We start from the raw sequence: 113,753 nt of genomic DNA on the forward strand, positions 1-113,753 counted from the left end.
CTTCACCCTTTCTCCGCAACACCGCACGCGGAACTACCGAGTTGTTATCCGTGCGTCAGGGGTGCACGCCCTCGCCGGTCCACCGCTGGACGAGGTAGGCCCCTACCAGGAGCATCGCGGGTGCCACGACGACCAGTCCGAGCCCGCACGTGACGATCGACGCGACGCCCAGGCCGGCGAAGATCGCGTACACCCCGAGCGTGGCCGGCAGGTGCGCCAGCACGAGCCCGATGCCGCCGCCCAGCGCTCTGCCGAACCCGGCCCCCGTGAGCAGCAGGAAGGGAACCGGCAGCAGGAGCAGGGTGAACACGACCTGCACGAGCCAGCCCACCATCGGCACGGCGGTGCTGACGAAGCCGAGCGCGCCGGTGATCACCGCGTACCCCAGCAGACCGCCGAAGCCGCGCAGCAGGAAGAAGTCGCGGAACCGGACACGGCGGTTCCGCGTCGCGGCCAGGGCACCGGCGTACAGGAGCGCCTGGAGCAGGAAGCACACCGCCGTACCCGCGGCGGCGAGCCCCTTGGCGGTGATCGTCCGGCCCGCCGCCTGCGCGGCGTCGACGGCCGCCGGGTCGGTCGCGTTCAGGATGCCGTCCAGGGCGGACGGGCTGAACACGAGCACGACGGCGCCCTGCGCCACGCCCAGCAGCACGCTCATCAGCACCCAGGTGCCCCAGCTCGCGCCGAACGCGCTCCACGCCCAGCGCCACGCCCGGCCGACCGTCGGCGGTTCCTCGACGAGCCCGTGCGCCGGCTCCGGGTCAGGGACGGCGGAGTACTGCGGGAGGCCCTGCTGACCAGGGGCCCGGCCGGGCTGCTGCCCCGGTTGCTGCGCCGGCGGCTGCTCCGGTGGCCATGCCTGCTGCCCGGGCTGCGCCGGAGGCTGCCGGGGCTGGTAGTCGGGCCGCCCGTACGGGTTGGCCGGGCGGCCGTACGGATCGCGCGGACCGTACGGGTCGAACGGTTCGGGCTGCCGGGGCTGCTGTCCGTACGGGTCACGCGAGTAGCGGTCTCGCGAGTACGGATCCTGCGAGTACGGGTCCTGCGGGTTCCAGCCACCGTCGGTGTTGCTCATGCGCGTGCCCCTCGCCAGGCGGCCGGGCCGCCCCCTCACCCTGTGAACGGGCACAAGGTAGCGACGGTTTCGCCTACCGCGCAAACAAACCACCGGCGACGCCGCGGCCGGGCTCTCAGGACGTCAGGTCACGCACCACGGCGTCCGCCAGCAGGCGCCCGCGGCGGGTCAGGACGGCCCGCGGCCCGCCGTCCCCGGCGCCGACCGCGGCACGCCCGTCGAGCAGCCCGCGGGCCACGAGACCGGCCACCGCCGTGCGCCCCGACGGGGTCAGCACACCGAGGTCGAGGCCCTCGCGCAGCCGTACGCCCAGCATCACCCGTTCCAGGTGCGCCTCGCCGCGCGTGAGCAGCTCACGCCCCGCGCCCGGGCTCTGCCCGGCCTCCAGCCGTGTGGCGTAGGCACGCGGGTGCTTCACGTTCCACCAGCGGACGCCGGCCTCCTGCGCCGCGTCCGGACCGGACACGTAGCTGTGCGCGCCCGGCCCCACGCCCCACCAGTCGTCGCCGCGCCAGTAGCCGATGTTGTGCCGGCACTCGTGGCCCGGACGGGACCAGTTCGACACCTCGTACCAGCGCAGGCCCGCATCGGTGAGCAGGTGGTCGGCGAGCTCGTACTTCGCGGCCTGGTCGTCCTCGTCGGGCAGCGTCACCTCGCCGCGCCGCACCTGGGCGGCCATCTTGGTGCCCGGTTCCACCACCAGGGCGTACGCGGACACATGGTCCACGCCGGTGGCCAGCGCCGCCTCCACGCTCGCGCGCCAGTCGGCCAGCGACTCCCCGGGGGTGCCGTAGATGAGGTCGAGCGACACGTCGAGCCCGGCGTCCCGCGCCCAGCTCACGACGTCGGGGATGCGCGCCGGGTCGTGGGTGCGCTCCAGCGTCGCCAGCACGTGCGGCACCGCCGACTGCATGCCGAACGAGACCCGCGTGAACCCGGCGTCGGCCAGCACCCGCAGCGACTCGGGCGTGACCGAGTCCGGGTTGGCCTCGGTGGTCACCTCCGCGCCGTCGGCGAGCCCCCAGGCGTCGCGGACGCCGTCGAGCACCCGGGCGAGGTCCGTGGCCGGCAGCATCGTGGGCGTGCCGCCGCCGAAGAAGACGGTGGAGACCGCGCCGGGCGCACGCCCGGCGTCGGCCAGCACGCGACGGGCGAGCGAGACCTCGCGCAGCGCCGTGGTGGCGTACGCGGCCTGGTTGGCGCCGCCACCCAGCTCGGCCGCCGTGTAGGTGTTGAAGTCGCAGTACCCGCACCGCACGGTGCAGAACGGGACGTGCACGTACACACCGAACGGCCGGCCGGCGTCCGGGGACGACGGGCGCACCCAGTCGGGCAGCGCGCCGTCGTCCGGGACGGGGACGCCCGGAGGAAGAGCAGGCACCTACTTCTTCTTGTCCTTGGGCGCCGAGTCGGAGGAGAGCGCGGCGATGAAGGCGTCCTTCGGAACCTCGACCGAGCCGATGTTCTTCATGCGCTTCTTGCCCTCCTTCTGCTTCTCCAGCAGCTTGCGCTTACGGCTGATGTCACCGCCGTAGCACTTGGCGAGCACGTCCTTGCGCATGGCGCGGATGGTCTCGCGGGCGATCACGCGGGCGCCGATCGCGGCCTGGATCGGCACCTCGAACTGCTGCCTCGGGATGATCTCCTTGAGCTTCCCGGTCATCAGCACGCCGTAGTCGTACGCCTTCTCGCGGTGCACGATGGCGCTGAACGCATCCACCTGCTCGCCCTGCAGCAGGATGTCCACCTTGACGAGGTCGGCACTCTGCTCGCCGCTGGGCTCGTAGTCCAGCGAGGCGTAGCCGCGGGTGCGGGACTTGAGCTGGTCGAAGAAGTCGAAGACGATCTCGGCCAGGGGCAGCGTGTAGCGCAGCTCCACGCGGTCCTCGGACAGGTAGTCCATACCGAGCTGCACGCCACGGCGCTCGTTGCACAGGCCCATGACCGTGCCCACGAACTCGCTCGGCATCAGGATGGTCGCCTTGACGACCGGCTCCCGGACCTCCTTGATCTTGCCGCCCGGGAACTCGCTCGGGTTGGTGACCTTGACCTCGGTGCCGTCCTCCAGCGTCACGTCGTAGACGACGTTCGGGGCAGTCGAGATGAGGTCGAGGTTGAACTCGCGCTCCAGGCGCTCGCGCACGATCTCCAGGTGCAGCAGGCCGAGGAACCCGACGCGGAACCCGAAACCGAGCGCCACCGACGTCTCCGGCTCGTAGTTCAGCGCGGCGTCGTTGAGCTTGAGCTTGTCCAGCGCGTCGCGCAGGTCGGGGTAGTCCGAGCCGTCCACCGGGTAGAGGCCGGAGAACACCATGGGCTTGGGGTCGCTGTACCCGCCGAGTGCCTCGGTGGCGGGCTTGGCCTGGTTGGTGACCGTGTCGCCGACCTTGGACTGGCGCACGTCCTTCACGCCCGTGATGAGGTAGCCCACCTCGCCCACGCCGAGCCCCTTGGTGGGGTTGGGCTCGGGCGAGATGACGCCGATCTCCAGCAGCTCGTGGCTGGCCTTGGTGGACATCATGGTGATGCGCTCGCGCGGGTTCAGGTTGCCGTCCACGACGCGCACGTACGTGACCACACCGCGGTAGGTGTCGTACACCGAGTCGAAGATCATGGCGCGGGCCGGGGCGTCGGCGTCGCCCACCGGGGCCGGGACGCGCTGGACGATCCGGTCGAGCAGGGCGTCGACGCCCTCGCCGGTCTTGCCGCTGACCTTGAGCACCTCGTCGGGGTCGCCGCCCACCAGGTTGGCGAGCTCCTCGGCGTACTTCTCGGGCTGGGCCGCGGGCAGGTCGATCTTGTTCAGGACCGGGATGATCTCCAGGTCGTTCTCCATGGCCAGGTACAGGTTGGCCAGGGTCTGGGCCTCGATGCCCTGCGCCGCGTCGACCAGCAGCACCGCGCCCTCGCACGCCGCGAGCGACCGGGAGACCTCGTAGGTGAAGTCCACGTGGCCCGGGGTGTCGATCATGTTCAGGGCGTGCGGCGTGCCGTCGAGCTCCCAGGGCATGCGCACGGCCTGCGACTTGATCGTGATGCCGCGCTCGCGCTCGATGTCCATCCGGTCCAGGTACTGCGCGCGCATGGCGCGCGCCTCCACCACGCCGGTGAGCTGGAGCATGCGGTCGGCCAGGGTGGACTTGCCGTGGTCGATGTGCGCGATGATGCAGAAGTTGCGGATCAGCTCGGGCGCGGTGGCGTTCGGCTGGATGCGCGCCGCGAGCGTGGGACCGGGGATGGGCAAAGCGATCTCGCTCCGTCGTCAGGGTGGTGGTCAGGATAGGCGGGGCCAGCCATCATTCTCCCACGTCCCGTGCGAGCGGGGGACGTGCGTGCCTACGGTCGAGGGGCAGCGACCCCGACCGACGGAGGACGACCATGTCTCACCTGACCGGAAAGCAAGTGCTGGCGATCGTGACGAACTACGGCGTCGAGCAGGACGAGCTGCTCGTACCGGTGCGCCACCTGCGCGACCACGGCGCGGTGGTGACCCTCGCCGCCGTCTCCGGCGAGGACGTCCGCACCCTGGTGGGCGACGAGAAGCCGGGCGAGGCGGTGGCACCCGACACGACGTTCGACGCCGTCGACCCGGCCGGCTTCGACCTGCTGCTGGTCCCCGGCGGCACCATCAACGCGGACGCCCTGCGGCTCCAGCGCCCGGCCGTGGCCGTCGCCGAGGCGTTCGCGGCCTCGGGACGGCCCGTGGCCGCCATCTGCCACGGACCGTGGCTCCTGGTCGAGGCTGGCCGGGTCGACGGCGCGACGCTGACCAGCTACCCCTCCCTGGCCACCGACGTGCGCAACGCGGGCGGCACCTGGGTGGACGAGCCGGTCGTGCGGGACGACGGCGCCGGGTTCCCGCTCATCACGTCCCGGAACCCGGGCGACCTGCCCGACTTCCTGCGCGAGGTCGACGCCGCACTGGCCCCGTGACGCGGGCGGCCGGCCTGTCCGAGGACGGACCGGCCGCCCGGGTCCGACGCCGTCAGGCGAGCTGTCCTGCCGTGGTCCGGGGCAGCAGCCGGTTGAGCACGTCGGCGAGCGTGACCACGCCGAAGTCGACCGCGGGGCCGGCCGGGCCGTCGCCGTCCGACCGGGGCACGACGGCGAGGTGGTTGCCCGTCTCGCGCATGCGTGTCAGGGCCGTGTGCAGCGGCACGTCCGCCTCGAGCACGAACACCGGCCGGGTCACGTCCGCGACGGACGCGTCGTCGGCCAGCAGGAGCGTGTCGCGCACGTGCACGACGCCTTCCGGCCGACCGCCGTCGCCCTCGACCAGGATCCGCAGGTGACCCGAGGCGCGGGACGCCTCCTGCACCTGCGCGGCCGTGGCCCCGTGCCCGACGGCGGACGGCGCCGCGTGGCCGGCCAGCAGGTCCTCGATGGTCAGGCGGCGCAGGTCGAGCGCGCCCGAGAGCTGGTCGGAGTACGCCACGTCGAGCGCGCCCACGCTCGCGGAGTGCTCCACGAGGTGCCGCAGGTCGTCGGGCCCCTGCCCGGAGGCCACCTGGTCGGCGGGCTCGACGCCCACGCGCCGCAGGCACCAGTTCGCGGCGCCGTTGAGCGCCACGAGCACGGGCCGGGTCACGACCATGAACGCCCGCATCGGCAGCGCGAGCATCGTCGCGCTGGCCTCGGGGTGGGCGATCGCCCACGACTTGGGCGCCATCTCCCCCACCACCAGGTGCAGGAACGTGACGATGACGAGGGCCAGCACGAAGCCCGCGACGTCGGCGGCCCAGTACGGGGCGCCCCACGTCTCGAACACCGGCGTCAGCCAGTGGTGCACCGCGGGCTTGGTGATGGCACCGAGCGCCAGGGTGCAGATCGTGATGCCGAGCTGCGAGCCTGCCAGGAGCACGGTGAGCTCGCTGGCGCTGCGCAGCGCGGCCCGCGCGGACCGGCTGGTGGCAGCGGCGTCCTCGAGGCGGTGCCGCTTGGCGGCCAGGAGGGCGAACTCCACGGCCACGAAGAACGCGCTCAGCGCGATGATGACGACGGTGGCGGCGAGGACCACCCAGGGGTTGCTCATCGGGTCTCCTCCCCGTGCGCCGCGGCGCTCTGGGTCGCGACGTCCGGCGGTTGCTCGGCCTCGACCAGCGTGACCTTCACGCGGGACGGCACGTGCCGCTCCACCTCCAGCACCTCGATCCGCAGGGCCTCGGCCGGGTGCGGCTCCGGCGCGACCAGGTCGGCCGGGTCGGCAGGCAGCACGACGTCGACCACGTCGCCCGCCGCCGGCAGCGTGCCGTGGGCGGCGATCGCCAGCCCGGCGATCGTCTCGTGGTCGCCCTCGGGCAGGTCGCGCTCGACGGCGCGCTCCACCTCGTCCAGGTGCACGTCGCCCGCCATCACCCAGACGCCGTCCGACGCCGCGGTGACGGGGTCGATCTCGTCGTCGTGCTCGTCGGTGATCTCGCCGACCAGCTCCTCCGCGAGATCCTCGACGGTGAGCACGCCCGCGAACCCGCCGTACTCGTCCACGACGCACGCGAGCTGGTTCCGCGTGGCCGACAGCTCGCGCAGGGCGTCGGGCAGCCCCATCGACGTGGGCAGCACGAGGGCAGGACGCATGAGGTCCGCGACCGTCTCGGGTCCGTGGCCGCCCGCGGAGAGCAGGTCGGCCAGGTGGACGACGCCCGCGACCTCGCCGTCGTCGTCCACCACGGGGTAGCGGGAGTGCCCGCGGGCCATCAGCTCGCGCACCTGGGTCAGCGGGTCGGTGGTGTGCACCACGTCGACGCGTGCGCGCGGGATCATCGCGTGCTCCACGTCCTGCCGCGGGAAGTCGAGGATGCGGTCCAGCAGCACCGAGAGGTCGTCGGGCAGGTCGCCGCTGGCGCGCGAGTCCGCGACGATGTGCTCCAGGTCGCGCACGGTCGCCGAGTGCTCGACGTCGTGCACCGGCTCGATGCGCAGCAGCCGCAGCAGAGCGTTGGACGCGGCGTCGAACACCTTGATCAGCCAGCCGAACACGGCCAGGTAGGCCGTGGTGGACCGGGCGAGCCACAGGGCCACGGGCTCGGGCCGTGCGATGGCCAGGTTCTTGGGGACGAGCTCGCCGAACAGCATCTGGACGAGCGTCGAGAAGACCAGGGCGAGCACGGTACCGATCGCGATCCCGGTGCCCATCGGTACGCCCACGCCGCCGAGCGCCTCGCCCAGCGCCTCACCGACCAGCGGTTCGGCGACGTAGCCGACGAGCAGGCCGGTGACGGTGATGCCGAGCTGCGCGCCCGAGAGCATGAAGCTCGTGCGGCGCGTCACGCCCAGCGCCCGGCGGGCGCCGGCGTCGCCGTTCTCGGAACGGGCCGCGAGCCGGGCTCGGTCGACGGCCATGTACGCGAACTCCTGCGCCACGAAGTAGCCCGTCGCGGCGGTGATCGCGAGGATCACCAGCACGCCCAGCAGGAGGGAGATCACCCAGCTCAACGCCACCACCTCCGGCCCGGTGTGCTACGGCGTACGGCTGGGCGGGGACTATGACTGTCTGCGTCCATGATCCTTCACTGTGTGGTGCTGGCGCTGCCCCTCGGCGGGTCCGCCGGGGTACGTCGCGTGGAGAACGACCCAGGTGTCCCTACGGTTCCACGGTTCACCCGGCTCGTCATCCGGAGCCCGCCCGGTCGTGTCGGTGGCGGGCGGTACCTTTCCGCACATGACCCTCGACCACCTGTCGCTGCTGGCCCGCCTCCAGGGCGACTTTCTCGCCGCCCTGCCCGGCGCCGACCCTGCCGCCCGGGTGCCCGCGTGCGGCGACTGGACGGTGCGCGAGCTCGTCGAGCACCTCGCCGGCGTGCACCGCTGGGCGGCGAGCAACGCCTACCGGGTGGACACCGAGCCGCTCGGCGAGGGCCCGTTCGACCTCGCACCGCACTACGCCGCCCAGGCCGCCACGCTGCGGCGGGCCCTGGCCGAGCTCCCGCCCGACGCGACGGCGCGGGTGCTGGCCCACCCCGAGCCCCTGGGGCCCGGGCCGGTGCGGTTCTGGCACCGCCGTCAGGTGCACGAGACGCTCGTGCACCTGCACGACCTGCTGGCGGCGTCCGCGGGAACGGGCACCCTGGGCCTCGCGCACGCCGAGCCGGAGGTGTGGGCGGACGGCGTCGACGAGGTGGTGACCGTGCTCCAGCCCCGCCAGGTCGGCCTGGGTCGCATGGAACCGCTGCGGCACCCGGTGTCCCTGGTGGCCACCGACGTGGCCGGCACACCCGCGTGGGTGCTCGGGGCCCCGGGGCAGCGCGCCGAGGAGGTGTCGCCCGGCGTCGTGGTCTCCGGGTCCGCCGAGGGGCTCGCGCTGATGCTCTGGCACCGGCTCACGCCGGCGGAGGCAGGGCTCACCGTGGAGGGCGACCGCGCCGACCTGGAGGCGGCGCTGGCCGAGCCGGTCGTGCCGTAGGCATCAGGAGAAGGGGTCGCCCGGGTCCTTCTTGACCCACCGGACCTCGTCGAGCGTGACGAAGCTGGGGTCGAAGCTGCTGCCGTTCCGCGCGCGGGCATTCACCACGACACGGCCGGACGTCGGGGAGTTGTGGCACTCGCGAGTCCCGAGGTCCAGCGTCGCCCCGTCAGCCTTGACGACGGAGAACTTGCACGTCGCGCCCCGCTTCTGGAGCCGTGCGGTGATCCACTGCTGATCGACGTCGGCGAGCGGCACACCGACAGACATGCCCGGGGTGCCCATCTTCACCTTCTTGACCCCGTCCTCCAGCAGGTTGGCGACGAACAGGTCGAGCTCCTCCTCGACCGTGAACACCTCCGGCATCATGGCCACGGTGAAGACGCCGACGGAGTCGGTCACGTTGCTGTGGATGTAGACGTGCGCCGAGAAGTCCCCGGAGCCGCGCAGCGTCGTCGACGTCCCGGTCACGCAGCGGCCGCCCTCGGCGGACGCGTCGCCCGTGCGGCGGAACCCGAGGCGCCACCTCTGGACGGTTCCGCCGTCAACCGGGTACCACAGGTCGGGCGACCTCGTCGTCTCGATGTCGGACCCGTACCAGTTCGGCGACGCGGCGTCGTACCGGCAACCGATCGTGTAGACGTTGCCGGCGTCGTTCCTGAGGGTGACGTCGAGGCCGTCCGCGACGGCAGCGCTCCCGGTGGGCGGGCGCACGAGACTCGCGCCGAGCGCGACCGCGCACGCCAGGACGCCCGCGACGAGCATGGCCGACCTGCGCATGATTCCTGACATGACTCTCCTCGAGGGTGTCCCTGCCGCCCACGTCAGACGTGCGTCGCGACCGTACCGCCGAGCGCCCACCCTGTACACGAAAGGAGACGAGCGTCCCGCACAGGTCGGCGTTCAGTCCCCGACCACTGCGGCGATCCGGGCCTGACTCGCCCGGGCGAACGCCGGCCAGCGGTCCCAGTAGTACGGCAGGGCGATCACGGCCTGCACCAGCATCCAGCCGCGCCCCCGTTCCCAGGCGTCGTCCGGGTCGGGCAGCCCGTCGGTCGCCGCCGCCCGGAAGTCGGCACGCTCGGCGGCGGTCAGACCGGTACCCCAGGCGGGGATCAGATCGGCCGCCGGGTCGCCGACACCCATGGCGCCCCAGTCGATGACACCGGTCAGCCGGCCACCGCGAGCCAGGAGGTTGCCCGGCAGGAGGTCCCCGTGGATCCAGTGGCCCTCGGCCGCCGGGCGTGCTGCCAGCGACCGCTCCCACGCCTCGGTCACGGCGGGGCCGTCGATCCGGTCGCCGGACGCGAGCAGGGCGGCGCGGACGTCGTCGTCCAGCCGGGCGAGCGGGACGCCGCGCGAGGTGCCGTCCTTGACGGGGCCGCCGTCGACAGGGACCGTGCGCAGGGCCGCGACGAGCTCACCGAGGTCGCGGACGCCGGCACGGTTCAGGTCACCGGGCGCGGGCGGATCCCCCACCAGCCAGGGCACCACCGACCAGCGGAACGGGTAGCCCGCGCCGGGCTCGCCGACCGCCCGGGGCGCCGGGACCTCGACGGGCAGGTGCTCGGCCAGGTGCGGGAGCCAGCGGGCGTCGGCCAGGGCGTGGTCCTGGGCCCAGGCGATCTTGGGCATGCGGACCAGCAGGTCGTCGCCGAGCCGGAACAGGTGGTGGTCCGTGCCGCCGGCGGGCCCGGGCGTCACGGGGAGGTGCGCCCAGCGCGGGAACTGCTCGGTGACCAGGCGATGGACGAGTTCCGGGGTGGAGACGACCTCGTCGTCGTGCAGGCGCATGGCCCCACCGTGGCACCGCGAGGAAGACCCGGTCGACGGAATTTCGCGGCCCGCACCCAACACCCCGCAGTTACCGCCGTCGAACGTAGGGCTGGTCGCTCTCGCGGCGGTCATGGGGCGAGGAAGCCTGCGTTCGGTACGCGTCGGTTGGTGCCATGTCCGGCCGCCGTCGATGAGTTCGGCGGGGCGTCGTCGTCGGACGTGGCATGACCGACTTCGCCACCACCAGCCAGGGCGACCGTGTCGCCTACGACCTGCGCGGCGGGACCGGGCCCGCGCTCGTCTTCGTGACGGGCGCCGGGCCGGACCGGGCCGACGACCCCGTCACGGCCGAGACGGCCCGGCGCGTCGCCGACGCCGGGTTCACCACCGTCACGTTCGACCGGCTCGGGCGCGGCCAGAGTCCCGCCGAGGGCCGCCTCGACCTCGACCGCGAGCTGGCCGCCGTCGCCGCGATGATCGACGTGGCGGGCGGGAAGGCCGTGCTGGTCGGGCACTCGTCCGGCTGCTCGGTGAGCCTGCGGGCCGCCGCGGCAGGACTGCCCGTGACCGGCCTCGCCCTCTGGGAGGCACCCCTGGGCGACCCGGCGGCGACCACCCGGGCGTGGGCCGACGAGATCGAGCGCCTGCTCGACGCCGGCGACCACGAGAACGCCATGCGGCACTACATGAAGGACATGCCGCCGGAATGGCTCGCCGGCCTGGAGGCGTCGCCCGCCTGGCCCGTCCTCGCCCGGACGGTCGCCGCCTACCGCGCGGACGCACAGTCGCTGGCCTGGGCGCAGCAGGCCCTGGAGGACGGGACGCTGCAGGTGACGGTACCCGTGCTCGCGATGTACGGGGCCGAGACCTTCCCGGAGATGCCCGTGGCCGCGGCGAGCATCGTGGCCGGCGTCCGCGAGGGCACGGAGAAGGAGGTGCCGGGCGCGATGCACAGCTGGGAGCCGGCACCCATGGCGGCCGAGCTCGCGGGGTTCGCCCGGCGATGCGCCGGGTAAGTCGCTGATGCGCGGTTCACCCGTTCCGGTACGGTTCCGGACGTGACCTTCGCATCAGACAACAGCTACCCCGGCGACTACGAGGGCGACGTCCACCCCCTCTACAACCCTGAGCTGGACGGCGACCCCGACCCGGGCGAGGTCGTCTGGACGTGGGTCCCCTACGAGGAGGACCACAGCCAGGGCAAGGACCGGCCGGTGCTGCTGGTGGGCAAGGACGGACCGTGGCTGCTCGGCCTCCAGCTCACCAGCCAGGACCACGACCGGGACGCGCTGCAGGAGGCGCGGGCGGGCCGCATCTGGATGGATGTCGGCACGGGCCGCTGGGACCCCTCCGGCCGCGAGTCGGAGGTGCGGATCAACCGCGTCGTCCGGATCGACCCGGACGACGTGCGCCGCGAGGGCGACATCCTCGACCAGGACGTCTTCGACGAGGTCGTCAAGTACATGGACCGGGCGCTCGACCTCACCTGACGCGCTCCCGGGTCGCCCGGCGCCGCCCCGCCTGCCCGCGGGCCGACGTCGGGCTACCCTGCCCTGCGTGACCCAGAACCCGTGGCTCAAGCTGCTCGGCGACGTCGTCGAGGCCGTGGCCCGCACCGCACTCGACCAGAACGACCGTCGCACGGGCGGTGACCGGCCCGCACCGGCGCCCCGGCCCACGCGCCAGGCGACCCGGACACTCCCCGACACCGACGGCTACCCCGGCGACTACGTGGGTACCGTCACCCCGGTCTACCGGCCCGAGCTCGACGGCGAACCGGACCCCGGCGAGGTGGTCTGGTCGTGGGTTCCCTATGAGGAGGATCACAGCCAGGGCAAGGACCGGCCCGTGCTCCTGGTGGGCAACGACGGCCCGTGGCTGCTCGGCCTCCAGCTCACCAGCCAGGACCACGACCGCGACGCCGAGCAGGAGGCCCGCGCCGGACGTCGCTGGATGGACATCGGCACCGGGGCGTGGGACCGCTCCGGCCGCCCCTCGGAGGTGCGGCTGAACCGGGTGGTCCGGATCCACCCGGACGCCGTGCGGCGCGAGGGCGCCGTCCTCGACAAGGCGGTCTTCGACAGGGTGGTCGCGGCGCTCTGACCGGCGGGCCGCCGCGGCCGCCGCGGCCTCGGTGGCCGCCGCGGCCTCGGTGGCCGCCGAGGCCCGGTCGGCTACGGCTGGATCGAGACCACCAGGAACGCCGCCAGCAGCACCAGGTGCACCACGCCCTGGAGCGTCTTGGCCCGGCCGGGCGCGATGCTCAGCATCGCCACCACCACGGAGACGGCGAGCAGCACCATCTGCGTCGGGTCGAGGCCCAGCGTGAGCGACCCGTCCATCCAGATCATCGCGACGGCGACGCTGGGGATGGTCAGGCCGATCGACGCCATCGCCGAGCCGTACGCGAGGTTCAGGCTCGTCTGGACCCGGTTGCGCAGCGCGTTGCGCACGGCGGCGATCGACTCCGGCGCGAGCACGAGGAACGCGATCACCACGCCGACCACGCCGTAGGGCAGACCCGCCGCGGCGACCGTGTGCTCGATGGTGGGCGAGAGCATCTTGGCCAGGAACACCACGGAGACCAGCGCGACGAGCAGCAGCACCACGCTGATCCAGGCTTCCCGGGCCGACGGCGGGTCGGCGTGGTCGTCGCCGTCCTCGTCCCGGATGACGCCCGTGACGCGACCGAACTTGTCGCTGGTGACCGGCAGGAAGAAGTCACGGTGGCGCACGGTCTGCGTGAACACGAAGGCCCCGTAGAGCATCAGCGACGCCACCGCGGCGAAGCCCAGCTGGAAGGGCGTGTACGCACCGCCCTCGGCCGAGGTGGTGAAGCGGGGCAGCACCAGGGTCACGCCGGCCAGCGCGATCACGGTGGCGAGCGCTGAGCCGGTGCCCGACGCGTTGAAGCTGACCAGACGGTGCTTGCTCGCCCCGACGAGCAGCGACAGGCCCACGATCCCGTTGAACGTGATCATCACGGCGGCGAAGACGGTGTCCCGGGCGTAGGTGCTGGACGCGTCGCCCCCGCTGCTCATCAGCATGAGGATCAGCCCGACCTCGATCACGGTCACCGCGACGGCGAGGATGAGCGACCCGAACGGCTCACCGACCTTGTGTGCGACCACCTCCGCGTGGTGGACCGCCGCGAGCACCGCACCGACCAGCGCCGCCCCGATGACCGCCAGGACGACCGGGTGCTCGTGGTTGCTCCAGGTCACCACCAGGAGCACCAGGGCAAGCAGGGGGACCACCACGGTCCACTGGAATCGGCCTCTCAGGGTCGCGGTAGTCATGGTGCGGAGTCTAGGGCGACTCGTCGGCACCGCTTCTCTGCCGCGCGCGGACGTCATCGCCGTCACAGCCGGCCGTTCGGTACAGGGCGCGACCCTCTGGTAATCTTGGAGGTCGCGTGTCCGCCCAGGTCGGCGGGCACAGTCGCAGCTCCTCTCCACGGGTCCCCACCCCAGTCCCGGATCTGCGACCGCCCTCTACGACCTATCCGCTCGCCATCCGGCGAACACACCAGGAAGTCCACTCGTGGCAAACATCAAGTCCCAGATGAAGCGCATCAAGACGAACGAGAAGGCTCGTCTGCGCAACAAGTCCGTCAAGTCGGAGCTGAAGACCCACGTCCGCAAGGTGCGTGAGGCCATCGCCGCCGGCGACAAGGAGACCGCGACGGTCGCCCTTGCCGTCGCGTCGCGCAAGCTCGACAAGGCTGTCGCCAAGGGCGTCATCCACGCGAACCAGGCCGCGAACCGCAAGTCGGCCATCGCGAAGCAGGTCGCTGCTCTCTGAGCCACTTCGTCTGACGCCGTCCGCCCCTCGGGGTGGGCGGCGTCATTCGTTTGCCCTGAAGCGCGGGCGGTGTGCGGCGGGGCAGCATCAGGCGCGCCGGGAGCAGCGTCAGGCTCGGCGGGGCAGCGTCAGGCTCGGCGGGAGCGGGCGATGGTCATGACCGCCCGTTCCACGGCGAACACCGTGTCCCGGGCCTCGCCCTTGACGTCGGCGTCGGCCTGCGCGACCGCGGAGATCGCCGCCGCGAGCCCCTCGGGTGTCCAGGCGCGCAGGTCCTTGCGCGCGCGGTCGACCTGCCACGGCGCCATGCCCAGATCCTTGGCCGAGAGCCCGCCACCGCGCATCGAGGCGACCTTGGCGAGGTTGCGCAGCCGGAGCGCCAGGGCCGCGACGATCGGCACCGGGTCCAGCCCCGTGTCGAGGGCGTGCCGCAGGAGCGCGACGGCGGAGCCCGCGTCACCCGCGACGGCCGCGTCGGCGACCCGGAAGCCCGTGGCCTCCACACGGCCCCCGTAGTACCGGTCCACCGTGCCGGCGGTGACGGTGCCTGTCGTGTCAGCGATGAGCTGAGAGCAGGCGGACGCGAGCTCGCGCAGGTCGTTGCCGAGCGCGTCGACCAGGGCCCGCACGGCCTCGGCGTCGATCCGACGGCGGGCGGCCTTGAACTCCCCCGCCACGAACGACGCCTTCTCGGCGTCCTTCGCCACCGGCTCGCACACCATCACCGGCGCACCCGACTTCGTGATCGTGTCGAGCATCTTCTTGCCGCGCTGCCCACCGCCGTGCACCACCACCACGACGGTCTCCTGGTCCGGCGCCCCGACGTAGGCAATGAGGTCGGTCATCAGCTCCTCCGTGCCGGCCTCCGCCGACCGGACCACCACGACCTTGGCCTCGCCGAACAACGACGGGCTGGCCGCGACCACGAGCTGTCCGGCGCCGTACGTGGCGCCCTCCAGCTCGACCTTCTCCACCTCCGGGTCCCGTTCCCGGGCGAGTCGCAGCACACCGTCCACCGCGCGCTCGGTCAGCAGCGGCTCGGCGCCGCGGACGAGCACGACCGGCGCGAGGGTCGGCTCGTCCCAGCTGCGGCCGGCGGGTGGTGTGGCGGTACGTCGCTTGGTCGCTGGAGGCACGGACACAGCCTGCCACGCGCCACCCACACTCACCCCGGAGAACTCACTCCCAGAGCAGGTCCGTGACCGCCATGCGTGCGCCGTCGGTCCGGGCGTTGGCGACCACGCAGGCCCCGGCCTGCCCGCAGTCCGCCGTGCCACCGCCGACCAGGTCGATGCGCCGCTCGACGGGCAGCCTGGCCACCACGGACCCGGAGCGGTCCGCAATCACGCGGCGGCCGTCGTCGTAGAGGCAGTTCTCGGTGTCCACGCCGCCGTCCGACGTCGTGGCGCACTGCGCCAGGCGGACCACCGCACCGGCGGGATACCCGGTTCCCGTCACGGTGACGGTGCCCCGGTCCGCCTGCAGGTCCTGCTCGGACAGCTCCAGCACCGGGGCGGCCGGCGTCTCGGCGTCCCCGGGCAGCGGGGCCGGGGCCGATGCGAGCACCCGGTCCGACAGGTCGGCGACGGCCAGCGTGCACGGATCGGCGCCGCAGTCCACCTCGGTCACAGAGCCGACGTGGACGAAGGCCCGGGCCTGCCGCGTCGCGGCGATCCGGCCCTGCGCGTCCGCGACGACCTGCTCGCGCGTCGACATGTCGCACTCGTCGAGGGCCTTCGCCCCCGGCTCCGTCCCGCCCGTGCACTGGACCAGGTACTGGTTGCCGCCGGTGAAGCCCGTGCCGCTGACCACCCAGGCGTTGCCGGCCGGCTCCACGGAGAGGGCCGGCTCGCCGGAGGCGCCGTCCTGCGCGTCCTCCCCCGTTCCCTCCGTCGGGTCCGACGACGCACCGCCGTCGGCGCTGGTGGCACCCGGGGTGCTGCGGGCGCCGGGCGGGTCCTCCTGCGCCGGTGTGCACGCTGCGAGCACGAGCAGCACGACGGCGACCGGGACGAGCAGCCGCGCGCGCCTCACGGGTAACCCAGGTAAGCGTCGATGCCGGCTGCTATCCGCCAGCTCCAGGCGTCACGGTTCCACATCCAGTAGACCCCCCGGTTCCACACGTGGAACTCCTGCTCCAGGTAGCAGGCCACGGCATTCGTCTGGTTGAGCTCGCCGAGGTCGGTGCGGTACTGCCGGGCGTCGTTCGTGCCCGGGCTGCTCGGACCGACGGCCGACAGCAGCTTCTGGGAGCACTCCCGGCCCGCGGTCGACACGTACATCGCGTGCGTGCCGTACCGGGACGCGGAGAACCCGCTCTCGCACGCCTTCGAGATCGCGTTGGAGTGCAGGGGCACGTGCACGTCGGCCCCCACGCGGTTCGAGCTGTCGATGTTCTGGCGGGTCAGCCCGTCGCCGCGGACCACCTTGTAGCCCCGTTCCAGGAGGTTGGGGTGCGAGGTCCCGGTCTCACGGATGGTCGACATCGCCAGGAGGTAGGAGTTGCGGTTCTCGCTGAACCCGGAGCAGCCCGTGTTGTCGTGGCACACCGTGTCCCCACGGTCGTGGCACGCCTGGGAGAGGTAGACCACCTTGCCGTTCCACTTCTCGGGCACGTAGGTGACGTCCGCCGACGCCGCCGGGGCCACGGCGAGGAGCCCGCCCGTCACGAGCACCGCTGCGACGGACCCCGACAGGACCCGCCGGAGCATCGTGCTGGTCGTCCTGCGCACGGTCGTTCCCCCTCTCATCCGAGCTCGATGGGCAGGTCGGTCGGGGCGCACATGTCGCCCCCGGTCGCGTAGGCGAAGGCGAGGCAGTCGCCGTCGACCGTGAATGTCACGGAGTCGAGCGCACCGTTGCTGTGCGCGGTGAACAGCAGCGCCTGCCAGACGTCACCGGGGTACACCCCGGCGTCCGACATCGCCTCCTCGAACCCTGGCGCGACGTCGACGGTCGCCGCGCCGTGGTCCAGGTGCACCGTGGTGGGCGCCAGGTCGGCACCGGGCAGGTAGGCGGCCAGCACCTCGTCGACGGCCCGGGCCAGCGTGGCGCGGGGCGGTCCCTGGGTGATCGTCTGCCCGGTCGTCGCCTGCTGGGCGCCGGTGGCCTGCTGCTCGTCCAGGCTCTGCTGCCCTCCCGACCGCTGCTGCCCGCCGGTCGCCTGGACGGACGCCGCGGGGCCGCAGCCCAGGTACGGGGTGGTGGCACCCTCCGGCGAGCGTGGCCCGCCGGGAACCTCGGGGCACGCCCCCGCGCCGGACGGCGGATCGCCCGCCATGGCCTCGGCGTCGCCCTGCGCGCGGTCCTCGCCCGACGGCGCGTCCGTGCCCGCCACGACGACCGTCCAGCCGTCCAGCAGGTCCGCCGACTCGTCGAGCCAGGCGTCCGCCGCCTCAGGGTCCCGGGCGACGTCGACGTGGACGACCTGCTCGGCCTCGGAGACGTCGGTGACCACGGACTGTGCCAGCAGCTCCTGCCGCTGCTGGAGCACCACCGCCGCCTGGTCCTGCCCGACGGCGCTGAGCGCCGCCACCGGTACGAGCAGTGCGGCCGCCGCGACGACCGCGATGGCCCGGCGGTGCCGCCGGGCGGTTGACTTGATATCGATCACGAAGCCCCCTCACGTGATGCCGAAGGTCTCGCTCCGACGTCACCCACGGTAGGCGCGCTGACAGGATCCGCAACGTTTCGCGAGACGTGGCGGTCTCGTGGGTCCCCGCCGGTCAGCAGCCTGCCAGGCCCACCTCCCCGCCGCGCACGACCAGCGCCACCGTGCCGCACTCGTCGGTCCGGACCACCGCTGCCCCGAGGCCCGCGTACAGATCGAGCGCCTCGTCCGTCGGGTGGCCGTAGTCGTTGTCGCGGCCGGACGAGACGAGCGCGACCGCAGGACGCAGCCGACGGGCCAGCTCGACCGACTGCACCGCCGAGCCGTGGTGCGCGACCTTGACGACGTCGGCCGGACCGACCAGCGGGACGAGCGCGGCCTGGCCCGCGTCCTCCAGGTCACCGAGCAGCACCACGTCCAGGCCCGCGGTGCGCGCGGCGAGCACGACACTGGAGTCGTTCGCGCCCGTACCCGCCCCGGCGAGCGGTACCCGCCACGCGACGGTGCCCGCCACGCCCTGGTCACCGGTCCGCGCGGGCCGCACGGGCACGCCCGCGGCCGCCAGCGCCGCCGTCGTGGCCGCGGCACCCGCCGCGGGCTCCGCCACGGGGGACACGAGGGCCGCCGTCACCTCCCGGCCGGCCAGCACCGGGCCGAGGCCACCCACGTGGTCGGCATGGAAGTGGCTGAGCACCAGGAGATCCACCCGCGCGACGCCGAGCCGGTCGAGGCAGCGTCCCGCCGCCGACCCTGCCGGTCCCACGTCCACCACCACGGCCGACGCCGGACCCGTGCGCAGCACCAGCGCGTCGCCCTGCCCGACGTCGCACGCCGCGACCTGCCAGTCCTCCGGCGCCTCCCCACGGGCGACCAGACGCGGCACCGCCGTCGCGACGACCAGGACCACCACCGTGCCCGCCGCCAGGAGCACGGCGGCGAGGGCCGGACCGGACCGGCGCCGCGCCGTGAGCAGCTCGTGCGGGCGGACGGGCTGCATCCCGTGTCGCCCCAGGCCGAGCGCTCCGCGCACGCCGGAGCGGACCGCCGCCCGCCACGCCTCCGGCCAGCCCGGGCGGGGAGCACCGCGCAGCGCCGCCCAGAGCACGAGCCCCGTGACCCCCGCGAGCAGCAGCGCACCGGGTGGCCCGCCGAGCCACGGCGCGGTCGCGCCCGGCAGCGTGGCGCACACGTGGGCGACCGTGGCGATCCACCAGGTGGCGCAGCCCGCCAGCCAGGCGACCGCCCCGGCGAGCACGGGCACCCAGGGCGCGAGCACCGTCGCGACCAGCCCCAGCACGGTGGCCGGCACCACCGCGGGCGCGGCCAGCGCGTTCGCCATCACCGACACCGTGGAGACGGACGGGTCGAGCAGCACGAGCACGGGGCCGCACGCAGCCTGGGCGGCCAGCGGGACGGCCAGCGCGAACGCCACGACCTCCCCCGTCCAGGGGGCGAGCCGCGCGGCCAGCGGTGCGGCGAGCAGCACGAGCCCCGCGGTCGCCGCCGCGGAGAGCGCAAACCCGAAGGAACGCGCCAGCCACGGGTCGACGACCAGCAGCCCCACCACCGATGCGGCGAGCGCCGGTGCCGACTGCGCGGGCCGTCCGGCGGCCACGCCTGCCAGGGCGAACGACGCCATGACCGCTGCCCGGAGCACCGCGGGCTCCGGGCGCACCAGCAGCACGAACGTGAGCGCCGCGAGCGCGACGAGAGCCACCCGGGCCGACCGGGGCAGCCGTGCGGCCGAGCAGAGCAGGGTCAGGACGGCGACGACCACGGCGAAGTGGCCTCCCGAGACCGCCGTCACATGACTCAGCCCGGACACCCGCATCTCGTCGGCGAGGTCGGCCGGCAACCGGGTGGTGTCGCCGATCGCCGCACCGGGCACGAGCCCGCGTGCCTGCGGGGCCAGTGGGTCAGTGACGGCGAGGAGGGCCGTGCGATGGGTGTCGAGCAGGCCGAGGAACGACGGCGGGGCGCGGATCTCGTGCGCGCCGTCCGCGGTCAGGCGTGCGGCGTCCGGGGCGCCGGGGTCGGCGGCACGCAGGGTGCCCGAGACGGTGACCGTGGCCCCGTAGCGCGGTGCGGTGCCCGAGAGGACCTGGACGTGCGCGCCGGCCGCCGTGCTGACGGCCCGGGCGTCGACCGAGCGGGCCGCGAGCACCCAGCGGTACCGGCCCGGTGCGGAGGCGGGCTCGGTGCCCGGACCTACCTCGCCGGGACCGGTTCCCTCGGGCCTCGGACCCCCGGGACCGAACGAGAACGGCTCGGGCTCCGAGACGACGACGCCGCTGAGCGTCACCGTCACGCGCTGCTCGGCGAGGTCGGCGACCGGGGACCGGCCGGAGAGCTGGACGTGGGCCGATAGCGTGACCGCCAGGACGCAGGCGCTGACCAGGGCGCCGTGCGCGAGAACCGTCGGGACGGGGCGGGGCGGGACGGCGAGACGGGGCCGGACGGCGAGACGTCGCGCGGCCACCGCGACCGTCACGAGGCAGGCCAGCGCGACCACGACCGCGGCCCACCGGGTCACCGGTCCGCTCAGCCCGGACCCCGGCCCCGTCAGCAGCCACGCCGCTCCCCAGGCCGCCAGCGCCGCGGGTGCGAGCCGCAGGTCGGTCACGGCCCGACCCGGGCGCTGTCGCGCAGCTCGTCCAGCGTCGCCGGGCCGATACCCGGCACGTCCTCGAGCTCGTCCACGTCGGCGAAGGGTCCGTTGGTCTCGCGCCACTCGACGATCGCCTGCGCGATCGACGGCCCGACGCCCGGCAGCGCATCCAGCGCCAGGGCGTCGGCCGTGTTGATGTCGACCGTCGGCCCCGCCCCGGAGCCGGCACCCGGGCCCGTCGCGCCTGGTGCGCCCCCGGCCGTCGGTGCGGGACCAGGGGCCGTCTCTCCCGGCCGGGGGACGACGAGCTGCTCGCCGTCGACCACCGTGCGGGCCAGGTTCACGGCGGTCAGGTCGGCCTTGTCCGTGGCGCCACCGGCGGCCCGCAGGGCGTCGGCCACGCGGGCGCCGTCGGGCACCGTGACCAGACCCGGCTTCCGTACGGCACCGACCACGTGGACGAGCAGACCGCCGGTGGGCGGGCTCGCGCCGGGCGTGCTGGACCCGGGCATGCTGGAGCCGGGCTCGCTCTCCGGCGGGCTCGGCGACCCGGCGCCGGTGTCCGGACCGGCCTGAGCGCCGGGACCGGCGCCGGGACCGGCGGAGGTGCCGGCGGACGCGGACGCGAGGGGCACCACGCCGTCACCACGGAACGAGAGCGTGGCGACGCCCAGGCCGAGCAGGAGCACCGCCACCACGGCGACGACCGCCGTCGTACCCGTCAGCGCCCAGCGGCGCGCACCCTGCTCGGCGCGGGGGTCGGCGGGGTGCCCGTGCACCGCGGCGTAGGCCGCCGCCACGCCCGTGGCGGAGCGGCGGGCACGCAGGCGGGTCACCAGCTCGTCCGCGTCGCCGCCCACGCGGTCGGGCGCTCGGCCCGCGTCGTCGTCCGGCGCCCGCAGGTCGGCCCGGCGTGCGTGCTCCTGCCCGTCCCCGGGCACGGGTACGTTCCCGGGCATCGGCGCACGATCAACCCCAGGCGCAGGCACACGCCCGGCCCCGGGCACGGTCCCTGCGCCGGGCACAGGACTGAAGGGCCACGTGTCGGGCGGTCGTCGGTGCGCGGTCTCTGGTTCCATGGCTCAGGACGCTAGGCGCGAGCCGCACCGCCCGGACCGCGTCGGCAGGCGGCCTGTGCACGAACCCCCGCGGGCGGCCCCTGTGGTCGGCCTCCCGCCCGCCCGTGGCCGTTCGGAGGGTCTCGGCGCCCGGCCCGCGAACTTCGTCGGGCGCGCACCGATGAGTTCCGCGGGGTGCCGCCGTCGAACCTGGCACAGAGCGCGCGAACCCGGACCGGGCCGTGCGCCTCGGGCCGGCGGACCGCGCCGGCCGCGAAGACGCCGACGGGATCGGCAGCGAAGAACACGGGAGCGAGCACGATGACCGACAAGAAGACCCTCACCCTCGACGTGCCGGGCGCCGTCCTGACCTACGACGTCCGCGAGCCCGCCACGCCGACGAACGAGCCGCCGCTCCTCCTGATCGGGCTGCCGATGGGCGCGGAAGGCTTCACGACGCTCGCGGGCCACTTCACCGACCGGACCGTCGTGACCTACGACCCGCGCGGGGTCGAGCGCAGCACGCGGGAACCAGGCCAGGACCCGGACGTCACCGTCCACGCGGACGACGTGCACCGGGTCATCGAGGCGGTCGGCGGCGGACCGGTCGACCTGTTCGCCTCCAGCGGTGGCGCCGTGGTCGCGCTGGAGCTGGCCGCGGCCCACCCGGGCGACGTGCGGACCGTCGTCGCGCACGAACCGCCGCTGGCCTCGGTGCTCCCCGACCGCGAGGCCGTCGTCGCCGCCATGGCCGACATCCACGACACCTACCAGGCGAAGGGCTTCGGCGCCGCGATGGCCAAGTTCATCGCGCTGGTCATGGTCGAGGGTGAGCTGACGGCGTCGTACGTCGAGCAGCCCGACCCGGACCCGGCGATGTTCGATCTGCCGACCACCGACGACGGTTCCCGCGACGACCTGATGTTCGGCGTGAACATGCTGGTCCTGCCCCCGTACGAGCCCCGCTACGAGACCATCCGCGCCGGCGCGCCGCGCGTCCTGGTCGCGGTGGGGGCCGACACCGGTGAACAGATGACGGGCCGGGCGGCCCGCGCCGCGGCGGGGCTGCTCGGCACGGAGCCGGTGGCCTTCCCGGGCGGGCACGGCGGGTTCAGCGGCGGCGAGTACGGCCAGCCGGCCGACAAGCCGGCGGAGTTCGCGGCACGCCTGCGGGAGGTCCTGGCACTCTGACGGACGGCGCCCGTCAGTGCACGTGGTCACCCAGGTCCGCGACGACGACGGCGAGCGTGCCCGGGCCGACGTGCACACCCAGGACGGCGCTCAGGGGCGTGACCTCGACGTCCGCCCGCGTACGCGTGTGGAGGCGGCCGGCGAGGGCGAGGGCACGGTCGTGCGCGCCGAAGTGGTGCACGGCGACGACGGGCCGCCGCGCCTCGGCGACGAACCCGGCGGCCAGCTCCAGGAGGCGCTCGGCACCGGCGGCACGGGTGCGCACGCGCTGGGAGAGCTCGACCGCGCCGTCGGACAGCCGCAGGATGGGCTTGACGCCCAGGACGGTGCCGAGCGCCGCGGCGGGGCCGGACAGCCGGCCGCCGCGGCGCAGGTGCTCCAGGGTGTCGACCACGAACACCGCGTTCGCCGTCCCGGCGACCTCGATGGCGCGGGCGGCGACGTGGGCGGCGTCGGCCCCGGCCGCGGCGCACTCGGCCGCCGCGCGGGCCGCGAAGCCGAGGCCTGCGGCGCCGGTCCGTGAGTCCACGGCCCGCACCTGCAGGGGCGAGCGGGCGGCCGCGGTGCCCGCCGACCCCACCGTGCCGGACAGGGCGCCCGACAGGTGCACCGACACGATGGACCGGGTCCCCTCGTCGGCCAGGCCACGGTAGACGGCGGCGAACGCCTCCGGCGGCGGCTGCGACGTCGTCACGTGCTCCCCGTCCGCGACCAGCTCCGCCAGGCGCTCGGGGGTGATGTCCTCGCCCTCCGCGTAGACGTCGTCGCCGACGAGCACGCGCAGCGGAACCACGACCGGGCCGCCCGGCAGACCTGCGGGCAGGCAGGCGGTCGAGTCGGTGACGACCCGCACCTCCTGGGGTGCCGGGCGGGAAGGACGACGTCGGGTGCGCATGACCGCGACACTCTATCCGCGCGGGGAACCCGACCGGTAAACGTGCGGGATCCTCCCCGCGCGCAGCGCCGGAGCCCGACCTAGCATCCGAGACATGTCCGATGCATCGACGCCAGAGCTCGCGAAGCTGCGCGAGGCCGCCGCCGCGGCCCAGAAGGCCCTCGAGGAGGCGGAACGGGCGGCCGAGGGTGCGTCCGCGTCGGGGCCGGGTACTCCGGGCACCGAGCCGGGTGCGGCGTCCGGCGGTGCCGCGGCGCCGGAGGGCTACGCCGCCGAGGTGGCGGCCGGCTACGCGGCCGGGGCCACCCTGCCCCTGGGCGCACTCCTGGAGGGCACCCCGGGCGGCGAGGCGACCCCGAACCCCCAGGTCCAGGTCGGTTTCGCGCTCTCGATGCTGAACCGCCACGGCCTGGTGGCCGGCGCCACGGGAACGGGCAAGACGAAGACCCTGCAGGGCATGGCGGAGGGTCTGTCGCTGGCCGGCGTGCCCGTCTTCCTCGCGGACATCAAGGGCGACCTGTCCGGCCTCGCGGTCCCCGGGGCGGACAACCCGAAGATCGCGGAGCGCGCGGCGAGCATCGGGCAGGACTGGACGCCGACGCGGTACCCGGTCGAGTTCTACTCGCTGGGCGGGATCGGCAAGGGCGTCCCGATCCGGACGACCGTCACGGACTTCGGGCCGATCCTCATGTCGAAGGTGCTCGGCCTGAACGAGACGCAGGAGTCGAGCCTCACCCTGATCTTCCACTGGGCCGACAAGAAGGGCCTGGCGCTGCTGGACCTCAAGGACCTGCAGTCGGTGATCGCCCACCTGACCTCCGACGAGGGCAAGGCCGAGCTCAAGGGGATCGGCGGCGTCTCCGCGGCCACGGCGGGGGTGATCCTGCGCGAGATCGTCGGCCTGGAGGGGCAGGGCGCCGACGTGTTCTTCGGCGAGCCCGCGTTCACGACGTCGGACCTCATCGCGACCAGGGGCGACCTCGGCGTGCTCAACGTGCTGGAGCTGCCCGCCGTCCAGGACCGCCCGCAGCTCTTCTCGACGTTCCTCATGTGGCTGCTCGCCGACCTCTTCCAGGACCTGCCCGAGGTGGGCGACGCCGACAAGCCCCAGCTCGTCTTCTTCTTCGACGAGGCGCACCTGCTGTTCGCGGACGCGTCCAAGGACTTCCTGCAGCAGGTGGTCCAGACGGTCCGCCTGATCCGTTCCAAGGGCGTGGGCGTCTTCTTCGTGACGCAGTCCCCCAAGGACGTGCCCGCCGACGTGCTGGCCCAGCTCGGCAACCGGGTGCAGCACGCGCTGCGCGCCTTCACGCCCGACGACGCCACCGCGCTCCGCGCCGCCGCGCGCACGTTCCCGATGTCGCCGTACGACCTGGAGCGCCTGCTGCAGGAGCTCGGTACCGGCGAGGCGGTGGTCACGGTGCTCACCGAGAAGGGCGCGCCGTCGCCGGTGGCGTGGACGCGGGTGCGCGCGCCGCAGGCCTCGATGGACCCGGCGGGCGACGCGGAGATCGACCGCGTGGTGGCCGCGTCCGCCGGTCAGGCGAAGTACGGCACGCCGGTCGACGCGGAGTCGGCGTTCGAGCTGCTCCAGGCCAGGGCACAGGAGCAGGCGGCGGCACAGGAGGCCGCGGCAGGGTCGGCCACCGCGGCGCAGGAGGAGCGGGAGCTGGCCAAGGAGCGCGCCCGGCTGGAGAAGGAGGCCGCGACCCGTGAGCGCGCGGAGGCCCGGCACAAGGAGCAGTCCGCGCGCGACCGCAACCGCGTGGTGACCTCGCTGGCCAAGACGGCGGGCACGGTCCTGGTCCGCGAGCTGACCCGATCCCTCTTCGGCACCCGCAAGCGCTGACCCTCGTTGAGTGCGGGATCTTCGCCCTTCTGACGCGCAGAAAAGGGCGAAGATCCCGCACTCAACGAGGTGGGTCAGGCCGGGACGATGTTGACCAGGTTGGGGGCCCGGACGATGACCTTGCGGACGCCGCGGCCGTCCAGGAACTTGACCACGTTCGGCTCGGTCAGGGCGGCCGCCTCCAGGTCCTCCGACGAGATGTCGGGGGCGACCTCCAGGCGGGCGCGGACCTTGCCCTGGACCTGGACCACGCAGGTCACCGTGTCCTGGACGAGGTACTGCTCGTCGGCCTCGGGGAACGGCTCGTGCGCCAGCGACTCCTCGTGCCCGAGCCGCGACCACAGCTCCTCCGCGATGTGCGGCGCGATCGGCGCCGTCATCAGGACCAGCGGCTCCACTGCCGCACGCGGCACGGCGGGCAGGCCGGTGAGGTGGTTGTTGAGCGTGATGAGCTTGGCGATCGCCGTGTTCGGCCGCATGTTCTCCATCTCGGCGCGGACGTCGGCGATGGTGCGGTGCACGGCCCGCAGGGTGGCGGTGTCGGGCTCGTCGTCGGTCACGGTGAGCTCACCGGTCTCCTCCGAGACGACGTTGCGCCACAGCCGCTGCAGGAACCGCTGCGACCCCACCACGGCGCGGGTCTCCCACGGACGCGACAGGTCGAGGGGGCCCATCGACATCTCGTAGACGCGGAACGTGTCGGCGCCGTACTGCTCGTACATCTCGTCGGGCGTCACGACGTTCTTCAGCGACTTGCCCATCTTGCCGTACTCGCGGTTGACGGGCTGGCCCTGCCACGTGAAACCGGACTGCTCGTCGCCCTCGACCTCCGCGGCCGGCACGTACTGGCCGCGCGAGTCGGTGTAGGCGTACGCCTGGATGTAGCCCTGGTTGAAGAGCTTGCCGAACGGCTCCAGCGCGGTGACGTGGCCCAGGTCGAGCAGCACCTTGTGCCAGAACCGCGCGTACAGCAGGTGCAGCACCGCGTGCTCCACGCCGCCGACGTACAGGTCGACGCCGCCGGCCGGGCCGGACGTCGGGTTGTGCCGCGGTCCCAGCCAGTACTGCTCCAGCTCCGGGAGCGCAGCCGCCGTGGTCTCGGCCGGGTCGAGGTAGCGCAGGTAGTACCAGCACGAGCCGGCCCAGTTGGGCATCGTGTTGGTGTCGCGGCGGTACGTCCTGGGCCCGTCGCCCAGGTCGAGGGTGACGTGCACCCAGTCGTCGTTGCGGCCCAGCGGCGCCTCGGGCTCGGAGCTCGCGTCGTCGGGGTCGAAGGTGCGCGGCGCGTAGTCGGGCACGTCCGGCAGGTCGACGGGGAGCATCGCGTCCGGGATCGCCACCGGGCGGTCGTCCTCGTCCCAGACCACCGGGAACGGCTCGCCCCAGTAGCGCTGGCGGCTGAACAGCCAGTCGTTGAGGCGGTAGGTGGTGGTGCCCTCGCCGATGTTCTTGCTCTCCAGCCAGGCGATGATCGTCGCCTTCGCCTCGGCGACCCCCAGGCCGTCGAGCGAGATCTCGTCGTTCGAGGACCGCACGGCGACGCCGTCGCCCGCGTACGCACCGGTGTGGTCCTCCGGCAGGCCGCCTTCCGGCTCGACCGTGTGGATCACCGGCAGGTCGTAGGCCTCGGCGAACGCGAAGTCGCGCTCGTCGCCGCCGGGCACGGCCATGATGGCGCCCGTGCCGTAGCCCATGAGCACGTAGTCCGCGGTGAACACCGGGATCTGCGTGCCGTTGACGGGGTTGACGGCGAGGTGGCCGGTGAACACGCCGGTCTTCTTGCCGGCGTCGGCCTGACGCTCGACGGCGGTCTTCGCGGCGGCCTCGCGCCGGTAGGCGGCGACGGCCTCGACCGGGGTGTCGTACCCGCCGGTCCACGCGGAGCGCGTGCCGTCGGGCCAGGCCGCGGGCACCTCGTCGAGCAGCGCGTGCTCCGGGGCCACGACCATGAAGGTGGCGCCGAACAGCGTGTCGGGGCGGGTCGTGAAGACCTCCAGCGCGCCCGCTGCACCGGCCGGGTCGCCCTCGGCGGTGCCGACCACGTCGAACCGCACGTTGGCGCCCACCGACCGGCCGATCCAGTTGCGCTGCATGGACTTGACCTTCTCGGGCCAGTCGATCAGGTCCAGGTCGTCCGCCAGCCGGTCCGCGTAGGCGGTGATGCGCATCTTCCACTGCCGCAGGCTGCGCTGGAACACCGGGAAGTTGCCACGCTCGGACCGCCCGTCGGCGGTGACCTCCTCGTTCGCGAGCACGGTGCCCAGGCCGGGGCACCAGTTGACCGGCGAGGAGTCGACGTACGCGAGGCGCTGGCCGTCGATGACGTCGCGCTGCTCCAGCTCGCTGAGGGCGGACCAGACCGCACCACCGGTGTTGTCGCCGTCGTGCCCCGGGACCGGGCGCGTGCCCGCGGCCAGCTCCGCGCGCAGCTCCGAGATGGGCCGGGCACGGCCCGTGCCGGCGGACGGGCCGGGGCGCTCGGCCTCGGCGTCGTACCACGACTCGAAGATCTGCAGGAAGATCCACTGCGTCCACCGGACGTACCCGGGGTCGATGGTCGCGAACGTACGGCGCGGGTCGTGGCCCAGGCCGAGGCGGCGCAGCTGACGCCGCATGTTGCCGATGTTGGCCTCGGTGGTGACGCGCGGGTGCTGTCCGGTCTGGACGGCGTACTGCTCCGCGGGCAGGCCGAACGCGTCGTAGCCCAGCGCGTGCAGCACGTTGTCACCGCGCATGCGGCGGAACCGGCCGGTCACGTCGGTGGCGATGTAGCCCAGCGGGTGACCCACGTGCAGGCCCGCACCCGACGGGTACGGGAACATGTCCATGATGAAGTACGGGTCGCCCTGCGCCGGGCTGCCGCCCGGCCCCGTAAGTCGCCCCTGCGGGTTCGCCGCGTGGAACGTGCCGCGCTCCTCCCAGATGTCCTGCCAGCGCAGCTCGATCTGCTGCGCGAGGGCCGGGGTGTAGCGGAAACGGGGCTCGTCCGGGGACGTGGTGCGCTCGGGTGCGTCGGGCATTGTCACGGCTGCGAGTCTACCGACCGCGACGGCCCCCGGCCTCGGTTGTCCACAGGTACGAGGGTTCACCCGACATTCGCCCCCGCCTCCCCCGCCGTTCTCCGCCCGGGTGCTCGAATGGCCCGCATGATGCCCTCGTTGCGAAAGACCCTCGCCGCCAGCATCGCCGCCGCCGTCGTGTGGACGGCCTCGACCACCGCGGTGGCCACGCCACCCGCCGCGGGCACCGACAGCCAGAGCACCCGGAGCAGCACCGCACCGGCCCACGGCCGGGCCGACCACGTCGTCCTGATGGCCCTGGACGGCTTCGACGTCGAGTACCTCGACCTGGTCCGGTCGGGCGCCGCAGAACCCGATGTCGCGGCTCTGCGGGGCTCGCAAGCTCACTCCTCAGCCGCAAAGATGCCGAACCTCCAGCGCCTCCTGCGCCGGGGCAGCGTCACCACCTCCACGGGCGTGATGACCTCGATCACCAACCCGTCGTGGTCGTCGGTGGCCACGGGCGCGTGGCCCGCCACGCACCGCAACACGGCCTACTGGTTCGACACCGCGACCGGCACGGCCCGGGGTCAGCAGCGTGACCTGGCGGTACCGACGATCGCCCAGTCGATCCGGGAGCAGGGCGGCACCGTGTTCTCCGCCCAGTGGTTCATCCTGCAGAACTACGGCGTCACCTTCGGCGACCCCGACGGCCTCTACACGCAGCCCGGCGGCGACTGCTCCCGCCGCACCGACGACGCCGTCGCCGTGCTGCGCGGCGAGCCCGTCGACTCGGGCGGGCAGCAGGTGACGACGGACGGCGTGCCGGACCTGGTCGCCGTCTACTGCGACGTGCTGGACGCGATCGGGCACGACGGCGGTGACGACGACCCGCGCATCCCCGCCGCGCTGTCGGACATCGACCGGCAGCTCGGCCGCCTCGTGCAGGCCACCAAGGACGCGGGGGTCTACGGCGACACCGCGTTCGTCCTCACCGGCGACCACGGCATGACCACGTTCGACAAGGGCTTCGGCGCCGAGGGTCTCGCCGCGATCGAGGCGGCCGGCTTCACCCCGCAGATCCTCACCAGCGGGCAGACGCCGGCACCCGGCACCGACGTGGTGATCGTCGTGGGCGGCGTCGCGGACGTGCGGATCGTCGGGGAGCGCGCCGGCGACCCGGCCGCCGTCCGCCGGCTGGAGCGGGCGCTGCGCGGGCTGCCGCAGGTGCGGGACGTCCTCGACGAGGCCGACCAGCGCCGCCTGCGCATGAGCCCGGGCTACGGCGACCTGGTCGTGGAGCCGGAGCCCGGCTGGTCGTTCGGCGCGACCCCGGCCGACGCGGCGGGCCGGCACGGCGCGACCACGGAGCTGCACGTGCCGCTGGTCCTGGCGGGTGCCGGTGTGCGGCCCGGTGTGCACCCGCACGACCCGCGGCACGTCGACGTCGCGCCGACGATCTCGGCGCTGCTGGGCTACGCGCCGCCGTCGGGCAGCGAGGGGCGGGCGCTGCGCGAGGCGCTGCGTCCCTGAGCCGGCGGTGCGGCGCTATGCGGCGCCCGCACCGTCCCGCACGATCTCGATCTCGATCCCGACCGCGGGCCCGCCGTGCCTGCGGGGACTGCCGAGCAGCAGCACGAGCGTGAACCAGCGGAACCGCAGCCCGTACTTCGCGGTCATCGCGCGCCGCGCGGTGCGCAGGTCGGCTGCCGGCAGCACCCGGGCCGTCCCCGCGTGCCACGGCCCGTGCGGCTCCCCGTGGACGTCGGACGGCGCGACCTGCACCCGCGGGTCGCGCCGGATCCGGCGGACCTTCCAGGACCGGGCCGGGGTGTACCCGTACAGCCGGCCCGCGTGCGGGGCGAGCCACACCGGCGTCGTCACGCCGGAACCGTCGGCGCGGAAGGTGCGCAGCGCGAAGTACTCGTCCGGGGGCGGATCGAGCCGGGGCACGTCAGCGGCAGGTCAGAACGAGTCGACGAGCGGTCCGCCCACGGCGAGCAGCAGCCACGCCACGGCGGCCACGTAGCCGATCACCAGGATGACGTGCTGGTTGCCCACGATCGCGTCCCGCAGCCCGGCGGCCACGCGCAGGTCTCCCGACCGCACGCCGCGCACGATCTGGTACCACAGGAGCGGCCACATGATGGTCCACACGACCATGCAGTAGGGGCACAGCGCGACGATCGAGTAGAAGCTGGTCCACATCAGGAAGAACACCAGGCCCTGGCCCAGTACCGTCCCGACCAGCAGGGACACCCAGTACCAGCGCGGCAGGCGGGTGCCGAGCAGCAGCATGACGCCCGTGGTGACCACCACGGGGAACGCGGCGACGCCGATGTACGGGTTGGGGAACCCCAGCAGCGCGCCCTGCCACGAGTCCATGGCTGCGCTGCAGGTGACGAAGAGGTTGATCGAGCAGGACGCCGTCCGGTCCGGCTCGACGAAGGCCAGGTACTTCTCCCACGCCAGCGCGAAGGACGCGATGAACCCGATCCCCCCGAGCACGACCAGGAGCAGCCCCATGGTCCGCGGGCCGGGCCCGGTTCCCGCGGCGACGTCGTGCTGGTCGTTGGTGTCCGACGACGTCGTGGTCGCCCCGGTATCAGTCACGCGCCACACGGTACCGGCGCAGCCTGGAACATTCCTGGGACCAAGGTCCCGGAACCGTCACAAAGTTCCGTCCGCCGGCTGGTGGACCACCCGCTGCCGCCCGAACGCCAGGATCATGCCCAGCCCCAGCAGCGTGACGACGAACCCGGCCCACGCGGGCGCGAGGTAGCCCCACCCGGCGTCGATCACGAGGCCGCCGAGGAACGCCCCGGCACCGTTGGCCACGTTGAGGCCCGCGTGGCACAGCGCCGCACCGAGCGACGGCGCACCCGGCGACAGGTCCATCAGGCGGGTCTGGAAGGCGAGCCCCAGGATCTGGGACGTGACCCCGAGCAGGAAGAGGGACACCAGGGCGGGCACGACCCAGCCGCCGGTGAGCGCGAACAGGACCAGCGACGCCGCGGTGGCGACGAAACCGGTCAGGACGGCCCGCAGCACGCCGTGGTCGGCCAGCCGTCCGCCGATCTGGGTGCCCACCGTCATGCCGACGCCGAACAGGGCGAGCACCCAGGGCACCGCCCCGCCGGGCAGCCCCGTCACCCCGGTCATCGTGGGGGCGACGTAGGTGTAGACGGCGAACATGCCGCCGAACCCGACGGCGCCCGCCACGAACGCGAACCAGAGCGGCGCGTTGCGCAGCGTCGCCAGCTCGGTGCGCACCGAACGGCCGGCGCCGCCCGCCCCGGCGGGCACGAGCCGCCACAGGCCGAGCACCGTGACGAGCCCGAGAACCCCGATCAGCAGGTAGGAGACCCGCCAGCCGAAGACCTGCCCGACCCACGTGGACAGCGGCACGCCCACGACGTTCGCGATGGTCAGGCCCGTCATCATCGTCGCGACCGCCCGGCCGCGCTGGGCGGGGCCGGCCACGGCGGCCCCCACGGCCGCACCGACGCCGAAGAACGCGCCGTGCGGCAGCCCGGCGAGGAACCGCCCGGCCACGAGCCAGCCGATGTCAGGGGCGGCCGCGGACAGGACGTTGGCGACCGTGTAGAACCCCATCAGGGCCAGCAGCAGCCGCTTGCGCGACATCCGCGCCGCGGCCACGGTCAGCAGCGGCGCACCCACGACGACGCCGAGCGCGTACGCCGTGATCGTGTGCCCCACCTGGGGGTCGGTGGCGCCGAGATCGGCCCCGACGTCGGGCAGCAGGCCCATCGCGGCGAACTCGGTGGTGCCGATCGTGAAGCCGCCGACGGCCAGCGCGACGAGCGCGGGCGCGGCGGAGCGCATCGAGGTGCTGGTCGCCATGGGGTCTCCAGGAGGTCGTATCGATTCGAGCGGAGCGTCGGCGACACCGGCGACGAGCAGGGAGGAACTGCGCACAGACTACTCCTGCGACACCCACACGCGGGAGGCCGCCAGCAGTCCCAGGTCCGCCACCCGCTCGACGGGCCGCGGCTCGGCGCCGGGCGCGTCGGGGTCCGGCACGGGGCACGTCCACGTCACGGCGACGGTGCCGGCGAACTCGCGCCGCGTCGTCACCTCGACCCGCATGTCCAGGTCCATCCCGAGCTCGGCGAGGTAGCGCAGAGCCTCGGGGTCGGCGTCGGAGATCCGCACCACCGTGCCACCCTCACCCGCGTGCATGGACGACAGGGGCACCGCCGACGGGCGCACCACCGTGCCGTCCGCGCTCGGGATGGGGTCGCCGTGGGGGTCGCGCGTCGGGTTGCCCAGCCGCTCGGCCATGCGCTCCACGAACACGTCGGAGACCGCGTGCTCCAGGACCTCCGCCTCGTCGTGCACCTCGTCCCAGCCGTAGCCGAGCTGGCTCACCAGGAACGTCTCCAGGAGCCGGTGCCGGCGCACCATCACCAGGGCCAGCCGCCGGCCGTCGTCGGTCAGCCGGATCGCGCCGTACCGCTCGTGCTCGAGCAGGCCCTGGCCCGACAGCCGCCGCACCGTCTCCGACACCGTGGAGGCACCCACACCCAGCCGGTCGGCCAGGTGCTTCGTGGTCACCTTCTCGTCCGACCACTCCTGGGCCGACCACACCGCCTTCAGGTAGTCCTGGGCGACGGGCGTCAGCTCGGCCGGGTCGGTAGCGATGTCCACGCCCCAAGCCTAGTTGCCCGACGGCGACGACGACGGGGCCGACCCGGCGCCCGGGAGGTCCCCGGGTGTGTCGTCGGGCACCTCGTCCGGCACCGGCGCGGCCGGCGGGATCGCCTGCCGCTCGCCCACGAACGCCTCGCCCTCGGTCGTGACCTCCACGAGCTGCCAGTCCACGAACTGCCGCCGCTCCGGGTCGAACCGCAGCACCGTCATCTCCGACGAGTCCCGCAGCGGCCCCACCGACGTGTTGCCCTTGGTGGCGCCGCCGGTGCTGGCGTTCACGTACCGCACGCCGTACCCGACCGCGTCCGGGCCGATCCGCGTGTGCATGTGCCCCGAGACCTGGAACGGCACGCACCCCGACTCCAGGGCCGCGTCCCCGACCGCGGGCTGGTGCACCATCAGCAGGTCGACCCGGTCCTCCCCGGTGTACCCGCCCAGGCCCGGCTCCCCCGCCGCCTCGCACGCGACGTCGCGCAGCCGCTCGCCCGCCTGCTCCGGCGTCTCCTCGCGCGCCATCACGGTGCCGCCGCCGATCCGCGTCTCCAGCGGGTCCCGGTCGCCCAGGATCCGCACGCCCTCCACCTCGACCACCTCGCCGTCGAGCACGATCTGGCGGTTGGCCAGCTCCGTGGCCGTGGTCAGACGCGAGTCGTGGTTGCCGTCCGCCACCACGAACGGGACGCCGTCCGGCACCGCCGACGCGAACGAGTCCACGCACACCGACTCCACGCTCGTGCCGTTGATCGTGGTGTCCCCGGCGTTCAGCATGACGTCGGGCGCCAGGCTGTCCGCGAGGTCCCGGATCAGCGGCGTCATGCCGGTGTTGCAGTGCAGGTCCGAGACCAGCAGGAACGTGACGTACTCGGGCGCGTCCGGGCTGCCCGACGGCGACGGGCCCGCCTCGGCGGCCTCCTGCTCGGCCACCCGCGCGTCCCACGCCTCCATCAGCCGCTCCCGCGCCCCCGCGTAGAACACCTCGTTGGCCTGGTAGGTCTCCACGAGCTGACCGCTGTAGGTGTCGATCACGCTCGCGAGGCGGCCCGTGATCCGCGCCCCCTCCAGGGCCGTCCCCTCGAACACCGCGGAGGCGGGCAGCGCGGCCCGCTCCTCGGGCCCGGCGCTCGCCGTGGCGGTCGCGGCCACGAGCACGACGACGGCCACCCCGCCGGTGATCTCCCAGGTGCGGCCCGCGAGGGTGCGGGCGAGCTCGCGACGCCGGACCGCGCCCAGCAGCGCGCGCACGCCGAAGGCTGCCGCGACGAGCACGAGCACGGCGACGCCCGTGCCGCGGACGGCGTCCCAGGCGAGCGCCCACGCCACGGTGCGGACCGTCTGCTGCGGGGTGTCGAAGAACTGGAGGTACCCGTCCAGGTCTCCGGCCAGGGCGTCGAAGCTGGCGGCGTCCACGGCCGAGAGGTCGGCGGGGATCTCGTGCACGGTGATCCGGACACCGAGGGTGAGCGGCAGCGGGGAGTCGGCGACGACGGTGCCGAGCGGCCCGAGGTCGGCGACGAGCCGGTCCTCCGCGGTGATCGCGTACGTGGCCTCGTGCGGTCCGAGGCTGAGGTCGGCCCTCGCCGTCGTGATCCCGTAGGTCAGGCAGGCGACGGCGGCGAGGACGCCGGCCAGGGTCCAGCGCAGCCAGCGGGGTGGGACGGAGCGAGTCATCGTCCCCCACCCTTTCACGGGACCGCCGCGCACACCTCCGTCAGGCCGAGCCGTGTCAAACCGCACGTCAGGCCGCACCGCCGGACGTGGGACGGCACCATGGGCCCGTGTTCGTGCTCAGGTCCCTCTGGCGGCCGACCGCGCCCGTGGAACGGGTCTGGTCGATGCTCGCCGACCCGCGGTTCACCTGGCCCGACTGGTGGCCGGGACTGACCACCGCCGCGACCGGTCCCGCCGTCGGGCCGGACGGGCTGGCCGCGCCCGGGGCGTGGGCGGTGCTGCAGGTGCGCAGCCCGCTGGGCTACGCCCTGCGGTTCCGGCTGGAGCTCACCGAGAGCGTGCCGCCGTCCGACGCCGGGCCGGGCCGTGCGCGGCTGGACGTCTCCGGGGACCTGGCGGGGCGGGCGGACGTGACGGTCGGCCCCGGTCGCCCCGGCACCGAGGTACGGCTGCTGTGGCAGGTCTCCCCCGGCCCGGCCTGGCTCCGGGCGGCGGCGCGGATCGCCCCGGCCCCGCTGACCTGGGCCCACGCCAGGGTGATGCGCCGCGGCGAGCAGGGCCTGTCGGCGCACCTGGGCTGAACCGTGCGTGCCGGGCGTCAGCCGGTCCTGCGCGACTTCTTCGCGTCCGCCACGCTGCGCTTGAGGGCCTCCATGAGGTCCACCACCTCGGCGCCCTCACCCTCCTCGGCCGCCTCGCCGAAGGTCTCCGCGGTGTCCAGGGTGTCTCCGGCCTCGAGCTTCGCGTCCACGAGCTTGCGCAGCTGCACCTGGTAGTCGTCCTCGTAGTCCTCGGGCGTGAAGTCCGCCTCGAAGCTGCTGACGAGCTGGGCCGACATCGACAGCTCCTTGTCGGTCACCTTGGCGGGCTCGTCCAGGGACGGGAACGCGGCCTCACGGACCTCGTCCGCCCACAGCAGCGTCTGGAGCACGAGCACCTCGTCGCGCACCCGCAGCGCCGCCAGCCGGGTGCGCTGCCGCAGCGCGAACTTCACCACGGCGGTGCGGTCCGTCTCCTCCAGCGTGCGACGCAGCAGCACGTACGCCTTCGTGGACTTGGAGTCGGGCTCCAGGTAGTAGGTCCGGTCGTACATGATCGGGTCGATCTGCTCGCTGGGCACGAACTCGACCACGGAGATCTCCCGGTCCCGCTCGGCGGGCAGGTCGGCCAGCTCCTTCTTGGTGAGCACCACCGTGCGCTCGCCGTCGTCGTAGGCGCGGTCGATGTGCTCGTACGGCACCACCTCGCCGTCGAGCTCGCAGACGCGCTTGTACCGGATGCGGCCGCCGTCGGCGTCGTGCACCTGGTGCAACGGGACGTCGTGGTCCTCGGTCGCGCTGTACAGCTTGACCGGAACGTTGACGAGACCGAAGGTCACGGCACCCTTCCAGATAGCCCTCATCCTTCTATGGTGCGCCCCAAGAGCACGACATGCCCAGGTTCCGGTCAGAGACCCGCGCGGTCCAGCTTCGCCGCGAGCTCAGCGTTGGTGGGCTCCACCAGGTGCTCACCGTCCGGGAAGACCAGCACCGGGATGGACTTGCGGCCGGTCAGCGCCTCCGCCTCGTCCGCCCGCTCGGGCTGCGCGACCAGGTCGACGTACACGTAGTCGACGCGGCGCACGTCCAGCACCGCCTTGCTGCGGCGGCAGTCGCGGCACCACTCGGCGCCGTACACCGTGAGCTGCTGCGGCGGGGCCACCGACGGGGCGGGCGCGACGGCCGTCCCGAACGGGCCGCCCACGAGGTCATCCGAATTCACTCGCCGGAGCCTAACGGACCTCCCGGGCACCCCACGACACCCGCCGCCGCGGCCCCGGGTACCGCCGCACCCCCGCGTGCGCCCCGCACCCGGTCCGACGAGCGCGAACGCGAGCGAGCGGACGCGACCGGCGGCACGATGGTGTGATGGCGCCCACGCAGCAGACGGTGCAGGTCGACGGACACCGCCTGCGCCTGAGCAACCTCGACAAGGTGCTGTACCCGGCGTCCGGCACCACCAAGGGCGAGGTGCTGCACTACCTGACCCAGGTGGCGCCCGTGCTGCTCCCGCACGTCGCGAACCGTCCCGTGACCCGCAAACGGTGGCCGGACGGCACCGGCGGGCAGATGTTCTTCCAGAAGAACCTCGACGCCTCCACCCCCGACTGGGTCAAGCGCCGGTCGATCCAGCACAAGACGTCGTCCAACGACTACGCCCTGGTCAACGACCTCGCGACGCTGACCTGGCTCGGCCAGACCGCGACCCTGGAGCTGCACACGCCGCAGTGGCAGTTCGGCCGCACCGGCGCCCGGCTCGACCCGGACCGCCTCGTGCTGGACCTCGACCCCGGGCCTGGCGCCGGGCTGCCCGAGTGCGCGCAGGTGGCCCGCTGGGCCCGCGAGATCCTCCAGGGCATGGGCCTGGAGCCCTACCCCGTCACCTCCGGCTCCAAGGGCATCCACCTCTACGCCGCCCTCGGCAAGGCCGCCGACACCCGCCTCGGGTCCGACGCCGTCTCCGCCGTGGCGCACGAGCTCGCCCGGTACCTGGAGGCGGAGCACCCCGACCTCGTGGTCAGCGACATGAGCAAGAAGCTGCGCGCGGGCAAGGTGCTGGTGGACTGGTCGCAGAACAACGGCAGCAAGACCACGATCGCCCCGTACTCCCTGCGCGGCCTCGACCAGCCCTGGGTCGCCGCCCCCCGCACCTGGGCCGAGCTCGACGACCCGGACCTCGCCCACCTCACCGCCGACCAGGTGGTGGAGCGCGTCGCGACCGACGGCGACCTGCTCGCCCCTCTCCTGGAAGGGCACCGCGCAGCCCTCGAACCGACACCCGAGCGGCTCGCCACCTTCGACAAGCTGGAGACCTACCGCGCCAAGCGCGACCCCGAGCGGACGCCCGAACCGTTCGGCCCCGCCTCCGGCACCGAGGACCCCGCCGGGGACGAGCCCACCTTCGTCATCCAGGAGCACCACGCCCGCCGCCTGCACTGGGACTTCCGCCTGGAGCACGACGGCGTGCTCGTGAGCTGGGCCCTGCCCCGTGGCGAGCCCACCGACCCGGCCAGGAACCACCTCGCCGTGCAGACCGAGGACCACCCCCTGGAGTACGGCTCCTTCGAGGGCAGCATCCCGGCCGGCGAGTACGGCGCCGGTGAGGTCACGATCTGGGACGCCGGCACCTACGACCTGGAGAAGTGGCGCGACGACGAGGTGATCGTCACGCTCCGCTCCGACCGGCGCGGCGCCCGCCGCCTGGCCCTCATCCGCACCGGCGGGCGCGACGGCGACGCCGAGAACAACTGGCTGATCCACCTCACCAAGGCCCAGCCGGGCGACGGACGCCAGGACCACGCGGCACACGCCGAGCCCACCTCCGCGTCCACGCGGCAGGCCGAGCCCGGACGTCGAGCCGAGCCCGGGCAGGCGGCCGACCCCGCGCAGCAGGCCGCCCCCGAGAAGGCGGCCCGCGCACGCGGCCCCTGGCGCGCGATGCTGGCCACCGCCGCCACCGACGGCGAGCTCCGCGAGCCCGACGAGTGGATGTTCGAGATGAAGTGGGACGGGTTCCGCACGCTCGCCCACGTCGAGGACCCGGCGACCGTGCGCCTCGTCAGCCGCTCCGGCCAGGACCTCACCGTCACGTTCCCCGAGCTCGCCGCCCTCGCCGCCCAGGTGGACCCCGACCGCCTCCCGGTCGTGCTCGACGGCGAGATCGTCGCCCTCGACCGCGCCGGCCGCCCCGACTTCCGCCGCCTCCAGCAGCGCGCCAACCTCCGCAAGGAGCACGACGTCGCCCGCGCCCGGGCCCGCGTCCAGGTGGACCTCATGCTCTTCGACGTGCTCCAGGCCGACGGCGCCGACGTCACCGGCCGCCCCTGGACCGAACGCCGCGAGCTGCTGGAGTCGCTCGTCACGCCCACGCCGCCCGTGCACCTGCCGCCCGTGTTCGAGGGCGACCTCGACGCCGCCCTGAAGACCTCGCGCACCCTGCGCCTGGAGGGCGTCGTCGCCAAACGACGGACCTCCACGTACACCGGGCGGCGCTCGCGGGAGTGGCTGAAGGTCAAGCACAGTGCCACCCAGGAGGTCGTGGTCGTCGGCTGGCGACCGGGGCGGGCCAACGCGGCGGTCATGGGCTCCCTGCTCATGGCGATACCGGACGACGACGGCCTGCGCTACGTGGGCCGGGTCGGCACCGGGTTCAGCGAGCGGGAGCGCCGCGAGATCACCGCACGGCTGGAGGGCATGGCGCGCAAGACACCCGCCGCGTCCGGCGTCCCCCGCGAGGACGCGTCGGACGCGCACTGGGTGACGCCGCGCCTGGTGGGCGAGGTGACGTACGCGGACTGGGCCGAGGGCGGCGACGGCGCCTCGGGCGAGCGGCGGATGCGGCACTCGGTGTGGCGCGGCTGGCGCCCGGACAAGTCGCCCGAGGACGTGCAGGTCGAGCACCCGGGCGAGGCGTGACGCTTGGCACACTTTTTGTGACCTCGTCCGCGCGCCGTGCCCGGCGGACCCGGCGTACCGTCGCTGACATGCGAGCGATCACCTACTCCGACTTCGGCGACGCGGACGTGCTGCGGCTCACCGAGCAGCCCGACCCCCACATCGGCCCCGACACCGTCGTGGTACGCGTCCGGGCCGCCTCGGTGAACCCGGTCGACTGGAAGATCCGCGAGGGCCGGCTCCAGGGCCTGATCGACACCCACTTCCCCGCGATCCCGGGCTGGGACGTGGCCGGCGTGGTCGAGCAGGTGGGCCTGGACACGCCCGAGCTCCAGGTGGGCGACGAGGTGTACGGCTACGTGCGCAAGGACACGGTCCAGGGCGGCACGTTCGCCGAGCTCGTGGCCGCGCCGGTGCGGACGCTGGCCCGCAAGCCGGCGTCGCTCAGCTTCGAGGAGGCGGCCGCGGTGCCGCTGGCCGGCCTGACCGCCTATCAGGCGATCGAGCGGTCCGCGGTCGGAGAGGGCCGGACCGTGCTGGTGCACGCCGCGGCCGGCGGCGTCGGCGCGTTCGCCGTGCAGATCGCGAAGGAGCGGGGCGCCCGCGTGATCGGCACCGCGAGCGAGCGCAACCACGAGTTCCTGCGCGGACTGGGCGCCGAACCCGTCACCTACGGCGACGGCCTGGCCGACAGCGTCCGCGCCCTGGCCCCCGGCGGCATCGACGCGATCCTCGACTTCGCGGGCGGCGGCGCCGTCGCCGCGTCCGTCGGCCTGCTGGCCGACGGCGGCACCGTCACCTCCGTCGCCGACCCGACGGCCCGCTCCGAGCACGGCGGGCAGTACGTGTGGGTGCGCCCGTCCACGACGGACCTCGACGCGCTCACCGCCCTGTTCGACGCCGGCCGGCTCTCGGTCGAGGTCGCCGAGGTCTTCGACCTGGCCGACGCCGCCGACGCGCACCGGGCCAGCGAGACGGGCCACACCCGCGGGAAGATCGTGGTCCGGGTCTGACGACCCGGGGTGCCGGCGCGGTTGCCTCAGGTGTCGGCGGGCTCGGCGGTCGCGATCTCGGCGGGCGAGCGCAGCACGCAGAACTCGTTGCCCTCCGGGTCGGCGAAGGTGACCCATCCCGAGCCGGGGCCGTAGATCCCGCGGTGGTCGGCGACGACGGTGGCACCGTGCGCCGCGATCCGCTCGATCTCGGTGTCCCGCAGGTCCGCGCGGGGGCGCAGGTCCAGGTGGAGCCGGTTCTTGGCCGACTTGCCCTCCGGCACCTCGACGAACAGGATGTCGACCCCCGCGCCCTCGGGGTCGGTGATCATGCACTCCTCGTGCCCCGGCAGGTTGGGATCACCGGGCACGTCCTGGTACCCGAGCACCGGCTTCCACCACTGGGCGAGCGAGTACGCGTCGAAGCAGTCGACCGTCACGTGCGAGACGAAGGAAACCATCCCCGGACCCTGCCACACGCCCCCACTCCGCCCAACCCCATTCCGCTCCCTCCGGCCGGAGCCGGAGCCGGAGCCGGAGCCGGATGGTCGGCAGAAGGTCAGGTGATCGGCAGCCCGGGGTGCCGATCACCTGACCTTCTGCCGACCATCCCTTCCGCGCACCGGCGGTGCCGACCATCCCGTCCGCGCATCAGGAGTGATGGTTACCTCCATCCGCGCGGCAGGGGTGGGGGCGGCAGGTCTCGGGGGTGCGGGGGCTCGTCGGGCGGGGGTGGGAGGTGGCGGCCGATCCTGGCGAGCGCAGTGGCCGGGCCGTCCGACGCGGTGACGCGAACCACGGTCCAGCGCTGGTCACGGAGATAGTCCTCGCGCCGCTTCTCGTCGAACAGCGTGCGTCCGGCGTCGTGCCGGGGGCCCAGCGCACCCTGCGTGTACTTCACCCGACCGTCGAACTCGGCCAGCAGCCGGAACTGCTCCCAGCCCAGGTCGGCGCGGAACTCACCGTGGGGTGTGGGCACGCGGAGCTGCGTCATCGGGCGCGGTAGCCCGGCGCGCAGGACGAGGTAGCGCAACCAGCTCTCCCACGCCGACTCCGCCCCCGCATCGGCCATCGCCAACACCAGGAGCGCACGACGGCGACCTCGCGGATCACGTCGGCCCACGACGGACTCCCGGGCAGCAGCCAGGTCCGCACCGAGAGCGCGCGCGTGGTCCGCGATCACCAGCGCGAGCAGCGGGTGGAGCGACAGACAGCAGTCCGCGACCGTCCGGGCCAGGCTTGTCACGGACGCCGCGCCCACCACGGTCCGTTCGTGCTCGCCCAGCGTCAGCCGGTGCCGGGCGATGTCCCGGGCCGACGCCGACGACGCCCGGTACGCCTGCACCACGTGCACATGCTCCGGCAGCTGCCAGAGCCTCAGGCCGTGCAGCAGCGCAGCCGACTCGTGGCTCACCACCGCACCGCGAAGCTGGGAGCTCACCGCGAGGACACGAGCCGTCGCCCGTTCGGTCGCGTCCCGGTACCGGTCGGCAGAAGCAGGCCGCTTGCCGCGGTAGGCGCCCCGGCGGATCTTCTCCATGCGCTCGTCCCGCAGCGCGCGACGCAACGCCTCTCGGTCGTGGTGCCGGGCGAGGATGATTCCCGTCTCGTTCATGCAGCGACGATCACCCACCCCGTCGCGCCACGCCCACCCGGATCACGCCCCCTGTGCACAACACAAGCCCGCGCCGCCCTGGGGTGGCAGCCCCGCACGGGGCGCCCTCTGGTCCGGCGGTGGCCTCAGGGTCAGGTGATCGGCACCCCGGGGTGCCGATCACCTGACCTTCTGCCGACCACGTCGCTCCGAGTCGCGCTCCGGCGCCCCCCGCCGGCATCACCCCGGGGACGAGCGTCCGTGCCGCCAGTAGCCCACGAAGTCCACGTGCGTCTTCGGCACCCCGCACTCCCCCACCAGGTACCGGCGTGTGCCCGTAGCCAGCGACGACTCACCGACGGCGAAGGCGTGCACCGCGCCGCCGGCCCCGGCGAGGTCAAGCTCGCGCAGCGCCGCGAGCGCCGCCTGGCCCGGCACCGCATCGGCGGCGTCCCGCACCACCCAGCGCAGCTCCACGCCGGCCGGAGCCCGGACCTCCTGCCGGTCCTCGGCGGTGGGTACCTCGACGACGGCGATCCCGCGGGCGTCACGCGGGAGGGACTCGCAGATGCCCGCCACGGCGGGCAGGCCGGACTCGTCGGCGACCAGGAGCGTCCAGTCGTGCGCGTGCCGCGGGTCGTAGCCGATTCCCTGGTCGAGCAGGCCCACGCGGGTGCCCCGTTCGGCCGCCTCGGCGAACCCGGCTCCCGGCCCGGACGGGTGGGCGTCGCCGGCGTGCTGGTCGCCGGCGCCGTGGAGCACGAAGTCGACGTCGATCTCGTTCAGGTCGGGCCGCGCGGCGCGGACGGTGTAGTTGCGGACCCAGGGGCGCCGCGCCTTCGGCGTCGTCAGGTACTCGGCGTACCAGAGGGCGGAGGAGCGGGTGGGCAGACGCAGCATGTCCTGGCCGGCGCGGGGCAGGAAGAGGCGGAACCACTGGTCGTACCCGGCCGGGGTGAACTGCGCCAGCCCGTCGCCGCCGAGCGTCACACGCATCATGCTGGGCGTGACGCGCTTGGTGTTGACGACCTCAGCCATGACGACATGCGGATCGACCGCTTTGCGTCCCTTGTATCCCATGCACTGAGGTTAGGCATACCTAAGTAGGTTTGACCAGGGTCTGGTCCGCATCGATCTCCCGCGGGTTCCGGATGCCGATCAGCGAGAGCAGGCCGCCGGCCACCAGCAGCGCCGCGGTCACGAGCAGGGCACGGTGGAACGAGGCCACGTCGAGCACGCCGCCGGTGATGATGCCCGCGAACGCGACCGTCACCAGCCCGGCCACCCGGGCGACCGCGTTGTTGACCGCCGAACCGATCCCGGCGTCGTGGGGCGGGACGGCGCCGAGGATGGCGGCCGTCAGCGGCGCCACCGTGATCGAGAGGCCGAGCCCGAACACGAGCTGGCCCGGCAGCACCTGCGTCGGGTAGAACGCCGTCTCGTCCATCGCGAGCATGAGGAGGAACCCGGCCGCGGCCACGACGGGCCCGACCGTCATGAACAGCCGCGGCCCGTACCGGCCGGACAGGGTGCCGAACCACGCGGACAGCGCGATCATCGCGAGCGTGGTCGGCAGCTGTGCCACCCCGGACCAGGTGGCCGAGTACCCGGCGACCTGCTGCAGGAACAGCGTCAGCACGAACCCGCCGAGCGAGAGGGCGCCGTAGATCGCCGTGGTGGCCAGGTTGCCCCACGCGAAGTTGCGCGCCCGGAACAGCCGCAGCGGCAGCATCGGGTCCGCCGCCCGCCGCTGGTGGACGACGAACGCCACCAGCAGCACGGCGCCCCCGAGCGCCGACACGAGGACGCCGGGCGAGGTCCACCCGAGCCGGTCGCCCTCGATGAGCCCGAACACCACGCCCGCGAGCCCGAGCGCGGCGAGCACGGCGCCCGGGACGTCCACCCGGCGGCCCGGTTCGCCCTCCGCGGCCGGGACCCCGCGCAGCAGCCAGAGGGTGAGCGCGATGACGGGCACGTTGATCCAGAACACCCAGCGCCACGACACGAAGTCGACCAGCATGCCGCCGACGAACGGGCCCACGATCATCGCCCCCGTCGTCCAGGACGTCCACCGCCCGATCGCGCGGGACTGCGCCTCGCCGGAGAACGTGGCGACGATCAGCGCCAGGGAGCTGGGCACCAGCAGGGCGCCCGCCACGCCCTGGAGCGCACGGGCGACCACGAGGACGGGCCCCGTCACCGCCACCGCGCACAGCACGGAGGCCACGGCGAAGCCCACCAGCCCGACCGCGAGCACCCGCCGCCGCCCGTAGACGTCCGACACCGAGCCCGCCACGAGCATCAGCGCGCCCAGGGTCACCAGGTACGCGTCCACGACCCACTGCTGCAGGGCCAGGCCCTCGGCGCCCGGGCCGCCGAGCTCCCGTGCGATGGCGGGCAGCGCGACGCTCACGACCGTGCCGTCGAGGAAGGACACGAACGAGCCGAGGATCGCGACGAGGAGCACTCGCCGCTGGAGCGTGGTCACGAGACACACGCTATGCCCCGCCACCGACACCCGCGCCGCCTCGGGGCCGGCACCGCCCGGACCCGGCGATGCGGCACCATCGGACCATGGACCTGATGATCCGCCCCGCGACGGCCGACGACGCGGCCGCCTGCGCCGACATCTACGGCTTCTACGTGCGCCACACCCACGTCAGCTTCGAGACCGAGCCGCCCGGCACCGCCGAGATGGCCCGGCGCATCGCCGGCTACTCGGCCGGCCACGCCTGGCTCGTCGCCGAGGACCGGGCCACGGGCGACGTCGTCGGCTTCGCCTACGGCAGCCCGTACTCCGCGCGCGAGGCCTACCGCTGGGCCGTCGAGACCAGCGTGTACCTGGAGGTGGGCCGACGCCGGACCGGCGCCGGCCGGGCGCTCTACGAGGCGCTCTTCGAGCGGCTGGCCGAACGCGGCTACCGGCGCCTCGTGGCGGGCCTGGCCCTGCCGAACGACGCCAGCCTGGGCCTGCACATGGCGCTCGGCTTCGAGGTGGTCGGCACGCTGCGCCGCATCGGGTGGAAGCACGGCCGGTGGCGCGACGTCATGCGCCTCCAGAAGGACCTCGTGCCCGAGCTCGGCGGGGCGCCGCCCGCCGGCGAGCCCGGCTGACCCGCCCGCCCGGCATCTACCCGCTGCACCCACCGCCGTCAATTCGGCGCTGCGATCATCGCCCTGCACCGCTGCGGTGCAGGATCCGTGCATGGACCGCATCGTCCGCGTCGCGACACCAGACGACGCCGCAGCCTGCGCCGGGATCTACGCCCCCTTCGTCGCCGACTCGGCGGCGACCTTCGAGACCACCCCGCCGGACGCTCGCGAGATGACGCGCCGCATCGAGCGGTTCTTCGGCCGGGAGACCTGGCTGGTGCTGGAGACCGAGGGGGTCGTGGCGGGCTTCGCCTACGCCAAGCCGTTCGCCGACCGGCCCACGTTCCGCTGGACGCTGGAGACCAACGTCTACGTGGCCACGGACCACCAGCGCCGCGGCGCCGGCCGCGCGCTGTACGACGCGCTGCTGGAGCGGCTCGCCCGGCGCGGCTACCACCGCGTGGTGGCCAGCATCGTGCTGCCGAACGACCCCGCCGTCGCCCTGCACGAGGCCGCCGGGTTCCAGCGGGCCGGCTCGTTCGAGCGCATCGGCTGGAAGCACGGCCAGTGGCACGACGCCGTCATGTTCCAGCGCGACCTCGTGCGCGACGACGGCATCACGCCGGGCAACCGCACCGCCGACGCCGAGCTGCCGAGCCTGCTCACGCCCGAGCCGCTGGAGGTCACGCGCACGCCGCTGGTGCGCCCGCACCCCGCCGAGGACCTGGTGGCGTACTTCGGCGACTGAGCTTTTGGGCTCGCAGGCGGCCCCGCCCGTTCCCTAGGGTCGCTCCCATGAGCATCACCGTGCGCCCCGTCGGGTACGACGACCAGCCCGCCTACACCCGCCTCGGCGGCGAGGCGTTCGGCGCGCCCGACGGCGGACGCGCCGTCCCCACGCGCGAGGAGTGGACGGCCGCCGGCTTCCGGGAGTGGGGCGCCTTCGACGGCGACGACCTGGCCGCCCGCCTGCGTGTGTACGGGTTCACGTCGTGGTTCCACGGCGCGCAGGTGCCGACGGCGGGCGTCGCCGGGGTCGCCGTCGAGCCCGAGCGGCGCGGCTCGGGGCATCTCGCGCGGCTCTTCGCGGCCGCCCTGGCCGAGGCCCGCGAGAGCGGCGAGACCATCTCGACGCTCTACCCGACCGCGCCCGGCATCTACCGGGGGCTCGGGTACGAGGTGGTCGGCTCGTTCGACGACGTCGACGTGCCGCTGCCGAGCCTGGGCCGGGTAGCCGCGCCCGACGGCGTGGTCACCCGCAGGGCCGGCGTGGCCGACTTCGATGCCGTCGTCGCCGTCCACCGCACCTGGGCCGCCCGGCAGAACGGGCCCGTCTCCCGGGCCGAGAAGCCGTTCTGGACCCCGCCCGAGAAGTTCTTCGCCGACTACACGGGCGTCACGCTCGCGATCGACGAGCGGGGCGCCACGGGGCCGGCGGGCGAGGTGGTCGGCTTCGCGAGCTGGATCCGCGGCGAGGGGTACACGCCCGCCACGGCGGTCATGGAGATCGACGACCTCATCGCCCTCACGCCGGACGCCGCCCGCGCCCTGTGGCGCACGGTCGGCAGCTTCTCGACGGTGGTCGGCACGGCCCGCGTGTCGACGTCGGGGCTGGACCCCGCCTGGCTCGTGCTCCCCGACCTGACGACGACCGTGCACTCCGCGCACCCGTACATGCTGCGGGTCCTGGACGTCGCCGGAGCGCTGCGCGGCATCGAGTCCCCGCTGGAGGGCGTGCGCGTCCCGTTCGCCGTCCGGGGCCCGGCCGACCTCACGGGCGCCTGGACGCTCACCGTGTCCGACGGCGTCACGCACGTCGAGCAGGACGACGTCGCCGTCGGGGACGCGCACCACGAGCGGCCCGTGCTCACCGCGAACGGGCTGGCGCTGCTGTACGCGGGCGTGCAGTCGGCAGCGAACCTGCGGTTCGGGGGCCACCTGACCGGCCCGGACACCCACGACGCGCCCCTGACGGCCCTCTTCGCGGGCCGTCAGCTCCACGTCCGCGACTACTTCTGATCCTCCCCACGTCCCCGGCGGCGGATAATCGGCGGGTGGAGATTCCTGCCGGCTGGTCCGTCGTCCTCATCGTCACCGCGCTCTGGAACCTGGTCATCTGGCCGCGGTTCTGGCAGCGCATCGCCGCGGACCCGCGGTCGCGCGACGCCGAGGGCCGGGCCACGCGGTTCCGTACCGTGCACGCCGTCCTGATCACGGTCTCGCTCGCCCTCGCCCTGGCGGTCGGCGTCCTGGGCGTCCTCACCCTGCTCTGACGACGGCGCCCGCCGACGTCCGGGCACCGCCCGCTTGTCACCATACCTGGAGGTAGGTATGGTGCCGCCATGACCACGGCCACCGCTCGCGACCGGCTCGTCGACGCCGCGCAGGACCTCTTCGCCACCCAGGGTGTGGGCGCCACGAGCCCGCGCGCCGTGCTGGGCGCGGCGGGCGTCGGCCAGGGCAGCCTCTACCACCACTTCCCCACCAAGCACGACCTCGCGGTGGCCGCCGTCGGCGCCACGGTGGACGACGCGCTCGCCCGCGCGATGCGGACCCTGCGCAGCGACTCCCCCGCCGTCCAGCGCGTGATCGCCTACCTCGAACGGCCACGGGACGCCCTGGCGGGCTGCAGGATCGGCCGCCACACGTCCGACCAGGCCGTGATGGACGACGAGGGCCTGCGCGACGTGCTCACCGCCTACTTCGTGCGGCTGCTCCGCGAGCTGACCGCGATCTTCCGCGAGACGGGCCTGCCCGACGACGTCGCGCGCGACCGTGCGCACGCCGCCCTCGCGATCATCCAGGGCGGTTACGTCCTGGCCCGCGCCACGCAGGATCCCGACGCGCTCACCGCTGCGGTGCGCGGCTTCGTCGGCCTGCTGACCGAGAAGGAGAGCATGTGACCCTCCGCGAGCGCCTCCGTGCGCTGCCCGCGTTCGCCCGGCCGGGCCTGCCGGTGTTCGACCCGGACGCCGGGCCCGCCACGCCCCACGAGCTGTTCGAGACCTGGCTCGACGAGGCGATCGACGCGGGCCTGCTGGCCCCGCACGCCGCGACCCTCTCGACCGCCGACGCCGCGGGGCGAGTCCACGCCCGCACGCTGGTGCTCAAGGACGTGACGGCGCAGGGGTGGTGGTTCGCGTCCCAGTCCTCGGGGCCCAAGGGGCAGGACCTGGCGGCCAACCCGCACGCCGCGCTGACGTTCTTCTGGCCCGAGCTGGGCCGGCAGGTCAAGGTGACGGGCAGTGCGGCGTCGGCCGGGGCCGAGGTGAGCCGTGCCGACTTCCTGGCACGCCCGGACGCCTCGCGCGCCGCGGGCCTGGTGAACCGGCAGAGCGAGCCGCTGGGGTCACGGGACGAGTACGTGGCGGCCTTCACGGACGCCCTGCGCGCCGTCACCGCGGACCCGGGGCTGGCCGCGCCGGACTGGACGGCCTACGTGCTGACGCCGGTGAGCGTCGAGTTCTGGCAGGCGCCCGACGACGGGCCGCACACCCGCCTGCTCTACCGGGCCGACGCCGGCGGCTGGTCCGCCGGTCTGCTGTGGCCGTGATCCCGACCCACCCCGCCCCCGACGAAGGGACATCCCCCGTGAGCACCACCGCCGACCTCGTCCCGCACGCCCTGAGGGACTCGGCTGCCGGCCTGGACGCGCTCGTGTCCGCCGTCGGGCACCTGACCGCCGAGGACCTGGCGGGGCCGTCGACCCTGGAGGGCTGGACCCGCGGGCACGTGCTGTCCCATGTCGCGGGCGTGGGTGCCGCGCTGCTGGGGCAGGCCCGGGCCGCCGAGCGCGGCGAGGTGGTCCCGGTCTACGCGAGCCGCGCGGCGCGGGACGCGGCGATCGAGGCCGGGTCCGGCCGCACGCTCGACGAGCACCTGGAGGTGCTGTCGCGCCTGCGCGACGACCTGTCGCGCACCTGGCCGGCGCCCGCGTCGCCGTTGTGGGACGCCCCGAGCGGCTACCGCGACGGACCCCTGTCGGGCTGTGTCCTGGCCTGGTGGCGGGAGGTGCGCATCCACGCCGTCGACGCGACGTCCGGCACGGCGGAGCCGATCGGGTACGGCACGTGGGACGACACGCTGTGCGGCCACCTGCGCGCGTTCCTGGCCGTGCGCCTGCCGGACGGTGTCGTGGTGGACGACATCGCGGGCGACCCGCGGGACGTCACGGTGTGGCTGGCCGGGCGCGTGCCCGCGACGCCGCTGCCGGGCGAGCTGCCCGAGCTCGGGCCGTGGCCCACGTCGAGCCGCTGACGCCGTACGGTCCGCAGGCCCCTGGACACGGACCGCCGTGTCCAGGGCCTGCCGGTCCGAGGCTGTGCGGGGCCGGGCCGGTTAGGTTCCTCGCATGAGAGGCACAGCACCGCACGCCCCCGGCCCGGCGGGGCCGCCCGACGTCGTCGGGATCGTGCTCGCCGCCGGGGCCGGCACCCGGTTCGGGATGCCCAAGGCCCTGGTCCGCGACGACGACGGCACCCCGTGGCTGGAGCTCGCCTGCCGCGCGCTGCGCGAGGGCGGCTGCTCGGACGTCGTCGTGGTGCTCGGGGCGCGGGCCGACAAGGCCCGGGTGCTGGTGCCGGCCGACGCGCGCCCGGTGGTCGCGGCCGGCTGGTCGGGCGGTGTCGCGGCGTCCCTGCGCGCCGGCCTGGCGGAGGCCGGGCGCACCGGCGCGGTGGCCGCCGCCGTCACGCTCGTGGACCTGCCGGGCCTGCGGCCCGACGCGGTGCGCCGGGTGCTGGGGACGCTCACCGAGCAGGCCGCCCGCGGCACGCTGGCCCGAGCCACGTATGCCGGCGATCCCGGGCACCCCGTGCTCGTCGGCCGCGCCCACTGGGGGCCGCTGGCCGACGCGGTGCACGGGGACACCGGCGCCGGACCGTACCTGCGCGAGCACGGGGTGCGGGCCGTCGACTGCACGGACCTGGGCGGCGGGACCGACGTCGACCACCGGCCGTGACCGGCCCCGGCCGGGGGGTCAGGACGCCTGCCGCACCCCCGGCACGACCCGCTCGCCCTCTCCCCCGGCGAGGTCGCTGAGCACCTCGGCCGACGCCAGCTCGTCGCGGGCCGCGAGGCGGTCGAAGCCGCGCACCGCGGGGTAGACGTACGGGCCCAGGGTGCCGATGAGCACGGCGCCGGCCACCAGGACGCCCATCAGCACCGGGATGACCGGGTCGTAGGAGCCGAGCTCGTCGTACCCGAGCCCGAGGAGCAGCGGGCCGAAGGCGCTGCCCAGGATGAACACGGCCTGGACCGGGCCCACGATCTGGCCGAAGCTGCGCATGCCGAGGTACCGCGTGATGAGCAGGGCGAGCAGGTCGCCCTCGATGCCGAACGCGATGCCGATGAACGCGACCGCCACGGCCGCCGTGGGGAACGGCGGGTACAGGAAGAGCATGCCGACGATGGGGGCGAGCATCACGACCGGGCCGACGATCGCGCCGTGCACGCGGTCGATGACGATGCCGCCCAGGACGCGCCCCACGAGCGAGGCCAGGCCGAAGACGACCAGGAGCTGGGCCGCCTGGTCGGCGCTCAGGCCGCGGTCGGTCATCATCGGCACGAGGTGCACCTGCAGCCCCACCACGACCACGCCGACCATGCCCAGACCGAGCGCGATGCCCCAGAACTGCCGGGTGCGCAGCGCCTCGGCGAACGTGCGGCCGGGCAGCTCGAGGCGCACGTCGCGGTCGCCGGCCTGGGTCTCGGCGACCAGGCGTCCGCGCACGTGCCGTTCGGCACGGCCCCGCACGAACAGGGTGATCATCGTGACGGACACCAGGGCCGCGACGAGCCCCATGGCGGCGTAGGCCTGCCGCCAGCCGACGCTGTCGATGAGCGCCCCGGCGAGCACGGGACCGAGCGCGGCCCCCAGGCCGATGATGCCGGTCACGACGCCGACGGCGAGCGCCCGGTTGTTGTCGAACCAGCCCACGACCACGCGCGTGGCCGGGACCGCCGTGCCGGCGCCGAAGAACCCGACGAGGAAGCACGGCACGAAGTAGACGGCCTCGACGGGCGGCGTCAGGCCGATCGTGGCCATCGAGGCCGCGAAGAGCACGAACGACGGCACCAGGATGTACCGCGCGGCGTACCGGTCCACGAGCCGGCTGACCACGATCAGCCCGATCACCATGCCGACCGCGGCCACGGAGTACGCGCCGGTCACCGTCGTGCGGCTGAATCCGGTGTCCTCGACGATCGGCAGCACGAACACGCCGGTGGTGGCCAGGTAGAGCTGCGGGCCGACGGCGTTCGCGGTGCCCGCGCCGACCACCACCCACCACGGGCTCCGGGGGCGGGCGGCCGGACGGGGGACGGAACTCATGGGCTGCTCCTGGGGGCTCGACGTGCTCGGGTCGGGTACTCGGGGGCGGGATGGGCGCTGCTCGGGTGGGTGCTGCTCGGGTGGGTGCTGCTCGGCGCGAGCCGGTCAGGCGGCCGGGAGGGCCACCTTGGTCAGCTCCTCGGAGACGCGCCACACCCGGGCCGCCTCGGTGAGGCTGCGCAGCGGGCGGTGCATCCGCTGCTCGGCGGGCGGGCCGCCCAGGGTGCCGGGGCCGCTGGGCCCGTACAGGGCGCCGGGCCGGGCGGCCGGGTCGGTGGCGGCCATGAGCGCGGGCAGGCCCGCGGTCTCCGCGGTGCCCAGGAGGATCCCGTGCTCGGAGAGCCAGCGGATCCGCCGGATGTGGGGCGTGTCCTGGCCGCGGCCGAGCTCCGGCCGCGCGGCCAGCAGGCTGGTGGGCGCCACGCCGGGGTGCGACAGGTTGCTGGTGATGCCCCAGCCGTGGGCCTCGCTGCGTCGCTGGAGCTCCAGACCGAACAGGCCGAGGGCGATCTTGGACTGCCGGTAGGCCCGCATGACGTCGTACGACCGCTCCCAGTTCAGGTCGTCCCAGTGCATGGAGCCGCTGGCCGAGGCGACGCTGACCTGCGACGTCACCCGGGCACCGCCGTCCCGCAGCAGGGGCATGAGCTGGGCGACGAGCGCGACGTGCCCCAGGTGGTTGGTGCCGAGCTGCAGCTCGAACCCGTCGGCGGTCGTCAGGCGCCGGGGCGGCCGCATCACGCCGGCGTTGTTGACGAGGAGATGGATCGGGTCGCCCTCCCCGCGGAGAGTCTCGCCCAGGGCCGCGACGCTCTCCAGCGAGGACAGGTCGAGGCTGCGCAGCGAGACCCGTGCGCCCGGCGCGACCCGCCGGATCCGCGTCATGGCGGCCTCGCCCTTGGCGGGGTTGCGGACGGGCATGACCACCTCGGCGCCCGCGGCGGCGAGCCGTGCGGCGATGCCCAGGCCCATGCCGTCGCTGGCGCCGGTGACCACGGCGCGCCTGCCGGTCAGGTCCGGGACGGTGATGTCGATCGGTGTGCGTGGCATTGTTCTGCTCCCTGCCGTGACGGCTGTCGTGGTGCTCGCGGCCCGCTCGGGCCACGGCACCGATCCTCGGCGGGGCGCCAGGACCTATCCAGGACCTGGCGATCACAGGCTCGCCGGGCCACCGCTCACGCCGTACGGCCACCGCTCACGCCGTATGGGGGGATCGGCGGGCCGTGGCTGGACCGCCGGGCACGGGGTAGAAACGAGGCAGGACTCGACGAGAGGGACACCGTGATCGATCGCACCGGGCTGGCGGAGTTCCTCCGCCGACGCCGTGAGCAGCTCCAGCCCGAGGACGTGGGCATGCCGCGAGGCCGCCGTCGGCGGACGAACGGGCTGCGCCGCGAGGAGGTCGCCGTGCTGTGCAACATGTCGACCGACTACTACTCCCGGCTCGAGCGGGAGCGCGGCCCGCAGCCGTCCGAGCAGATGATCGCGTCCATCGCGCAGGGACTGCACCTGTCGCTCGACGAGCGTGACCACCTGTTCCGGCTGGCCGGCCACAACCCGCCGCCGCGCGGCAGCACCAGCGCGCACATCAGCCCGGGCCTGCTGCGCATCCTGGACCGGCTCGACGACACGCCCGCCGAGATCGTCACCGAGCTGGGCGAGACCTTGCGCCAGACGCCGATGGGCGTGGCGCTGACCGGGTGCACCACCGAGTTCACCGGTCCGGCCCGCAGTGCCGGGTACCGCTGGTTCACCGACCCCGGGGCGCGCGACCTCTACGCACCGGACGAGCACGCCTTCCTGACCCGGATGTACGCCTCGGGGCTGCGCGAGCTGGTGACCATGCGGGGTCCGCAGTCGCGCGCCGCGGAGCTCGCCGCCCTGCTGCTGAAGCAGAGCGAGGAGTTCCGCGAGGTGTGGGAGGCGCACGAGATCGGGGTGCGCCCGCACGAGGTCAAGCACTTCGTGCACCCCGAGGTGGGGGCGCTCGAGCTGAACTGCCAGCGGCTGGTCGACCCGGGCCAGGTGCACTCCCTGATGGTGTACACCGCCGTACCGGGCAGCGAGAGCCACGAGAAGCTCCAGCTCCTGTCGGTCCTGGCCCCGCAGCCGGTGCGCTGAGACCGCCGGGCGGCCGCGCCGGACGGCCGCCGAGTGAGAGACGTCACGGCGCGTATCACGTGATTCATGCCACAGCGCTCGTTCCGCTTTTCACAAGCCCGCTATCGTTCTTGCCGTGACTTCATACCTCCAGACAGCCCCGCGTCCTTCCGAAGAGGTCGACGTCGCGCTGATCGGCGGAGGGATCATGAGCGCCACCCTCGGCGCGCTGCTCACGATCCTGGAGCCGACCTGGCGTATCGGGATCTACGAGCGCCTCGACGAGGTCGCGCTCGAGTCGTCGAACCCGTGGAACAACGCGGGCACCGGCCACTCCGCGCTCTGCGAGCTGAACTACACGCCGGAGCGCAAGGACGGCTCCGTGGACATCTCCAAGGCGGTGAAGATCAACGAGCAGTTCCACACCTCCCGCGAGTTCTGGAACCACCTGCTCACCGCCGGCCTGATGGAGGGCACCGACTTCATCAACGTCACCCCGCACATGACGTTCGTGCGCGGCGCCGAGAACGTCGACTTCCTGCGCCGCCGCTACGACGCGCTCAGTGCCCACCCGCTGTTCAGCGACATGGAGTTCAGCACCGACCCCGCCGTCATCGGCACGTGGGCCCCGCTGATGACCCTCGAGCGCGACGCCGACGAGCCGATCGCCGCCACCCGTGCCGCCGCGGGCACCGACGTCGACTTCGGCTCCCTGACCCGCAAGCTGATCGGCTTCGCCACCGCCCACAACACCGAGCTGCACCTGAACCACGAGGTGCGCGGCCTCAAGAAGCTCCGGGACGGCCGCTGGCGCCTGACCCTGAACGACCGCACCTGGAACGCCGGCACCCGGCGCCGCACCGTCACCGCGAAGTTCGTCTTCGTCGGTGCCGGCGGCGGCGCGCTGCCGCTGCTGCAGGCCTCGGGCATCAAGGAGGCCCGCGGGTACGGCGGCTTCCCGATCTCCGGCGAGTTCCTGCGCACCGCGAACCCCGAGCTCGTGGCCCAGCACAACGCGAAGGTCTACGGCAAGGCCGACGTCGGCGCCCCGCCGATGTCCGTGCCCCACCTGGACACCCGCATCGTGGACGGCAAGGGCTACCTCATGTTCGGCCCGTACGCCGGGTTCAGCCCCAAGTACCTCAAGAAGGGCAAGTACCTGGGCCTGATCACGTCGCTGCGCCTGCACAACGTGTTCTCGATGCTGGGCGCCGGCGTGAAGAACCTCGACCTCACCGGCTACCTCATCGGCCAGGTCGCGGCCGCGCCGGAGACCAAGTTCCACGAGCTGCAGCGGTTCATGCCGACGGCGCAGCCGGCCGACTGGGAGAAGATCACCGCCGGCCAGCGCGTCCAGGTCATCAAGTGGGTCAAGGGCAAGGGCGGCGTGCTGGAGTTCGGCACCGAGGTCGTGGCCTCCGCCGACGGCACCATCGCCGGCCTGCTCGGCGCCTCGCCGGGCGCCTCGACCGCCGTCTCCGCCATGACCGGCCTGCTGGAGCGCTGCTTCCCCGAGAACTACGCGACGTGGAAGCCGCAGCTCACCTCGATGATGCCGAGCCTCGGCGGCGGCGCGGACTACGACACCGCGCAGCTCACCGCGGCGGAGAAGGTCACCGCGGGCGCCTGACCGCCTCCCGGCCCGCACGAACGCGGGGGTAGTTGCGCTCTCCGGACCGGAGAGCGCAACTACCCCCGCGTTCGTCGTCGGACGCCGTGGGGCGTCAGCCGCCCAGGGGGCCTTCCGGGAGAGCGCGCAGCCTGGCCAGCGGCGAGACCAGCACGCTCCACGTGGCGAGGCAGTGCACCGCCGCCATGAGCAGGATGGTCTCGCGGACGCCGAGCACCCCGCCCAGCCACCCCGCGACCACGCCCGCCACCGGCATGGTGCCGAAGTTCACCACCTGCATCACCGTCATCACGCGCCCCCGCAGGCCGGCGGGCACGTAGCGCAGGCGCCACGCGTTGCGGATCACGTTGCCCGACACCACGCACAGGCCGACCAGGAACCCGCCGGCCCCGCTGATCGCCGCGCCCCAGCCCGGCAGGCCGGCACCCACCAGCAGGGCCGCCGGGCCGGAGAGCACGAGCAGGACGGTGGAGGCCCGCCCGCTGCCGAGGCGCGTGCTCAGGAACGGCGCGACGACGGCGCCGAGCACGCCACCGGCCCCGGCCGCCGCGAGCACCGCGCCGACCCCGGCCTCCGTGAGCCCGAGGTCGCGCACCAGGAACAGGACCAGGAGCGCCCCGTACCCGGTCAGCCCGAAGTTCGACGCCCCGCCCATGCCCACGAGCCACGGGATGTAGCGGTCGCGGCGGACCAGGTCCACGCCCTCCCGGATCCGCGCCGCGAGCGACCCGGCCGGACCGGGCTCCGCGGCGGCCGGGCGCGCCACCCGGATGCGCCACAGGCACACCGCCGACCAGAGGAACGTGGCGGCGTCGAGCGCGAGCCCGACCGCCGCCGTCAGCCACTGGGCCAGCAGACCACCGAGGCCGGGGCCGGTCACGTTCGCCGCGGACTCGGTGCCGAAGAGCCGTGCGTTCGCCGCCTCGAGCTGGCCGGCGGGCACCACCTCGGGCAGGAACACCTGGTAGGCGGTGCGGAAGAACACGGTGCAGACGCCGCCCACCAGGGCCACCACGGCGACCTGGACCAGGGTGAGGGCACCGAGCGCGAACGCCACCGGCACGCTCCCGAGCGAGACCGCGGCGGCCAGGTTGGCGGCGATCATCACCGCCCGGGCGGGGAGCCGGTCGACCCACGCGCCGACCGGCAGCCCGATGACGAGCCAGGGCAGCCAGGCCGCGGCGGTGATCAGGCCCATCCAGGCGGGTCCGGCGTCGAGCTGCGTCACCGCGAGCAGCGGCAGGAGCGCCGAGGTCGTCGCGTTGCCGACCACGCTGACGCCCTCGCCCAGCCACAGGAGGCCGAAGGCCCGGTTGCGCGCGAGGGGCAGGACCGCCCGCGAGGGCGCGATCGTCGTCATGCGGCCAGACTATATCTACAAGACTTCTTGTACAACAGTCCTTGTCGAACTAGGGACGGGACGGGAACGCCCGCGCGAAGAGGAACACGTGCTCAGCCCTCCCCTCGGCCTGCCCCGTGCTTCCCCGCTCCTTCCACCGCCGCACGAGGTCGTTGACCTCGTCGGTCAGCTCCTGCAGCTCGTCCGGGGTGAGGCGCAGCCAGCTGTCCGTGGAGAGCTCGGCCCTGGTCCACTCGTCGTCCTGCTCGGGGCGTTCCAGCCAGGCGCGCGCCCGCTCGACCTGCCGCGCCAGCATGAACTCCTCGGCGGCCACGGCCTGCCGCTGGCTCTCCGCGTCGGGCGGCAGCGTGGACCGGCCCCAGGTGATGGACCGCGCCGCCCGGCGCCACCAGCGTTCACGCCGGTCGCGGGCCAGGTCCGGGGCCTCCTCGACGAGCCCGGCGGACGCCAGCACCTTCATGTGGTGGCTGATGCTCCCGACGGCGAGCCCCGTCCGCTCGGCCAGCACCGACGCGGTGGCCGGCCCCTCGGCCGTCAGCGAGTCGAGGAGGCGGGAGCGAGCCGGGTTGGCCAGGGCCGCGACAGCCCTGGCCTCGGTGAGCGTGCGGACGTCGTGGGTAGGCATGGAGGCAGGGTAGGACGGCGGTCCGGGCGCCGTCGCCTCCGACGGCGCCCGGCCCGTGCACCCGGTGGTCAGCCCAGCTCGGCCAGGATCGTGGCCCAGCGGTCCAGCAGCGCGTCGACCACCTGTGTCGCCGTGGCGGTGCGGGGCATGCGGGCGCGGACGGCGAGGCCGTCGTCCGTGCGGGAGACCCAGACCTGGAGGTCGTCGGCCCGGGTCGCGGCCGACACGTGGTGCGCGCGGCTCCCGGCGGCCGCCGCGTGGCCGGGCAGCCGCCGGTAGTCCAGGTAGGACACCTGGAAGATGTCCCTGCGCGGGAACCGCAGCGGCTGCGGCAGCGTCCCGACGACCTGTTCCAGCGGTACCGCGGCCAGCTCGCGCGCCGCCCGCAGCGCCTTGCCGGTCTCGGCCAGCGCGGTGTCCGGCACGGTGCGTTGCGCGTCCCCCGCGGGTGCGGCCCAGGCCCGCGCGGACGGGTGCCCCGTGCCGGAGTCGATCCGCAGCGGCACCGTGGTGGTGTGCCACCCGACAGAGCGCCGCGCGGCGTCGTCCGCACGGGTGTGCACGGGCAGCAGGGTCTCCAGCGTCGCCGGCCCGCCCAGGTCCGCCACCGCGCGGGCGAGCGTGACCAGCACGGCCGCCGACGTCGACGCGCCCGCCGAGCGGGCCCGGGCGGCGACGGCGCCGGCGGTCGCGGCGTCGGCCAGCGTGCGCACGACCGTGCGCTGTGGCGCCCGTTCGCCGTGGGGCACGCCGAGCGGCAGCGGGAACGTGGGCAGCGCCCAGTCCCGCTCGCGCAGGAAGCCGTGCCAGGTCGCCAGGCGCGGGTCGTCGGCGCCCACGAACGGGAGGCCGGCCGGATCGGCGGGAAGGAGACGGGCGGGGCGGACGGCCACGCGGGCGCCGTCGGCACGCTCGGCGTACCGGGCGGCCAGCTCGTCCACGATCACCGTGGTCGACCAGGCGTCCGTGTGCAGGTGGTCCAGGCCGAGCACGACCGTGGACCGGTCCGCCCGGCTGATCGCGGCGGGCAGGAACGCGGGGTAGCCGAACGGCGCGCACCGCCGGGACAGCTCGGCCACCAGGTGGGCCCGGGTCTCGTCGGCCGTCCGGGTGACCGGGCCCTCGTGCGGACGCCAGGCCAGCGCGTCGGCGTCGTGCCGCACCAGCCCCACGGCCTCCGGGTCGGGGCGCCGCACCGCCTCGACCCGCAGGCCCGGGTGGGCCGCCACCAGGTCGCGGAAGGCCCCCTCCAGCGCGGCACGGTCCACGGGGCCCGCGACGTCGAACGCGGCGGCGATCCACACGCTCGGCTCGCCCCCGCGGGCGCCGAGCAGGTGGTTGCGCTGGTTGTAGGTGGGCACCGCCGGTTCCGGCACGTGCCCCGCCCCCGGCGTGACGTCCCAGGTGACCACCTGGCCCGGCGCCGGCTCCCAGAGGTCAGCCGAGAGAACCCGCACCGGTCGCCTCCAGGCGCTCGACCCCCGCGCCACCGGCAGCCGCGCCCCCGGCAGCCGCGCCACCCACGGCCGCCCCGGCGGCACCGCCCACCGCGGCCTCGAACGTCGCGGTCAGCTCGGCCACGTACCGGTCGGCCGCCGCCTGCGCCGAGGGGACGTCCGGGGTCTGCATCACGACGTAGAGCCGCTCGTGGTCCCGGTTGACCCACAGGGAGGCGTTCGCGGTACGGCCCTCCCCCGTGAAGTGCAGGCCGTTGTCGTAGGCGGGCCGCCCCGCGCCGGGAAAGCGCCGCAGGTCGAGGTAGCTGATGAGCTGCGGGCTGCCGAGCGAGGCCGGGTCGAGCACGCCGCCCGCGAGCATGACGCCGAGCGCGGCGTGCACCGGCACCGCCGCGACCTTGCGCGCGCTGCGGAACGCGGCGTCCGCCGCCGGCAGCACGTCGGTAAACGACGCCGGGGCGCCCCCGCCGGCCACCGGGAAGGCGACCGGGGCGAAGTTGCACAGCCAGCCCTGCGCGGTCTCGAAGCCCGGACCCCGCGAACCCACCACGGTGACCCCGAACCAGTCGGTGGCGCCGGTCAGCCGCGCGTCGGTGAGCGCGATCCCCGCGAACACCGCGCCGGTGAACCGCGCGCCGTGCGCGGCGGCCAGCTCGTCCAGCCGCGCGAGCCCGCCGGCATCAAGGAGCGTCGTGGAGCGGATCCGGACGGGTGCCGTCTCCCCCGGCGCGAGGCCGAGGTCGAGCGCGAACCGGGGCAGGCGCCCGCCGTGCGCGGTCACCGCGTCGGCCCAGGCCCGGATCTCCGGGGCGTCGGGCGGCGTCGCCGCGGCGAGCGCGTGCTCCGCGCGCGCGTGGTCGAGGAACGAGCCGGCGGTCGCGGGCTGCGGAGCAGCGGGCTCCGGAGCAGCGAACTTCCCAGCAGCGGGTTCCCCGGCAGCGAGTTCCGGAGCAGCGGCGTCGAGCGCACCGAGCTCCTGCCCGTACAGCTCCTCGAGCTCGCTGAGCACCATGAGCTGGGACGCGCCGTCGGTGAAGGCGTGGTCGCACCCCCAGAACAGGCCGAAGCCGTCGTCCGTGACGACGGCGCCGAGCGCGAAGGGCGCCCACCCGTCGGGCCGGCAGGCGGCGTCGAACGTCGCGGTGAGGTGGCCGGTCAGCCACTCGTCCCACGACCGGCCGGGGGCCGGCGAGAACGCGGGGACGTCCACGACCTCGAAGCCCACGGCGTCCGCCGGCACCAGGTGCCGCACCGGGTCCCCGCCGGTGGCGCAGGCGTCGACGTCGAACCAGGTGCGCAGGCCCTCGTGCCGCCGCACGAACCGGGTCAGCGCCCGCGCGAGGGCGGCGCCGTCGAACGGTCCGCCGAGACGGGTGGCGGTGCCGGTCCAGGCCCGGTGCCGCCCGCCGGACGACCGGCGCGCCGCGTAGGCGCGCAGGTGGTCGCCCTGCAGGAACGACGGCGGGCCGGGGTCCACCGGGGCGGACGCCGCGGCGGCGAGCGCGGCCGTCGTCGGCCGAACGTGCAGCACCTGGCCGGGTGCCGTCGTCCACGTGCCCATGGCGCCGAGGATCATGCGACCGCCTCCCGCAGCCCGGCGGCCCCGAAGGCCCGCAGCACGGTGCGCAGCTCCGCGACCAGGGCGTCCATCGCGGCGTGCGCCTGGGGGGTGTCCGGGTACCGGGTGGACACGTTGAGCCCGTCGTGGGTGCGCAGGAACCAGAGGTAGAGCTCGTCGGTGCCGTAGGCGGGGCTGCGCAGGGTGCGGGCGGCCCAGGAGCTCCAGCGCTCGGCCCCGGGCACGAACCGGGTGTCGACGTAGGACACCGCGAAGTGCGGGCTGTCGGCGATGCCGCCCAGCTCCGCGACCCGCGCGAACGAGTAGCGCACCAGGGGCTTGCCCGCCGAGACGGCGGCGTGCACGCGCTCGACCGCGGTGGTCAGGGCGTCGCCGTCGAGCATCCGGGCGGGTCCGGGCCGGCCGTCGACGTCGCGCAGCAGCGGGCCGGTGCCGCTCAGGTCGAGGTCCACGGGGCACAGGCCCACGTACCAGCCGACGGCGGACGCGTGCTGGGGCGCGTACCGGGTGTGCATCGGCAGCACGAACCGGAGCCGGTCCAGGCCGTGCACACGGCGTGCGGCGTGCGCGAACGCCGCCAGCACACCCGACTGGGCGGACGCCCCGCGGGCGCGGCTGCGGGCGCTGAGGTCGTCGGTCTGGTCCGCGCTCGCGAGCCATTCCGACCGGGACGCCTGCGGGCGGGCCGCCTCGGCGGCGTCGGCGGCGGGGCGCGTGATGCCGGCGTAGCGCGGGAAGGCCGCGTCCGGGCCGAGGAAGTCGAGCCAGCGGCGCACGGGTTCGCCCTCGCGGGCGAGCGTCATGGCGAGCTTGCGGTCCTCGGCGGAGAAGTCGACGTGGGAGCCCACCTCCAGCGCACGCAGCTCGGCGTCGGGCACGCCGCGGCGGGCGGCGTCGTAGAGCGAGACGATCTCCTCGAACCAGAGGAGCTGGGAGTAGGCGTCCATGACCGAGTGGTCGGCGCCGAAGGCGAGCACGAAGCCGGCACCGTCCGAGGCGCCGGGTTCCGGCACGACGCTCGCCAGCACGCAGTGCGGCCAGGCCGTGGGCGAGACGTCGGCGAGCAGGCTGGGCAGCAGCGCGGCCACCTGGCCGGCACTCAGGTCGCCCACCACGAGGTCCCGGACGGTGACCGCCTCGGCCGGCGCGGTGACCCGGCGCCAGCCGGTCCCGTCCCGCGTGACGGTGGTGCGCAGCACCTCGTGACGGCTCATCCAGGCGTGGATCGCCCGCCGCAGGGACTCCGGCTCGTACGGGCCGGGGACCCGCAGCACGGAGCCGATCCACGAGCCCGGCTCGGAGTCGCGCAGGTGGGCCTCGTGGCCCGGGGACAGGTCGCGCGGGTCCTGCTGCCAGCGTCCGGCATCGGCCCGCGGTGTCCACGACGTCACGGTCCCGGCCGGCAGGTCGTAGGCCGACAGCTCGGTGTATTCCATACGTGCGTGCCCCTCGAATCGTTGTGTGGGCACGGCCAGCACGACGTCGGACGAGTTCCGCGGTCCCCTTGCGGCGACCTTTATACCGGATATGCCGGGTGAAAGTTAGTCCCCTCGGATATGCCGGGTATGGTCTGCCACTTGAAGACGACCGTGCCCGAGCCCGGACGGGAGCCGAGCGTGACCCACCCGCCATCCGCGCTGCGCCTGCAGTTCGCCGACGACATGTTCCTGCGCCGGCACGACGGCGCCGCGAGCCCCGCGGTGAACCAGGTGCTGTGGCGCCTGGACGGCCCCTACGACGCCGATCGCCTGCGTGACCTGGCCGAGGGCATCGCCGCCGGGGCGCTGCACCGCCGCGTGGTCCGCGCCCGGGTGCCCGGCGCCCGGCACCGGTGGGCGCCCGCGGGAACCCTGCCCGTGCTCGACCTCCAGACCGCCGCCGTGCCCGACGACGGCATCGGCTCGTGGGCCCAGGCCCAGGCCGACGTCCCCCTGAACCCCGCCCGCGGCCGGTCGTGGCGGCTGGCCGCCGCGGACGTCGTGGCAGCCGGGGACGACGACGGTGCCGTGGTCGGCGGGATCGTCTCCCTGACCTGCGCGCACGCGGTCGCGGACGGGGCCGCCCTGATCGACGCCCTGGTGCGCGCCTCGACCCGCGCCGACCCGATCGTCGTCCCCCCGCCCGAGCGCGGGGGCCGCGCGCTGCTCGCCGACGCCGCCGACGCCGCCGGGCAGGCCGCGGCCGTCGCCCGCTGGGCCCAGGCGCGGGCCCGGCAGGCGGCCCGTGCGCGCCGGGCCGCGGAGGCGGACGCGGGCACGGCGGCCGGCGCCGACGCGGGGGCCGGCGCCGGCACGGGGGCCGCAGCGGAGCCGGCCGCCGCGCCCGCACCCGCCGGTCAACCCGCGCCGGAGACCTTGGGCAGCCCCGTGCCGGACCCCGCCTGGCGCGTGCCGGTGCTCCACGTCGAGCTCCCGTCCGACCGCGTGGCCGAGGCGGCCGCCGAGCGCGGCGGCACGCCCAACACGTGGTTCGTCGCGTTCCTCGCGCGGCTGGTGCACGCCACCGGGCGCTTCCCGGGCGAGCCCGTCCCGGTGGCGCTGCCGGTGGCCACCCGCGAGCCCGACGACCCGCGGGCCAACTCCACCAAGATCGCCCGGGTCACCCTGCCGGCCGAGGTGCTCTCCGCGCGCGACCTCGGCTGGGTGCGGGCCGCGGCCAAGGAGGCGTACGCCGCCGTCGGGCAGGCGGAGCCCGGGGCGGCCCCGGTGCCGCTGGAGCTGGTGCAGATGCTGCCCGACACGGTCGTCAACCGCCTGCCGCAGCCGCCCGTCGCGGCGGCGCTGGCCTCCAACCTGGGCAAGCCGCCCGCCGGGTACACCCAGGCGCCGGGCGGTCCGGTGCGCGCGGTCGCGACGCTCTCGCACTACCAGGGCGCCACGGCCGCCGAGCTGCGCGCGGCCGGCGGCGGGCTGGTCGCCTTCTGCACCACGGTGGGCCCGACGACGACGCTCAGCGTCGCGGCCCTCGACCCGGACCGCGTGGCCGACGCCGCCGTGCTGCGCGACCTCGTGCTCACGGAGGCCGGTGCCTGGCGGCTGCCCGCGGTGCCGTGGTGAGCGCGGCCGGGCGGCGGTCAGTCCCGCGTGCCGCCGTCGATCGCGTCCGCGGCCGCCGCGACGGCCCGGGCGGCGGGCACGAGCCGCGCCCCGAGGGCGGCGGCGCGGGCGGCGGTGGCGTCGTCGAGCACCTCGGCCAGCGCACCGGTCAGGACGCCCGGCCGGGTCAGCGTGCTCGCGCGGCGCGCGACCCCGACGCCGGCCCCGCGCAGCAGGTCGCCCCACAGGGGCTGGTCGGCCGAGTACCAGCCGACCACGGCGGGCAGCCCCGCCCGCAGCACCGCGCCGGTGGTGCCCGCCCCGCCGTGGTGCACGGCGGCCCGGCAGCGGGGCAGCACGGCGGCGTGGTCCACGGCGCCGACCAGGCGGACCCGTCGCCCGTCCGTACCGTGCGCCCCCGAGAAGTCGTTCCACCCGGCGCTGACCAGCGCCCGCACCCCGAGCTCCGCGCACGCTGCCTCGGCGGCGGCCACCAGCGCGGGCGGGTCGGCCACGGGCATGGAGCCGAAGCCGACGTAGACGGGCGGGTCCCCGGCGTCGAGCCAGGCGTCGAGGCCGGCGTCGGGCCCGGAGCCGGACTCCCCGAGGCGGGCGCGGGCGGCGTCGTCGAGGGCCAGGAAGCCCGTGAACGGGCGGCGCGGCCCCCACTCGGCGGCCAGCCCGGGCACCAGTGCCGGGTCGTACGCCTGGATCTCCACGCCGCCGGCCTCCCGGAGCCGGGTGGGCAGGTGCACGCGGGTGCCCGGCAGGCCGAGGGCGGCGCGCTGCGCGTTCTCCGCGCGGCGGGTCAGGCTCCACCGCACGCGTTCCCCCAGCACCCAGGCCGTCCGCGTGGCCCGAGGCCCGCGCACGCCGCTGACGGGCGACACCACGCCGTTGGCCCGCACCGGGCAGTAGTGCAGCGCGGCGGTGCGCAGCCCGCGCCGTTCGGCCACCGCCGCGGCCACCTCCTGCCCCAGCAGGCCGGTCACGACCGTGTCGGCGCCGCCGACGTCGTCGAGCAGGGCCGTCAGGCCGGTCCGCAGCTCGTCCCAGCCGGCCGCCGCCACCGCGCGCAGGGCGCGCACCCGGCGCACCGGACGGGCGGAGCGCATGTCGCGGCGCACCAGGTCGGACCCCAGCAGCGCCGCCGAGTCGATGCCCAGCGGCACCGGGTCGAGCCCCAGCCGCTGCGCGAGCGGCAGGAGGTTGGGCGCGACACCGGTCACCACCTCGTGCCCGCGCCGACGCAGCTCCAGCGCGACCGCGAGCGCCGGCTGGACATCTCCTCGACTGCCCACCAGGGCCATGACGTGACGCACGCGCGCACCCTACCCACCCGCCACGACCTCGTGTCACTTTCACCCGCCACCGCACCCGCGCCCGCCCGACCGTTCCTCGCCCGCCCCGCACCGGAGGCCCCGTGACCAGCCCAGCGACCATCACCGACCCGGCGGCGACCAACCGCCTCACCTACGACGACGACCTCTTCCTGCGCACCCGTCGGGTGCTCGGCGTCGCCGTCGTGAACCAGACAGTGTGGCGCCTTCCGGTGCCGCTGGAGCCGCGCGCCGTGCAGGCCCTGCACCGCGGGCTGGCCGACGGTCCGCTCCAGCGCGTGGTCCGGCCCGGCCGGCTGCCCGGGGCGCGCGCCCGGTGGTCGGCGTCCGCCGTGTCGCTGGACCCGACGATCGAGGCCACCCCCGTGCGCGACGACGCCGTGCTCACCTGGGCGGACCGGCAGGCCCAGGCCAACCTCGACCCCGAGACCGGCCCCACCTGGGCCCTCGCGGCGGCTCCGACGGTGAGCGGCGGCAGCGTGCTCAGCTTCGTCACGTCGCACGTGGTGGCCGACGGCGGGATGCACGTCGGCGCGCTCCAGGCCGCCGTCGCCGCGGCCGGGTTCCGGGCGGACGGCGGGGCGTTCACGGCGTCCGGCACGCGGCGCCTGCCCCGAGACGGCGAGCGGATCCGGACGGGACTCGTGGCGGACCTGCGCGACGCGACCGGCCAGGCGCGCGCCGCCGCCGCCGGCCTGCGGCAGGCCGCCCGGCAGGGACCCGTGCCGCCGGTCCTGGCCCAGCAGTCCTCGGACCGGCCGCGCCCCGGACCGCGGTCGGACGACGCCCAGCCGGCCCACCCGCCCGTCGTCGTGGTGGACACCGACGCCGCGACCTGGTACCGCACGGCCCACGCCGCCGGCGGGACGGCGAACTCGCTGCTCATCGCGGTGTGCACGGAGATCCTGCTCGCGGCGGGCGCGGCGACGGCCGGCATGCCGGTGCGCGTGTCGATCCCCGTGAGCCTGCGCGGCAAGGACGACCTGCGCTCGAACGCCACCTCGGGCGTCTCCATCGCCGTCGACACGACGGTGACTCCCGCGCCCGAGCGGGCGGGGGTCGTGGCGGACATGGGTCAGATCCGGTCGAGCGCCGCCGCGGAGTTCCGGGCCCTGACGACCGGGACGCGCGTGGACACCCTCGGTCCGCTGAAGCCGCTCATGCAGATGGTGCCGGACGCCGTCGCCCGGCGTGCCGCGCGCGACGCCACCGCGCCGCTCTGCCTGGCCTCGAACCTGGGCCGGCTGCCCGCGGGGTTCGCGGCCCCGCTCGGCACGCCGGCGACCAGCGTGCTCATGCGCGGGGTGACCCAGGGGCTGACCCGTGGGCGGCTGCGCCAGATGCGCGGCGGGCTGGACTCCTGGTGGTCCGAGCACGACGGCGTGGCGACCCTCGTGGTGCTCGGCCTGGACATGGACCGCCTGGGCGAGCCCGCGCAGGTGCGTGCGGCGGTCGAGACGGTCTACGCCCGGCACGGCCTGCCGGTCCGCTTCTGGTGACGGCCGGCCGCAGGGCGCTCGACCGGGCGGCGCCCGCCGGCTGAGCGGCGGGGGCCCGCGGGCCGTCAGGCCGCCATGCGGACCGGTGGGTGGCCCTTCGGTTCCCGGAGCGGGTCCGGGGCGGACGCGCTCCGGCGCCGTCGGCGCCGCGTGCCCAGCACCCCGGCCGACGCCGCCGCGAACGACAGCACGCCGAACCCGGTGGACCAGGCGTCCAGGTGGATCGTCACGGCGAAGGCGACGATCGCGGCGACGGGCACGGCCATGCCGATCGGCACCGAGTAGCGGGCCAGCCGCAGGGCGCGCGCCGTCCGCGCGACGCCCCAGCCGACCACGGACCAGGTCAGGAACGTCAGGACCGCGCCGCCGAACGACGCGAAGAGCTCACCGGCGTTGTGCGCGCCGGCCGGGGGCCCGAACCAGAAGAGCTCCGTGGTCGCGACGAGCACCAGGAACCCGACGATCGCGACCGCACCGGTCGCGAGAGAGCGTGTCAACACTCGGCCTCCGCACTGAGGGACTGCCCCGGCGTTCCCGGTGCGGCCCCTTTATACCAAGTCGTTACCGCACACTGTCAGCGCGGCACCGTCAATTCACCCACACATGACCACGCGAAGGCAAAGCACGCCGCCCCCTGACGCGCCCCGCAGACCGTCCCGCGCCCCCGTCAGAGCGCCTGCACGATCAGCTCCACCTGCTCCTTCGCGTCCCCGAACAGCATGGCCGTGTTCTCACGGAAGAACAACGGGTTCTGCACCCCCGCGTAGCCCGTGGCCATGGACCGCTTGAAGACGACCACCTCGCCAGCCTGCCACACCTGGAGCACCGGCATGCCCGCGATGGGGGACGCCGGGTCGTCCTGCGCGGCCGGGTTCACCGTGTCGTTGGCGCCGATCACGAGCACCACGTCGGTGGCGGGGAGGTCGGCGTTGATCTCGTCCATGCCGAACACCTGGTCGTAGGGCACCTTGGCCTCGGCGAGCAGCACGTTCATGTGCCCCGGCAGCCGCCCGGCCACCGGGTGGATGCCGAACCGCACGGTGGTGCCGCGCGCCGTGAGCCGGGCCACCAGGTCGGCCACCAGGTACTGCGCCTTGGCCACCGCCATGCCGTACCCGGGCACCACGATCACCGAGCGGGCGGCGGCGAGCAGGTCGGCCACCTCCAGCGCGGTCGTCTCGCGGTAGGAGCCCGGCTCGACCGGGCCGCCGGGGGCGGCGGCACCGGCCTCGGCGCCGAACCCGCCCAGGATCACGCTCACGAACGACCGGTTCATCGCGCGGCACATGAGGTAGCTGAGGATCGCACCGGACGAGCCCACGAGCGCACCGGTGATGATCAGCAGGTCGTTGCCCAGCATGAACCCCGCCGCGGCGGCCGCCCACCCCGAGTAGGAGTTCAGCATCGAGACGACGACGGGCATGTCGCCGCCGCCGATCGCCGCCACCAGGTGCCAGCCCAGCGCGAGCGCGACGAGCGTCATGAGCAGCAGCGGCAGCAGCCCCTGCTCCGGCGCCGTCAGGAACCACCAGAGCAGCCCGCCGGACGCGACGAGCGCCGCGAGGTTCAGCCAGTTGCGACCGGGCAGCAGCAGGGGCGAGGAGCGCAGGCGGCCCGACAGCTTGCCGAACGCCACCACGGAGCCGGTGAAGGTCACGGCGCCGATGAGCACGCCCAGGTAGACCTCGACGAGGTGCACCGTCGCGCCGGCGCCTGCCGTCGCGGGCTCGGAGAGGTAGGAACCGAACCCGACCAGCACCGCGGCCGCGCCGACGAACGAGTGCAGCAGCGCGATCAGCTCGGGCATCTGGGTCATCTCGACGGTGCGGGCCCGCCACGTGCCCACCGCCGCCCCGACGAGGAGCACGAGCAGGATCAGCCCCGCCGTCACACCGACGGGCCGCTCGGACCGCACCAGTGAGAGGGCCACCGTCGCCGCGAGCGCCAGCCCCATGCCGGCCATCCCGAGCAGTACGCCGCGCCGCGCCGTCTCCTGCCGCGACAGCGCAGCCAGCGACAGCACGAACAGCACGGCCGCGACGAGGTACAGCGCCTGGACCACGGACTCGGCGCTCATGGCTCCTCCGGGGTGCGGTGGAACATGCCGAGCATGCGGTGGGTGACCAGGAATCCCCCGAAGACGTTGATGCTCGCCACCGCCGAGGCGAGCACCGCGAGCACGGTCACCACCGGGTCCGACGAGCCGATCTGGAGCATGCTGCCGACCAGGATGATCCCGGAGATCGCGTTGGTCTGGGACATCAGCGGCGTGTGCAGGGCGTGGGTGACGTGCGAGATCACGTAGAAGCCGACCACCACGGCCAGCGCCAGCACGGTGAAGTGGGTGGCCTGCTCGGCCGGCGAGGCCGCCACGGCGAGCGCCCCGAGCACGGCGGCGAGCACGACCAGGGCGGTGCGGGCGGCCGGGCGGCGTCCCGTGGTGCCCGGCCCGGCAGCGGCGGCTCCGGCCCCGCCGGCACCGCGCTCCGCGGGGACCTCCTGCACCTCCTGCGCCGGGACCTCCTGTACCGACACCGCGACCGGCGGGGGCGGCCACAGCACCTCGCCGTCGCGGGCCACCGTCATGCCGCGCACCACGACGTCGTCGAGGTCGAGCACCAGGCGGCCGTCCCGGCCCGGTGTGCCGAGCTCGACCAGGTTGGCCACGGCGGTGCCGAGCAGCTCGGAGGTGTGCCGCGGCATGCGGTCGGGCAGGTCCGTGTAGCCGAGCACGACCACGCCGTTGTCGCTGACGACGCGCTCGCCGGGCACCGTGAGCTCGCAGTTGCCGCCGCCGGGTGCGGCCAGGTCGACGATCACGCTGCCCGGCCGCATCGCCGCGACCATCTGGGCGGTGACGGTGGTCGGGGCGGTTCCCCGCACGAGCGCCGTCGTCACGACCACGTCGGCGGCCGCCGTCTCCACGGCGTAGGCACGCAGCGCCGCCGCCTCCTGGTCGGCGGTGAGCGCGGAGGCGTAGCCGTCCGCGCTGACCTGCTGGGCGGCGGCGTCGGCCCGCACCACGGTGGCGCCCAGGGACTCGATCTGCTCGGCGGCCTCCGGCCGCACGTCGAACGCGCGCACCCGGGCGCCGAGGCTGCCGGCGGCGCCGACGGCCGCGAGCCCGGCCACGCCCGCGCCGATGACGAAGACGGTGGCGGGTGGCGTGGTGCCCGCCGCGGTGACCTGGCCGGAGAACATGCCGCCGTACTCGGCGGCGGCCTCGACCACCGCGCGGTACCCCGCCACGTTGGACAGCGCGCTCAGCACGTCCAGCGACTGCGCCCGGGAGATGCGGGGCACGGCATCCAGGGCGAGGGCGGTGACGCCGCGGTCGGCGAGCTCACGCAGCAGCCCGGGTCGCGTGGCAGGCGCCAGCTGCGCGATCAGGACAGCGCCGGGACGCAGGGCCGAGGGCCCCGGACCGGCGAGCGACGCGGGCGCCCGGGTCACGACCACGACGTCGGCGGCCCACGCCTCGGGTCCCGGCACGACGACGGCACCTGCCGCCGCGTACGCCGCGTCGGGGTGGCCCGCCCCCGCACCCGCTCCTGCCGCGACCGCGACCTCGTAGCCGAGGCCGACCAGCCGGGCGGCCGTCGTCGGGGTGGCGGGCACGAGCGGCCCGCCGTCGTCCGGTATGCCGATGCGCATGTGACCCTCCTCGCTCACGTCCGCAACCTACCGCGCCCCGCCCGCACGCCGTCCCGTCAGGCGGACACCACCGGCCGCGGGAACGTGACCGGCAGGCTCACCGGCTGCCTGAGCCACAGGACGCGGTCCCAGGCGACGTCGGCGGGCGGGACCCGGAGCGTGAGGTCGAGCCGTCGCAGGACGGTCTCCACCGCGATGCGCGCCACCAGGCGCGCCGTCCGGGGCGCGGGGCACGCGTGCGGCCCGGTGCCGAAGGAGACGTGGGCGCGGCTGCCGACGTGGTCCCACGGGTCGCCCGTGTCCATGCGCGGGTCGGTGTTCGCGGCGTGGATCGCGAGCACGAGGGGGTCCCCGGCGGCGACGTGCTTGCCGCCCAGCACGATGTCCCGGCGGGCGAACCGCGGCAGGGTGTGGATCGTCGGCGTGGAACGCCACAGCACCTCGTCCATGGCGTTGTCCAGGTCGATGCGGCCCCCGTGCAGGCGACCGGAGAACCGCACGTCGGTGAGCGCGAGCAGCAGCGTCTGCCCTACCCATGCCGTCAGCGTCAGGTTGCCGGACCAGGCGACGACCAGCAGCGAGTGCACCACCTCGACGTCGTCGTGCAGGTTCGGGTGCGCGACCAGCGTGCTCGCGAGGTCCCGCCGCGGGCTCGCACGCCGGGCCGCCACGAGCGCGCCCGTCATCCGGTCCACCTCGGCCACGGCGTCAGCCGCGTCGGCGCCGCCGCCCGCGACGCGCCGGGTCAGGTCGAACAGACGCTGCCCGTCCTCCGGGTCGAACCCGATCATGTCGGCGACCACCAGGAACGGGATCACCGACGCGTACTCGAGCATGAGGTCGGCGCGGCCGCGCTCCTCGAAGCGGTCGATGAGCAGGCTGCAGAAGGAGCGGGCCTTGGCCGCCGTGATGCTCTCGGAGACCTGCTCGAACGCGTCGTCCAGCGGCACGCGCAGCCGCCGGCGCAGCGCCCCGTCGCTGTGGTTGGCGGCGAACCGCTGGTGCGAGGTGAGCACGGGGTGCAGCCCGGACCCCGGGGGCAGGCCGCCGCGCGCGTGCCCGTTCCACGTGCGCGGGTCGGTCGCGAAGGCGTGCTCGTTGCGCATGACGTCGTAGACGAGCCGCTGACCCATGACGAGCCACGCGGGCACGCCCGGTTCCAGCTCGACCGGGGCCACCTCGCCCCACTCGCGCTCGAGCTCGTCGTAGAACACGCGCGGGTCCGGCATGGCCGAGGCGTCGACCAGCGACCTCAGGGGCACCACGCCCGCCATGGCGTCGAGCCCGAGCGCTTGCCCGATATGACCTAGTTCAGGTATTTTCATGGATCCACCGCTCTGTGCAGTCACCTGTGATCGCCCAGGGTGAATCCACCCGTGTCGCCGTCGCGCGCCGTGACCACGGCCCTGGCCGTGGCTACGATGTCTGCGAGGGCATACACTGTCGCACCCTCGAACCACCCTGTCGAGACCCATCCGGCCAGCACCTCGGTCGACCTGATCGAGGGCACCACCCGACGAGCAAGGGGGGCACGTGACTCTGTACGCCGAGCGGGAACGCCCGGACGACCTGGTGCAGAGCGTCGCGCGCGCCCTCCGGGTCCTCGAGGTCGTGACGCGGTCCCCGGGCCTGCCGGTCAAGGCCATCGCCCGCCGCAGCGGCCTCAACCTCTCCACCACGTACCACCTGGTGCGCACGCTCGCCTACGCGGGCTACGTGGCCCGCCTCAAGGACGGCACGTACGACGTGGGCGAGCAGATCAGCAACCGGTTCTACGAGCAGCTCGGCTCGCTCGGCCGCGGCCCCGACACCCGCGAGGTGCTGCGCCACCTCGCCCAGAGCACCGGCTACAGCGCCTACCTGGGGCGGATCAGCGCCGGCCGGGTGGTCGTGGTCGACTACGCCGAGGCCCCGGGCTCGCCCTACCTGGAGGACCTGGAGCGCGGGCTCGACGTCTCGGCCCACGCCACCGCCCTCGGCAAGGCCCTGCTGCTCGGCATGTCCCGGCGCGACCGTCACGAGCTGGTGGTCGACGCCGGCCTGCGCAAGTTCACCGCCCGGACGGCCACCGACATCACGGCCCTCGACGGACAGCTCGCCCGCCTGCGGGCCGACGCCGTGGTCGAGGAGCACGGCGAGTTCCGCGACGGCATCACGTGCGCCGCGCACCTGGTCCCCCGCCGGCACGGCGAGGCCGCCTGGGCGGTCGGCCTGACGGTGCCGGACGAGGTGGTGCCGCAGCACGCGCGCCGCGAGCTCCGGCTCGTCGCGGGCGACCTCGCGACCGTCTGACGCCTCAGGGCGACCTCAGGGCGCGACCCGGCGCAGCCCGGCCAGCCGGTCGGTGTTGCGGAACACCAGCACGCGCGCCAGCCGGTCGCCGTCGAGCTCGGTCACCGCGGCCATGGCGGGCGCGCCGTCCAGCAGCGCGAGCATGCCGAGCGACCCGTTGATCTCGGCGGGCACCCACTCCATCCGGCCCACCGTCTCGTCCTGCGCGAACGCCACCAGCGCCCGGGACACCTTGTCGGCGCCCCGGATGACCCGCCGCGCCGCGCGGACCACGCCGCCGCCGTCGGTCACGAGCTCCACCTCGGGGGAGAGCGCCGCCAGCACGCCCGCGACGTCACCCGTGAGGCACGCCGCCAGGAACCGCTGCGTGACCTCGGTGTGCTGCGGACCCGCGGGCGTGTAGCGCGGACGCCGCGACCGCACGTGCTCGCGCGCGCGGTGCGCCACCTGCCGCACGGCGACGACGTCCCGGTCGAGCGCGTGCGCGACCTCCTGGTAGGGCAGCTCGAACACCTCGCGCAGCACGAACACGGCGCGCTCCAGCGGCGAGAGCGTCTCCAGCACCACCAGCAGCGCCAGCGACACCTCCTCGGCGCGCTCGACGGGATGGGCGGCGTCGGGCGTGGTCAGGAGCGGGTCGGGCAGCCAGGGCCCCACGTAGGTCTCGCGGGCCCGCTGCAGCGCCCGCAGCCGGTTGAGCGCGAGCCGGGTGGTGATCCGGACCAGGTAGGCCCGCGGCTCCAGGACGTCGGAGCGGTCCGCCGCCGACCAGCGCAGCCACGCCTCCTGGACCACGTCCTCGGCGTCGGCGGCCGCACCGAGCATCTCGTAGGCCACCGTGAACAGCAGCCGACGGTTCTCGGCGAACGGTTCCGTCAGCACGTCCGGTGCCGGGCGCGGGTCGGCGCCGCCCGCCACTACGCCTCCCCCACCTCGGCGAGCGGCCCGCCGAGCGGCACCTCGCACCGGTCGCTGAAGCCCTGCGCACTGAGCCCCATGGCGGAGTTGATCCGGCTGCGCAGGTTCTCCACGGCGACGATCGCGACCAGCTCGGTGAAGGCCTCCGCCCCCAGGGCGCCGGTCAGCCGTGCGGCGAGCGCGTCGTCCACCGCCGGGGGCGTCGCCGTCTCCGCCTCGGCGAACGCGAGGACGTCCCGCTCCAGGTCGGTGAACCGGTCACTGGTGCGCCAGACCGGCACGTCGTGCAGCTTCACCGGGTCCACGTGCCCATGCTGCGCCTCCCAGTACCCGAAGTCCACGCACCACGTGCAGCCGATGGACACCGAGGCGGCCATGATCGCGAGCGACTTCAGGCCCGGGTCCAGGGCCTTCCAGCCGGACACGCCGAGCTCGGTCAGCGCGTAGGTGCGGGTCACCTTGCCGTGGTGCCCCACGGCGACCAGCGGGTCCAGCACCTCGCCGTACCGCCACCGCGAGTACGCGGCCATGGCGCGGTTGGTCAGGGTCCTGGGCAGCACGGTGCTGATCCGGGTGCTGATGCTGCGGGCCGGTGTGCCGGTCATGACGGGCTCCGTTCTCGGACGGGGGCTGCGGACACCATCCAGACACCTCTCGGTCGCGGGACGTGACACGGCCCGCAGGTGACCCCCGTCACATCACGGTCGGCTCACCGGTAGATCTCGGGCAGCCCGACCAGGACCACGTCATCACGCTCCTGAGCCGCTTCCCGGAGCCGCGCGTTGAACCCGGCACCGCTGAAGCAGAACAGACGCGCACCGCGAACGTCGAAGCGCCCGACCGCGCCGATCACCTCGCGGATCTGGTCGAGCCGTTCGAGATGCGCGAGCCCCATCTGGTCGTTCCACTTGGCATCACCGATCGCCAGCAGCGGTGGCTTGCCGCCGTCGGGGATCCCCACGGCGGCCACGTCGACCTCATGGTTCGCCCGGGTCCTCGGGTCGCGGACGACACCGTGACCGACGCGGGCCGGAAGACCACCCAGCAGGCCCGGGTCCGCATGGTGCAGGGTCCAGTCCCGGCAGACCTGCTCGAAGTGGGGCCCCAGGACGTTGCTGGCGAACCGCCGCTGGCTCGCCCGCCACACCCGCTCGGCCGAGCCTGGCCTCTCGAGCTGGTCCCAGACCGGCCTCATGATCGCGTGGTAGAAGGCGATGAGCGGCTCCGCGATGCGGAACGTCGAGCGGTTGGCACGGAACATGTCGTCGTCACGCTGCAGGAGGCCGGCGTCCTCGAGCACGTTGATGGGATGCGCGATGTCCGCAGCCTTGCGCTCGAGGTAGTTCGCCATGCCACCCCGCGTCGCATTGCCCTCGGCCACCGAGGCGAGCACGGACAGGTACAGCGTCGTGTCCCGCATGTCCGGCTCCTCGGCCAGCAGGTAGCGCGCCTCGCGGAACAGCGGTGACTCGGGGTTCAGCACCGTCCGGGTCACCCAGCCGTCGAAGTCGTCCGGCCCGGACGGCGAGTCGCCACGGGCGAACTCGCGCCGATAGGCAGGTGTTCCACCCACGACGGCGTGCACCTGCAGCGCCAGCCGAGGGTCCGTGATGTCCCAGAACCGCGCCGCCAGCTGATGGTCCAACGGACGGACGAGCAGGTCGAGCCCCGCCCGTCCGCGCAGCGGCGCATTGCCGGCGAGCAGCCTTCCCATGAACGACAGCGCCGAACCGCACAGGAGGAGCCGCGTCCGCGACCGGGACCGCTCGACGCGGCGCGGCCGCAGCGCCTCCTGCACGATGGACGGCAGCTCGGGATTCGCTCTGGCCAGGTACGGGAACTCGTCGATCACCACCGGCACGGGCCGCTCGCGCCCCAGACCCAGGAGGACGTCGATCACCTCGGCCCAGCCTGCGAAGTGGAACGGGCTGGCCGGACGAACGTGCTCGGTCAACGACGCGCTGATCCGCCGCAACGACTCGGCGTCGGTCGCCTCGGTGGCACCGAAGTAGAAGCCGCCGGCCGCTTGGCACACAGCCTCGAGCAGGTACGTCTTTCCCTGGCGCCGACGGCCGGACACCACGCCGAGCGTGGCGCCCGGCTGGTCGTCGGTGACGAAGCTGCGGAGCGCGGCCCACTCGTGGTCACGGTCGAACATGTCGGCTGGCTTGTCCATGCGGGCTCACAATTCATGGGAGTACAGTTAATAGAACTGTACTCCCATTAATTGCAGCCCGTCGGTGCGGCGCACCTCAGCCCGGCACGCACAGCGTCAGCGCCTCCCGGTGCGCCTCGACCGTCAGCGGGACGGCGCCGACCAGCTCGCCGTCGGCGTACGCGACCAGGCCCGCCGGGCCCTCCAGGCGGACGGCGGAGGTGCGCAGCGTCGTGACGTCCGGCCGGCCGACGTGCCGGCCCGCCTTGATGCGCGCGTCGAACGCGAGCACCCGGAACCGGCCCACGGCCTGCACCAGGGTGAGATCCAGGAGGCCGTCGGCGGGATCGGCGTCCGGGCAGATCGGCACCCCGCCGCCGTAGAACCGGGTCAGCCCGACGGCGAGCATGTACCCGTCCTGCTCCACCACCGGCCCCCCCACCGGGTGCAGGCGGTAGCCGAACCTCCGCAGCCGCAGCCACTCCAGGTAGACCGCGACCTTGTAGCGGGCCGGACCCGCGGGCCACCGCATGCGGTTGGTGCGCGCGTTGGTCAGGGAGTCCAGCCCGGCGCACAGCACCGTGACGAAGTGGCGCGCCGTGCCGTCTGCGGTCGTCACGGTCCCGGTGTCCACGCGGCGGCGCACGCCGTCCAGCGCGAGGTCGGCGGCAGCCGCGGCGTCGCCCAGGGGGATGCCGTGCTCGCGGGCCAGGTCGTTGCCGGTGCCCGCGGGGACCAGCGCGAGCGGGACGACGGAGTCGAGCACCGGGCCCAGCACGGACGCGACCGTGCCGTCACCGCCCGCCACCACGAGCACGTCCGGGCGCTCGTCGACGGCGCGCCGTGCGAGCGCGACGGTCTCGCTCGCGCTGGACCCCTGGTGGACCCGGACGTCGGCGCCCCGGACCCGCAGCCGCTCGACGGCCACGCGCCCGGAGGCGGCGCCCGCGCCGCGCCCGGAAACAGGGTTCACCAGCACGGCCACGTGCCCGCCCGACCGCTCTGTCATGCGCAGAACCTAGCGGAGACCGGCCGCTAGCCGGCGGGCAGGCGATCTCGTTCGCCGCGCGGGCCCGCCCGCAGCACCGACAGGGCCACCATGCAGGCGATGAAGCCCAGGAGCCAGCCACCGGGGATGTCGCTCAGCCAGTGGTAGTCGAGCCACGACATGAGCGCACCCGCGATGGCCACGATGACGCCGACCACGGGGATCATCGTGCGCAGGCGGCTCAGGCTCGGGTGCAGGCCGCTCTGGGAGAACAGCAGGCAGAGGATGAAGAAGCCCGTGAAGAACGTGTTCGCCGCGTGGCCCGAGGGGAACGCCTGGCCGCCGGCGTGCAGCACGTCCATGTTGTGGTGCGGTCCGGTGCGGCCGAGGCCGAACTTGGTGCCGTAGCCGATCGACGCGATGGTGGCCAGCCCGGCGAGCACGGCCATCACCGGCCGGCGCGTGGCGATGCTCCAGAGCGAGCCCGGCCCGCCCTGCTTCCACGCCACGTAGAGGGCCGTGCCCCCGACCATGGGGATGGTGAACAGCCGCTCGCCGGTCACGCTCGCGACGATGTCGAGGAAGACCTTCTCCCAGCCGACCGGGTGGTGCGCGTCGACGTAGTAGTGGAACTGCCAGTCCCAGGCGATGAACGGGCCGCGCACGACCACCTGCCAGATGCACACCGCGAAGACGAGCGCCCCGATGACCGCCGCGACCAGGGAGCTGCGCCACGTCGGACGGGTCGGCGGGTCGAGCAGAGCCTCGGCTGACTGTGACTCCACGCGTGTAACACCCCTGCCCTCTGGTTGCGCCATCGAGCCGATCCTACGGGTTTCAGGGTGAATGTTCGGTACCAGATATGTGTCCGGCGGGGGCCGTGCGTAACGATTCGCCCCACGACCTCGGGCGTCACCGGGGCGGCGGGGCCGTGCTCGCCCGGACGCGGAGCTCCACCGGCACCACCTCGTGCAGGTCCGGCCCCGTGGTGTCTGCCACCTCGGCTGCCGTGGTCTCCGCCAGGCGCACCTCGTCGGCACCCGTGCGCCGGCCGTCGCGCACCTGCTGCAGCAGCCGCGCCACGAGCCGCCGACCGATCTCGTCGAAGTCCTGCGCGACCGTCGTCAGCGGCGGCCAGAGGTGCTCGGCCAGCAGGATGTCGTCGAACCCGACCACGGAGACCTCGGCCGGCACGGCGCGGCCGGCCTCGTGCAGCGCACGGAGCACGCCCGCGGCCATCTCGTCGTTCGCGCAGAACACGGCGGTGACGTCCGGGTCGGCGGCGAGCCGCCGGCCGGCCTCGTACCCCGAGCCCGCGGTCCAGTCCCCCGCCACGGCCTCGGGCACGACGGCGCCGGCCGCGCCGAGCGTCGCCCGCCAGGCCTCGGCGCGCACCTGCGCGGGCGCCGAGCCGGCGGGTCCGGCGACGTGGTGCACCGTGCGGTGCCCCAGGTCGAGGAGGTGCTGGGTGGCCCGGCGGGCGCCGTCGGCCTGGTCGGCGCCGACGGCGGGATGGTGGCCCACGAACCGCGAGTCGGACACCACCACGGGCATCCGGGGCGGCAGGGCGAGCGTGTCGGGCGTCGCCGTCTCGGCACGCACGATCACCAGGCCGTCGATCGCCTGGTGCGACAGCCGGGTCACCGCGGCGGCCACGTCCTGCGACGACGGGCTCTCGACGTCGACCAGCGTGACCGTGTAACCCTGGGCCCGTGCCGCCTCGACCACCGCCTCGACCGTCCGGGACTCGCCCGTGCGGGCGAGCCGGTGGGCGATCATGCCGATGGTCCGGAAGCTGCCGTACCGCAGCGCCCGGGCCGCGGTGTTCGGGGCGTAGCCGAGCTGCGCCATCGCCGCCAGCACCCGGTCCCGGGTCGCGGGTCGCACGTTGTCCAGGCCCATCGACACGCGGGAGACGGTCTGGGTCGAGACCCCGGCGAGCTCCGCGACGTCGGCCAGGGACGGGCTCCTGCCCTCCACGGCACCCACCTCCTCGTGATGCGTCTGCCCGGTGCGCGCTTGACACTCCGGGAACTCACGAGCACCCTAGTCCGCGTCACCATGTTGACGTCAACACTACGCCGACGTGCTGACCCCACTCGTGAAGGAGCGACCTGCTGTGACCACGCTCGCATCGCCACCGGCCGTGCCCAAGCCTGCGAGGCGGATGCGACGCCGCACCCGCTGGACCGGATGGGGGTTCGTCGGCCCGTTCATGGCCGTCTTCGCCCTGGTCTTCCTCGCGCCCATCGCCTACTCGCTCTGGCTGAGCCTGTTCCAGACGCAGCTCGTGGGCGGCACGTCGTTCGTCGGCCTCGACAACTACGCCCGGGCGCTGAGCGACCCGCAGTTCTGGGCCGGCGTGGGCCGGGTGACCGCGTTCCTGCTGGTCCAGGTGCCGGTCATGCTCGGCATCTCGCTGCTGGTCGCCCTCGCGATCGACAGCGGCCGGCTGTACGGGCGGGACTTCTTCCGCCTGACGATCTTCCTGCCCTACGCCGTGCCAGGCGTCGTGGCCGCCCTGATGTGGGGCTTCATGTACGGCGAGCGGTTCGGCCTGGTCGGCAACTTCAACGACCTGTTCGGCACGAACATCCCGGACCCGCTGGCCTCCGCGCTGGTGCTCCCCGCGATCGGCAACATCGTGACCTGGGAGTTCGTCGGCTACAACATGCTGATCTTCTACTCCGCGCTGCGCGTGGTGCCCACCTCGCTGTACGAGGCCGCGGAGATCGACGGCGCGGGCCCCTGGCGGGTGATCTCCGCGATCAAGCTGCCCGCGATCCGCGGCGCCCTGGTGGTGGCGACCATCTTCTCGATCATCGGCTCCTTCCAGCTCTTCAACGAGCCGAGCATCCTGCAGCCGCTGTCGCCCAACTACATCTCGACGCACTACACGCCGAACCTGTACGCCTACTCGCTGTCGTTCTCCGGCCAGCAGTACAACTACTCGGCCACGGTGGCGATCATCATGGGCGTGCTCACGATGCTCGTGGCCTACGTGGTGCAGCTGCGCGGCATGCGCAAGGAGGCCTGAGCCATGACCAACGTCCTGATGACCGCGCCCACCGTGCGCCCCAAGAAGGCCCCGCCCCGGCTGCGGAACCGCCGCACCTCGCACGCCCGGCCCACGCGCAGCGTGCTGCTCACGGTCCTGACGGCCCTGATCGGCGTCTACGCGCTGATCCCGCTCGTCTGGCTGCTGATCAACGCGACCAAGACGCAGCCCGACCTGTTCAGCTCGTTCGGCCTGTGGTTCAGCGGCGACTTCGCCCTGTGGGACAACATCGTGGGCGTCCTGACCTACGACGGCGGCGTGTTCGGCCGCTGGTTCCTCAACACGCTGCTGTACGTGGTGCTGGGCGCGGGCGGTGCCACCCTGCTGGCCCTGCTCGGCGGCTACGGCCTGGCCAAGTTCAGCTTTCCCGGCAAGCGGGCCGTGTTCGCCGTCGTCATCGGCGCCGTGGCCGTGCCGGGCACCGCCCTGGCCGTGCCCACGTTCCTCATGTTCGCCAACCTGGGCCTGACCAACACGCCCTGGTCCGTGATCATCCCGTCGCTCATCTCGCCGTTCGGCCTCTACCTCATGTGGACCTTCGCCGCCGACGCCGTGCCCGACGAGATCATGGAGGCCGCGCGGATCGACGGCGCGAGCGAGGCCCGCACCTTCTTCCAGGTGTGCCTGCCGATGCTGGCCCCCGGCATCGTGACGGTGCTGCTCTTCACCGTGGTGGCCACCTGGAACAACTACTTCCTGCCGCTGATCATGCTGCGCGACCCCGACTGGTACCCGCTGACGCTGGGCCTGAACGCCTGGAACGCGCAGGCGACCACCGCGGGTGGCGAGGCCATCTTCAACCTCGTGATCGCCGGCTCGCTCCTGACCATCCTGCCGCTCGTGGTGGCCTTCCTGCTGCTGCAGCGCTACTGGCAGTCGGGCCTGGCCGCCGGCAGCGTCAAGGAATGACCCGCACCCCCTTTCCCCAGATCTGACGATGAAGTGAGAGGAACCACCATGACCATCCGCCACCACCGCGCCGTCGGCGCGTTCGCCGCGGCGGGCGCCCTGGCGCTCGCCCTGACCGCGTGCGGGTCCGGGTCCGACGGCGGAGATGCCGCGGAGACCGTCTCCCCCGAGGACATCTCGGCGGCCCTCGAGGAGGGCGGCGACCTGCTGGTCTGGGCGTGGGAGCCCACGCTGGACAAGGTCGTCGAGGACTTCGAGGCCGAGTACCCGAACGTGAACGTCGAGCTGGCGAACGTCGGCACCGGCAACGACCACTACGTGGCCCTCCAGAACGCGATCAGCGCCGGCTCGGGCGTGCCCGACGTCGCGCAGATGGAGTACTACGCCCTGCCGCAGTTCTCGATCGGTGGCTCGCTCGCGGACCTCGCGCCGCTGGGCGCGAGCGAGCTCGACGGCACCTACTCCCCCGGGCCGTGGGGCGCGGTGACCGACGGCGACGCCGTGTACGGCCTGCCGATGGACTCCGGCCCCATGGCCCTGTTCTACAACGCGAAGACCTTCGAGGAGGCCGGCGTCGAGGTGCCGGCCACGTGGGACGAGTTCGTCGAGGCCGCCAAGAAGATCCACGAGTCCGACCCGAACACGTACATCACCGCGGACAACGGTGACGCCGGCTTCGCGACCTCGATGATCTGGCAGGCCGGCGGGCACCCGTTCGAGGTGGACGGCACCGACGTGACCGTGAACCTCGCCGACGAGGGCTCCGCGAAGTTCGCCGAGATGTGGCAGCAGCTCCTGGACGACGACCTGGTGGCGAACGTGCCGGCCTGGTCGGACGAGTGGTTCCAGGGCCTGGGCAGCGGTGAGATCGCCGCCCTGGTGACCGGCGCGTGGATGCCGGCGAACCTGGAGTCGGGCGCCGCCCCGGCGTCGGGCGACTGGCGGGTGGCCCCGATGCCGCAGTGGACCGAGGGCGCGAACGAGACCGCGGAGAACGGCGGTTCGGCGCTGTCGGTGACCGAGGCCAGCGACAAGAAGGCCCTGGCCTACGGCTTCCTGCAGTACGCGAACGCCGGCGACGGCGTCGCCACGCGCCTGGAGGGCGGCAACTTCCCGGCGACGCTCGCCGACCTGAACGACGAGGCGTTCCTCGGCGAGGAGTCGGAGTACTTCGGCGGCCAGAAGATCAACGAGGTGCTCTCGGCGTCGGCCACCGGTGTGGTGGAGGGCTGGCAGTACCTGCCGTACCAGGTCTACGCCAACAGCGTCTTCCCCGACACCGTCGGCCAGGCGTACACCGGCTCGACCCCGCTGTCCGACGGCCTGGCCGCCTGGCAGGAGTCGATCGTCAGCTACGGCAACGAGCAGGGCTTCACAGTCTCCGAGTGAGCCGGCCGCACCACCATCGATGACGGCGGCGGGGGCCTCCCCCGCCGCCGTCCGTGTCACGAAGAACCCCGAGGAACCACACATGCCCACGTTCGAGATCGGCCCCGAGGACTTCCTGCTGGACGGCGCGCCGACCCAGGTCGTCAGCGGCGCGCTGCACTACTTCCGCGTGCACCCCGACCAGTGGGCCGACCGCATCCACAAGGCGCGGCTCATGGGCCTGAACACCATCGAGACGTACGTGCCGTGGAACTTCCACGCGCCCGAGCCCGGGGTGTTCGACCTGGACGGACGCCGCGACCTGGGCCGGTTCCTGGACCTCGTGGCGGCCGAGGGCCTGCACGCCATCGTGCGTCCCGGCCCGTACATCTGCGCGGAGTGGGACGGCGGCGGCCTGCCGGCGTGGCTGCTGGCCGACCGTGCCGTGGGTGTGCGGCGGCACGAGCCCCGGTTCCTCGACGCGATCGGCAAGTACTACGCGAGCCTGCTGCCGCTGGTGGCCGAGCGTCAGGTGACCCGCGGCGGCCCGGTGCTCATGGTCCAGGTCGAGAACGAGTACGGCGCGTACGGCGACGACCCGGTGCCCGAGCGGCAGAAGTACCTGCGCGCGCTCGTGGACATGGTGCGCGCCCAGGGCATCGACGTCCCGCTGTTCACCTGCGACCAGGCGAACGACGAGATGCTGGCCCGCGGTGGCCTCCCGGAGCTGCACAAGACCGCGACGTTCGGCTCGCGCAGCACGGAGCGGCTGGAGGTGCTGCGGCGGGCCCAGCCCACGGGCCCGCTGATGTGCATGGAGTTCTGGAACGGCTGGTTCGACTCGTGGGGCCTGGAGCACCACGTAGCGCCTGCGGAGGCCAACGCCGCCGACCTGGACGATCTTCTTGCGGCAGGGGGCTCCGTCAACCTGTACATGTTCCACGGCGGCACCAACTTCGGGCTCACCAGCGGCGCGAACGACAAGGGCATCTACCGGCCCATCGCGACGTCGTACGACTACGACGCGCCCCTGTCCGAGGACGGCACGCCGACCGCCAAGTTCTGGGCGATGCGCGAGGTGATCGCGCGGCACCGGGCCGTGCCGGACGCCGGAGAGCTGGCGGGCGACGCCGCCCGCGGTGCCGCGCCGGTGCTCGACGTCGACCTGACCGCACGGGTGCCGCTGGCCCACGCCCTGCCGAGCCTGCTGCGTGAGGACCTGCACTCCTTCACGTCGACGCCCACCACGGACGACCTGCGGTCGTGGTCGGGCTTCACCGTCTACCGCACCCGGATCCAGGCCGACGACCTCGTGCTGACCGCGGACGAGGTGCGCGACCGCGCCGTCGTCCTGGTCGACGACGAGCAGGTGGGCGTGCTGGACCGGGGCTCCCACACGTTCGCCGTGGCGCTGCCCGCCCGTGCGGGGGACCTCACCCTGCTGGTGGAGGACCAGGGCCGCGTGAACTACGGGCCGCGGATCGGTGAGCCCAAGGGCGTGATCGGGCCGGTGCGCACCGCGACACGCACGCTGGACTCCTGGGAGGCCGGTGCGCTGCGGATCGAGGACGCGCCCGAGCTGCTGCGCCCGGCGCTCGACGCGCCGAGCCGCGCGCTGCCCACCCCGGGGCCGGACGGCGCGGCGCGGCCGGTCGGTGCCGGCCTGTTCCGGGCCACCTTCGACTCGGCGGCCGGAGCCGACCACTTCCTGCGGCTCGACGGCTGGACCAAGGGCCTGGCCTGGGTGAACGGCTGGCTGCTCGGCCGCTACTGGAGCCTCGGCCCCACCCACACGCTCTACGTGCCGGGACCGCTCCTGCGCGCGACGGGCAACGAGCTGGTCCTCCTGGAGCTCCACGGCGCGGCCGACGCGCGCGCCCGGTTCGTGGCCGCCCCGGACCTGGGCGTCACGGAGCAGTAGCGGGCGGTGTCCGGCCGCGTCGGGCTCGACGGACCGATCAGTTCGACGGACCGATCGGCTCGGCAGGTGCGGCTGGCACAGCAGGCGCGGCTGGCACAGCAGGCGCGGCTGGCACAGCAGGCGCGGCTGGCACAGCAGGCGCGGCTGGCACAGCAGGCGCGGCTGGCACAGCAGGTGCGGCTGTCTGGCAGGTGCGGCTGTCTGGCAGGTGCGGCGCGACGGACATGCTCGGGGGAATACCTGCCCGTGGGGGTGTGTCACCCTGTGTAGACGTTGTCTACAGCCAGTGACACACCCCCGCGGGCAAGGTCTTCTCCGCGCGCGGCGGCTCCCCCACCCCGGTCCTCTCCCGCGGCTCGGTCCTCTCCCGCGGCCCGGGCCTTCCCCCCACGGCCCAGACCTCCCCCCGCCGCCCGGACCCTCCCCCACGGCCTGGGCCCACCGTCCGGCACGGGCCCACCGTCCGGCCCGGGGCGGGTGCCCGGCTCGGGGTGGGTGCCCGGCTCGGGTGGGTGCCCGGCACGGGAGGTCAGACCCGCACGCCGTCCTTCCAGACCTCGGTCACCAGCGGCACGCCGGGGCGGTACGACAGGTACAGGTGGCTCGGAGCGTCCAGGACCACGAGGTCGGCACGGGCGCCGACCCGCAGGTGGCCGACGTCGTCGCGCCGGAGCGCGAGCGCCCCGCCCGCCGTCGCCGACCAGAGGGCCTCGGCGGGGCTCATCCGCATCTCGCGCACGGCGAGCGCCACCACGAACGGCACGGACGAGGAGTACCCGGAGCCGGGGTTGCAGTCCGTGGCCAGCGCGACCGGCACCCCTGCGGCGAGCAGGCGGCGGGCGTCCGGGTAGGGCGAGCGCGTGGAGAACTCGACGGCGGGCAGCAAGGTGGCGACCGTGCCGCCCCCGGCAGCCCCGGCAGCCCCGGCGGCCCCGGCGGCCCCGGCAAGGCTCCCGGGCCCGTCGTCGCGGCCAGGCCCGGCGACCGGCGGGTTCCCCTCCCCGGCCAGGTGGGCATCCCAGGAGCCCGCCAGTGCGTCGACGTCGGCGTCGGTCAGGTGGGTGCAGTGGTCCACGCTGGCCGCACCGACCTCGACCGCGAGCCGTACGCCCGGGCCGGCCGAGAGCTGGTTGCCGTGCACCCGGGCGAGCAGGCCCGCGCGCAGGCCGGCGTGCAGCACGGCGCGGGACTCGTCCTCGTCGAAGGCGGTGGGCGCTGCGGGCTCGCAGAAGACGTCGACCCAGCGGGCGTGCGGCGCGCACGCGGCGAGCATGGGGCCGGTCACGAGGTCGAGGTAGCCGGCCCGGTCCCCGGAGTACTCGGCCGGGACGGTGTGGGCGCCGAGGTAGGTCGTCTCGGGCGTGAGCTCGCGCGCGATCCGCAGCATCCGGGCCTCGGTCGCGACGTCCTGGCCGTAGCCGCTCTTGATCTCGACGGTGGTGGTGCCCTGGGTCAGCATCTCCCGCACCAGGGCGCGACCCCGCGCCCGGAGCGTCTCCTCGCCGGCGGCGCGTGTGGCGGCGACCGTGGTCGCGATGCCCCCGCCCGTGTACGGCTCGCCGGTCATCCGGGCGGCGAACTCCGCGGCGCGGTCGCCCGCGAACACGGTGTGCGAGTGTGAGTCGACGAACCCCGGCAGCACGGCCCGGCCCGCCAGGTCGACGGCGTCGTCCGCCGCGGGGGCCGACGAGGCCGGTCCCGTCCAGGCGATCCGGCCGTCCGCGACGACGACGGCGGCGTCCCGCACGATGCCGAGCCCGCCCGCCGCGTCGGCCCGATCCGGACCGGAGCGGCCGGTGCCTGCCGGGCCCGCGCCCGCCGCGCCCGACCAGCCCCCGTGCGCGGGGTCGTTCGTGACCAGCTCGCCGATGTTCGTCAGCAGCACGCTCATGCGCCGTCCTCCCTCGTCGTGGCCGCACGCAGCCCGTCGGCCGCGGCCCAGACCTCCCCGATCGCGTCGGCCAGCATCCGGGCGACGTCACCGGCCCGGTGCTCGCCGTCCCGCACCACGGGCTCGCCGCCCGCCACGACGTCGGACACGTCTGCCGCGCCCGCGACGAGCACGACCTGGGCGGGGTCGGCCCCGGCCGTGCGGACGGTGTCCAGGCGCACGGCGACCAGGTCGGCGGGGGCACCCACGGCGATCCGCCCGGCGTCCGGCCGGCCGAGCGCTGCGTGCCCGGCCGACGTCGCCGCCTCGATCAGCGCCGCAGGGCCGAACCGGCCGCGCCGCCCGGAGGCGAGCCGCTCGTGCTCCTCGATGCCCCGCACCTCCGCCAGCACGTCGGCGCCCACGTGCTGGTCCGTGCCGACCGACAGCGGGCTGCCCGCTCGCAGCAGCCGCAGGCCGGGGGCGAGACCGTCGGCGAGGTCGCGCTCCGTCGTCGGGCAGAGGCACACGCCCGTGCCGGAGGAGCCGAGCAGCGTCACGTCGTCGTCGGTCAGGTGGACCGCGTGCACGGCCGTGGTGCCGGGGCCGAGGGCTCCGGCGTCGTGCAGCAGGCGGGCCGGGGTGCGGGCGAAGGCCGCGAGCGCCGTCTCGTTCTCCGCGGGCTGCTCGGAGAGGTGCACGTGCAGCGGGGCGCCGGCCTCGCGGGCCCAGCGGGCGACCTCCCGCAGCTCGTCGGGCGTCACGGCGCGCACCGAGTGGGCGGCGGCGCCCACGAGCACGCGGTCGTCGGCGGCCCAGGCGGCGCGCAGGGCGTCCACGCGGCGGGTCCACGCGTCGACGGTGCCGTCGCCGAACCGGGCCTGCTCGGGGGCCGGCGGCTGGTGCCCGCCGGCGTCGAGGCCGCCGTGCAGGTAGCAGGTGTCGAGCAGCGTGAGGTGCACGCCGGCGTCGTGCGCGGCCCGGCGCAGGGCCTCGGCCATGGCGTTCGGTCCGCCGTCCGCGGGCGGGTACGGGGTCCCGTCGGGGCGGTGGTGCACGTAGTGGAACTCGCCCACGGCCGTGGTGCCGCCCAGGGCGAGCTCCGCGTACAGGGCGCGCGCCAGCCGCTCGTACAGCGGCGGCGTGAGCGCGGCGGCCAGGGCGTACATGTCCTCGCGCCAGGTCCAGAAGGAACCGCCGCCGGGCCGGTCCACGGCACCGTGCGTGCGACCGCGCAGCGCGCGGTGGAACGCGTGGGAGTGCGCGTCGGCGAACCCGGGCAGCACCAGCCCGGGCAGCCGGACATCAGTGGCCGACGGCGCGGCGCCGGTCTCGACGGCGACGAACCGCCCGCCCTCGACGTCCACCCGCACGGACTCGACGACCGCGCCGGACGCCCGGCCCGCCGTCGCGCCGTCCGGGACCCAGGCACGTTCGCACCAGAAGCCGCTCATCGCCCGGTTCCCGTGGTCCCCGGACGGTCACCGTCGGGTGCTCCTCGCCGAGGTTCGGTGCCCCACGGCCCGCTCACGGCCTCGACGGCTTCGGGCGCGGTCAGCAGGTCCGCCAGTACGGCCGTCAGCGCGCGGACGCCGGCGTCGCAGTCGGCCTCCGGGGCGTGCTCGGCAGGGGAGTGCGAGACACCGGTCGGGTTGCGGACGAACAGCATCGCCGCGGGCACGCCGGACGCGGCGAGGATGCCGGCGTCGTGCCCGGCGCCCGTGCCGATCACGGGAGCGGGCAGCGTGGAGCCCGGCCGCCCCACGACGTCGGCGAGCCGTGCCGCGAGCGCCGGGTCGAACACGGTCGCGGGCGTCCACGACTCCTCGACGACCTCCCAGGCGCTGAGGCCGTCACCATCCCGCACGACGCGCCCGGTGAACGCAGGCCCAGGTGCGGAACCCGGCTCTGATACCGCAACCAGATCCGCACTCATTTGAGGCGTGCCGATCACGCGGCGGACCGCCTCCTCCGTCTCGGCGCGGGCGTCGATCCACGCCCGGACCCGGGACGGGATCGCGTTGACGCCGTTCGGCTCGACCTCGACCTTGGCCAGCGTGGCGAGCGCCCCGGCGTGCTCGGCGGCGGCGCGGACGTCGGTGATGAGCCGCGCCAGGTCGAGCATCGGGTCGTGGCGGTGGGCCAGCGGCGTGGTGCCGGCGTGGTTGGCCTCGCCCGTGAGGTCGACGCGCCAGCGTCCGTGCGGCCAGATCGCGGCGCCGACGGCGACGGGCGCCGCCTCGTCCCCTGGCAGGTCGGCGAGGTAGCGCCCCTGCTCGACGTGCAGCTCGACGAAGACGCCGATCCGCGCCAGCGCCTCCGGGTCCCGACCGTAGTGGTCGAGCCGGACGGCGCCGACGCCGGGCGCTCCACCGCCCGCCGCCGACGAGCCCGTACCGCCGCGACCGGTCGACGAGCCCGTACCGCCGAACGCGACACCACCCGGCCGGCCCCCGACCCTGGCGAGCACGTCCGCGAGGCTGTCGCCGCCGCCGTCCCGCAGCGCCAGCAGCCGGTCGGCCGGGACCGTCCCGGTCAGCGCCCGCGACCCGAGGCACGCGAGCCCGAACCGGGCGCCCTCCTCGTCGGAGAAGTTCACGATCCCCAGCGGACGCCGCGGCACGACCCCGGCGTCCCGCAGCGCGTCGAGCGCCGCGAACGCGCTCGCCACGCCCAGCGGCCCGTCGAACGCGCCGCCGCCGGGTACGGAGTCGAGGTGGCTGCCGGTCACGACGCCGGGGCCGCCGGCGTCGGGGTCGCCCCACCAGGCCCACTGGTTCCCGGAGCGGTCGAGCACCACGTCCAGGCCGCGGGCGGTCGCCTCGGCGGCGAACCACTCGCGCAGGGTCAGGTCGTGCGCGGTCCAGGCGAACCGTTCGTACCCGCCGGACGGCGCCCGGCCGACGTCGGCGATCGCATCCAGGAGCCGGCCGACGGCAGTCGGCCGGCTACCGGCGCCCAGAGCGGCGCCCGTCGCGGGTCCGCCCGGCAGCGGCCCGCCCGGTTCCGTCACGCCCCCTCCCGCATCGGCACCCGCAGCCCGCCGCGCTCGGCGGCCGCGACGGCGTCGTCGTACCCGGCGTCCACGTGCCGCAGCACGCCCGTGGCCGGATCGTTGGCGAGCACGCGCGCGAGCTTCTGCGCGGCGAGCGCGGTCCCGTCCGCCACGGACACCTGCCCGGCGTGCAGCGACCGCCCCATGCCGACGCCGCCCCCGTGGTGGATCGACACCCACGTCGCACCGGAGGCCGTGTTGACCAGGGCGTTCAGCAGCGGCCAGTCGGCGATGGCGTCGGAGCCGTCGGCCATGGCCTCGGTCTCGCGGTACGGGGAGGCCACGGACCCGGAGTCCAGGTGGTCGCGCCCGATCGCGATCGGCGCGGAGATCTCCCCCGACGCGACGAGCTCGTTGAACCGCAGCCCCGCGACGTCGCGCTCCCCGTGCCCGAGCCAGCAGATCCGGGCGGGCAGCCCCTGGAAGGCGACGCGCTCCTGGGCGGCGCGGATCCAGCGGCCGAGGTGGTCGTTGTCGGGGAACAGGTCCAGCACCGCACGGTCGGTCACCGCGATGTCGCGCGGGTCGCCCGACAGCGCCGCCCAGCGGAACGGCCCCTTGCCCTCGGCGAACAGCGGCCGGATGTAGGCGGGCACGAACCCGGGGAAGTCGAACGCCCGCCCGTACCCGCCCTGGCGGGCCTCGTCGCGGATCGAGTTGCCGTAGTCGAACACCTCGGCGCCGGCGTCCTGGAAGCCGACCATGGCCTCGACGTGCCGGGCCATGGACTCCCGCGCCCGCTCGGTGAACCCCTCCGGGTCCTTCTGTGCGAGGTCGGCCCAGTCCGCGAGCTCCACCCCGGAGGGCAGGTACGACAGCGGGTCGTGCGCCGACGTCTGGTCCGTCACGACGTCCACCTCGACGCCCCGGCGCAGCAGCTCCGGCACCACGTCGGCACAGTTGCCGACCACGCCCACCGACAGCGCACGCCGGTCCCGCTTCGCGGCCAGCGCCAGCTCGACCCCCTCGTCCAGCGAGGAGGCGACGACGTCGAGGTACCGCGTCTCGACGCGCCGGTGCAGGCGGGCCGGGTCGACGTCGACCACCAGGCACACGCCGCCGTTGAGCGTGACGGCCAGCGGCTGCGCCCCGCCCATGCCGCCGCAGCCCCCGGTCAGGGTGAGCGTGCCGGCGAGCGTGCCACGGAACCGCTTGGCGGCCACCGCGGCAAACGTCTCGTACGTGCCCTGGAGGATGCCCTGCGTGCCGATGTAGATCCAGGACCCGGCCGTCATCTGCCCGTACATCGTCAGGCCGAGCTGCTCCAGGCGCCGGTGCTCGGGCCACGTGGCCCAGTCCCCGACGAGGTTGGAGTTGGCGATGAGCACGCGCGGCGCCCACTCGTGCGTGCGCAGCACGCCCACGGGCCGGCCGGACTGGACCAGGAGGGTCTCGTCGTCGCGCAGGTCCGTCAGCGAGCGGACGATCGCGTGGTAGCTCGGCCAGTCGCGGGCCGCCCGGCCGGTGCCGCCGTAGACCACCAGGTCGTCGGGGCGCTCGGCCACCTCCGGGTCGAGGTTGTTCATCAGCATGCGCAGCGGGGCCTCGGTCTGCCAGCTGCGGGCGGTCAGGGTGGTGCCGCGCGGGGCGCGGACGGCGACGGGGGTCCCCCGGTCGTACGGCTGGTTCACTGCGGTCTCCTTCGGTTCGGCTCGTGCGACTCTGCTCGGGTCGTGCTCTGCTCGGGTCGTGCTCTGCTCGGTCGGGCTGCGGCGGGCTGTCCGGGTCAGGTTCCGGCTGGTTGCCCCGGCGGTCCGGCAGCCGCCTCGGGCATCCGCTCGGTCTGGTTCGGTCCGGCAGTCCGGTCGGGCCTCAGTCCAGCGGTCCGACGGCGCCTGCCGCAGCCCCGGCGACCTGCCCACCGGCGACGAGCCCCACCACCTGCTCGATCTCGGGCGCGAGGTACCGGTCCGGTCCGGGACCGGGCACGACGGCGCGAACGGCGTCGTGCACCGCGCCAGTGCCCGCCGCGGAGGCGTGCTCGCGCAGGTCGAGCGCGCGTGCCGCCGTGAGCACCTCGATCGCGAGCACCCGCGTGAGCCCGTCGACGGACCGGCGCAGCTTGCGGGCGCCGGCCCAGCCCATGGACACGTGGTCCTCCTGCATGGCGGAGCTCGGGATGGAGTCCACGCTCGCGGGCGCGGCCAGACGCTTCATCTCGGAGACGATCCCGGCGGCCGTGTACTGGGCGATCATGTGCCCGGAGTCGACACCGGGGTCGTGCGCCAGGAACGCGGGCAGCCCCTCGGAGCGGGCCACGTCGAGGAACCGGTCGGTGCGCCGCTCGCTCATGCTCGCCACGTCGGCGGCGGCGATGGCGAGGAAGTCCAGCACGTAGGCGACGGGCGCACCGTGGAAGTTGCCGTTCGACTCCACGCGACCGTCGGCGGTGACCACCGGGTTGTCGATGGCAGACGCCAGCTCTCGGCCCGCCACCGTCGCGGCGTGCCACAGGGTGTCGCGGGCTGCGCCGTGCACCTGCGGGGCACACCGCAGCGAGTAGGCGTCCTGGACGCGGGTGCAGGCGGGGTTACCGGCGTCGTCCAGCTCGCGGTGGCTCGCCATGAGCGGCGAGCCCTCAAGGACACGCCGCATGTTCGACGCTGACGCCGCCTGGCCGGGGTGCGGCCGCAGCGCGATCAGGTCCTGCGCGAACGGGGCGTCCGAGCCGAGCAGGGCCTCGACGGACAGGGCCGCCGCGACGTCGGCGGTGGTGAGCAGGCGGCGCAGGTCGTGGATCGCGAGGCAGAGCATGCCGAGCATGCCGTCCGTGCCGTTGATGAGGGCGAGGCCCTCCTTCTCGGCGAGGGCGAGGGGTTCGATGCCGGCGGCGGCCAGTGCCTGAGCGGCATCAAGAAGCGGAGCGACGCCGGTGCCCCGCGGCGCCGCGACCGAGGCGGCCAGCGTGTCTGGCCCTTCGGCGCTGAGCGGTGCCGAGGACGGGCCGGACGCCGACGCCGCGCCCGCGACGTCCGATGCCCTGGACACGACCCGGACCTGGCCCTCCCCCATGGCGGCGAGCGCGACGTGCGCGAGCGGCGCGAGGTCGCCGGAACAGCCGAGCGACCCGTACTCGTGGACGACGGGCGTGATCCCGGCGTTGAGCATCGCCGCATAGGTCTGCGCCGTGACGGGCCGGGCGCCGGTGTGGCCCGTGACCAAGGTGGCGAGGCGCAGGAGCTGGAGCGCGCGCACCACCTCGGTCTCGACCTCGGGCCCGGACCCGGCGGCGTGCGAGCGCACGAGGCTGAGCTGGAGCTGGGCGCGCTGCTCTGCGGGGATGTGCCGCCGGGCGAGCGCCCCGAAGCCGGTGGAGACGCCGTAGTGGGGCACGGTGTCGTCGGCGAGGTCGTCGATGACGGCGCGGGCCTGGGCCATCCGGGCGAGGGCGGCGTCGTGGATCTCGACGGACGCGCCGTGGCGGGCGACGGCGACCACCTGCTCGACGGTGAGCGGGGTGCCGTCGAGGACGACGTGGCGGGGCAGATCCGGGTCGGCCGGTCCGGAGCCGGGTGTCGGGATGCCGAGCGCGCCGGTACGGGGCGCGCCGGTACGGGGCGCGCCGGTACGGGGCGCGCCGGCCTCGGGTGTCGAGGCGGTCGTGGCCGGAGTGCCGCTGTCCGGCGTCGGCGCCGTGTCGTGCAGGGTGCTCATGCGCCCATGGAACCCCGCCGCAGGCCGCTTGGCGCGGGTTCGCGCACGGATAGAGTCTGGGATACGAGACGCATGGGGTGGTCGGTAGTTCGTCAGGTGATCGGCAGCCCGGGTTGCCGATCACCTGACGAACTGCCGACCTCGCCCGGCACGAGGCTGGCCAGGAGGCAGACATGGGCGGGAGCAGCGCCGTACCCGCCGCGCGGAGCACCGCGCGGCTCCTCAGCTTCCTCGCCGCGCAGCCCGGCCCGGTGCCGGCGGGCGCCATCGCGCACGGCATCGGCATGCCGCGCTCCAGCGTCTACCACCTGCTGTCCGTGCTGGGCGACGAGGGCTTCGTGCGGCACTTCCCCGACGAGCGCCGCTACGGACTGGGAGTCGCCGCGCTCGGCCTGGGCAGCGCGTACACCCGCCAGGCGCCGCTGACCCGGCTGGCGGCGCCCGTCGTCGCCCGCCTGGTGGAGAGCGCCGGGGAGAACGGCCACCTCGCGGTGCTCAACGGCCGCGAGGTGCTGTACCTGGTGGAGCAGCGGGCGGCGGGGCGGCCTCCGCTGGTGACCGACGTCGACGTCCACCTTCCCAGCCATCTCACCGCCAGCGGGCGGGCCGTGCTCGCGCTGCTGCCCCCGGCCCAGGTGCGGGCGCTCTACCCGACGCCCGGGTCGTTCACGGACCTGACCGGGGCGGGGCCACGGACGCTGCGGGAGCTGCGGGACGTGCTCCGACTGGCCCGGTCGCGAGGGTACGCCGAGGAGGACGGCGAGGTGACGGCGGGGTTCGCGTCGGTGGCCGCCGCAGTGGTGGACCACACGGGGCGGCCGGTGGCGGGACTGGCGGTGACCTTCCGGTCAGAGGCGTACGACGACGCGGGGCGGGCCGGGCTGGCGGAGCGGGCTGCCGTTGCGGCGCGCGAGGTGAGCCGGCGACTGGGAGCGCGGGAAATTCCTCACTGACCTGCAATGATGCATTTCTCTACACCGGCACCGAAGCACCCGGGAAAAGGGCACCACAAGGGAGGCCGAAAACATTCACAAAAGGCGTCCATGCGAAATTGATCGACGCCCGCGGGGGTTCCCGCCCTCGACTCAGACCCTCGAGAGGTCGACCACCGGAACGGTGAACTCGCGCGTCCGGAGCGCGCCCGTCGCCACCACGACGGCCTCCTTGCCGGCCCATCCTGGCCGGATCGTCTTGACCACTCCCTGGGCGCCACGCTCGGTGCTCGACACCCCGGTGACCTTCACGGCGACACCCGCCGCAATTCCATCACCCATTGCCTTCTGCTTTCCGTCCACGCGCGGGCCAGGTGCCCGCATCGATGAGTGGCGGAGATCCTGCCAGCAAAGCACGGAATGCGTCAAGATAAATATGAAATGAAGAAATAGAACGCGCGAGTGCAATTCGTGTCCGACATTTCTTTACACGAAAGGCCCGATCGCGTCGGTCAGCGACCAGGCACCGCCCCCGGCACGGCCCAGACCACGACCGCAAACCCTCCGACCACCACAAATCGCCTACAGTTGGCATCGCGCCCCCACCCCTGCCGTCCCGGGAGATGTCTTCGTGAGTTCACACCCGCGCGAGTTCCGACTTCTCGTCACCGGTGGAGGGACCGGCGGCCACACCTACCCCGCACTCACGACGCTCCGCGCGCTCCAGGCCCGGCTGGCGCAGGAGGGCACGCCGGTCGGCGTGCTCTGGGCCGGCACCGAGAACGGCCTGGAGGCCCAGGTCACGGCCACCGAGGGCATCCGCTTCGTGCCCGTCGCCACGGGCAAGCTGCGCCGGTCGAGCAACCCGCTGGCCATGCTCTCGGCCACCAACATGAAGGACATGGCGCGGGTTCCCATCGGTGTCGCGCAGGCTCGGTCGATCGTGGCCGAGTTCAAGCCCGACGTGATCCTCTCCACGGGTGGCTACGTCGCCGTGCCCGTCGGGCTCGCGGCGAACATGCTGCGCCGTCCGCTCGTGGTGCACGAGCAGACCGTGGGCCTGGGGCTCGCCAACCGCCTGCTGGCCAAGCGCGCCACCCGCGTGGCGGTGTCGTCGCCGTCGACCCTGGAGCTGTTGCCCGAGCGCGTGCGCGAGCGGGCCGTGGTCACCGGCAACCCGGTCCGGGCCGAGGTGATGACCGGTGAGCCGCTGAAGGCCGTGGACGCCCTCGGCCTCGACTCGTTCGACCCCGACCTCCCGGTCCTGTACGTCACGGGCGGCGCGCAGGGTTCGGTGCAGATCAACACTCTGGTCACCGAGGCCCTGCCGTGGTTGCTGCAGCGCACCAACGTGATCCACCAGTGCGGCCCGAACAACCTCCAGGACATGTTCGAGAGCACGGCCTCGCTGCCCGCCGAGCTGGCGGCGCGCTACCGCGTCATGGGCTTCGTCGGCCCCGAGCTGCCCGACGTGCTCGCCCTGGCCGACATCGTCGTCTCCCGCAGCGGCGCCGGGACCATCGCGGAGCTCACCGCCCTGGGCAAGCCCGCGGTGCTGATCCCGCTCCCCTCGGCCGCCGGGAACGAGCAGGCGCACAACGCGCGCCGACTGCAGGACCTGGGCGCCGCCATCTCCCTGGAGGGCGACGTCACCTACCCCGACCTCCGCGGGGCGCTGGCCGGGCTCCTGGAGAACGCCGGACGCCGCGAGCGGATGTCCCGCGCCTCCCGCGAGAACGGCCACCCGGACGCCGCGGAGCGCCTGGTCGACGTCCTCCTGGAGGCGGCGCGCCCGTCGGCCGCATGACGCCACCTGTGCGACCGCCGGGGCCTGTCCAGGACCCCGAAAGAGTCCTCACCGAAGCCGACCCTCGGAAGGCTTGACGAACGAGCCGCTAGACGACCGTGTACTGATAAGCGGACGATTCCCAGGTGCCGTCGTAATTGCGCCAGGTGAAGGTCCAGCGGATCTCGTGCCCTTCGGGGAAGTTCTTGTTGCATGCGGTCCATCCGGCGTCCACACCCTGCCGGTTGATGCACATTCCTGAACGGTCGCCGTCCAGGTCCGTCCACGTCACGAACGGCGATTCTCCGTCCTTGAGCCCGTCCTTGATCCAGATGAGGTCACCGTAGGGCTGGACGCATGCCTGGTAGCGGTCGACCGACGCGCAGTCCTTCGAGTGCGAGGAGTAGGCACGGGGCTCCGTGTAGTTCACCTCGTAGGCCGCCGCCTGGGCGGGTGCGACGGCTCCGAGACCCACCCCGAGGGCGACGAGCGCCGTGAGTACAGCGGTCCTGATCCTCTTGTGGTTCATGGCTCTCCCCGTGTTGAGTGGCAGGTTGCGACCCGGCGTCCGAGTGGAAATACCGGTGAGGTCGGACGTTATTGGCCGCGCACTGCTTCCACAACGACTGCTTCCGCGTACCCCGGGTCCCGGAATAGCGCGGCCAGCGGCTTTGCGCCCACATGCAATAGTGCTTTTGCACCCTGCTGCAAACGGTGGACGCCGGCAGCGCCTACGTCGTACGTCGCGCAGCGCCCGACGACGTCGTCAGCGCCTTGGCCAGCAACCTCGCCAGCTCCCGCAGCTCGTCCGCGTCCAGGCCCGCGAACGGCGTCCGCTCCAGGGTCCCCGCGATGACCTCGGCCCGTACCCGCCGCCCCTCCTCGGTCAGCACGACGACGCGTGACCGCCGGTCGTGCGGGTCGGTGACACGCTCGACCAGTCCCCGCTCGACGAGCTGGTTGGTGACGAAGCTGAGGTTCGGCGCGTTGCAGTAGAGCCGTTCGCTCATCACCTTCATCGACGGCGGAGCCTCCTCCGGGTCGATGACCCACAGTGCCTGCGCCGTCTGCAGCGTGAGCCGGTGCCGCGCCACGAGGTCGGCCACGCGGTCGCCCGTGATCATGAAGAGCTCGTGGTTCGCCCGGACGGCGGCTTCGAGATCGGTCTGGCTCATCCGCCGATCCTACGCGAGATTACTTCGAGACTCGAAGGTGTTAGGGTCCAAACTACTTCGAGACTCGAAGCATCTGACGCCATCTGACGGAGAGGCACGCACATGCACACCTACCGGGGCACCACATCCCTCGTCACCGGGGCCAGCCGCGGGCTCGGCACGGCCTACGCGGACGAGCTCGCCCGCCGCGGCTCGGACCTCGTGCTGGTGGCACGGTCCGCGACCGCGCTCGACGAGGTGGCGACCCGCCTGCGCGCCACGCACGACGTCGCCGTCACCACCCTCACGGCAGACCTGACGGACCGCGAGCAGGTCACCAGCCTCCTGCACGACCTCGACGCGGCAGCCCCCATCGACCTGCTCGTCAACAACGCGGGCATGGGCCCGGCCGGCCCCTTCCTGGACCGGCCGCTCGAACCTGCGCAGAGGTCGGTCGACCTCAACGTCTCCGCGCTCATGACGCTGACCCACGCCCTCGGCGCCCGGATGGTGGCCAGGGGTCGCGGCGGCATCGTCAACGTCGCCTCGACGGCGGCCTTCCAGCCCATGCCGTACCAGGCCGGCTACGCCGCGACCAAGGCGTTCGTGCTGTCGTTCACGGAGGCCCTGGCCGAGGAGCTGCGCGGCACGGGCGTGCACGCCATGGCGGCGCACCCCGGTGCCACCGAGACCACGTTCTTCGAGGGCACCTCGCACACCATGGACCCGCGGATCACGGACTCCCCCGCCGACGTCGCGCGCCGCACCCTCGACGACTTCGCCCGCGGCCGGAGCGCGTCCTACCCGGGCCGCCGGCTCAACCAGGTCGGCTCGTGGGTCCACCGGTTCCTGCCCCGCTCCACCACGGTCCGGCTCACCGGCAGGATCAACCGCACGCTGGGCCTCGACGCCGTCCGCGCCGCATAGCCCGAAGGACGCCCCCGCGCGCGCCGTCCAGAACCCCGGCCCGCGGGCGGTCGCTCGGTGATGGACGCGCCGCTCCCGCGGCACCTGGGACGATGGGCCCGTGACCACCGTTCTCCTCGTCATCGACCTCCAGGCCGACGTCGTGGCTCCCTGCTTCGACGCCGACGGTGTCGTCGCCCGCTGCGCCGCCCTCGTCGAGCGGGCCCGGCGCACCGGCACCCCCGTCGTCTGGGTGCAGCACCACGAGCCCGGCCTCGACCGCGGCACCCCCGGCTGGGCCCTCGCGGACGGCCTCGCACGGCACGCGGACGAGCCCCTCGTGCACAAGGCGTACCGCGACTCCTTCGCCGAGACGGACCTGCGCGCGACGCTGGACGGGTTCGGGGCCACACGCCTGGTCGTCGTCGGCGCGCAGTCCGACTTCTGCGTGCGGACCACCACCCAGCGCGCCGCCGCGCTCGGCTACGACGTGACCCTGGTGAGCGACGGCCACACCACCACCGACAGCGTGTGGGACGGCGTGCACGTCACGGGCGAGCAGATCGTCGCGCACACCAACATGTACTTCTCGGGGCTGCGCTACCCCGGGAGCACCTTCGGCGTCGCGCGCCACGACGAGGTCGCGCTCGCCGGCTGAGGCGCCCGCAAGGTCTGGCCGCGACCGTACGGTGATCCCATGAACGACGACCCCTACCTCCTGCTCCCCACCGCGCCGAGCGTGGACGAGTACGTGCACCTGCGTGCGGCGTCGGGCCTCTCGCCGAAGACGCCCGAGCAGGCCGCCCCGGTGCTCACGGCGAGCTGGGCGTTCTGCCACGTCCGCGAGGTCGCCACGGACACGGCGGTCGCCATGGGCCGCACCCTGGGCGACGGCGGCTGGTACTTCCACATCGCCGACATCGCGACGCTGCCGGAGCACCAGAGCCGCGGCCTGGGCCGCCGCGTCATGACGTGGCTCCTGGCGCAGATCGCCGAGCGCGCGCCGGCCGACCCGTACGTCACGCTCAACGCGGACGCGCCCGGGCGGCCCCTGTACCGCAGCCTGGGCTTCGTCGAGACGGCGCCCGCGAGCGTCGCGATGCGCCTGACGACCACGGACTGAGAAGCCGGATTGAACCGATCCCCCCTTTCACCCGTCGTGAGGGGCAGAGGCCGGCACCGGGTCGGCCTGCGAACGAGAGGGGCGGACGTGCGCACAGGAGCAAAGGTGGGGATCGGCGTCGGGGCGGCAGTGGTCGTGGTCGGGGCGGCCGCGGCGATCTGGGGTCCGGGCCTGTACGCCGACTGGGTCGGTCCGGCGGACGCAGCGCCCACGCTCGAACAGTCCGTGGCACCGCTGACCGACGCCGACGCGGCGGACGGCACATGGACCATCGGCGAGGGCTCGTTCGCCGGCTACCGCCTCGACGAGGTGCTGCAGGGCCAGGACGTCACGGTCACCGGCCGCACCGAGGACGTCACCGGTTCGGTCACGGTGGCGGACGGCGCCATCTCGGCGGCGACCGTGGAGGTCGACATGTCCACCGTGGCGACCGACGAGGCCAACCGTGACGCGTACTTCCGCGACCAGGCGCTGGAGGTGGGCACCTATCCGACGGCGACGTTCGAGCTCACCGAGCCGGCACCGATCGAGGAGGGTGCCACCGCCGTCGAGCTGACGGGCGAGCTCACGGTGCACGGCGTGACGCAGCCGGCCACGGTCGAGGCCGAGGTCGCGGGCGACGCCGCGAACGGCGAGCCGGTCCAGGTGGTCGGCAGCGTGCCGGTCACGTTCGCGGACTTCGACGTCGAGGCGCCGGACCTGGGCTTCGTGACGGTGGAGGACGATGGCAGCATCGAGTTCTCGCTGCAGCTCCAGAAGTAACCCCGGCGAGCGGCCCCAGGAGGTGACGGAGGCGTGAACACAGGCGCGGGCGCGGAGGACGAGCTCCTCGCGGCGGTCCACGACGCGCACGCCGACGCGCTGTACCGGTACGTGGTGCGGCGCACGGGCGACGAGGAGGAGGCGCGCGACGTGGTGCAGGAGACCCTGCTGCGCGCGTGGCGCCACCCCGAGGTGCTCGAACGTCCCGAGGACTCGGTGCGCGCCTGGCTGTTCACCGTCGCGCGCAACCTGACCGTCGACCACCTCCGCAGCGCCCGCCGCACCCGCGAGCGGGCCACGGGGCACGTCCCGGACCAGGAGGAGCGGGACACGACGCAGGCCGTGCTCGACTCGTGGCTGGTGGCCGACGCCCTGGTGTCGCTCTCGCCGGCGCACCGGGCGGTCGTCGTGGGCGCGTACTACGGCGGCCGCTCGGTGGCCGAGCTCGCCACCGAGATGGGCATCGCACCCGGGACCGTGAAGTCCCGCCTGCACTACGGGCTGCGCGCGCTGCGGCTGGCCCTGCAGGAGAAAGGAGTCACCTCATGATCCCGGTGGCAGACGAGGGGCACGGCGGCGACCGGTACGCCGAGTGGGACGCCGCGTACGTGCTCGGCGCCCTGAGCCCGAGCGACCGCCGGGCGTACGAGCGACACCTGGCCGAGTGCGATGCGTGCCGCGCCGCCGTGGCCGACCTCGCCGGAATGCCCGGCCTGCTCAGCACGCTCACCGCGGCGCACGCGGAGGCGCTGGCCGCCGACCTCCCGGACGGCGAGCGAACCGACGGCGGCGGACCCGCGCGCCCGGGCCCCGGCGCCGCCGACGTGATCCCGCTCGCGGGCCTCGCCGGGGCGGCCCGCCGTTCCCGCCGCCGACGCCGCACGCTGGGTGCCGTCGCGGCGTCCGCCCTGCTCGCGGTGGGCGTCGCGGGCGGCACGCTGCTCGGGAACGACACCCTGGGCGACACCCCCGACGGCACGACGACGGTCGCCGCCGCGGGCGCCCGCACCGTCCAGCTCCGCCCGGTGGGCGACGCCGACATGCGCGCCGAGCTCGTCGTCACCCCCACCACCTGGGGCACGAGCCTGCGCTGGAGCTGCCACTACCCGCCCGCGCCCGGGCAGCCGCCCGAGGAGAGCTACGTACCGCCGGAGCCGATCACCTACGACCTCGTGCTGGTCGCGCGGGACGGGGCGCGCACGGTCGCGGGCACGTGGTCGTGGAAGGGCGGGGCGACGATCGGGCTGGACGCGTCGTCGGCGGTACCGCTCACCGACGTGGACCGGATCGAGATCACGCTCGACGGTCAGGAGGAGGCCCTGGCGTCCGCGACGCTCTGAGCGACGCCGTCGGTCACTCCCGGTGCGTGGGCTCGTACCGGGGCTCCAGGACCACGAGCACGGTCTCGGTCGACCGCAGGGCGGCGTAGGCGTCGAGGTGCGGCTCCACCTCGCGCCACCGGGCCCACAACCGGTCGCGCTCGTGACCGTGCGCCGCCCGGGCGCGCACCAGCCGGTCGCCGTCGACCAGGTCCACCGTCGCGTCCGGGTGCGCCTGCAGGTTGAGCCACCACGCGGGGTCGCCGTCGGACCACCCGTTCATCGCCAGGGTGACGATGTTCGGGCCGTCCTCGACGTAGGCGAGGATCACGCTGTGCTCGCGGCAGGTGCTGCGGCCCGAGGTGGTCAGCCGCAGCATCCCCCAGCTCCCCGCCCTCGGCCGGCGCAGGCCCAGGCGACCGCCGGTGAGACGGTAGAGGCGGCGGTGCAGCCCCCACGCCGTCCGGACGAACCAGCGCGGCGGGACCCGCACCTCAGACGTGCTCTCGCCAGCCATGCCGACCTCCGCGTCCGCGTCGTCGCCCGCCGGGCGCCCCGTCGCAGCGGCGCCGTACGGGCCTGCTCCCTCCAGCGTAAGGAACCCGGCGAGCCGGGGCCATCGTTCCCCGCGGACGATCTGGCGGCGTCGAATGACGCGCGGCGGGCCCCGGACACCGGGACCCGCCGCGCGCACCGTAGGGAGATCAGCCCCAGATGGCGTCCGCCCACTCCGGGTGGTCGACGAACGGGTTGCGGTTGTGCTGGAACTGCTCGTAGATCACGTCGTTGCGGTGCGCCTCGAAGTCCGACACGGGATCGGCGGCGTTCCAGGCAAGGAGCGTGGACAGCCGGCCGTGGTACGGGGCCGAGCCGTTGTTCACGGAGTCGTTGGGCTCCAGGTCGGCAAAGCTGTCCTCACCCTCCCAGCGCACCGCCATGTACAGGATCATGCGGGCGACGTCGCCCTTCACCTCGTCGCGGGGCTCGAAGGAGTCGGCGTCCGTGAAGTTGCCCGGCGCGCCGCTCACCTCGCTGCCGCCCTCGTCGAAGTCCTTGTTGCCGCGGATGCTGTTGACCTGCACGTCCGTGGGGCGCAGGTGGTGCAGGTCGGTGCCCGGCCCGGTCGAGGTGCCGAAGTCGCCGTGAGACTTGGCCCAGACGTGCTCGCGGTTCCAGTCGCCCACGTCGCCGCCGTTCAGGTTCTTGGCCCGCGACTCGCCGCTGTACAGGAGGATCACGTTGTCCGGGTCGGCGGGGTCCTCGTCCGTGGCCATCAGGCCGTCCCAGACCTCGCTGTAGGACAGGGCGTCGGCGTCGCTGATGATGTCGTTGAGCTCGGCCTTGAGCGCGTCGCCCGTCAGGCCCTCGGCGCTGTCGTAGTAGCCGGCGGGGACGTCGGCCACGGCGGCCGGCCGCGCCGCCTCCGCCGTCGTCGCGCCCTGCCCGGCAACCGGCCCGACGTCGTACCCGGCGTCGTACCCGGCGACCTGCGCGACCGCACCCGGCGCCACCAGCACCCCGGCACCGACCGCCAGCGCGGACAGCCCGCCCCACAGCGCCGGCCCGATTCCCTGTGCCCGTCCGAGACGTGTGCGCATCGTCGACCTCCGTGTCCGTCGGCCCGCGACCCCCTGCGGGCTACGGCGCCTCGCCCACCCTGACACGCCCCGACCCTGACCTGAGGTGACATCAGTAAACTTTGGGTGAAATCTCGCGACATGCACCCCTTTCACCCGGACGACCATCAAGCGGTTGCTGCCAGAATCAGCCGGATCCTGGCAGCAACCGCATGGTCACGCCGCGACGACCGCGACGCCGCTGCGGCCGCCGTCGACGTCGAGCACCGTGCCGTGCACGAACCGGGCGTCGTCCGAGGCGAGGTACACCACCGCGGCGCCGATCGCGTCCGGGTGGCCCGGCGCGCCGGCCGGTGTGCCGACCGTGATCTCCTCCGAGAACGAGACGTCCGGGTCGAGCTCGGGAGGGCGGACGACGCCCGGCGCGACGGCGTTGACCCGCACGCCCTGGGGGCCGAGCTCGGCGGCCCACGAGCGGGTCAGCGACTCCAGCGCGGCCTTGGTGGACGCGTAGGCGCCACCGACGGGCAGCGCCAGCCGGGCCACCCACGAGCCGAGGTTGACGATCGCGCCGCCACCGCCGGCGACCATGCGGGGCGCGACGGCCTGGGTGAGGAAGTACGGGGCCTTGACGTTCACGGCGTACAGCCGGTCGAGGGCCTCCGCGTCGGTCTCGGCCAGGGTCGGCGCCGAGCGGTAGATGCCGGCGTTGTTCACCAGCACGTCGATGCGCCCGCCCAGCACCTCGGCGGCCGCCGCGGCGAGCGTGTGGCTCGCCTCCGGGCTGCCGTCGAGGTCGGCCCGGACGAAGTCGGCGGCGCCGCCCGTGGCGCGGATGCCCGCCACGACCGCCGCGCCACGCTGCTCGTCGCGGCCCGAGACGACGACGTGCGCCCCCTGGGCCGCGAGCGCCTCGGCGATCGCCCGTCCGATGTTGCTGGTGGACCCGGTCACGAGGGCGGTCCGGCCCGTGAGTCGCTGTGTCATGCCGGCGACGCTAGGAACCCTTTTTTGGACTAGCAAGTCCAGAAAATTGGCCGTAGCGTCGGCACCGTGAAGCTCACGCCCAAGGGTCAGGCCACCCGGCAGCGCATCCTCGAGGGCGCCGCCGGGTACCTGCGCGGCACGGACCCCGGTGCGGCCACGCTCGACGACGTCCTCGCCGTCACGCGTACCAGCAAGGGTCAGCTCTTCCACTACTTCCCGGGCGGCAAGGAGGAGCTGCTGCTCGCCGTCGCACGCCACGAGGCCGACCGGGTGCTCACCGACCAGGAGCCGCACCTGAGCGCGCTCGACTCCTGGGAGTCGTGGTGGGCGTGGCGCGACGCCGTCCTGCAGCGGTACCGCGCCCAGGGCCGGCACTGCCCGCTGGGCGCACTGATGGACCAGGTGTCGAGCACCGCGGGGGCGAGCGAGGTGGTGACCGAGCTGCTGGACCAGTGGCAGCGCCGCGTCCGGGACGGCGTCCTGACGATGCAGGCCAAGGGCCTGGTCAGCCCGGGCCTGGATCCCGCCGTGGTGGCCGGCGCGTTCGTCGCCGGCATCCAGGGCGGGGTCCAGGTGCTGCGCGCCACGGGCAGCACGGACCAGCTCCAGTCGGTCCTGGACCTGCTGCTGGACCACCTGCGCACGGGGCCCGCCCCGGCCGGGCCGGACCGTGCCCCGGACCGTCAGGCGACGCCGCGGTAGGTGGTCTCGTCCAGGCCCGACTGGGTCGGGTCGTGGTCGACCTCCCCGACGTCGTACATCGTGGTCATCCAGTGGTAGAAGTTGTCGCCCCGGTCCCGGAGCAGCCCGTAGAGGCGGCTCGTCATCCGCCGGCGCACGTCCGCCAGGTCCGGGTCCTCGTACGCGTTGGACAGTTCGTCCGGGTCCTCCTGGAGGTCGTAGAGCTCGTTCACCGAGTCGGGGTTGACCACCAGCTTGTACCGGTCCTCCCGCAGCATGCGCTGCGGGTAGGGGAAGTGGTGCCCGTGGAACTCGCACACGATGTCCTGCTGCCACTCGACGTCGAGCCCCCGCGCCAGCGGGAGCAGGCTGCGTGAGTCGACGGCGGGCGCCGGGTCGGCCCCGGCCAGCTCCAGGATGGTCGCCGTGCAGTCCAGCAGGCTGACGAACTCGGTGCGCACCTGGCCGGCCGGGCCGCCGGGGACCCGCAGCAGGCCGGGCGTGCGGTAGATGTCCTCGTACATGGCCGGGCCCTTGTCGTGCAGGCGGTGCGCGCCGGTGAACTCGCCGTGGTCGCACGTGAAGAACACCGCGGTGTCGTCCACGAGCCCGAGCCGCTCCAGCGCGTCCAGCACCCGCCCGATCTGCTGGTCGATGAGCGTCACGTAGCCCCAGTAGACCGCGATGAGCTTGCGCGTCACCTCGATCGGCATGGTGTCGAAGGTCCAGTGGGCGCTGTAGTTGGCCTGGACGGGCGGCTTGCCCTCGAACGTCTCCGCGACAGAGGCAGGCAGCTCCACGTCGGCCGGGTCGACCAGGTCGAAGTACTCGTCCGGCACGATGTACGGCAGGTGGGGCCCGAAGAAGCTCAGCTCCAGGAAGAACGGCCGCTGTCCCGACCGGTACTCGTCCGCGTACCGCTCCAGCAGCTCGATCGTCCGCGTCGCCAGGTAGTGCTCGAAGGTGGCCTCCACGGGCTGGTGCAGCCGGGCCGCCAGCAGGTTGCCCGGGCCGCCGTTGGGCAGCGTGCCGCGGATGCGGTCGCTGATCTCGTACGGCGGCAGGTCGTGCTCGGCCAGGTAGGCCAGGTAGTCCTCGTTCTCCACGGGGTTGTGCCACCCGGGCAGGTCCGGCCCGTCGAACCCGAACGACGCAGCGTTCTTCACGGTGCCGGCGTGCCACTTGCCCACCAGCCCCGTGTTGTACCCCCGCTCACGCAGGGCCTCGACGAAGGTGAAGGTGCCGTCGGCCAGGTCCTCCTGGTAGCCCACGTTGCGCTCGTGGTTGGCCAGCACGCGGTGCCGGAACGGCGCCTGCCCGGTGAGCAGGCTCGCGCGCGACGGCGTGCAGATCGCCGTCGGCGTGTACCACCGGTCGAACCGGGTGCCGGACGCCGCGAGCCGGTCCAGCACCGGCGTGGCCGCCAGCGGGTTGCCGTAGGCCCCCAGCGTGTCGGCCCGGTGCTGGTCGGTCATGAGGAACAGGACGTTCGTGCCTGCCACCGGGTCACTCACCCGCCTGGACGAACTGGTCGCCGAGGTAGAACTCCGCGGGGTCCACGGCCTCGGGCAGCTGCCCGGCGTCCACGAAGTACTCCTGCATGCCCGTCAGCCACGTGTCGGTGGTGCCGTCCTGCGTGAGCGCGTCGGCCTCCTGCGCGTCGAGCACGTCGACGTTCGCGGCGTCCGCCTCGACGTCGGCGGCCTCCAGACCGTTGAAGTCGGCGGTGAGGGCGATCGTCTCGTCCAGGTGGTCGGCCCGGTAGTCCATGGCCTCGCGCAGCACCTTGAGCACGGCGTCGACCTTCTCCGCGTCGTCGGCCACGACGTCGTTCCCGGCGACGAACGCCGTCGGGAAGGCGATCGTCTCCTCGAAGTCCGTGTTCTGGGCGAGCTCGACCAGGTCGGGCACCTGCTCCTTGACCGTGGCGAGCGCCGGGTACCAGAAGCCCGCGGCGTCGACCTGCCCCGAGGACAGCGCCGACACGATGGCCGGCGGCTCCATGGGCACGAGCTCGACGTCGTCCTTGGTCATGCCCGCCTCCTGAAGGGCGAGGGTAAGGATCATGTCGCCCGAGGTGCCCTCCGGCACGGCGACGGTCTTGCCCGCGAGGTCCTCGACGGACTCGATGCCGGGCTGCGCCACGACGCGGTCGGCCCGGCCCAGGGTGTTCAGCGCGACGATCTTGGCCTGCCCGGAGGCGGGCAGCCAGAACGCGCCCGGCCCGATGTACCCGAAGTCGAGGTCGCCCGTGCCGAGCGCCTGGACCTGCAGCGGCCCGTTGGTGAACGACGACGTCGTGGCGTCGATGCCGTGCTTCTCCCACAGGCCCTGGTCCTCCGCGATCGCCAGGAGGCTGGTGCCGTTGAAGTCGGGGATGTAGCCGAAGTTCACCTCGACGGTGCCGCCGTCCGCGCCGGACGCGCCGCCGGAGCAGGCGCCCACGGAGAGCACGAGGGCGAGGCCGGCGAACGCGGCGCCGAAGGTCTTCCTGGTCAGTCGCATGATGTCCTCTGGTTCTGGGTCGGGCCCGGCCGCGGTCAGCGGGCGGCGGGCTGGTGGTAGACGGCGCGCCAGACGCGGTTGCGCAGCTGCGCGAACTCGGGGCTGAGCCGCACCTCCTCGGTGCGCGGGTAGGGCAGGTCCACGTCGATCACCTCGTGGATGCGGCCCGGCCGGGCGGCCATGACCACGACGCGGCCGGCGAGGAACACCGCCTCGTCCACGTCGTGGGTGATGAACAGGACGGTGCGCTTCTCGCTGCTCCACGTCTGCAGGAGCTGTTCCTGCAGCCGGACGCGGGTCAGGGCGTCCAGGGCCCCGAACGGCTCGTCCATGAGCAGGATCGAGGGGTCGACGGCGTAGGCGCGGGCGATCGCGCACCGCTGCTTCATGCCGCCCGACAGGGTCTTGGGCAGCGCGTCCGCGAACTGCTCCAGGCCCACGAGGCGCACGTAGTGCTCGGCACGCTCGCGCCGCTCTGCGGCAGGCAGGCCGGCGACCTTGAGCCCGAACTCGACGTTCTTGCGCACGGTCAGCCACGGGAACAGCGCGTACTGCTGGAAGATGACGCCGCGCTCGGGGCCGGGCCCCGTCACCGGAGCGCCGTCGACCAGCACCTCGCCCGACGTCGGCGCCTCCAGGCCCGCGACGATGTTCATCAGGGTGGACTTGCCGCAGCCCGACGGCCCGACCACGGTGACGAACTCGTTGTCCGCGACGTCGAGCCGGACACCGTCGAGCGCGACGAACTCCTCGTCCTTCAGGGCGAACGTCTTGCGGGCGTCCCGGACGGAGATCTTGGCGGTACCCGCCAGGGTGCTGGTGGTCATCGGCGCTCCTGCCATCCGGTCAGCCGGGTCTCCGCGAGCAGCAGCAGCCGGTCCATCACGAGGCCGAGCACGCCGATGGCGACGATGGAGACGAAGATCGTCGCGAGGTCGTAGTAGGTCTGGGCCTGCTGCATGCGGAACCCGAGGCCCGCCTGCGCCGCCAGCAGCTCGGCGGCCACGAGGGTGGCCCACGCCGAGCCGAGGCCCACGCGCATGCCCACGAGGATGAACGGCGACGACGCCGGCACCACCACGCGCAGGAAGATCGTGCCGTCCTTGGCGCCCAGCACCCGGGCCGCGTTGATCAGCGTCCGGTCCACGCTCACCACGCCCTGGTACGTCGAGATGACGCACGCCAGGAACGCGGCCAGGAAGATGACGAACACCTTGGGCAGCTCACCGATACCCATGAGCACCAGCACGAGCGGCAGCAGCGCGAGCGGCGGGATGGTGCGGAAGAACTGGATCCACGGCTCGAACAGGCCCCGAGCCGGCACGTACCAGCCCATGAGGAACCCGACCGGGATCGCGGCCGCCGAACCGAGCAGGAACCCGGCCAGGACCCGGCCCAGGCTCGCCAGCAGGTCCTCGGCCAGGGTGCCGTCGGCGGCGAGCTGTACGCCCTTGGCCAGCACCTCGGGCGGCGTCGGGAGCTGGAGTCCGGTCAGGGCCAGCACCCACCAGACGCCGATGCCGCCCACGATCGAGACGGTGTTGAGCACCAGCAGGGTGGTTCTGCGCCCGGCGCGCCGCCGGGGTGGTGACCCGGTCCTCGCCGGGGTCGGGGTGGACACGGTCGCGGTCACTGGGCTCTCCTCAGGCGTGGGGGCAACGACTCGGGAAGGACCTCGCGCAGGGCTCCGCGGCGTCCGGCCTCGGGGTGGGGGTAGCCGGCCAGGAGGGGCGAGAGGTGGAAGGCGGCGGCGAGCGCACCTAGCGCGCCGTCGGTGTCGCGCAGGCGGCCGGGGCGCACGAGCACGGGTTCGGCGGCGGGCAGCGGGTGCAGCTCGTAGCGCAGCGTGGCGGCCGCCTGCTCGACGATCACGGGCGCCACGTGCACGATCTCCCCGCCGATCACCACCTCGTCGGGGTCCAGCGTGAGCGCGGCCATCGCGAGCACCCGGCCGACGGCGGCGCCGACCTCGCGCAGCACGCCCTCGGCCGCCGGGTCGCTGGTGGCCACCACCGCCGCGAGGTCGTCGAGCGTGTGCACCTCGACCCCCTGCGCGCGGCAGGCGGCCAGCACGGCGGGCGTCGACGCGACGGTCTCCAGGCAGCCGCGCTTGCCGCAGCGGCACCGCGTACCGGCCGGGTCGACGGACACGTGGCCCAGCTCCCCCGCGAACCCGTGGGCGCCCGTGCCGATGCGGCCGCTGACCACGAGGCCGCCGCCCACGCCGTCGGACAGCCGCACGTACAACAGGTCGGTGGCGCTCTCGGGCTGGGACACGGCCTCCGCGAGCGCCGCGAGCCGCGTGTTGTTGTCGACGACGACGGGAGCGCCGAACCGGTCGGCGAACGCGCCCCGCACGTCGTCGGGCGCGGAGCGGCGCGCCCACGGTACGGGTGCGCCGTCCGGCCGCCGTCCGCCGTAGGGTCCGACGACGCCGATGCCGACCGCCTGCAGCTCGCCGAAGTGGAGGCCGTGCTCGCTGGCGAGCCGGTCGATGAGCGCGAAGGCGAGGTCGAGCCGCTCGGACCACGGGGTGTCGTCCGCGTAGTGCTCGACGCCGGACGCGACGGTCTCGCGCGTCGCGTCGGCGACGGCCGCCCGGACCCGCCGGTGCCCGAAGTCGACGCCGAGGTACTGGCCGGACCCGGGGTCCAGCGCCAGCCGTTCGGCGGGCCGGCCGCTGCCGCGGCGGGTGGCGGCGTCGGTGTCGAGCACGACGATGGCGCCGCGGCGCAGGAGCTCGGCGGTGGTCTCCGAGAGGGTGGTGCGGGACAGGCCCACGCGGCGGGCGAGCTCGGCGCGGCTCAGGGGGCCGTCGCGCAGGGCACCGAGGACGCGGCCTTCATGGGCGCGGCGCGCGGTGCTGCCGGGTGTCGTCGTCGACATGCGAGCGACCATAGAAACCTCCGTTTTTTCCGTCAACACCCCGGCAAAATACCCGCCCCTTTCGCCCGCCTCCCGAACAGAACCCCGGTCCGTTGAGTGCTGGGTCTTCGCCCTCCCGGCACCCGAAGAAGGGCGAAGACCCAGCACTCAGCGGGTCCGGTCGAGGGTGTGGGTGCGGACGTAGGCGAAGCGGGCCTCCGCGCCCGGGGTGTTCATGGCGACCAGGCCGATGCGCAGGGGCTTGTCCGACGGGAGCGTCCAGACCCCGCCCCAGCGCCACGTCTCGCCGTCGGTGCTGGAGGCCATGCGCACCTCGTACTCGTCGTGCGCCGCGTCCTCGTGCACCGCCAGGCGCAGCCACGTCGTCTCCCCGGGCGCCGCACCCCACATCGGTGCGGCGTACACGGCCGCCGGAGGCGTGCTGGTCGGCCGGGCGGCCTCCTTGGTGAACTCCACCATCTGCGCGACGCTGCCCGGCTTGCGCTGCAGGCCGAGCTGGGAGTGCACCAGCTTCACGAACTGGTCGTCGTCGGCGTACAGGACCAGGCCGGCCTGCTTGTTCACGCCGACGCCGTCCAGCTCCAGGCGGGTCTCCACCAGGTAGTCGCCCTCGGGGGCGTCCCGCGTCAGCACCGAGGCGGTGTTGTTCCCGAGGTGCAGCTCGGCGGCCTGGGTCGGCCACGCGAGGGCGCCGTCCTCCAGCCGGACGCCGTCCGCCGGGCCACGGACCCAGGTCCAGCCCGATCCCGGCCCGCCCGGCACCACGTCGCCGTCGAACTCGTCCGAGGCGTCCGGCAGCAGCGCGCCGGGCTGCGGGTTCGGCACCCGCTCGGTCACCGGCTCGGCGTCCGCGACGAGGCTGACGTTGTCGGCGTCGGCCCGGCCGCGCGCGGTCACGCCCACCGGCACGGGGTTCCCGGACGGACGCCCCCGGTCCCGCAGCGTGACGGTGCCGAGCGGGTCCTTGAGGTTGTCGGCCGAGACGGTCGCGGTGTACGTCCCGCCGGCGCGGTCGAGGGTCACGACGGACCAGTCCTCGTACCCGAACGTCTCCGGCAGGTCCGCGGCCGCCCGGACGGCGCGCGGACCGTGACCGGACTCGACGCGCAGCTCCCCGGCCGCCCGGTCCACCCATGCGGTCACCCGGTGCGCGCCCGTGCCGAGCGTGAGCCCCGCGGCGCCGTCCGCACCGGGTACGCGCACGTCCGCCTGCGCGCGCACGTCGCCGCCGGTCCGAACCCGGCTGACCAGGGACGATCCGTCGAGTCGCACGTACGGCCCGGCATCGGGCGCCTCGGCGACCGCGACGTCGCCGTCGGCGCGCCAGCCGTCGAGGGAACCGTCCGCGAACGTCGTTCCGACGGCGCTGGTGGTGACCGGCGCGGCCTGCGGACCCGACGACGGCCCGGCGCCCGCGTTGACCACCGGCCAGCCGTCCATCCAGTCGAGCCGGTCGATCATGAGCGGCCGCTTGGACAGGTTGAGCACGCCGTTGCGGGTCTCCACGGGCGGGAAGTCGGGGTCGTCGGCCGGGATCGCGTGGTACGCCATCCAGTCCTGGCCCGCCAGGTCGGTGACCACCGAGTGGTGGCCCGGGCCCACGAAGCCGTTGCCGTTCGAGGTCAGCACGTAGCCGCCCTTGCTCGACTCGGCCATGAGGTCCACGCCGTCGTCGTCCAGGAACGGGCCCCGCGGGCTCTCGCTGCGCCCCACCTTGACGGTGTAGCCGCTGTAGGCGCCCTCGCAGCAGCCGGCGTCGGAGTACATCAGGTAGTAGAGGTCGTCGTGGCGCACCACGTAGGCCCCCTCCATGCGGCGGCCCTGCGCCACCTGGGTCACGGGACCGGTCAGCTCCCCCGCCCCGGGCGTCAGCTCCGAGACGCAGACGATGTCGTAGCTGCCCCAGTACAGGTAGAGCGTGCCGTCATCGTCGGTGAACAGTGCCTGGTCGATGTTGCCCGTGGGACAGCCGTCGATCGGTGCCGACGGGACGAGCAGCTCGTCGCGGTGGGTCCACGGGCCGGTCGGCGTCGGCGCGGTGGCCACCGCGAGCCCGCCCGTGGACAGGCCATAGGTGAGCAGGTACTCGCCGTCGACGTAGCGGACGTCGGGGGCCCAGGCGCGGGAGTTGTCCCGCCAGGTGGCCGGGACCTCGTCCGGCTGGATCACCTCCCCCGCGTACTCCCAGGTCACCAGGTCGGTGGACCGCAGGATCGGCAGGATCCGCTCCCCCGGCTCGCCCTGGCTGTTGAACACGGGGTTCTGCGTGCCGTACGCGTACCAGGCGCCGTCCTTGCCGCGGATGACGGCCGGGTCGGGGAAGGTGTCGGTGACGCCGGCGGTGACGGGGTTGGCGTAGGTGGTGGCCGCGGTCGGCGGGGTGGGGGACGTCGCGGCGGCGGCGATACCGGCGGCGTCGGGGTTCGGGACAGCGGCGTCGGCGACGGCGATGTCGGCGACCGCGGCGTCAGCGTCCGCGACTGCGGCGCCAGCGTCCGCGGCCAACGGCAGCGGGGCGACCCCCGCGGCGAGCACGGACGCGACGAATGCCGCGACCCAGCCGGTGCGGACAGGTCTCCGTTGATCTGATCCAAGGCGCATGTCCCCATCGAACGAGCGCCGATTTTCTCCGGCAAGTACCCGACAGAAAAAGTAGGGAATTCTGCCGGAGCCCGGCGGTTCCGGCCCTCCGCCGCTACTGATCCCGGTTCACCAGGCCCCAGGAGACCGTCATCCACCAGCAGACGGTCGCCCACGGCCTGCGAAACAAGACTCAGCCCGCCGGCGGCCCGGGCCGGGGCCATCACCGACCACCACTCGCCGGCCTCCCGCCTTGGCCGCTGCCCGCCGGACCACCGGGCCGCCCACGCCCACCGGCCCGTCCGCTGGCCGCCCACCGGGCCACCGGGCCGCCCACGCCCACCGGGCCGCCCACCGGAGAGCAGACGCCCCCTGGCCCGCAGAAGTTGCCTTCTACCCAGCGATTGGGCCCGAAAACCGACGTGGTTCCGGGCCCAATCGCTGGGTAGAAGGCAACTTCCGCAGCCCGCTCCTACTTGATCGCCCCCATCGACAGCCCGCGCACGAGCTGCTTCTGCGCCACCCAGCCCGCAATGATCACCGGGAGGGACGCCAGCAGCGCCGCCGCGCACAGCCGGGCCAGGAACAGCCCCTCGCTGGTCATCGTCGACACGATGAGCACCGGCACCGTCGCCGCCCGCGAGGCGGTGAGGTTGAGCGCGAAGAAGAACTCGTTCCACGCGAAGATCACGCAGATCAGCGCCGTGGCCGCGATGCCGGGGGCCACCATCGGGATGAGCACCGACCGCAGGGTGCGCATCAGCCCGGCGCCGTCCACGGACGCCGCCTCCAGCACCTCCCCGGGCACCTCCAGGAAGAACGAGCGCATCATCCACACCGCGATCGGCAGGTTCATCGCCGTGTACAGGACCACCAGGGTCCAGATGTTGTCGAGCACCTTGAGCTGCCCGGCCACCACGTAGATGGGCACGATGACGGCCACGACGGGCAGCATCTTGGTGGAGATGAAGAAGAACAGCACGTCGCTGACCTTCTCCACCGGCCGGATGGACAGCGCGTACGCCGCCGGGACGCCCAGCAGCAGCACCAGCACGGTCGAGACGCCGGTCGCGATGGCGGAGTTGGCCACGTAGGTGCCCGAGCCGCCCTCGATCACGGCCCGGAACTGGTCCAGCGTGGGCGTGAAGAACCACGTGGGCGGGTCGGACGCCGCCTGGTTCTCCTGCTTGAACGCCGTGGCCGCCATCCAGGCCACCGGGAAGAAGAAGGCGAGCGCCAGCAACCAGGTCAGCGTCGTCAGCACGCCACCCGTGGTTCGACGGCGGTACGCGCGCGTCACGTCGGACATGCTCACTCCTTGACCTCGAAGCTGCGGAAGATGAGGCGCAGCGCGGCGGAGGCCACGATGATCGTGGCGATCACGACGACGACGCCCATGGCGGCGGCCTGCCCGATGTCGAACCCGAGGAACGCGCGCTGGTAGATGTAGAACGGCAGGTTGGCGCTGGCCGTACCGGGCCCGCCCGCCGTCATGAGGTAGATCTGGTCGAACGTGTTGACCACGTAGATGACGCCGAGCAGCACGCCCAGCTCGATGTACCGCCGCAGGTGCGGCAGCGTGATCGAGGTGAACGTGCGCCACGGCCCCGCGCCGTCGACCGACGCCGCCTCCAGCACGTCCTTCGGCTGGGCCTGGAGGCCCGCGAGCACGAGCAGCATCATGAACGGCGTCCACTGCCAGACCAGTGCCATCAGGATGGCGATCACCGGGTACGTCGACGTCCAGTCCACGGCCTCGATGCCGACCAGCCCGAGCGTCCAGTTGAACAGCCCGTACGTCGGGTTGAGCATCGCGACGGACCACAGCACCGAGGACGCCACGGGCATCACGAGGAACGGCGTGATGAGCATGGTGCGCGCCACGCTGCGGCCGAAGAAGGGCCGGTCCAGCAGCAGCGCGAGCACGATGCCGAGCACCATGGCCACCAGCACGCAGCCGAGCGTGATGACCACGGAGTTCAGGGCGGTCTGCCGGAAGGTCGAGTCGGCGGCGATGTCCACGTAGTTGGACAGGCCCACGAAGATGTCCTCGCCCGGCCGCAGCAGGTTCTGCGAGCGCAGCGAGTACCAGATGGTCACGAGGAACGGCAGCTGCGTGACGATGATCGTGAAGATCAGGGCGGGCAGCAGCGGCCCGCGCCGGCGCCAGCCCTCCGCGCGGCTCACGGCGCGCTCGGACGCCGCGGCCCGGGCCGCCCGCCGCGAGCCCTCGAGCCGGTCGATGGTCGAGGTGCTCATTGCTCCTCCTGGGCCCGGTAGGTCTCCGCCACGGTGTCGGCGTAGCGCTGGGACTGTGCGATGGCCTCGTCCACCGAGACCTGGCCGGCGATCGCCGCGGACATCTGCTGGCCCACGCGCGTGCCGAGGTCCTGGAACTCGGGGATGCCCACGAACTGGATGCCCGGGTAGGGCACCGGGTGGGTCATGGCCGACTCCTGGGTGGCCCCGTTCATCGACTCCAGGGTGGCGTCGGCGTACGCCTGCGAGACCTCGGCGTACTCGGGGATCTCGTAGGTGGACAGCCGGCTGCCCGGGGGCACCCGCTCCCAGCCGATCTCCTCGCCGACGGTCCTGATGTACTCCTTGTTCGTCATCCAGGACACGAAGTCCCAGGCGGCGTCCTTGTGCTGGCTCGTGGAGGGGATGGCCAGCGACCAGGAGTAGAGCCAGCCGGCCGACTCCGTGTCCGCCACGGGCGCGGGCGCGTAGCCGACCTTGCCCGCGACGGTCGAGGACGCCGGGTCCTCGATCGAGGAGACCATGGAGGTCGCGTCGTACCACATGGCCGACTGGCCCTGCGCGAACCGCGTGAGGCAGTCGCCGAAGCCCGACGTCGCGGCGCCCGGCTGGCCGTAGGACCGCACGGTGTCGACGTAGGTCTCGATGGCCTCGCGGCTCTCGGGCGAGTCGAGGGTGGCGTTCCAGTCCTCGTCGAACCAGCCGCCGCCGAACGTGTTGATCGCGGTGCTCATGGGGGCCATGACCTCACCCCAGCCGGCCAGGCCACGCAGGCAGATG

General features: G+C 74.0%; 103 protein-coding genes (1 of these 103 only partly in view). 38 read left to right on the forward strand and 65 right to left on the reverse strand.

The window, feature by feature from the left end; all coding sequences use genetic code 11:
• Nucleotides 1–55 precede the first annotated feature (55 nt).
• The 3 genes from ACIG47_RS12180 to lepA form a co-directional block, all read right to left on the reverse strand.
• The gene (locus tag ACIG47_RS12180) at nt 56–1,075 is read right to left on the reverse strand and encodes a hypothetical protein (RefSeq protein ID WP_397431027.1); all 1,020 of its coding nucleotides are present in this window, start codon (nt 1,073–1,075) and stop codon (nt 56–58) included.
• Nucleotides 1,076–1,190: 115 nt separating this feature from the next.
• Complete coding sequence (gene hemW / locus ACIG47_RS12185) at nt 1,191–2,456, reverse strand: radical SAM family heme chaperone HemW (protein WP_397431028.1); 1,266 nt, start codon at nt 2,454–2,456, stop codon at nt 1,191–1,193.
• On the reverse strand, nt 2,457–4,319 hold the full coding sequence (lepA, locus tag ACIG47_RS12190) for a translation elongation factor 4 (RefSeq protein WP_397411162.1): 1,863 nt from the start codon (nt 4,317–4,319) through the stop codon (nt 2,457–2,459).
• Nucleotides 4,320–4,453: 134 nt separating this feature from the next.
• Between lepA and ACIG47_RS12195 the strand changes: the two genes are divergently transcribed.
• Nucleotides 4,454–5,008 carry a DJ-1/PfpI/YhbO family deglycase/protease gene (locus ACIG47_RS12195; protein ID WP_397411164.1) on the forward strand — a complete coding sequence of 185 codons (555 nt, stop codon included), beginning with the start codon at nt 4,454–4,456 and terminating at the stop codon, nt 5,006–5,008.
• Nucleotides 5,009–5,060: 52 nt separating this feature from the next.
• Here the strand turns inward: ACIG47_RS12195 and ACIG47_RS12200 are convergent, their stop codons facing one another.
• Nucleotides 5,061–6,107 carry a CNNM domain-containing protein gene (locus ACIG47_RS12200; RefSeq protein WP_397431029.1) on the reverse strand — a complete coding sequence of 349 codons (1,047 nt, stop codon included), beginning with the start codon at nt 6,105–6,107 and terminating at the stop codon, nt 5,061–5,063.
• Entirely contained in the window at nt 6,104–7,507 is a 1,404-nt protein-coding gene (locus ACIG47_RS12205) for a hemolysin family protein (protein WP_397431030.1), read from the reverse strand. Before ACIG47_RS12205 ends, ACIG47_RS12200 begins: the two co-directional genes overlap by 4 nt.
• A gap of 226 nt (nt 7,508–7,733) precedes the next feature.
• Here ACIG47_RS12205 and ACIG47_RS12210 point away from each other — a divergent pair, with 226 nt between their 5' ends.
• Nucleotides 7,734–8,474 (forward strand): maleylpyruvate isomerase N-terminal domain-containing protein, encoded by a 741-nt coding sequence (locus ACIG47_RS12210; protein ID WP_397431031.1) that lies wholly within the window; start codon nt 7,734–7,736, stop codon nt 8,472–8,474.
• Nucleotides 8,475–8,477: 3 nt separating this feature from the next.
• On the opposite strand, the gene ACIG47_RS12215 is transcribed toward ACIG47_RS12210, so the two are convergent.
• Nucleotides 8,478–9,266, reverse strand: coding sequence for a hypothetical protein (locus ACIG47_RS12215; RefSeq protein ID WP_397431032.1), 789 nt, complete (start codon nt 9,264–9,266; stop codon nt 8,478–8,480).
• A 111-nt stretch (nt 9,267–9,377) separates the two neighbouring features.
• The gene (locus ACIG47_RS12220) at nt 9,378–10,268 is read right to left on the reverse strand and encodes an aminoglycoside phosphotransferase family protein (RefSeq protein WP_397431033.1); all 891 of its coding nucleotides are present in this window, start codon (nt 10,266–10,268) and stop codon (nt 9,378–9,380) included.
• Between the two features lie 206 nt (nt 10,269–10,474).
• On the opposite strand from ACIG47_RS12220, the gene ACIG47_RS12225 reads away from it, so the two are divergent.
• From ACIG47_RS12225 to ACIG47_RS12235, 3 genes are all read left to right on the forward strand, one after another.
• Nucleotides 10,475–11,266 carry an alpha/beta fold hydrolase gene (locus tag ACIG47_RS12225; RefSeq protein WP_397431034.1) on the forward strand — a complete coding sequence of 264 codons (792 nt, stop codon included), beginning with the start codon at nt 10,475–10,477 and terminating at the stop codon, nt 11,264–11,266.
• Between the two features lie 42 nt (nt 11,267–11,308).
• The gene (locus ACIG47_RS12230) at nt 11,309–11,740 is read left to right on the forward strand and encodes a type II toxin-antitoxin system PemK/MazF family toxin (RefSeq protein WP_397431035.1); all 432 of its coding nucleotides are present in this window, start codon (nt 11,309–11,311) and stop codon (nt 11,738–11,740) included.
• 67 nt (nt 11,741–11,807) lie between these two features.
• Nucleotides 11,808–12,353: a type II toxin-antitoxin system PemK/MazF family toxin gene (locus ACIG47_RS12235; RefSeq protein WP_397411180.1), complete on the forward strand. Its 546-nt coding sequence runs from the start codon at nt 11,808–11,810 to the stop codon at nt 12,351–12,353.
• Nucleotides 12,354–12,424: 71 nt separating this feature from the next.
• On the opposite strand, the gene ACIG47_RS12240 is transcribed toward ACIG47_RS12235, so the two are convergent.
• Complete coding sequence (locus ACIG47_RS12240; protein ID WP_397431036.1) at nt 12,425–13,549, reverse strand: calcium:proton antiporter; 1,125 nt, start codon at nt 13,547–13,549, stop codon at nt 12,425–12,427.
• Nucleotides 13,550–13,793: 244 nt separating this feature from the next.
• Between ACIG47_RS12240 and rpsT the strand changes: the two genes are divergently transcribed.
• The gene (rpsT, locus tag ACIG47_RS12245; RefSeq protein ID WP_397411184.1) at nt 13,794–14,054 is read left to right on the forward strand and encodes a 30S ribosomal protein S20; all 261 of its coding nucleotides are present in this window, start codon (nt 13,794–13,796) and stop codon (nt 14,052–14,054) included.
• A gap of 128 nt (nt 14,055–14,182) precedes the next feature.
• On the opposite strand, the gene holA is transcribed toward rpsT, so the two are convergent.
• From holA to ACIG47_RS12275, 6 genes are all read right to left on the reverse strand, one after another.
• On the reverse strand, nt 14,183–15,190 hold the full coding sequence (gene holA, locus ACIG47_RS12250; protein ID WP_397431037.1) for a DNA polymerase III subunit delta: 1,008 nt from the start codon (nt 15,188–15,190) through the stop codon (nt 14,183–14,185).
• Nucleotides 15,191–15,233: 43 nt separating this feature from the next.
• Entirely contained in the window at nt 15,234–16,088 is an 855-nt protein-coding gene (locus ACIG47_RS12255; protein ID WP_397431038.1) for a neocarzinostatin apoprotein domain-containing protein, read from the reverse strand.
• A complete protein-coding gene (locus tag ACIG47_RS12260; RefSeq protein ID WP_397431039.1) occupies nt 16,085–16,786 on the reverse strand; it encodes a hypothetical protein in 702 nt (233 codons plus the stop codon). The genes ACIG47_RS12255 and ACIG47_RS12260 overlap by 4 nt, the downstream gene beginning before the upstream one ends.
• 14 nt (nt 16,787–16,800) lie before the next feature.
• The gene (locus ACIG47_RS12265; RefSeq protein ID WP_397431040.1) at nt 16,801–17,667 is read right to left on the reverse strand and encodes a hypothetical protein; all 867 of its coding nucleotides are present in this window, start codon (nt 17,665–17,667) and stop codon (nt 16,801–16,803) included.
• A gap of 112 nt (nt 17,668–17,779) precedes the next feature.
• Entirely contained in the window at nt 17,780–20,287 is a 2,508-nt protein-coding gene (locus ACIG47_RS12270; protein ID WP_397431041.1) for a ComEC/Rec2 family competence protein, read from the reverse strand.
• Complete coding sequence (locus ACIG47_RS12275; protein WP_397431042.1) at nt 20,284–21,231, reverse strand: helix-hairpin-helix domain-containing protein; 948 nt, start codon at nt 21,229–21,231, stop codon at nt 20,284–20,286. Before ACIG47_RS12275 ends, ACIG47_RS12270 begins: the two co-directional genes overlap by 4 nt.
• A 420-nt stretch (nt 21,232–21,651) precedes the next feature.
• Here ACIG47_RS12275 and ACIG47_RS12280 point away from each other — a divergent pair, with 420 nt between their 5' ends.
• Nucleotides 21,652–22,521, forward strand: coding sequence for an alpha/beta fold hydrolase (locus ACIG47_RS12280; RefSeq protein ID WP_397431043.1), 870 nt, complete (start codon nt 21,652–21,654; stop codon nt 22,519–22,521).
• Nucleotides 22,522–22,534: 13 nt separating this feature from the next.
• Here the strand turns inward: ACIG47_RS12280 and ACIG47_RS12285 are convergent, their stop codons facing one another.
• On the reverse strand, nt 22,535–23,416 hold the full coding sequence (locus tag ACIG47_RS12285; protein WP_397431044.1) for a DegV family protein: 882 nt from the start codon (nt 23,414–23,416) through the stop codon (nt 22,535–22,537).
• 94 nt (nt 23,417–23,510) lie between these two features.
• Between ACIG47_RS12285 and ACIG47_RS12290 the strand changes: the two genes are divergently transcribed.
• Nucleotides 23,511–25,265, forward strand: a complete 1,755-nt coding sequence (locus tag ACIG47_RS12290) for a helicase HerA-like domain-containing protein (RefSeq protein WP_397431045.1) — start codon at nt 23,511–23,513, stop codon at nt 25,263–25,265.
• Between the two features lie 74 nt (nt 25,266–25,339).
• Here ACIG47_RS12290 and leuS read toward each other — a convergent pair whose 3' ends face one another.
• Nucleotides 25,340–28,285 (reverse strand): leucine--tRNA ligase, encoded by a 2,946-nt coding sequence (gene leuS / locus ACIG47_RS12295; RefSeq protein WP_397431385.1) that lies wholly within the window; start codon nt 28,283–28,285, stop codon nt 25,340–25,342.
• A 138-nt stretch (nt 28,286–28,423) separates the two neighbouring features.
• On the opposite strand from leuS, the gene ACIG47_RS12300 reads away from it, so the two are divergent.
• Nucleotides 28,424–29,797, forward strand: coding sequence for an alkaline phosphatase family protein (locus ACIG47_RS12300; RefSeq protein ID WP_397431046.1), 1,374 nt, complete (start codon nt 28,424–28,426; stop codon nt 29,795–29,797).
• A gap of 15 nt (nt 29,798–29,812) precedes the next feature.
• Here the strand turns inward: ACIG47_RS12300 and ACIG47_RS12305 are convergent, their stop codons facing one another.
• The 5 genes from ACIG47_RS12305 to ACIG47_RS12325 all read right to left on the reverse strand — a co-directional run bounded on the left by ACIG47_RS12305 (nt 29,813) and on the right by ACIG47_RS12325 (nt 34,606).
• The gene (locus ACIG47_RS12305; protein ID WP_397431047.1) at nt 29,813–30,217 is read right to left on the reverse strand and encodes a PPOX class F420-dependent oxidoreductase; all 405 of its coding nucleotides are present in this window, start codon (nt 30,215–30,217) and stop codon (nt 29,813–29,815) included.
• A gap of 12 nt (nt 30,218–30,229) precedes the next feature.
• Nucleotides 30,230–30,877, reverse strand: coding sequence for a vitamin K epoxide reductase family protein (locus tag ACIG47_RS12310; protein WP_397431048.1), 648 nt, complete (start codon nt 30,875–30,877; stop codon nt 30,230–30,232).
• Between the two features lie 57 nt (nt 30,878–30,934).
• The gene (locus ACIG47_RS12315) at nt 30,935–32,128 is read right to left on the reverse strand and encodes an MFS transporter (RefSeq protein ID WP_397411210.1); all 1,194 of its coding nucleotides are present in this window, start codon (nt 32,126–32,128) and stop codon (nt 30,935–30,937) included.
• Between the two features lie 78 nt (nt 32,129–32,206).
• Complete coding sequence (locus ACIG47_RS12320; RefSeq protein WP_397411212.1) at nt 32,207–32,935, reverse strand: metal-dependent transcriptional regulator; 729 nt, start codon at nt 32,933–32,935, stop codon at nt 32,207–32,209.
• A gap of 9 nt (nt 32,936–32,944) precedes the next feature.
• Nucleotides 32,945–34,606: a metallophosphoesterase gene (locus ACIG47_RS12325; RefSeq protein WP_397431049.1), complete on the reverse strand. Its 1,662-nt coding sequence runs from the start codon at nt 34,604–34,606 to the stop codon at nt 32,945–32,947.
• A 107-nt stretch (nt 34,607–34,713) separates the two neighbouring features.
• On the opposite strand from ACIG47_RS12325, the gene ACIG47_RS12330 reads away from it, so the two are divergent.
• Nucleotides 34,714–35,187: a hypothetical protein gene (locus ACIG47_RS12330; protein ID WP_397431050.1), complete on the forward strand. Its 474-nt coding sequence runs from the start codon at nt 34,714–34,716 to the stop codon at nt 35,185–35,187.
• A 17-nt stretch (nt 35,188–35,204) separates the two neighbouring features.
• Here ACIG47_RS12330 and ACIG47_RS12335 read toward each other — a convergent pair whose 3' ends face one another.
• Nucleotides 35,205–36,008: a Ku protein gene (locus ACIG47_RS12335; RefSeq protein ID WP_397411218.1), complete on the reverse strand. Its 804-nt coding sequence runs from the start codon at nt 36,006–36,008 to the stop codon at nt 35,205–35,207.
• Nucleotides 36,009–36,052: 44 nt separating this feature from the next.
• Entirely contained in the window at nt 36,053–36,307 is a 255-nt protein-coding gene (locus ACIG47_RS12340; RefSeq protein ID WP_397411758.1) for a glutaredoxin family protein, read from the reverse strand.
• 206 nt (nt 36,308–36,513) lie between these two features.
• On the opposite strand from ACIG47_RS12340, the gene ACIG47_RS12345 reads away from it, so the two are divergent.
• Nucleotides 36,514–39,060, forward strand: coding sequence for an ATP-dependent DNA ligase (locus tag ACIG47_RS12345; protein ID WP_397431051.1), 2,547 nt, complete (start codon nt 36,514–36,516; stop codon nt 39,058–39,060).
• A 68-nt stretch (nt 39,061–39,128) separates the two neighbouring features.
• Nucleotides 39,129–40,052, forward strand: a complete 924-nt coding sequence (locus ACIG47_RS12350; RefSeq protein ID WP_397431052.1) for an NADP-dependent oxidoreductase — start codon at nt 39,129–39,131, stop codon at nt 40,050–40,052.
• Nucleotides 40,053–40,078: 26 nt separating this feature from the next.
• Here ACIG47_RS12350 and ACIG47_RS12355 read toward each other — a convergent pair whose 3' ends face one another.
• The 4 genes from ACIG47_RS12355 to ACIG47_RS12370 all read right to left on the reverse strand — a co-directional run bounded on the left by ACIG47_RS12355 (nt 40,079) and on the right by ACIG47_RS12370 (nt 44,113).
• Nucleotides 40,079–40,492 (reverse strand): VOC family protein, encoded by a 414-nt coding sequence (locus ACIG47_RS12355; protein ID WP_397431053.1) that lies wholly within the window; start codon nt 40,490–40,492, stop codon nt 40,079–40,081.
• Nucleotides 40,493–40,695: 203 nt separating this feature from the next.
• On the reverse strand, nt 40,696–41,646 hold the full coding sequence (locus ACIG47_RS12360) for a hypothetical protein (RefSeq protein ID WP_397431054.1): 951 nt from the start codon (nt 41,644–41,646) through the stop codon (nt 40,696–40,698).
• Between the two features lie 219 nt (nt 41,647–41,865).
• Nucleotides 41,866–42,663 (reverse strand): siderophore-interacting protein, encoded by a 798-nt coding sequence (locus ACIG47_RS12365; RefSeq protein WP_397431055.1) that lies wholly within the window; start codon nt 42,661–42,663, stop codon nt 41,866–41,868.
• Nucleotides 42,664–42,724: 61 nt separating this feature from the next.
• The gene (locus ACIG47_RS12370) at nt 42,725–44,113 is read right to left on the reverse strand and encodes a DHA2 family efflux MFS transporter permease subunit (protein WP_397431056.1); all 1,389 of its coding nucleotides are present in this window, start codon (nt 44,111–44,113) and stop codon (nt 42,725–42,727) included.
• An 86-nt stretch (nt 44,114–44,199) separates the two neighbouring features.
• Between ACIG47_RS12370 and ACIG47_RS12375 the strand changes: the two genes are divergently transcribed.
• The 8 genes from ACIG47_RS12375 to ACIG47_RS12410 all read left to right on the forward strand — a co-directional run bounded on the left by ACIG47_RS12375 (nt 44,200) and on the right by ACIG47_RS12410 (nt 49,678).
• Nucleotides 44,200–44,739: a GNAT family N-acetyltransferase gene (locus tag ACIG47_RS12375; protein ID WP_397431057.1), complete on the forward strand. Its 540-nt coding sequence runs from the start codon at nt 44,200–44,202 to the stop codon at nt 44,737–44,739.
• 91 nt (nt 44,740–44,830) lie between these two features.
• Entirely contained in the window at nt 44,831–45,466 is a 636-nt protein-coding gene (locus ACIG47_RS12380) for a GNAT family N-acetyltransferase (RefSeq protein ID WP_397411236.1), read from the forward strand.
• 47 nt (nt 45,467–45,513) lie between these two features.
• A complete protein-coding gene (eis, locus tag ACIG47_RS12385; protein WP_397431058.1) occupies nt 45,514–46,737 on the forward strand; it encodes an enhanced intracellular survival protein Eis in 1,224 nt (407 codons plus the stop codon).
• Nucleotides 46,738–46,772: 35 nt separating this feature from the next.
• A complete protein-coding gene (locus tag ACIG47_RS12390) occupies nt 46,773–46,991 on the forward strand; it encodes an SCO4848 family membrane protein (RefSeq protein ID WP_397431059.1) in 219 nt (72 codons plus the stop codon).
• Between the two features lie 69 nt (nt 46,992–47,060).
• Complete coding sequence (locus tag ACIG47_RS12395) at nt 47,061–47,621, forward strand: TetR/AcrR family transcriptional regulator (protein ID WP_397431060.1); 561 nt, start codon at nt 47,061–47,063, stop codon at nt 47,619–47,621.
• Entirely contained in the window at nt 47,618–48,271 is a 654-nt protein-coding gene (locus ACIG47_RS12400; protein WP_397431061.1) for a pyridoxal 5'-phosphate synthase, read from the forward strand. The genes ACIG47_RS12395 and ACIG47_RS12400 overlap by 4 nt, the downstream gene beginning before the upstream one ends.
• 38 nt (nt 48,272–48,309) lie before the next feature.
• Nucleotides 48,310–48,975: a maleylpyruvate isomerase family mycothiol-dependent enzyme gene (locus ACIG47_RS12405; protein WP_397431062.1), complete on the forward strand. Its 666-nt coding sequence runs from the start codon at nt 48,310–48,312 to the stop codon at nt 48,973–48,975.
• 94 nt (nt 48,976–49,069) lie between these two features.
• Nucleotides 49,070–49,678 (forward strand): NTP transferase domain-containing protein, encoded by a 609-nt coding sequence (locus ACIG47_RS12410; RefSeq protein ID WP_397431063.1) that lies wholly within the window; start codon nt 49,070–49,072, stop codon nt 49,676–49,678.
• A gap of 18 nt (nt 49,679–49,696) precedes the next feature.
• Here the strand turns inward: ACIG47_RS12410 and ACIG47_RS12415 are convergent, their stop codons facing one another.
• Complete coding sequence (locus ACIG47_RS12415; RefSeq protein WP_397431064.1) at nt 49,697–51,049, reverse strand: MFS transporter; 1,353 nt, start codon at nt 51,047–51,049, stop codon at nt 49,697–49,699.
• Nucleotides 51,050–51,154: 105 nt separating this feature from the next.
• Nucleotides 51,155–52,099, reverse strand: coding sequence for an SDR family oxidoreductase (locus tag ACIG47_RS12420; protein WP_397431065.1), 945 nt, complete (start codon nt 52,097–52,099; stop codon nt 51,155–51,157).
• Nucleotides 52,100–52,330: 231 nt separating this feature from the next.
• Here ACIG47_RS12420 and ACIG47_RS12425 point away from each other — a divergent pair, with 231 nt between their 5' ends.
• Together ACIG47_RS12425 and mqo are read left to right on the forward strand one after the other, a co-directional pair.
• On the forward strand, nt 52,331–53,170 hold the full coding sequence (locus ACIG47_RS12425; protein WP_397411255.1) for a helix-turn-helix transcriptional regulator: 840 nt from the start codon (nt 52,331–52,333) through the stop codon (nt 53,168–53,170).
• Between the two features lie 115 nt (nt 53,171–53,285).
• A complete protein-coding gene (gene mqo / locus ACIG47_RS12430; RefSeq protein ID WP_397431066.1) occupies nt 53,286–54,779 on the forward strand; it encodes a malate dehydrogenase (quinone) in 1,494 nt (497 codons plus the stop codon).
• A gap of 94 nt (nt 54,780–54,873) precedes the next feature.
• On the opposite strand, the gene ACIG47_RS12435 is transcribed toward mqo, so the two are convergent.
• From ACIG47_RS12435 to ACIG47_RS12455, 5 genes are all read right to left on the reverse strand, one after another.
• The gene (locus ACIG47_RS12435) at nt 54,874–56,139 is read right to left on the reverse strand and encodes an MFS transporter (protein ID WP_397431067.1); all 1,266 of its coding nucleotides are present in this window, start codon (nt 56,137–56,139) and stop codon (nt 54,874–54,876) included.
• A 49-nt stretch (nt 56,140–56,188) separates the two neighbouring features.
• Nucleotides 56,189–56,764, reverse strand: coding sequence for an ArsR/SmtB family transcription factor (locus ACIG47_RS12440; protein WP_397431068.1), 576 nt, complete (start codon nt 56,762–56,764; stop codon nt 56,189–56,191).
• A gap of 68 nt (nt 56,765–56,832) precedes the next feature.
• The gene (locus ACIG47_RS12445; protein ID WP_397431069.1) at nt 56,833–58,221 is read right to left on the reverse strand and encodes a hypothetical protein; all 1,389 of its coding nucleotides are present in this window, start codon (nt 58,219–58,221) and stop codon (nt 56,833–56,835) included.
• The gene (locus ACIG47_RS12450; RefSeq protein ID WP_397431070.1) at nt 58,202–59,797 is read right to left on the reverse strand and encodes a hypothetical protein; all 1,596 of its coding nucleotides are present in this window, start codon (nt 59,795–59,797) and stop codon (nt 58,202–58,204) included. Before ACIG47_RS12450 ends, ACIG47_RS12445 begins: the two co-directional genes overlap by 20 nt.
• The gene (locus tag ACIG47_RS12455; protein ID WP_397431071.1) at nt 59,794–61,236 is read right to left on the reverse strand and encodes a condensation domain-containing protein; all 1,443 of its coding nucleotides are present in this window, start codon (nt 61,234–61,236) and stop codon (nt 59,794–59,796) included. The genes ACIG47_RS12450 and ACIG47_RS12455 overlap by 4 nt, the downstream gene beginning before the upstream one ends.
• Before the next feature lie 141 nt (nt 61,237–61,377).
• Here ACIG47_RS12455 and ACIG47_RS12460 point away from each other — a divergent pair, with 141 nt between their 5' ends.
• The gene (locus tag ACIG47_RS12460) at nt 61,378–62,856 is read left to right on the forward strand and encodes a hypothetical protein (RefSeq protein ID WP_397431072.1); all 1,479 of its coding nucleotides are present in this window, start codon (nt 61,378–61,380) and stop codon (nt 62,854–62,856) included.
• A gap of 17 nt (nt 62,857–62,873) precedes the next feature.
• Here ACIG47_RS12460 and ACIG47_RS12465 read toward each other — a convergent pair whose 3' ends face one another.
• Nucleotides 62,874–64,157 carry a glycosyltransferase gene (locus tag ACIG47_RS12465; RefSeq protein WP_397431073.1) on the reverse strand — a complete coding sequence of 428 codons (1,284 nt, stop codon included), beginning with the start codon at nt 64,155–64,157 and terminating at the stop codon, nt 62,874–62,876.
• 101 nt (nt 64,158–64,258) lie between these two features.
• Between ACIG47_RS12465 and ACIG47_RS12470 the strand changes: the two genes are divergently transcribed.
• Nucleotides 64,259–65,674, forward strand: a complete 1,416-nt coding sequence (locus tag ACIG47_RS12470) for a hypothetical protein (protein ID WP_397431074.1) — start codon at nt 64,259–64,261, stop codon at nt 65,672–65,674.
• 65 nt (nt 65,675–65,739) lie between these two features.
• Here ACIG47_RS12470 and ACIG47_RS12475 read toward each other — a convergent pair whose 3' ends face one another.
• From ACIG47_RS12475 to ACIG47_RS12490, 4 genes are all read right to left on the reverse strand, one after another.
• Nucleotides 65,740–66,174 carry a hypothetical protein gene (locus ACIG47_RS12475; RefSeq protein WP_397411275.1) on the reverse strand — a complete coding sequence of 145 codons (435 nt, stop codon included), beginning with the start codon at nt 66,172–66,174 and terminating at the stop codon, nt 65,740–65,742.
• A 167-nt stretch (nt 66,175–66,341) separates the two neighbouring features.
• Nucleotides 66,342–67,751, reverse strand: coding sequence for a Re/Si-specific NAD(P)(+) transhydrogenase subunit beta (gene pntB, locus ACIG47_RS12480; protein WP_397431075.1), 1,410 nt, complete (start codon nt 67,749–67,751; stop codon nt 66,342–66,344).
• Nucleotides 67,748–69,328, reverse strand: coding sequence for a Re/Si-specific NAD(P)(+) transhydrogenase subunit alpha (locus ACIG47_RS12485; RefSeq protein WP_397431387.1), 1,581 nt, complete (start codon nt 69,326–69,328; stop codon nt 67,748–67,750). Before ACIG47_RS12485 ends, pntB begins: the two co-directional genes overlap by 4 nt.
• Nucleotides 69,329–69,384: 56 nt before the next feature.
• Nucleotides 69,385–70,653, reverse strand: a complete 1,269-nt coding sequence (locus ACIG47_RS12490; RefSeq protein ID WP_397431076.1) for a cytochrome P450 — start codon at nt 70,651–70,653, stop codon at nt 69,385–69,387.
• A 208-nt stretch (nt 70,654–70,861) separates the two neighbouring features.
• Here ACIG47_RS12490 and ACIG47_RS12495 point away from each other — a divergent pair, with 208 nt between their 5' ends.
• Nucleotides 70,862–71,620 (forward strand): IclR family transcriptional regulator, encoded by a 759-nt coding sequence (locus tag ACIG47_RS12495; RefSeq protein ID WP_397411281.1) that lies wholly within the window; start codon nt 70,862–70,864, stop codon nt 71,618–71,620.
• A gap of 15 nt (nt 71,621–71,635) precedes the next feature.
• Here the strand turns inward: ACIG47_RS12495 and sigJ are convergent, their stop codons facing one another.
• The 6 genes from sigJ to ACIG47_RS12525 all read right to left on the reverse strand — a co-directional run bounded on the left by sigJ (nt 71,636) and on the right by ACIG47_RS12525 (nt 77,670).
• A complete protein-coding gene (gene sigJ / locus ACIG47_RS12500) occupies nt 71,636–72,538 on the reverse strand; it encodes an RNA polymerase sigma factor SigJ (RefSeq protein WP_397431077.1) in 903 nt (300 codons plus the stop codon).
• Nucleotides 72,538–73,143, reverse strand: a complete 606-nt coding sequence (locus tag ACIG47_RS12505) for a carboxymuconolactone decarboxylase family protein (protein ID WP_397431078.1) — start codon at nt 73,141–73,143, stop codon at nt 72,538–72,540. The genes sigJ and ACIG47_RS12505 overlap by 1 nt, the downstream gene beginning before the upstream one ends.
• Nucleotides 73,144–73,247: 104 nt before the next feature.
• Nucleotides 73,248–74,714: an ATP-binding protein gene (locus ACIG47_RS12510; RefSeq protein WP_397431079.1), complete on the reverse strand. Its 1,467-nt coding sequence runs from the start codon at nt 74,712–74,714 to the stop codon at nt 73,248–73,250.
• A 76-nt stretch (nt 74,715–74,790) separates the two neighbouring features.
• The gene (locus ACIG47_RS12515) at nt 74,791–75,702 is read right to left on the reverse strand and encodes a diacylglycerol kinase family protein (protein WP_397431080.1); all 912 of its coding nucleotides are present in this window, start codon (nt 75,700–75,702) and stop codon (nt 74,791–74,793) included.
• Nucleotides 75,703–75,728: 26 nt separating this feature from the next.
• A complete protein-coding gene (locus tag ACIG47_RS12520; protein ID WP_397431081.1) occupies nt 75,729–76,466 on the reverse strand; it encodes a phosphatase PAP2 family protein in 738 nt (245 codons plus the stop codon).
• A gap of 127 nt (nt 76,467–76,593) precedes the next feature.
• A complete protein-coding gene (locus ACIG47_RS12525) occupies nt 76,594–77,670 on the reverse strand; it encodes a LacI family DNA-binding transcriptional regulator (protein WP_397431082.1) in 1,077 nt (358 codons plus the stop codon).
• Between the two features lie 178 nt (nt 77,671–77,848).
• Between ACIG47_RS12525 and ACIG47_RS12530 the strand changes: the two genes are divergently transcribed.
• The 4 genes from ACIG47_RS12530 to ACIG47_RS12545 all read left to right on the forward strand — a co-directional run bounded on the left by ACIG47_RS12530 (nt 77,849) and on the right by ACIG47_RS12545 (nt 82,937).
• Nucleotides 77,849–78,718, forward strand: coding sequence for a carbohydrate ABC transporter permease (locus ACIG47_RS12530; protein WP_397411762.1), 870 nt, complete (start codon nt 77,849–77,851; stop codon nt 78,716–78,718).
• Between the two features lie 3 nt (nt 78,719–78,721).
• On the forward strand, nt 78,722–79,648 hold the full coding sequence (locus ACIG47_RS12535; RefSeq protein WP_397431083.1) for a carbohydrate ABC transporter permease: 927 nt from the start codon (nt 78,722–78,724) through the stop codon (nt 79,646–79,648).
• Between the two features lie 48 nt (nt 79,649–79,696).
• The gene (locus tag ACIG47_RS12540) at nt 79,697–81,037 is read left to right on the forward strand and encodes an ABC transporter substrate-binding protein (protein ID WP_397431084.1); all 1,341 of its coding nucleotides are present in this window, start codon (nt 79,697–79,699) and stop codon (nt 81,035–81,037) included.
• Between the two features lie 82 nt (nt 81,038–81,119).
• Complete coding sequence (locus ACIG47_RS12545; protein ID WP_397431085.1) at nt 81,120–82,937, forward strand: glycoside hydrolase family 35 protein; 1,818 nt, start codon at nt 81,120–81,122, stop codon at nt 82,935–82,937.
• 529 nt (nt 82,938–83,466) lie between these two features.
• Here ACIG47_RS12545 and ACIG47_RS12550 read toward each other — a convergent pair.
• The 5 genes from ACIG47_RS12550 to hutH form a co-directional block, all read right to left on the reverse strand.
• Entirely contained in the window at nt 83,467–84,828 is a 1,362-nt protein-coding gene (locus ACIG47_RS12550) for an amidohydrolase family protein (RefSeq protein ID WP_397431086.1), read from the reverse strand.
• The gene (locus ACIG47_RS12555) at nt 84,825–86,261 is read right to left on the reverse strand and encodes a formimidoylglutamate deiminase (RefSeq protein WP_397431087.1); all 1,437 of its coding nucleotides are present in this window, start codon (nt 86,259–86,261) and stop codon (nt 84,825–84,827) included. The genes ACIG47_RS12550 and ACIG47_RS12555 overlap by 4 nt, the downstream gene beginning before the upstream one ends.
• Nucleotides 86,258–87,730 carry a Zn-dependent hydrolase gene (locus ACIG47_RS12560; protein ID WP_397431389.1) on the reverse strand — a complete coding sequence of 491 codons (1,473 nt, stop codon included), beginning with the start codon at nt 87,728–87,730 and terminating at the stop codon, nt 86,258–86,260. The genes ACIG47_RS12555 and ACIG47_RS12560 overlap by 4 nt, the downstream gene beginning before the upstream one ends.
• Before the next feature lie 86 nt (nt 87,731–87,816).
• Nucleotides 87,817–89,493 (reverse strand): urocanate hydratase, encoded by a 1,677-nt coding sequence (hutU, locus tag ACIG47_RS12565; RefSeq protein WP_397431088.1) that lies wholly within the window; start codon nt 89,491–89,493, stop codon nt 87,817–87,819.
• Between the two features lie 181 nt (nt 89,494–89,674).
• Entirely contained in the window at nt 89,675–91,516 is a 1,842-nt protein-coding gene (gene hutH, locus ACIG47_RS12570) for a histidine ammonia-lyase (protein WP_397431089.1), read from the reverse strand.
• Nucleotides 91,517–91,689: 173 nt separating this feature from the next.
• On the opposite strand from hutH, the gene ACIG47_RS12575 reads away from it, so the two are divergent.
• Nucleotides 91,690–92,469, forward strand: coding sequence for an IclR family transcriptional regulator (locus ACIG47_RS12575; RefSeq protein WP_397411310.1), 780 nt, complete (start codon nt 91,690–91,692; stop codon nt 92,467–92,469).
• Nucleotides 92,470–92,601: 132 nt separating this feature from the next.
• Here the strand turns inward: ACIG47_RS12575 and ACIG47_RS12580 are convergent, their stop codons facing one another.
• Nucleotides 92,602–92,790, reverse strand: coding sequence for a hypothetical protein (locus ACIG47_RS12580; protein WP_397431091.1), 189 nt, complete (start codon nt 92,788–92,790; stop codon nt 92,602–92,604).
• A 289-nt stretch (nt 92,791–93,079) separates the two neighbouring features.
• On the opposite strand from ACIG47_RS12580, the gene ACIG47_RS12585 reads away from it, so the two are divergent.
• Nucleotides 93,080–94,255 (forward strand): UDP-N-acetylglucosamine--N-acetylmuramyl-(pentapeptide) pyrophosphoryl-undecaprenol N-acetylglucosamine transferase, encoded by a 1,176-nt coding sequence (locus ACIG47_RS12585; RefSeq protein ID WP_397431092.1) that lies wholly within the window; start codon nt 93,080–93,082, stop codon nt 94,253–94,255.
• A gap of 88 nt (nt 94,256–94,343) precedes the next feature.
• Here the strand turns inward: ACIG47_RS12585 and ACIG47_RS12590 are convergent, their stop codons facing one another.
• Both ACIG47_RS12590 and ACIG47_RS12595 read right to left on the reverse strand, forming a co-directional pair.
• Nucleotides 94,344–94,763 (reverse strand): hypothetical protein, encoded by a 420-nt coding sequence (locus ACIG47_RS12590; protein WP_397431093.1) that lies wholly within the window; start codon nt 94,761–94,763, stop codon nt 94,344–94,346.
• 202 nt (nt 94,764–94,965) lie between these two features.
• Complete coding sequence (locus tag ACIG47_RS12595; protein WP_397431095.1) at nt 94,966–95,409, reverse strand: MarR family winged helix-turn-helix transcriptional regulator; 444 nt, start codon at nt 95,407–95,409, stop codon at nt 94,966–94,968.
• Between the two features lie 102 nt (nt 95,410–95,511).
• On the opposite strand from ACIG47_RS12595, the gene ACIG47_RS12600 reads away from it, so the two are divergent.
• The 6 genes from ACIG47_RS12600 to ACIG47_RS12625 all read left to right on the forward strand — a co-directional run bounded on the left by ACIG47_RS12600 (nt 95,512) and on the right by ACIG47_RS12625 (nt 99,519).
• Nucleotides 95,512–96,315 (forward strand): SDR family NAD(P)-dependent oxidoreductase, encoded by an 804-nt coding sequence (locus ACIG47_RS12600; RefSeq protein WP_397431096.1) that lies wholly within the window; start codon nt 95,512–95,514, stop codon nt 96,313–96,315.
• 100 nt (nt 96,316–96,415) lie between these two features.
• The gene (locus tag ACIG47_RS12605; protein ID WP_397431098.1) at nt 96,416–96,952 is read left to right on the forward strand and encodes a cysteine hydrolase family protein; all 537 of its coding nucleotides are present in this window, start codon (nt 96,416–96,418) and stop codon (nt 96,950–96,952) included.
• A gap of 39 nt (nt 96,953–96,991) precedes the next feature.
• Complete coding sequence (locus tag ACIG47_RS12610) at nt 96,992–97,417, forward strand: GNAT family N-acetyltransferase (RefSeq protein ID WP_397431099.1); 426 nt, start codon at nt 96,992–96,994, stop codon at nt 97,415–97,417.
• Nucleotides 97,418–97,504: 87 nt separating this feature from the next.
• Complete coding sequence (locus tag ACIG47_RS12615) at nt 97,505–98,179, forward strand: YceI family protein (protein ID WP_397431100.1); 675 nt, start codon at nt 97,505–97,507, stop codon at nt 98,177–98,179.
• A gap of 33 nt (nt 98,180–98,212) precedes the next feature.
• Nucleotides 98,213–98,728 (forward strand): sigma-70 family RNA polymerase sigma factor, encoded by a 516-nt coding sequence (locus tag ACIG47_RS12620; RefSeq protein WP_397411336.1) that lies wholly within the window; start codon nt 98,213–98,215, stop codon nt 98,726–98,728.
• Nucleotides 98,725–99,519: an anti-sigma factor family protein gene (locus tag ACIG47_RS12625; protein WP_397431101.1), complete on the forward strand. Its 795-nt coding sequence runs from the start codon at nt 98,725–98,727 to the stop codon at nt 99,517–99,519. Before ACIG47_RS12620 ends, ACIG47_RS12625 begins: the two co-directional genes overlap by 4 nt.
• 13 nt (nt 99,520–99,532) lie before the next feature.
• Here ACIG47_RS12625 and ACIG47_RS12630 read toward each other — a convergent pair whose 3' ends face one another.
• From ACIG47_RS12630 to ACIG47_RS12640, 3 genes are all read right to left on the reverse strand, one after another.
• Nucleotides 99,533–100,015, reverse strand: coding sequence for a nitroreductase/quinone reductase family protein (locus ACIG47_RS12630; protein ID WP_397431103.1), 483 nt, complete (start codon nt 100,013–100,015; stop codon nt 99,533–99,535).
• Nucleotides 100,016–100,202: 187 nt separating this feature from the next.
• Entirely contained in the window at nt 100,203–101,096 is an 894-nt protein-coding gene (locus tag ACIG47_RS12635; RefSeq protein ID WP_397431105.1) for an endonuclease I family protein, read from the reverse strand.
• A 195-nt stretch (nt 101,097–101,291) separates the two neighbouring features.
• Entirely contained in the window at nt 101,292–102,062 is a 771-nt protein-coding gene (locus ACIG47_RS12640) for an SDR family NAD(P)-dependent oxidoreductase (protein ID WP_397431106.1), read from the reverse strand.
• A gap of 66 nt (nt 102,063–102,128) precedes the next feature.
• Here ACIG47_RS12640 and ACIG47_RS12645 point away from each other — a divergent pair, with 66 nt between their 5' ends.
• Nucleotides 102,129–102,764 carry a TetR/AcrR family transcriptional regulator gene (locus tag ACIG47_RS12645; RefSeq protein WP_397431108.1) on the forward strand — a complete coding sequence of 212 codons (636 nt, stop codon included), beginning with the start codon at nt 102,129–102,131 and terminating at the stop codon, nt 102,762–102,764.
• Here ACIG47_RS12645 and ACIG47_RS12650 read toward each other — a convergent pair.
• The 9 genes from ACIG47_RS12650 to ACIG47_RS12690 all read right to left on the reverse strand — a co-directional run.
• A complete protein-coding gene (locus ACIG47_RS12650) occupies nt 102,746–104,245 on the reverse strand; it encodes a sulfatase-like hydrolase/transferase (protein ID WP_397411348.1) in 1,500 nt (499 codons plus the stop codon). The genes ACIG47_RS12645 and ACIG47_RS12650 overlap by 19 nt on opposite strands.
• A 4-nt stretch (nt 104,246–104,249) precedes the next feature.
• Nucleotides 104,250–105,248 carry an aliphatic sulfonate ABC transporter substrate-binding protein gene (locus ACIG47_RS12655; RefSeq protein WP_397431110.1) on the reverse strand — a complete coding sequence of 333 codons (999 nt, stop codon included), beginning with the start codon at nt 105,246–105,248 and terminating at the stop codon, nt 104,250–104,252.
• 35 nt (nt 105,249–105,283) lie between these two features.
• Nucleotides 105,284–106,075, reverse strand: coding sequence for an ABC transporter ATP-binding protein (locus tag ACIG47_RS12660; RefSeq protein ID WP_397431112.1), 792 nt, complete (start codon nt 106,073–106,075; stop codon nt 105,284–105,286).
• Nucleotides 106,072–106,881 (reverse strand): ABC transporter permease, encoded by an 810-nt coding sequence (locus ACIG47_RS12665; protein WP_397431113.1) that lies wholly within the window; start codon nt 106,879–106,881, stop codon nt 106,072–106,074. Before ACIG47_RS12665 ends, ACIG47_RS12660 begins: the two co-directional genes overlap by 4 nt.
• Nucleotides 106,878–108,134 (reverse strand): ROK family protein, encoded by a 1,257-nt coding sequence (locus ACIG47_RS12670; protein WP_397431115.1) that lies wholly within the window; start codon nt 108,132–108,134, stop codon nt 106,878–106,880. Before ACIG47_RS12670 ends, ACIG47_RS12665 begins: the two co-directional genes overlap by 4 nt.
• A gap of 147 nt (nt 108,135–108,281) precedes the next feature.
• Nucleotides 108,282–110,735, reverse strand: coding sequence for a family 43 glycosylhydrolase (locus tag ACIG47_RS12675; protein WP_397431117.1), 2,454 nt, complete (start codon nt 110,733–110,735; stop codon nt 108,282–108,284).
• Nucleotides 110,736–111,186: 451 nt separating this feature from the next.
• Nucleotides 111,187–112,023 (reverse strand): carbohydrate ABC transporter permease, encoded by an 837-nt coding sequence (locus ACIG47_RS12680; RefSeq protein WP_397431118.1) that lies wholly within the window; start codon nt 112,021–112,023, stop codon nt 111,187–111,189.
• 2 nt (nt 112,024–112,025) lie between these two features.
• Nucleotides 112,026–112,973 carry a carbohydrate ABC transporter permease gene (locus ACIG47_RS12685; RefSeq protein ID WP_397431119.1) on the reverse strand — a complete coding sequence of 316 codons (948 nt, stop codon included), beginning with the start codon at nt 112,971–112,973 and terminating at the stop codon, nt 112,026–112,028.
• A protein-coding gene (locus ACIG47_RS12690) for an ABC transporter substrate-binding protein (RefSeq protein ID WP_397431121.1) crosses the window boundary here: on the reverse strand, nt 112,970–113,753 show its 3' portion. Its footprint extends 608 nt past the window's final position; the window shows 784 of its 1,392 coding nt (coding positions 609–1,392); its start codon lies beyond the right edge, outside the window; its stop codon occupies nt 112,970–112,972. The genes ACIG47_RS12685 and ACIG47_RS12690 overlap by 4 nt, the downstream gene beginning before the upstream one ends.

This window comes from Promicromonospora sp. NPDC052451 (assembly GCF_044547525.1).
Classification (GTDB): Bacteria; Actinomycetota; Actinomycetes; order Actinomycetales; family Cellulomonadaceae; genus Promicromonospora.

Coding starts and splice junctions, on each gene's coding strand:
- ACIG47_RS12550 (WP_397431086.1), bottom strand. CDS start 84,828: ATGAGCGTGCTGCTGACGAACATCGGCGAGCTGGTCACGAACGACCCC.
- ACIG47_RS12485 (WP_397431387.1), bottom strand. CDS start 69,328: ATGCGCATCGGCATACCGGACGACGGCGGGCCGCTCGTGCCCGCCACC.
- pntB (WP_397431075.1), bottom strand. CDS start 67,751: ATGAGCGCCGAGTCCGTGGTCCAGGCGCTGTACCTCGTCGCGGCCGTG.
- ACIG47_RS12530 (WP_397411762.1), top strand. CDS start 77,849: ATGCGACGCCGCACCCGCTGGACCGGATGGGGGTTCGTCGGCCCGTTC.
- ACIG47_RS12220 (WP_397431033.1), bottom strand. CDS start 10,268: ATGCGCCTGCACGACGACGAGGTCGTCTCCACCCCGGAACTCGTCCAT.
- ACIG47_RS12595 (WP_397431095.1), bottom strand. CDS start 95,409: ATGAGCCAGACCGATCTCGAAGCCGCCGTCCGGGCGAACCACGAGCTC.
- ACIG47_RS12580 (WP_397431091.1), bottom strand. CDS start 92,790: ATGGGTGATGGAATTGCGGCGGGTGTCGCCGTGAAGGTCACCGGGGTG.
- ACIG47_RS12440 (WP_397431068.1), bottom strand. CDS start 56,764: ATGCCTACCCACGACGTCCGCACGCTCACCGAGGCCAGGGCTGTCGCG.
- leuS (WP_397431385.1), bottom strand. CDS start 28,285: ATGCCCGACGCACCCGAGCGCACCACGTCCCCGGACGAGCCCCGTTTC.
- ACIG47_RS12455 (WP_397431071.1), bottom strand. CDS start 61,236: ATGGAATACACCGAGCTGTCGGCCTACGACCTGCCGGCCGGGACCGTG.
- ACIG47_RS12200 (WP_397431029.1), bottom strand. CDS start 6,107: ATGAGCAACCCCTGGGTGGTCCTCGCCGCCACCGTCGTCATCATCGCG.
- ACIG47_RS12675 (WP_397431117.1), bottom strand. CDS start 110,735: ATGCGCCTTGGATCAGATCAACGGAGACCTGTCCGCACCGGCTGGGTC.
- ACIG47_RS12670 (WP_397431115.1), bottom strand. CDS start 108,134: ATGTCGACGACGACACCCGGCAGCACCGCGCGCCGCGCCCATGAAGGC.
- ACIG47_RS12195 (WP_397411164.1), top strand. CDS start 4,454: ATGTCTCACCTGACCGGAAAGCAAGTGCTGGCGATCGTGACGAACTAC.
- ACIG47_RS12285 (WP_397431044.1), bottom strand. CDS start 23,416: ATGCGCACCCGACGTCGTCCTTCCCGCCCGGCACCCCAGGAGGTGCGG.
- ACIG47_RS12635 (WP_397431105.1), bottom strand. CDS start 101,096: ATGCGCACACGTCTCGGACGGGCACAGGGAATCGGGCCGGCGCTGTGG.
- ACIG47_RS12450 (WP_397431070.1), bottom strand. CDS start 59,797: ATGATCCTCGGCGCCATGGGCACGTGGACGACGGCACCCGGCCAGGTG.
- ACIG47_RS12290 (WP_397431045.1), top strand. CDS start 23,511: ATGTCCGATGCATCGACGCCAGAGCTCGCGAAGCTGCGCGAGGCCGCC.
- ACIG47_RS12435 (WP_397431067.1), bottom strand. CDS start 56,139: ATGACGACGATCGCGCCCTCGCGGGCGGTCCTGCCCCTCGCGCGCAAC.
- ACIG47_RS12630 (WP_397431103.1), bottom strand. CDS start 100,015: ATGGCTGGCGAGAGCACGTCTGAGGTGCGGGTCCCGCCGCGCTGGTTC.
- ACIG47_RS12415 (WP_397431064.1), bottom strand. CDS start 51,049: ATGAGTTCCGTCCCCCGTCCGGCCGCCCGCCCCCGGAGCCCGTGGTGG.
- ACIG47_RS12275 (WP_397431042.1), bottom strand. CDS start 21,231: ATGCCCGGGAACGTACCCGTGCCCGGGGACGGGCAGGAGCACGCACGC.
- ACIG47_RS12360 (WP_397431054.1), bottom strand. CDS start 41,646: ATGAACGAGACGGGAATCATCCTCGCCCGGCACCACGACCGAGAGGCG.
- ACIG47_RS12315 (WP_397411210.1), bottom strand. CDS start 32,128: ATGGCGACCAGCACCTCGATGCGCTCCGCCGCGCCCGCGCTCGTCGCG.
- ACIG47_RS12210 (WP_397431031.1), top strand. CDS start 7,734: ATGACCCTCGACCACCTGTCGCTGCTGGCCCGCCTCCAGGGCGACTTT.
- ACIG47_RS12380 (WP_397411236.1), top strand. CDS start 44,831: ATGGACCGCATCGTCCGCGTCGCGACACCAGACGACGCCGCAGCCTGC.
- ACIG47_RS12545 (WP_397431085.1), top strand. CDS start 81,120: ATGCCCACGTTCGAGATCGGCCCCGAGGACTTCCTGCTGGACGGCGCG.
- ACIG47_RS12540 (WP_397431084.1), top strand. CDS start 79,697: ATGACCATCCGCCACCACCGCGCCGTCGGCGCGTTCGCCGCGGCGGGC.
- ACIG47_RS12610 (WP_397431099.1), top strand. CDS start 96,992: ATGAACGACGACCCCTACCTCCTGCTCCCCACCGCGCCGAGCGTGGAC.
- ACIG47_RS12680 (WP_397431118.1), bottom strand. CDS start 112,023: ATGTCCGACGTGACGCGCGCGTACCGCCGTCGAACCACGGGTGGCGTG.
- ACIG47_RS12350 (WP_397431052.1), top strand. CDS start 39,129: ATGCGAGCGATCACCTACTCCGACTTCGGCGACGCGGACGTGCTGCGG.
- ACIG47_RS12240 (WP_397431036.1), bottom strand. CDS start 13,549: ATGACTACCGCGACCCTGAGAGGCCGATTCCAGTGGACCGTGGTGGTC.
- ACIG47_RS12685 (WP_397431119.1), bottom strand. CDS start 112,973: ATGAGCACCTCGACCATCGACCGGCTCGAGGGCTCGCGGCGGGCGGCC.
- ACIG47_RS12180 (WP_397431027.1), bottom strand. CDS start 1,075: ATGAGCAACACCGACGGTGGCTGGAACCCGCAGGACCCGTACTCGCAG.
- ACIG47_RS12575 (WP_397411310.1), top strand. CDS start 91,690: ATGGGCGGGAGCAGCGCCGTACCCGCCGCGCGGAGCACCGCGCGGCTC.
- ACIG47_RS12225 (WP_397431034.1), top strand. CDS start 10,475: ATGACCGACTTCGCCACCACCAGCCAGGGCGACCGTGTCGCCTACGAC.
- ACIG47_RS12410 (WP_397431063.1), top strand. CDS start 49,070: ATGAGAGGCACAGCACCGCACGCCCCCGGCCCGGCGGGGCCGCCCGAC.
- ACIG47_RS12625 (WP_397431101.1), top strand. CDS start 98,725: ATGATCCCGGTGGCAGACGAGGGGCACGGCGGCGACCGGTACGCCGAG.
- hutH (WP_397431089.1), bottom strand. CDS start 91,516: ATGAGCACCCTGCACGACACGGCGCCGACGCCGGACAGCGGCACTCCG.
- ACIG47_RS12395 (WP_397431060.1), top strand. CDS start 47,061: ATGACCACGGCCACCGCTCGCGACCGGCTCGTCGACGCCGCGCAGGAC.
- ACIG47_RS12365 (WP_397431055.1), bottom strand. CDS start 42,663: ATGGCTGAGGTCGTCAACACCAAGCGCGTCACGCCCAGCATGATGCGT.
- eis (WP_397431058.1), top strand. CDS start 45,514: ATGAGCATCACCGTGCGCCCCGTCGGGTACGACGACCAGCCCGCCTAC.
- ACIG47_RS12640 (WP_397431106.1), bottom strand. CDS start 102,062: ATGACACAGCGACTCACGGGCCGGACCGCCCTCGTGACCGGGTCCACC.
- ACIG47_RS12510 (WP_397431079.1), bottom strand. CDS start 74,714: ATGGACAAGCCAGCCGACATGTTCGACCGTGACCACGAGTGGGCCGCG.
- ACIG47_RS12505 (WP_397431078.1), bottom strand. CDS start 73,143: ATGACCGGCACACCGGCCCGCAGCATCAGCACCCGGATCAGCACCGTG.
- ACIG47_RS12600 (WP_397431096.1), top strand. CDS start 95,512: ATGCACACCTACCGGGGCACCACATCCCTCGTCACCGGGGCCAGCCGC.
- ACIG47_RS12280 (WP_397431043.1), top strand. CDS start 21,652: ATGACCGACAAGAAGACCCTCACCCTCGACGTGCCGGGCGCCGTCCTG.
- ACIG47_RS12590 (WP_397431093.1), bottom strand. CDS start 94,763: ATGAACCACAAGAGGATCAGGACCGCTGTACTCACGGCGCTCGTCGCC.
- ACIG47_RS12355 (WP_397431053.1), bottom strand. CDS start 40,492: ATGGTTTCCTTCGTCTCGCACGTGACGGTCGACTGCTTCGACGCGTAC.
- ACIG47_RS12515 (WP_397431080.1), bottom strand. CDS start 75,702: ATGACAGAGCGGTCGGGCGGGCACGTGGCCGTGCTGGTGAACCCTGTT.
- ACIG47_RS12215 (WP_397431032.1), bottom strand. CDS start 9,266: ATGTCAGGAATCATGCGCAGGTCGGCCATGCTCGTCGCGGGCGTCCTG.
- ACIG47_RS12555 (WP_397431087.1), bottom strand. CDS start 86,261: ATGAGCGGCTTCTGGTGCGAACGTGCCTGGGTCCCGGACGGCGCGACG.
- ACIG47_RS12660 (WP_397431112.1), bottom strand. CDS start 106,075: ATGACCACCAGCACCCTGGCGGGTACCGCCAAGATCTCCGTCCGGGAC.
- ACIG47_RS12325 (WP_397431049.1), bottom strand. CDS start 34,606: ATGACTCGCTCCGTCCCACCCCGCTGGCTGCGCTGGACCCTGGCCGGC.
- ACIG47_RS12345 (WP_397431051.1), top strand. CDS start 36,514: ATGGCGCCCACGCAGCAGACGGTGCAGGTCGACGGACACCGCCTGCGC.
- ACIG47_RS12655 (WP_397431110.1), bottom strand. CDS start 105,248: ATGCGACTGACCAGGAAGACCTTCGGCGCCGCGTTCGCCGGCCTCGCC.
- ACIG47_RS12375 (WP_397431057.1), top strand. CDS start 44,200: ATGGACCTGATGATCCGCCCCGCGACGGCCGACGACGCGGCCGCCTGC.
- ACIG47_RS12490 (WP_397431076.1), bottom strand. CDS start 70,653: ATGAAAATACCTGAACTAGGTCATATCGGGCAAGCGCTCGGGCTCGAC.
- ACIG47_RS12535 (WP_397431083.1), top strand. CDS start 78,722: ATGACCAACGTCCTGATGACCGCGCCCACCGTGCGCCCCAAGAAGGCC.
- ACIG47_RS12420 (WP_397431065.1), bottom strand. CDS start 52,099: ATGCCACGCACACCGATCGACATCACCGTCCCGGACCTGACCGGCAGG.
- ACIG47_RS12335 (WP_397411218.1), bottom strand. CDS start 36,008: ATGAGGGCTATCTGGAAGGGTGCCGTGACCTTCGGTCTCGTCAACGTT.